Source organism: Pseudomonas sp. BIOMIG1BAC, assembly GCF_001705995.2.
Classification (GTDB): Bacteria; Pseudomonadota; Gammaproteobacteria; order Pseudomonadales; family Pseudomonadaceae; genus Aquipseudomonas; species Aquipseudomonas sessilinigenes.
The window spans coordinates 7,395,687-7,506,947 of sequence record NZ_CP049045.1; the positions used below are offsets into that span (position 1 = coordinate 7,395,687).

The 111,261-nt window shown below is 64.0% G+C and carries 108 protein-coding genes (2 of these 108 running past the window's edge); 47 read left to right on the forward strand and 61 right to left on the reverse strand.

All coding sequences use genetic code 11. The features are described 5' to 3' along the window. Both ATY02_RS34410 and mdcA read right to left on the reverse strand, forming a co-directional pair. Positions 1-146, reverse strand: partial view of a triphosphoribosyl-dephospho-CoA synthase gene (locus ATY02_RS34410; RefSeq protein ID WP_068576689.1) — the 5' portion only. It extends 724 nt beyond the left edge of the window; 146 of the gene's 870 nt are visible here — the first part of the coding sequence; its start codon is at positions 144-146; the stop codon falls past the left edge of the window. Next, positions 146-1,822, reverse strand: coding sequence for a malonate decarboxylase subunit alpha (gene mdcA / locus ATY02_RS34415; protein WP_068576687.1), 1,677 nt, complete (start codon positions 1,820-1,822; stop codon positions 146-148). Before mdcA ends, ATY02_RS34410 begins: the two co-directional genes overlap by 1 nt. Positions 1,823-2,051: 229 nt before the next feature. Between mdcA and ATY02_RS34420 the strand changes: the two genes are divergently transcribed. Then, entirely contained in the window at positions 2,052-2,612 is a 561-nt protein-coding gene (locus tag ATY02_RS34420; RefSeq protein WP_068576685.1) for an NADAR family protein, read from the forward strand. A gap of 3 nt (positions 2,613-2,615) precedes the next feature. Here ATY02_RS34420 and ATY02_RS34425 read toward each other — a convergent pair whose 3' ends face one another. The 6 genes from ATY02_RS34425 to pilG all read right to left on the reverse strand — a co-directional run bounded on the left by ATY02_RS34425 (position 2,616) and on the right by pilG (position 12,567). After that, the gene (locus tag ATY02_RS34425) at positions 2,616-3,074 is read right to left on the reverse strand and encodes a chemotaxis protein CheW (RefSeq protein ID WP_068576682.1); all 459 of its coding nucleotides are present in this window, start codon (positions 3,072-3,074) and stop codon (positions 2,616-2,618) included. Next, positions 3,067-8,967, reverse strand: a complete 5,901-nt coding sequence (locus tag ATY02_RS34430; protein ID WP_068576681.1) for an Hpt domain-containing protein — start codon at positions 8,965-8,967, stop codon at positions 3,067-3,069. Before ATY02_RS34430 ends, ATY02_RS34425 begins: the two co-directional genes overlap by 8 nt. Positions 8,968-8,995: 28 nt before the next feature. Continuing rightward, the gene (locus ATY02_RS34435) at positions 8,996-11,059 is read right to left on the reverse strand and encodes a methyl-accepting chemotaxis protein (RefSeq protein ID WP_068576679.1); all 2,064 of its coding nucleotides are present in this window, start codon (positions 11,057-11,059) and stop codon (positions 8,996-8,998) included. A gap of 130 nt (positions 11,060-11,189) precedes the next feature. Beyond that, positions 11,190-11,729, reverse strand: coding sequence for a chemotaxis protein CheW (locus ATY02_RS34440; protein ID WP_068576678.1), 540 nt, complete (start codon positions 11,727-11,729; stop codon positions 11,190-11,192). Positions 11,730-11,739: 10 nt separating this feature from the next. Continuing rightward, complete coding sequence (pilH, locus tag ATY02_RS34445; RefSeq protein ID WP_068576792.1) at positions 11,740-12,105, reverse strand: twitching motility response regulator PilH; 366 nt, start codon at positions 12,103-12,105, stop codon at positions 11,740-11,742. Positions 12,106-12,162: 57 nt separating this feature from the next. Continuing rightward, positions 12,163-12,567 (reverse strand): twitching motility response regulator PilG, encoded by a 405-nt coding sequence (gene pilG, locus ATY02_RS34450; protein ID WP_068576676.1) that lies wholly within the window; start codon positions 12,565-12,567, stop codon positions 12,163-12,165. Positions 12,568-12,805: 238 nt separating this feature from the next. Here pilG and gshB point away from each other — a divergent pair, with 238 nt between their 5' ends. The 7 genes from gshB (at position 12,806) to ATY02_RS34485 (ending at position 19,042) form a co-directional block, all read left to right on the forward strand. Then, entirely contained in the window at positions 12,806-13,777 is a 972-nt protein-coding gene (gene gshB / locus ATY02_RS34455; protein ID WP_068576674.1) for a glutathione synthase, read from the forward strand. Positions 13,778-13,906: 129 nt separating this feature from the next. Then, the gene (locus ATY02_RS34460) at positions 13,907-14,806 is read left to right on the forward strand and encodes an energy transducer TonB (protein WP_068576672.1); all 900 of its coding nucleotides are present in this window, start codon (positions 13,907-13,909) and stop codon (positions 14,804-14,806) included. A gap of 162 nt (positions 14,807-14,968) precedes the next feature. Beyond that, positions 14,969-15,538: a YqgE/AlgH family protein gene (locus tag ATY02_RS34465; protein ID WP_068576670.1), complete on the forward strand. Its 570-nt coding sequence runs from the start codon at positions 14,969-14,971 to the stop codon at positions 15,536-15,538. Beyond that, positions 15,538-15,975 carry a Holliday junction resolvase RuvX gene (gene ruvX, locus ATY02_RS34470; protein ID WP_068576668.1) on the forward strand — a complete coding sequence of 146 codons (438 nt, stop codon included), beginning with the start codon at positions 15,538-15,540 and terminating at the stop codon, positions 15,973-15,975. Before ATY02_RS34465 ends, ruvX begins: the two co-directional genes overlap by 1 nt. A 260-nt stretch (positions 15,976-16,235) precedes the next feature. Beyond that, positions 16,236-16,742 carry a bifunctional pyr operon transcriptional regulator/uracil phosphoribosyltransferase PyrR gene (pyrR, locus tag ATY02_RS34475; RefSeq protein WP_068576667.1) on the forward strand — a complete coding sequence of 169 codons (507 nt, stop codon included), beginning with the start codon at positions 16,236-16,238 and terminating at the stop codon, positions 16,740-16,742. Between the two features lie 27 nt (positions 16,743-16,769). Continuing rightward, the gene (locus ATY02_RS34480; RefSeq protein ID WP_022641617.1) at positions 16,770-17,774 is read left to right on the forward strand and encodes an aspartate carbamoyltransferase catalytic subunit; all 1,005 of its coding nucleotides are present in this window, start codon (positions 16,770-16,772) and stop codon (positions 17,772-17,774) included. Next, on the forward strand, positions 17,771-19,042 hold the full coding sequence (locus ATY02_RS34485; RefSeq protein ID WP_068576665.1) for a dihydroorotase: 1,272 nt from the start codon (positions 17,771-17,773) through the stop codon (positions 19,040-19,042). Before ATY02_RS34480 ends, ATY02_RS34485 begins: the two co-directional genes overlap by 4 nt. Positions 19,043-19,111: 69 nt before the next feature. On the opposite strand, the gene ATY02_RS34490 is transcribed toward ATY02_RS34485, so the two are convergent. Continuing rightward, a complete protein-coding gene (locus ATY02_RS34490; protein ID WP_068576663.1) occupies positions 19,112-19,531 on the reverse strand; it encodes an NINE protein in 420 nt (139 codons plus the stop codon). A gap of 250 nt (positions 19,532-19,781) precedes the next feature. On the opposite strand from ATY02_RS34490, the gene ATY02_RS34495 reads away from it, so the two are divergent. Further along, on the forward strand, positions 19,782-20,405 hold the full coding sequence (locus tag ATY02_RS34495) for a C40 family peptidase (protein ID WP_068576661.1): 624 nt from the start codon (positions 19,782-19,784) through the stop codon (positions 20,403-20,405). A 44-nt stretch (positions 20,406-20,449) separates the two neighbouring features. Here ATY02_RS34495 and ATY02_RS34500 read toward each other — a convergent pair whose 3' ends face one another. After that, complete coding sequence (locus ATY02_RS34500; RefSeq protein ID WP_068576659.1) at positions 20,450-21,484, reverse strand: type IV pilus twitching motility protein PilT; 1,035 nt, start codon at positions 21,482-21,484, stop codon at positions 20,450-20,452. Positions 21,485-21,683: 199 nt separating this feature from the next. On the opposite strand from ATY02_RS34500, the gene ATY02_RS34505 reads away from it, so the two are divergent. The 11 genes from ATY02_RS34505 to ATY02_RS34555 all read left to right on the forward strand — a co-directional run bounded on the left by ATY02_RS34505 (position 21,684) and on the right by ATY02_RS34555 (position 29,176). After that, positions 21,684-22,382 carry a YggS family pyridoxal phosphate-dependent enzyme gene (locus ATY02_RS34505; protein ID WP_068575486.1) on the forward strand — a complete coding sequence of 233 codons (699 nt, stop codon included), beginning with the start codon at positions 21,684-21,686 and terminating at the stop codon, positions 22,380-22,382. A 33-nt stretch (positions 22,383-22,415) separates the two neighbouring features. Continuing rightward, positions 22,416-23,234, forward strand: coding sequence for a pyrroline-5-carboxylate reductase (proC, locus tag ATY02_RS34510; protein ID WP_068575485.1), 819 nt, complete (start codon positions 22,416-22,418; stop codon positions 23,232-23,234). A gap of 24 nt (positions 23,235-23,258) precedes the next feature. Beyond that, on the forward strand, positions 23,259-23,846 hold the full coding sequence (locus ATY02_RS34515) for a YggT family protein (protein WP_068575484.1): 588 nt from the start codon (positions 23,259-23,261) through the stop codon (positions 23,844-23,846). Beyond that, a complete protein-coding gene (locus ATY02_RS34520; protein ID WP_068575483.1) occupies positions 23,846-24,139 on the forward strand; it encodes a DUF167 domain-containing protein in 294 nt (97 codons plus the stop codon). Before ATY02_RS34515 ends, ATY02_RS34520 begins: the two co-directional genes overlap by 1 nt. A gap of 105 nt (positions 24,140-24,244) precedes the next feature. Further along, a complete protein-coding gene (gene metX / locus ATY02_RS34525; RefSeq protein WP_068575482.1) occupies positions 24,245-25,384 on the forward strand; it encodes a homoserine O-succinyltransferase MetX in 1,140 nt (379 codons plus the stop codon). A 7-nt stretch (positions 25,385-25,391) separates the two neighbouring features. Further along, the gene (gene metW, locus ATY02_RS34530; protein WP_068575481.1) at positions 25,392-26,012 is read left to right on the forward strand and encodes a methionine biosynthesis protein MetW; all 621 of its coding nucleotides are present in this window, start codon (positions 25,392-25,394) and stop codon (positions 26,010-26,012) included. A 26-nt stretch (positions 26,013-26,038) separates the two neighbouring features. Further along, positions 26,039-26,473 (forward strand): DUF4426 domain-containing protein, encoded by a 435-nt coding sequence (locus tag ATY02_RS34535; protein WP_068575480.1) that lies wholly within the window; start codon positions 26,039-26,041, stop codon positions 26,471-26,473. Further along, complete coding sequence (gene rdgB, locus ATY02_RS34540) at positions 26,470-27,066, forward strand: RdgB/HAM1 family non-canonical purine NTP pyrophosphatase (RefSeq protein WP_083235652.1); 597 nt, start codon at positions 26,470-26,472, stop codon at positions 27,064-27,066. The genes ATY02_RS34535 and rdgB overlap by 4 nt, the downstream gene beginning before the upstream one ends. Next, positions 27,063-28,265: a radical SAM family heme chaperone HemW gene (hemW, locus tag ATY02_RS34545; RefSeq protein WP_068575478.1), complete on the forward strand. Its 1,203-nt coding sequence runs from the start codon at positions 27,063-27,065 to the stop codon at positions 28,263-28,265. The genes rdgB and hemW overlap by 4 nt, the downstream gene beginning before the upstream one ends. 9 nt (positions 28,266-28,274) lie before the next feature. Next, positions 28,275-28,598, forward strand: a complete 324-nt coding sequence (locus ATY02_RS34550; protein WP_022641629.1) for a DUF3392 domain-containing protein — start codon at positions 28,275-28,277, stop codon at positions 28,596-28,598. Positions 28,599-28,627: 29 nt separating this feature from the next. Then, positions 28,628-29,176 carry an RNA 2'-phosphotransferase gene (locus ATY02_RS34555; RefSeq protein WP_068575477.1) on the forward strand — a complete coding sequence of 183 codons (549 nt, stop codon included), beginning with the start codon at positions 28,628-28,630 and terminating at the stop codon, positions 29,174-29,176. A gap of 54 nt (positions 29,177-29,230) precedes the next feature. Here the strand turns inward: ATY02_RS34555 and trmB are convergent, their stop codons facing one another. The 4 genes from trmB to ATY02_RS34575 form a co-directional block, all read right to left on the reverse strand. Next, the gene (gene trmB / locus ATY02_RS34560) at positions 29,231-29,956 is read right to left on the reverse strand and encodes a tRNA (guanosine(46)-N7)-methyltransferase TrmB (RefSeq protein ID WP_068575476.1); all 726 of its coding nucleotides are present in this window, start codon (positions 29,954-29,956) and stop codon (positions 29,231-29,233) included. A 9-nt stretch (positions 29,957-29,965) separates the two neighbouring features. Continuing rightward, a complete protein-coding gene (locus ATY02_RS34565) occupies positions 29,966-30,760 on the reverse strand; it encodes a thiazole synthase (RefSeq protein WP_068575475.1) in 795 nt (264 codons plus the stop codon). 185 nt (positions 30,761-30,945) lie between these two features. Then, a complete protein-coding gene (gene thiS, locus ATY02_RS34570; RefSeq protein ID WP_164487305.1) occupies positions 30,946-31,146 on the reverse strand; it encodes a sulfur carrier protein ThiS in 201 nt (66 codons plus the stop codon). Between the two features lie 71 nt (positions 31,147-31,217). Next, positions 31,218-31,598, reverse strand: coding sequence for a DUF423 domain-containing protein (locus ATY02_RS34575; protein WP_068575474.1), 381 nt, complete (start codon positions 31,596-31,598; stop codon positions 31,218-31,220). A gap of 74 nt (positions 31,599-31,672) precedes the next feature. On the opposite strand from ATY02_RS34575, the gene mtgA reads away from it, so the two are divergent. Next, positions 31,673-32,395: a monofunctional biosynthetic peptidoglycan transglycosylase gene (gene mtgA, locus ATY02_RS34580; protein ID WP_068575473.1), complete on the forward strand. Its 723-nt coding sequence runs from the start codon at positions 31,673-31,675 to the stop codon at positions 32,393-32,395. Positions 32,396-32,464: 69 nt separating this feature from the next. Here mtgA and rpoH read toward each other — a convergent pair whose 3' ends face one another. The 4 genes from rpoH to ftsY all read right to left on the reverse strand — a co-directional run bounded on the left by rpoH (position 32,465) and on the right by ftsY (position 36,652). Continuing rightward, complete coding sequence (gene rpoH / locus ATY02_RS34585) at positions 32,465-33,319, reverse strand: RNA polymerase sigma factor RpoH (RefSeq protein ID WP_068575472.1); 855 nt, start codon at positions 33,317-33,319, stop codon at positions 32,465-32,467. 113 nt (positions 33,320-33,432) lie between these two features. After that, positions 33,433-34,455 (reverse strand): permease-like cell division protein FtsX, encoded by a 1,023-nt coding sequence (gene ftsX, locus ATY02_RS34590; protein ID WP_068575471.1) that lies wholly within the window; start codon positions 34,453-34,455, stop codon positions 33,433-33,435. Beyond that, positions 34,452-35,123 carry a cell division ATP-binding protein FtsE gene (gene ftsE, locus ATY02_RS34595; protein WP_068575470.1) on the reverse strand — a complete coding sequence of 224 codons (672 nt, stop codon included), beginning with the start codon at positions 35,121-35,123 and terminating at the stop codon, positions 34,452-34,454. Before ftsE ends, ftsX begins: the two co-directional genes overlap by 4 nt. Continuing rightward, a complete protein-coding gene (ftsY, locus tag ATY02_RS34600; protein WP_068575469.1) occupies positions 35,120-36,652 on the reverse strand; it encodes a signal recognition particle-docking protein FtsY in 1,533 nt (510 codons plus the stop codon). Before ftsY ends, ftsE begins: the two co-directional genes overlap by 4 nt. Before the next feature lie 427 nt (positions 36,653-37,079). On the opposite strand from ftsY, the gene ATY02_RS34605 reads away from it, so the two are divergent. The 5 genes from ATY02_RS34605 to ATY02_RS34625 are packed head-to-tail and all read left to right on the forward strand — an operon-like array spanning position 37,080 to position 42,420. Then, positions 37,080-38,435, forward strand: a complete 1,356-nt coding sequence (locus ATY02_RS34605; protein ID WP_068575468.1) for a M16 family metallopeptidase — start codon at positions 37,080-37,082, stop codon at positions 38,433-38,435. Further along, positions 38,428-39,918, forward strand: a complete 1,491-nt coding sequence (locus tag ATY02_RS34610; protein ID WP_068575467.1) for a M16 family metallopeptidase — start codon at positions 38,428-38,430, stop codon at positions 39,916-39,918. The genes ATY02_RS34605 and ATY02_RS34610 overlap by 8 nt, the downstream gene beginning before the upstream one ends. Beyond that, positions 39,918-40,538, forward strand: coding sequence for a 16S rRNA (guanine(966)-N(2))-methyltransferase RsmD (gene rsmD / locus ATY02_RS34615; protein ID WP_068575466.1), 621 nt, complete (start codon positions 39,918-39,920; stop codon positions 40,536-40,538). Before ATY02_RS34610 ends, rsmD begins: the two co-directional genes overlap by 1 nt. A 54-nt stretch (positions 40,539-40,592) precedes the next feature. Further along, positions 40,593-41,594, forward strand: coding sequence for a hydrolase (locus tag ATY02_RS34620; RefSeq protein ID WP_068575465.1), 1,002 nt, complete (start codon positions 40,593-40,595; stop codon positions 41,592-41,594). Continuing rightward, positions 41,587-42,420: an AraC family transcriptional regulator gene (locus ATY02_RS34625; protein ID WP_068575464.1), complete on the forward strand. Its 834-nt coding sequence runs from the start codon at positions 41,587-41,589 to the stop codon at positions 42,418-42,420. The genes ATY02_RS34620 and ATY02_RS34625 overlap by 8 nt, the downstream gene beginning before the upstream one ends. 91 nt (positions 42,421-42,511) lie before the next feature. Here the strand turns inward: ATY02_RS34625 and ATY02_RS34630 are convergent, their stop codons facing one another. After that, entirely contained in the window at positions 42,512-43,366 is an 855-nt protein-coding gene (locus ATY02_RS34630; RefSeq protein WP_068575463.1) for a sulfurtransferase, read from the reverse strand. A 35-nt stretch (positions 43,367-43,401) separates the two neighbouring features. Further along, a complete protein-coding gene (locus tag ATY02_RS34635; RefSeq protein WP_068575462.1) occupies positions 43,402-44,073 on the reverse strand; it encodes a TetR/AcrR family transcriptional regulator in 672 nt (223 codons plus the stop codon). A gap of 146 nt (positions 44,074-44,219) precedes the next feature. Here ATY02_RS34635 and ATY02_RS34640 point away from each other — a divergent pair, with 146 nt between their 5' ends. The 5 genes from ATY02_RS34640 to ATY02_RS34660 all read left to right on the forward strand — a co-directional run bounded on the left by ATY02_RS34640 (position 44,220) and on the right by ATY02_RS34660 (position 48,940). Next, entirely contained in the window at positions 44,220-45,650 is a 1,431-nt protein-coding gene (locus tag ATY02_RS34640; RefSeq protein WP_068575461.1) for a coniferyl aldehyde dehydrogenase, read from the forward strand. Positions 45,651-45,731: 81 nt separating this feature from the next. Further along, entirely contained in the window at positions 45,732-46,277 is a 546-nt protein-coding gene (locus tag ATY02_RS34645) for a twin-arginine translocation pathway signal protein (RefSeq protein WP_068575460.1), read from the forward strand. Positions 46,278-46,364: 87 nt separating this feature from the next. Next, entirely contained in the window at positions 46,365-47,960 is a 1,596-nt protein-coding gene (locus tag ATY02_RS34650) for a GMC family oxidoreductase (protein WP_068575459.1), read from the forward strand. Positions 47,961-48,075: 115 nt separating this feature from the next. After that, on the forward strand, positions 48,076-48,555 hold the full coding sequence (gene coaD, locus ATY02_RS34655; RefSeq protein ID WP_007953414.1) for a pantetheine-phosphate adenylyltransferase: 480 nt from the start codon (positions 48,076-48,078) through the stop codon (positions 48,553-48,555). A 133-nt stretch (positions 48,556-48,688) separates the two neighbouring features. Beyond that, positions 48,689-48,940 carry a YfhL family 4Fe-4S dicluster ferredoxin gene (locus ATY02_RS34660; RefSeq protein WP_011064042.1) on the forward strand — a complete coding sequence of 84 codons (252 nt, stop codon included), beginning with the start codon at positions 48,689-48,691 and terminating at the stop codon, positions 48,938-48,940. A 73-nt stretch (positions 48,941-49,013) separates the two neighbouring features. Here the strand turns inward: ATY02_RS34660 and mutM are convergent, their stop codons facing one another. Continuing rightward, positions 49,014-49,826 (reverse strand): bifunctional DNA-formamidopyrimidine glycosylase/DNA-(apurinic or apyrimidinic site) lyase, encoded by an 813-nt coding sequence (mutM, locus tag ATY02_RS34665; RefSeq protein WP_068575458.1) that lies wholly within the window; start codon positions 49,824-49,826, stop codon positions 49,014-49,016. Next, entirely contained in the window at positions 49,826-50,638 is an 813-nt protein-coding gene (locus ATY02_RS34670) for an HDOD domain-containing protein (RefSeq protein WP_164487358.1), read from the reverse strand. Before ATY02_RS34670 ends, mutM begins: the two co-directional genes overlap by 1 nt. 214 nt (positions 50,639-50,852) lie before the next feature. Here ATY02_RS34670 and ATY02_RS34675 point away from each other — a divergent pair, with 214 nt between their 5' ends. Then, on the forward strand, positions 50,853-52,049 hold the full coding sequence (locus ATY02_RS34675; RefSeq protein ID WP_068575456.1) for a class I SAM-dependent rRNA methyltransferase: 1,197 nt from the start codon (positions 50,853-50,855) through the stop codon (positions 52,047-52,049). A 108-nt stretch (positions 52,050-52,157) separates the two neighbouring features. Then, positions 52,158-53,351 (forward strand): MFS transporter, encoded by a 1,194-nt coding sequence (locus ATY02_RS34680; protein WP_068575455.1) that lies wholly within the window; start codon positions 52,158-52,160, stop codon positions 53,349-53,351. Here the strand turns inward: ATY02_RS34680 and ATY02_RS34685 are convergent. Next, positions 53,320-53,898 (reverse strand): hypothetical protein, encoded by a 579-nt coding sequence (locus ATY02_RS34685; RefSeq protein WP_068575454.1) that lies wholly within the window; start codon positions 53,896-53,898, stop codon positions 53,320-53,322. The genes ATY02_RS34680 and ATY02_RS34685 overlap by 32 nt on opposite strands. A gap of 300 nt (positions 53,899-54,198) precedes the next feature. Between ATY02_RS34685 and ilvD the strand changes: the two genes are divergently transcribed. Continuing rightward, positions 54,199-56,040, forward strand: a complete 1,842-nt coding sequence (ilvD, locus tag ATY02_RS34690) for a dihydroxy-acid dehydratase (protein WP_068575453.1) — start codon at positions 54,199-54,201, stop codon at positions 56,038-56,040. A gap of 67 nt (positions 56,041-56,107) precedes the next feature. On the opposite strand, the gene ATY02_RS34695 is transcribed toward ilvD, so the two are convergent. From ATY02_RS34695 to ATY02_RS34710, 4 genes are all read right to left on the reverse strand, one after another. Then, on the reverse strand, positions 56,108-57,331 hold the full coding sequence (locus tag ATY02_RS34695) for an SGNH/GDSL hydrolase family protein (protein ID WP_068575452.1): 1,224 nt from the start codon (positions 57,329-57,331) through the stop codon (positions 56,108-56,110). A 1-nt stretch (position 57,332) separates the two neighbouring features. Further along, positions 57,333-58,466, reverse strand: coding sequence for a DUF459 domain-containing protein (locus tag ATY02_RS34700; RefSeq protein WP_068575451.1), 1,134 nt, complete (start codon positions 58,464-58,466; stop codon positions 57,333-57,335). After that, the gene (locus tag ATY02_RS34705) at positions 58,453-59,853 is read right to left on the reverse strand and encodes an MBOAT family O-acyltransferase (RefSeq protein WP_068575450.1); all 1,401 of its coding nucleotides are present in this window, start codon (positions 59,851-59,853) and stop codon (positions 58,453-58,455) included. The genes ATY02_RS34700 and ATY02_RS34705 overlap by 14 nt, the downstream gene beginning before the upstream one ends. Positions 59,854-60,060: 207 nt before the next feature. Next, a complete protein-coding gene (locus ATY02_RS34710; RefSeq protein WP_068575449.1) occupies positions 60,061-61,116 on the reverse strand; it encodes a phosphorylcholine phosphatase in 1,056 nt (351 codons plus the stop codon). A 240-nt stretch (positions 61,117-61,356) separates the two neighbouring features. On the opposite strand from ATY02_RS34710, the gene ATY02_RS34715 reads away from it, so the two are divergent. Further along, the gene (locus ATY02_RS34715; protein WP_022641662.1) at positions 61,357-62,748 is read left to right on the forward strand and encodes an L-cystine transporter; all 1,392 of its coding nucleotides are present in this window, start codon (positions 61,357-61,359) and stop codon (positions 62,746-62,748) included. A 119-nt stretch (positions 62,749-62,867) separates the two neighbouring features. Here the strand turns inward: ATY02_RS34715 and ATY02_RS34720 are convergent, their stop codons facing one another. Then, positions 62,868-63,380, reverse strand: coding sequence for a dihydrofolate reductase (locus tag ATY02_RS34720; protein WP_068575487.1), 513 nt, complete (start codon positions 63,378-63,380; stop codon positions 62,868-62,870). 120 nt (positions 63,381-63,500) lie between these two features. Between ATY02_RS34720 and ATY02_RS34725 the strand changes: the two genes are divergently transcribed. Both ATY02_RS34725 and ATY02_RS34730 read left to right on the forward strand, forming a co-directional pair. Beyond that, positions 63,501-64,880: a DUF2868 domain-containing protein gene (locus ATY02_RS34725; RefSeq protein ID WP_068575448.1), complete on the forward strand. Its 1,380-nt coding sequence runs from the start codon at positions 63,501-63,503 to the stop codon at positions 64,878-64,880. Continuing rightward, complete coding sequence (locus ATY02_RS34730) at positions 64,873-66,249, forward strand: GTPase/DUF3482 domain-containing protein (protein ID WP_068575447.1); 1,377 nt, start codon at positions 64,873-64,875, stop codon at positions 66,247-66,249. Before ATY02_RS34725 ends, ATY02_RS34730 begins: the two co-directional genes overlap by 8 nt. A 102-nt stretch (positions 66,250-66,351) precedes the next feature. Here ATY02_RS34730 and ATY02_RS34735 read toward each other — a convergent pair whose 3' ends face one another. The 10 genes from ATY02_RS34735 to ATY02_RS34780 all read right to left on the reverse strand — a co-directional run bounded on the left by ATY02_RS34735 (position 66,352) and on the right by ATY02_RS34780 (position 78,525). Next, complete coding sequence (locus ATY02_RS34735) at positions 66,352-66,909, reverse strand: phosphonate degradation HD-domain oxygenase (RefSeq protein ID WP_068575446.1); 558 nt, start codon at positions 66,907-66,909, stop codon at positions 66,352-66,354. Continuing rightward, complete coding sequence (locus ATY02_RS34740) at positions 66,909-68,042, reverse strand: TIGR03364 family FAD-dependent oxidoreductase (RefSeq protein WP_068575445.1); 1,134 nt, start codon at positions 68,040-68,042, stop codon at positions 66,909-66,911. The genes ATY02_RS34735 and ATY02_RS34740 overlap by 1 nt, the downstream gene beginning before the upstream one ends. A 61-nt stretch (positions 68,043-68,103) precedes the next feature. After that, positions 68,104-69,129 (reverse strand): putative 2-aminoethylphosphonate ABC transporter substrate-binding protein, encoded by a 1,026-nt coding sequence (locus ATY02_RS34745; RefSeq protein WP_068575444.1) that lies wholly within the window; start codon positions 69,127-69,129, stop codon positions 68,104-68,106. Positions 69,130-69,175: 46 nt separating this feature from the next. Next, positions 69,176-70,900 (reverse strand): putative 2-aminoethylphosphonate ABC transporter permease subunit, encoded by a 1,725-nt coding sequence (locus ATY02_RS34750; protein WP_068575443.1) that lies wholly within the window; start codon positions 70,898-70,900, stop codon positions 69,176-69,178. Between the two features lies 1 nt (position 70,901). Beyond that, on the reverse strand, positions 70,902-71,978 hold the full coding sequence (locus ATY02_RS34755) for a putative 2-aminoethylphosphonate ABC transporter ATP-binding protein (protein WP_068575442.1): 1,077 nt from the start codon (positions 71,976-71,978) through the stop codon (positions 70,902-70,904). A 122-nt stretch (positions 71,979-72,100) separates the two neighbouring features. Then, a complete protein-coding gene (locus ATY02_RS34760) occupies positions 72,101-73,753 on the reverse strand; it encodes an IucA/IucC family protein (protein WP_068575441.1) in 1,653 nt (550 codons plus the stop codon). Positions 73,754-73,778: 25 nt separating this feature from the next. Then, positions 73,779-74,522: a hypothetical protein gene (locus ATY02_RS34765; protein ID WP_068575440.1), complete on the reverse strand. Its 744-nt coding sequence runs from the start codon at positions 74,520-74,522 to the stop codon at positions 73,779-73,781. 206 nt (positions 74,523-74,728) lie between these two features. Next, entirely contained in the window at positions 74,729-74,944 is a 216-nt protein-coding gene (locus tag ATY02_RS34770; RefSeq protein ID WP_053133871.1) for a hypothetical protein, read from the reverse strand. A gap of 261 nt (positions 74,945-75,205) precedes the next feature. After that, positions 75,206-76,075, reverse strand: a complete 870-nt coding sequence (locus tag ATY02_RS34775) for a LysR family transcriptional regulator (protein WP_068575439.1) — start codon at positions 76,073-76,075, stop codon at positions 75,206-75,208. A 107-nt stretch (positions 76,076-76,182) separates the two neighbouring features. Continuing rightward, positions 76,183-78,525 (reverse strand): heavy metal translocating P-type ATPase, encoded by a 2,343-nt coding sequence (locus ATY02_RS34780; protein WP_068575438.1) that lies wholly within the window; start codon positions 78,523-78,525, stop codon positions 76,183-76,185. An 87-nt stretch (positions 78,526-78,612) separates the two neighbouring features. Here ATY02_RS34780 and cadR point away from each other — a divergent pair, with 87 nt between their 5' ends. Beyond that, positions 78,613-79,062 carry a Cd(II)/Pb(II)-responsive transcriptional regulator gene (cadR, locus tag ATY02_RS34785; RefSeq protein ID WP_068575437.1) on the forward strand — a complete coding sequence of 150 codons (450 nt, stop codon included), beginning with the start codon at positions 78,613-78,615 and terminating at the stop codon, positions 79,060-79,062. Positions 79,063-79,086: 24 nt separating this feature from the next. On the opposite strand, the gene ATY02_RS34790 is transcribed toward cadR, so the two are convergent. The 4 genes from ATY02_RS34790 to ATY02_RS34805 all read right to left on the reverse strand — a co-directional run bounded on the left by ATY02_RS34790 (position 79,087) and on the right by ATY02_RS34805 (position 82,539). Further along, positions 79,087-79,671, reverse strand: coding sequence for an undecaprenyl-diphosphatase (locus ATY02_RS34790; protein WP_068575436.1), 585 nt, complete (start codon positions 79,669-79,671; stop codon positions 79,087-79,089). Between the two features lie 176 nt (positions 79,672-79,847). After that, complete coding sequence (locus ATY02_RS34795) at positions 79,848-80,819, reverse strand: thymidylate synthase (protein ID WP_068575435.1); 972 nt, start codon at positions 80,817-80,819, stop codon at positions 79,848-79,850. A gap of 48 nt (positions 80,820-80,867) precedes the next feature. Then, positions 80,868-81,677: a prolipoprotein diacylglyceryl transferase gene (gene lgt, locus ATY02_RS34800; RefSeq protein WP_022641675.1), complete on the reverse strand. Its 810-nt coding sequence runs from the start codon at positions 81,675-81,677 to the stop codon at positions 80,868-80,870. Between the two features lie 79 nt (positions 81,678-81,756). Continuing rightward, positions 81,757-82,539: a sulfite exporter TauE/SafE family protein gene (locus ATY02_RS34805; protein WP_068575434.1), complete on the reverse strand. Its 783-nt coding sequence runs from the start codon at positions 82,537-82,539 to the stop codon at positions 81,757-81,759. Positions 82,540-82,662: 123 nt separating this feature from the next. Here ATY02_RS34805 and ATY02_RS34810 point away from each other — a divergent pair, with 123 nt between their 5' ends. Next, positions 82,663-83,409: an NRDE family protein gene (locus ATY02_RS34810; protein WP_068575433.1), complete on the forward strand. Its 747-nt coding sequence runs from the start codon at positions 82,663-82,665 to the stop codon at positions 83,407-83,409. A 42-nt stretch (positions 83,410-83,451) separates the two neighbouring features. Here the strand turns inward: ATY02_RS34810 and ptsP are convergent, their stop codons facing one another. Then, complete coding sequence (ptsP, locus tag ATY02_RS34815) at positions 83,452-85,731, reverse strand: phosphoenolpyruvate--protein phosphotransferase (protein ID WP_068575432.1); 2,280 nt, start codon at positions 85,729-85,731, stop codon at positions 83,452-83,454. A 22-nt stretch (positions 85,732-85,753) separates the two neighbouring features. Beyond that, positions 85,754-86,233, reverse strand: coding sequence for an RNA pyrophosphohydrolase (locus ATY02_RS34820; protein ID WP_011064073.1), 480 nt, complete (start codon positions 86,231-86,233; stop codon positions 85,754-85,756). 143 nt (positions 86,234-86,376) lie between these two features. Here ATY02_RS34820 and ATY02_RS34825 point away from each other — a divergent pair, with 143 nt between their 5' ends. Next, the gene (locus ATY02_RS34825) at positions 86,377-87,033 is read left to right on the forward strand and encodes an HAD family hydrolase (RefSeq protein WP_068575431.1); all 657 of its coding nucleotides are present in this window, start codon (positions 86,377-86,379) and stop codon (positions 87,031-87,033) included. 44 nt (positions 87,034-87,077) lie between these two features. Here the strand turns inward: ATY02_RS34825 and ATY02_RS34830 are convergent, their stop codons facing one another. The 4 genes from ATY02_RS34830 to ilvA are packed head-to-tail and all read right to left on the reverse strand — an operon-like array spanning position 87,078 to position 90,799. After that, positions 87,078-87,545 carry a DUF2269 family protein gene (locus ATY02_RS34830; RefSeq protein WP_068575430.1) on the reverse strand — a complete coding sequence of 156 codons (468 nt, stop codon included), beginning with the start codon at positions 87,543-87,545 and terminating at the stop codon, positions 87,078-87,080. Then, positions 87,542-88,798 carry an SDR family oxidoreductase gene (locus ATY02_RS34835; protein WP_068575429.1) on the reverse strand — a complete coding sequence of 419 codons (1,257 nt, stop codon included), beginning with the start codon at positions 88,796-88,798 and terminating at the stop codon, positions 87,542-87,544. Before ATY02_RS34835 ends, ATY02_RS34830 begins: the two co-directional genes overlap by 4 nt. 19 nt (positions 88,799-88,817) lie before the next feature. Continuing rightward, on the reverse strand, positions 88,818-89,246 hold the full coding sequence (locus tag ATY02_RS34840) for a DUF2269 family protein (RefSeq protein WP_068575428.1): 429 nt from the start codon (positions 89,244-89,246) through the stop codon (positions 88,818-88,820). A gap of 38 nt (positions 89,247-89,284) precedes the next feature. Beyond that, positions 89,285-90,799 carry a threonine ammonia-lyase, biosynthetic gene (gene ilvA, locus ATY02_RS34845; RefSeq protein WP_068575427.1) on the reverse strand — a complete coding sequence of 505 codons (1,515 nt, stop codon included), beginning with the start codon at positions 90,797-90,799 and terminating at the stop codon, positions 89,285-89,287. Positions 90,800-91,004: 205 nt separating this feature from the next. Here ilvA and rpiA point away from each other — a divergent pair, with 205 nt between their 5' ends. Then, positions 91,005-91,676: a ribose-5-phosphate isomerase RpiA gene (gene rpiA, locus ATY02_RS34850; protein ID WP_068575426.1), complete on the forward strand. Its 672-nt coding sequence runs from the start codon at positions 91,005-91,007 to the stop codon at positions 91,674-91,676. A gap of 53 nt (positions 91,677-91,729) precedes the next feature. On the opposite strand, the gene ATY02_RS34855 is transcribed toward rpiA, so the two are convergent. The 4 genes from ATY02_RS34855 to ATY02_RS34870 all read right to left on the reverse strand — a co-directional run bounded on the left by ATY02_RS34855 (position 91,730) and on the right by ATY02_RS34870 (position 95,921). Further along, on the reverse strand, positions 91,730-92,638 hold the full coding sequence (locus ATY02_RS34855; protein WP_068575425.1) for an SdiA-regulated domain-containing protein: 909 nt from the start codon (positions 92,636-92,638) through the stop codon (positions 91,730-91,732). A gap of 97 nt (positions 92,639-92,735) precedes the next feature. Then, complete coding sequence (locus ATY02_RS34860; protein WP_068575424.1) at positions 92,736-93,653, reverse strand: SdiA-regulated domain-containing protein; 918 nt, start codon at positions 93,651-93,653, stop codon at positions 92,736-92,738. A 164-nt stretch (positions 93,654-93,817) separates the two neighbouring features. Further along, entirely contained in the window at positions 93,818-94,483 is a 666-nt protein-coding gene (locus ATY02_RS34865; protein WP_068575423.1) for a fumarylacetoacetate hydrolase family protein, read from the reverse strand. A gap of 43 nt (positions 94,484-94,526) precedes the next feature. Beyond that, positions 94,527-95,921, reverse strand: coding sequence for an FAD-binding oxidoreductase (locus ATY02_RS34870; RefSeq protein WP_068575422.1), 1,395 nt, complete (start codon positions 95,919-95,921; stop codon positions 94,527-94,529). Between the two features lie 203 nt (positions 95,922-96,124). On the opposite strand from ATY02_RS34870, the gene serA reads away from it, so the two are divergent. Next, positions 96,125-97,354: a phosphoglycerate dehydrogenase gene (gene serA / locus ATY02_RS34875; RefSeq protein WP_068575421.1), complete on the forward strand. Its 1,230-nt coding sequence runs from the start codon at positions 96,125-96,127 to the stop codon at positions 97,352-97,354. Positions 97,355-97,483: 129 nt separating this feature from the next. Here serA and ATY02_RS34880 read toward each other — a convergent pair whose 3' ends face one another. After that, positions 97,484-97,921 carry a DUF4399 domain-containing protein gene (locus ATY02_RS34880; protein ID WP_068575420.1) on the reverse strand — a complete coding sequence of 146 codons (438 nt, stop codon included), beginning with the start codon at positions 97,919-97,921 and terminating at the stop codon, positions 97,484-97,486. A gap of 131 nt (positions 97,922-98,052) precedes the next feature. Here ATY02_RS34880 and ATY02_RS34885 point away from each other — a divergent pair, with 131 nt between their 5' ends. After that, on the forward strand, positions 98,053-98,835 hold the full coding sequence (locus tag ATY02_RS34885) for a transporter substrate-binding domain-containing protein (protein ID WP_068575419.1): 783 nt from the start codon (positions 98,053-98,055) through the stop codon (positions 98,833-98,835). A gap of 135 nt (positions 98,836-98,970) precedes the next feature. Here ATY02_RS34885 and ATY02_RS34890 read toward each other — a convergent pair whose 3' ends face one another. Both ATY02_RS34890 and ATY02_RS34895 read right to left on the reverse strand, forming a co-directional pair. Continuing rightward, a complete protein-coding gene (locus ATY02_RS34890; RefSeq protein ID WP_068575418.1) occupies positions 98,971-99,459 on the reverse strand; it encodes a DUF523 domain-containing protein in 489 nt (162 codons plus the stop codon). Positions 99,460-99,461: 2 nt separating this feature from the next. Beyond that, positions 99,462-100,094: a 2OG-Fe(II) oxygenase gene (locus ATY02_RS34895; RefSeq protein WP_068575417.1), complete on the reverse strand. Its 633-nt coding sequence runs from the start codon at positions 100,092-100,094 to the stop codon at positions 99,462-99,464. A gap of 151 nt (positions 100,095-100,245) precedes the next feature. Here ATY02_RS34895 and ATY02_RS34900 point away from each other — a divergent pair, with 151 nt between their 5' ends. Continuing rightward, complete coding sequence (locus tag ATY02_RS34900; protein WP_068575416.1) at positions 100,246-100,998, forward strand: DUF2059 domain-containing protein; 753 nt, start codon at positions 100,246-100,248, stop codon at positions 100,996-100,998. A 161-nt stretch (positions 100,999-101,159) separates the two neighbouring features. On the opposite strand, the gene ATY02_RS34905 is transcribed toward ATY02_RS34900, so the two are convergent. Next, positions 101,160-102,098: an alpha/beta hydrolase gene (locus tag ATY02_RS34905; RefSeq protein WP_068575415.1), complete on the reverse strand. Its 939-nt coding sequence runs from the start codon at positions 102,096-102,098 to the stop codon at positions 101,160-101,162. A gap of 107 nt (positions 102,099-102,205) precedes the next feature. Here ATY02_RS34905 and ATY02_RS34910 point away from each other — a divergent pair, with 107 nt between their 5' ends. Both ATY02_RS34910 and ATY02_RS34915 read left to right on the forward strand, forming a co-directional pair. After that, entirely contained in the window at positions 102,206-102,799 is a 594-nt protein-coding gene (locus ATY02_RS34910; protein WP_068575414.1) for a DUF6436 domain-containing protein, read from the forward strand. A gap of 95 nt (positions 102,800-102,894) precedes the next feature. Continuing rightward, on the forward strand, positions 102,895-105,303 hold the full coding sequence (locus ATY02_RS34915; RefSeq protein ID WP_068575413.1) for a penicillin acylase family protein: 2,409 nt from the start codon (positions 102,895-102,897) through the stop codon (positions 105,301-105,303). A 27-nt stretch (positions 105,304-105,330) separates the two neighbouring features. On the opposite strand, the gene ATY02_RS34920 is transcribed toward ATY02_RS34915, so the two are convergent. After that, positions 105,331-106,299 carry a GlxA family transcriptional regulator gene (locus ATY02_RS34920; protein ID WP_068575412.1) on the reverse strand — a complete coding sequence of 323 codons (969 nt, stop codon included), beginning with the start codon at positions 106,297-106,299 and terminating at the stop codon, positions 105,331-105,333. Positions 106,300-106,499: 200 nt separating this feature from the next. Here ATY02_RS34920 and ATY02_RS34925 point away from each other — a divergent pair, with 200 nt between their 5' ends. Beyond that, on the forward strand, positions 106,500-107,141 hold the full coding sequence (locus ATY02_RS34925; RefSeq protein ID WP_068575411.1) for an HD domain-containing protein: 642 nt from the start codon (positions 106,500-106,502) through the stop codon (positions 107,139-107,141). Between the two features lie 64 nt (positions 107,142-107,205). Here the strand turns inward: ATY02_RS34925 and ATY02_RS34930 are convergent, their stop codons facing one another. The 4 genes from ATY02_RS34930 to ATY02_RS34945 all read right to left on the reverse strand — a co-directional run. After that, positions 107,206-108,096 carry an ABC transporter permease subunit gene (locus ATY02_RS34930; RefSeq protein ID WP_068575410.1) on the reverse strand — a complete coding sequence of 297 codons (891 nt, stop codon included), beginning with the start codon at positions 108,094-108,096 and terminating at the stop codon, positions 107,206-107,208. Then, positions 108,093-109,013 (reverse strand): ABC transporter permease subunit, encoded by a 921-nt coding sequence (locus tag ATY02_RS34935; RefSeq protein WP_022641702.1) that lies wholly within the window; start codon positions 109,011-109,013, stop codon positions 108,093-108,095. The genes ATY02_RS34930 and ATY02_RS34935 overlap by 4 nt, the downstream gene beginning before the upstream one ends. Further along, positions 109,010-110,152: an ABC transporter ATP-binding protein gene (locus ATY02_RS34940; RefSeq protein ID WP_068575409.1), complete on the reverse strand. Its 1,143-nt coding sequence runs from the start codon at positions 110,150-110,152 to the stop codon at positions 109,010-109,012. The genes ATY02_RS34935 and ATY02_RS34940 overlap by 4 nt, the downstream gene beginning before the upstream one ends. A 71-nt stretch (positions 110,153-110,223) precedes the next feature. Then, positions 110,224-111,261, reverse strand: the 3' portion of a protein-coding gene (locus ATY02_RS34945; protein ID WP_068575408.1) for a polyamine ABC transporter substrate-binding protein. The gene runs 57 nt beyond the window's last position; only the last 1,038 of its 1,095 coding nucleotides appear in the window; the start codon falls outside the window, past its right edge — the gene reads right to left on this strand; it ends in the stop codon at positions 110,224-110,226.

Here is a 111,261-nt window from a genome sequence, read left to right on the forward strand (position 1 = left end):
AGGTCACTGTGAGCGCCATTGCCACGGCGGTCCACCAGGGCCGGCTTGGGCGAGAGGTCGGCCTCGTCGATCAGCGCGTCCACCGCCAGGTCCGCCAGGCGCTCGGCCAGCCCCAGGGGCCGGGATTGCAGGTTGAATGCGTGCATTACCAGCTCCTGAACTTGGCAGGTGGGTGATACAGGCCGCCGGACCACTGCACCAGGTCAGCGATGCTCTTGGCCGCCAGCAACTCGCGGCTGGCGTCGGTGCGGCGAATGCCCAGGTCCTCGGGCAAGGCGACCAGGCCCTCGCGGCGCATGCGCTGGGTGTCCTTGGGGTCATGCCGCAGGCCGATGGCGGTGACTCCGGCTACCGCGGCGATCATCGCCCGGCGCTCTTCCAGGGTGCGGGCCTTGTACAGGTAAGCGATGCCTTCTTCGGTGAGCAGGTGGGTGACGTCGTCGCCATAGATCATGATCGGCGCCAGGGGCATGCCGCTTTTCTTCGCCACGTCCACCGCGTCCAGGGTGTCGACGAAGGTCGGTTTACCGCCCTCCTGGAAGGTCTCGACCATCTGCACCACCAGCTTCTTGCCCCGCTCCAGCAGGGCCTGCGGCGCCGCGCCCTGGTCCAGGCGCATGTCCAGCCAGGCCGGGGTGCCATGGCGCCGGCCGCGGGGATCGTGGCCCATGTTCGGCGCCCCACCGAAACCGGCCAGGCGGCCACGGGTCACGGTGGAGGAATGGCCGTCGCCATCCACCTGCAAGGTGGCGCCGATGAACAGGTCCACCGCGTATTGCCCGGCCAGCTGGCAGAACATCCGGTTGGAGCGCAGGGAGCCGTCGCGGCCGGTAAAGAACACATCGGGACGGGCGGCGATGTAGTTTTCCATGCCCAGTTCGGTGCCGAAGCAATGCACGCTGTCCACCCAGCCGCTTTCGATGGCCGGGATCAGGGTCGGATGGGGATTGAGGGTCCAGTTGCGGCAGATCTTGCCCTTGAGCCCCAGGGACTCGCCGTAGGTGGGCAGGATCAGCTCGATGGCCGCGGTATTGAAGCCGATGCCGTGGTTCAGCGATTGCACGTTGTGCTTCTCGTAGATGCCACGGATCGCCATCATCGCCATCAGCACGTGCACCGGCTTGATGTGCCGGGGATCGCGGGTGAACAGCGGCTCGATGTAGAACGGCTGGTCGGCCACCACCACGAAATCCACCCAGGAGGCCGGGATATCCACCCGGGGCAACTCGCTGACGTCGTCCACCAGCTGGTTGACCTGGACGATGACAATGCCATCGCTGAAGGCCGCCGGCTCCACCAGCGCTGGGGTGTCCTCGGTACTGGGGCCGGTATAGATGTTGCCGGCGCGGTCGGCCATGAAACCAGCGCACAGCACCACGTTGGGCGTCAGGTCCACCACCAGCCGGGCATAGAGTTCGATATAGGTATGGATGGCACCGATCTCCAGCAACCCGTCTTCGAGCAACTGGCTGATGCGCAGGCTCTGGGTCCCGGCGAAGGAGAAGTCGAGCTTACGGGCGATGCCGCGTTCGAACAGGTCCAAGTGCTCGGCGCGGCCGACGCTGGGCATGATCATGTGCAGGTCGTGGAGCCTGGCCGGATCGACCTTGGCCAGGGAGCGGGAGAGGAAGTCCGCCTGCTTCTGGTTGTTGCCCTCCAGCACCACCCGGTCGCCGGGCAGGATCAAGGCTTCCAGCGCCGCGACGATCTTGTCGGTCGGCAACACCACGCCATCGGCGATGGCCCGCACCTGCTCGAGGCGCCGCTGCTTCTCGCTGCGCCGCCGCGACCAGCGCGGGTCGGGAGATAGTGTCGTTGTCATGCTCGCTCCACAGGTTCGCTGTCGTGGCAGCCACCTTAGGAGTGAAACCTGAGGGCATCAATCAAGCCCGGCGTTGGATAGTTACGCTCAGCGTAATGATCCTGCAGCGTCCTTCCTGGGGCTTAACAATCTTCATACCAGCGGGCAATGGCATCCCCTTCGCGCCCGATACACAATGCGCGCCGGATTGGCCAATGAATGGCCTGCACACGTAATGATGAGACTTCGCATGGACACACCGATTCGCTCCAACCGGGATTTGCTGGAGCAACTACAACGCGGCCGCAAGCCCGACTACCTGATGTTCTGGGGCCACCAGCCGCCCCGCGACGGGCGCGTTTCCTCGAGCTGCTTCAGCCAGTGGTTCGCCGCCGGCTTCGAGGTCGAGGGCATCCACTACCCCACCGCCGAACACTTCATGATGGCTGGCAAGGCGCTGCTGTTCGACGATCACGAGACCCACGCACGCATTCTCAAGGCCGGCCCAGCCGCCTATGCCAAGCGCCTGGGCCGTGAAGTTCGTGGCTTCGATGATGCCCGCTGGCAGGCGGCCCGCTTCGATATCGTGGTCCAGGGCAACCTGGCCAAGTTCGGCCAGAACCCGGAGCTGGGCCATTTCCTGCAATGCACCCGCAAGAAGATCCTCGTGGAAGCCAGCCCGGTGGACCGCATCTGGGGTATCGGCCTGGCCGCTGACGATGCCATGGCTACTCGCCCGGATCGCTGGCGCGGGCTCAACCTGCTGGGCTACGCCCTGATGGAAGTGCGCGATCGCCTGCACGAGGCGTGAAGCCTAGAAAGCTAGCCCGGCACCGACCAGCAACTCCTCCAGGGCCAGCAGGTCGGGCACCCGGGCCACCTGCTCGACAACCTGTACCGCGGCCATCTCCAGGGGCGCCAGGGGCACATCGACATAGCTCAGCTGGCTGTCGAGCTTGCAGGAGCGCGGAATGCCTTGCACCAGCAAGGCGATGAACTTCAGCTCCGGGCGCCCGCCCAGGGCGTTGAGCACGACGATCCGCGCCCGCTCGCCGATCACCGTGGGGTTGCCACAGGCTGATTCGAAGCTGACCAGCGCAATCTGCCGGTCGCGCCATTGCACCCGCCCCAGGTACCAGGGCGGCGAGTCGAGGTCGAAGCGCCCCTGCTGGTAGTCGATCAGCTCGGCCACCGCGACATTGGGCAGGATCAGGGTGCGATCGGCCAGGGGCAGCAGCAGTCCGGTCAGGCTGCTGGCGCGGTGGTCAAGCATGGTTCTTGCTCCACAGGGCGATGCTTTCCAGCAGTACCGACTCTTGATAAGGCTTGCCGAGGTAGTCGTTGACGCCGATGGCCATGGCTCGGTCGCGGTGCTTCTGGCCGGTACGCGAGGTGATCATGATGATCGGCAGGCTGTGCAGGCGCGGATCGTTGCGCACCTGGATCGCCACCTCGAAACCGTCCATGCGCGGCATCTCGATATCCAGCAGCATCAGGTCCGGGGTGTGCTCGGCCAGCAAGGCCATGGCATCGACTCCATCCTTGGCGGTGAGCACGTTCATGCCATGGCGCTCCAGCAAACGGCTGGTGACTTTGCGCACGGTGACCGAGTCGTCCACCACCAGCACCAGCATCGGCCGTACCGGCTGCACCTCGACGGATGCTTCTTCCCCGGCAGCCCGGGGCAGCGGTGCCAAGGCCTGCAGGGCACGAATATGCGCCAGCAGGTCGAGGATCAACACCACCCGGCCATCGCCGAGGATCGTCGCCCCCGACAACCCCTGGACCGCGGCGAACTGCGGCCCCAGGCTCTTGACCACGATTTCCCGGGTGCCGAAGGTGGCGTCCACCTGCACCGCGATCCGCTGTTCGTTGCAGTGCACCAGCAGCACCGGCAGCGCGACGACCTGGCCCAGCAACTTGGGTCGCGGCACGGTGTGCAGCAGCTCCCCGAGGTAGCACAGGTCATAGCACTGGCCGGCGTATTCGTAGCGTGGCGGGTCGAGTTGATAGTAGGCGTCCAGCTCTCCCGGCAGCACCCGGACAATGCCCTCCACGGTATTGAGCGGGATTGCATACTGTTCGTCGGCGCACTGCACCATCAGCGCCCGGTTGACCGAAACGGTGAAGGGCAGGCGGATGCGAAAGTGCACGCCCAGCCCGGCTACCGAGTCGATGCTCATGCTCCCGCCCAGCTGGCGTACCTCCTCATGCACCACATCCATGCCCACTCCGCGCCCGGAGATCTGGGTGATCTTTTCGGCAGTGGAGAAGCCCGGCTGCATGATGAACTGCAACACTTCGCGATCGCTGAGCTGCGCCTGCGGGTCCAGCAGGCCGCGCTTGATGGCCTTCTTGCGCACCGCCTCCAAGGGCACCCCGGCACCGTCATCGCGCATGTCGAAGATGATGTCACCGCCCTCGCGGGACAGGTCCAGGGTAATTCGCCCCTGCTCCGGCTTGCCCGCGGCTCGACGGGCCTCGGCAGACTCCAGGCCATGGTCGACGGCATTGCGCAACATGTGCTCCAGGGGCGCGACCATGCGCTCCAGGACGTTGCGGTCCATCTCACCTTCGGCATTGCCAACCACGAACGCCACATCCTTGCCCAACTCTTCGGCCACCTGGCGAACAATGCGGCGCAACCTCGGCACCATGCGCTCGAAGGGCACCATGCGCGTGCGCATCAGGCCTTCCTGCAATTCGGTATTGATCCGCCCCTGTTGCTGCAGCAGGTTCTCGGCGTCATGGTTGCGCCGATCGAGGGTGTCCTTCAGGTCCAGCAGGTCGGAGGCCGATTCGAACAGGGCCCGCGACAACTGCTGCAACTGCGAGTGGCGGTCCATTTCCAAGGGGTCGAACTCTTCGTAGCCCAGGCGTTCGGCCTCCACCTGCTGGCGGCTGAGAATCCGCCCCTGGGTCTCGGTGTCCAGGCGACGCAACTGGTCGCGAATACGCTCGATGGTGGTTTCCATCTCGCTCAAGGCGATCCGTGCATCGTTGACCTGCTGCTCGATGCGGCCTCGGAAGATCGAGGTTTCCCCGGCCAGGTTCACCAGGTCGTCCAGCAGCTCCGCCGAAACCTTGACCATGTCCGCCCCGACCGCGACTTCCACTTGCGGTGCAGGCTCGGGCTTGCCGGAAAGCAACGGTAGATCCGCCACCGGGGCGCCCGAGACTCGGGGATGGCTCAGGTCGTGGATGGCATCGATGAGCTTCTGCGCCGGTTCGATGGCTTGCCCGGCCCGGGCGGCATCGAGCATCTGGGCCAGGCGGTCGTGGCTTTTCTGCAACAGGGTGAACAGCGCCGGGCTGGGCTGCAGCAGGCCGGCAGACAGGCCCTCGAAGAGAAACTCCAGCTCATGGGCCAGATCGCCGATGGCGGCGATTTCCACCATCCGCGCCCCGCCCTTGAGGGTGTGCAGGTCACGTAGCAGGGTCTCCACTTCCTGGCGGGCCTGAGGATCGGCCTGCCAGCGACTCAAGGCGGCAGCGGAGCTGTCGATGATGTCGAAACCTTCCTCCAGGAAAATCTCCAGCAGTTCCGGGTCCTGGGTCGCAGGATCGTCAGGCTCGGCGCCGGGGACAACGTCCACAGGGCTGGAGGTCTGTTGCCGGTAGGCCCGTACCGCCTCGACCTGGGCCCGGGAGTCATCCAGTGGGCGCTGCCCCTGGATTTGCTGGAGCAGCAGCGCCAGTTGCTCATGACTGCTGCGCAACAGCAGTCCCAGGTGCTGGCCGTAGCTATAGCGCCGGTCCACCAGGCCCTCATACAGCGACTCCAGCTCCTGGGCCAGTTCCGCCACCGACGCCACCTCGGCCATCCGCGCTCCGCCCTTGAGGGTGTGCATGTCCCGCTGCAGGGATGACAGCGGTGCAGCGTTCTCGGGGTCCGATAACCAGCGTTGCAGGGCCTGGCCGGCGCTGTCGAGGATATCCACCGCTTCCTCGAGGAAGATCTCCACCAGCTCATCGTCTGCCTGCGGTGGCAGCTGTCGCTCAAGGCTCGCCGTCGCCGCGCTCAACTCGCTGATGCTCAAGGTCCGGCTGCCATCGCTCCTGATCAGGCCGGCGACGGATGGATCGAGGCCTTCGTCCAGCAGCTCGCGCAAGGCCTGGATTCGCTCCGGCCGCGGGCTGACTTCCTGGCCCGCGGCGAGTTCGTCGAGCATGTTGATCAAGGCGTCGTGGGCCGCCTGGGCTTCATGGAAGAACCGCTCGCTGACCGCCAGGCTGCTTTCCTCCACTGCGCCATACAAGTCGAGCAGGGCCTCGCACAGCGCGTCCATCGGATGCAGGTCCGCCAAATGCGCACCTTCGCCCAGGGTGGTCAGCTCATCCAGCAGGTCGCTGAGTTCCTGGCGCTCGCCGGGATGCTGCTGCCAACGCAACAGCAGGCTCTCGGCATCCAGGAGGATGTCCATGCCCTGGGCCAGGAAGTTGTTGATCAGTTGCGGATCACGCTTGGCCCGAGGCGCACTGTCCGGGGCATCGAGCAAGGCCTCCAGGCGCTCGCCCAGTAGGGCCAGGGCTCGCCCGGCCAACGCGCGCGCGCCGTCGATCGGCGCCAGGGGCGTGCTGTCCAGCTGCCGCAAGCCCTTGCGCAGCAGGCCTTCGGCTTCCAGCAGCAGTTCGACTTCGTCCAGGTCCAGGGGAATCAAGTGTGCCCGGTACTCCCGCGCCAGCTGATCGAGAGGCCCGGCCAACTCCGCGATGGGCAGCACTCCTGCCATCGAGGCGCTGCCCTTGAGCGTATGCAAGGCCCGTTGCAAGGCATCGCTGGCTTGCAATGGCACATGCTCGGCCGCCTGGTCGAGAAAGTGGTTGATGCTGTCCAGGTGGGTCTGGGCCTCGGTCCGGAAGATCTCCAGCAACTGCGGGTCCAGGACCTCGCTACGCGGTGTGGCGACGGCCGCTACCGTGACGCCATTGGCCAGGGCGTGGGCCCGCGCGGCCAGGCGATCGACATCGTCGCGCTGGCGCTGGGCCTGGGCGGCGTACTCAGCAATCAGCTCCGGCAGCAGTTGCAGGGTATCGCCCAGCAGTTGGCGCACTTCGACACTGGGCGCCACACTGCGCTCCAGCACCCGGTTGAGCAGGTTTTCCACGGCCCAGGCCAGCTCCCCCAGCACCAGGGCACGCACCATGCGGCCGCTGCCCTTGAGCGTGTGAAACGCACGACGCAACTCACTCAGCGCAGATTTGCCCTCGGGGTCCGCGGCCCAACGCGGCAGATATTCGCGAAGCATCTGCAGCACTTCCTCGGTTTCTTCGAGAAAGACCTCGCGCAACTCGTCGTCCACCGGTTCCTCGCCCTCCGGGGGCGGCAGCAGGCTGCCAGGAGTGATCAACGCGGGCGGGTTGAGAACCGAGACCGGCGTGGCCAGGGCCTCGGCCAGGGCCCCCGTTGCCTGGGGCGCATCCGCTCCAGTCTGGGCCTGGGCATTTTCCGGGAGGGGGTGACGTTCCAGCGGCGGTATTGGCTCCACCACCGCATAACCCAGCGCAGCCAGCCCCTGCTGGGCAACGTCGAGAATCTTTTCCCCGGGCGCCTGTGGGTCTTCGCTCAGGCGTTCCAGGTAGTACTCCAGGCTGGTGATCACATCCGCCAGATGATCCAGCTGCTGCCAGCCCGGCCGGGAAGACGCCAGCAGCAATCGCTCGCCGATGTACCGATTGCAGGCCTCCAGCAGGTTCGCCGCCCGGGCCAGCGGGATCATCGCCAGGGCGCCACGCACCTGGGTCAGCAACTCCGGCAACGCCAGCAGCGGTTCATGTTCCCAGTCGGCCTCGATGGATTCGGCGATCAGGTCCTTGGCCTGCTGCAGGCAGATCCGCGCCTCCTTGATCACCAATTGGTGGATCTGGGTCAGGTCGGTGGTGGGCAGGCGGCTTTCCTCGCGATTCTCCGGCTCCACGGTACCGGCCATGCCGGCCAGGGTCGCCTCGACGTACAGCAAGGCGCCGGCCACATCCATCAATACCGCATCATCCGGTGCGCGCTGGCCCTGGGCCAGGCTCTGGACCACGGCCAACTGATCGATGATCACCTTGCGTGGCTGGCCAAAGCCCAGTACTGCCAGGGTGTCGGCGATCTGCCGCAGGGGCGCCAGCAGGCCATCCAGGTCGCTGGCGTGCTGGCGGTCACTGCGCACGAACAGGTCCAGGCGTTCCTTGACCCGCACCAACCCATCGCACACCGCCGTCAGCACCGAACGCAAGGCATCGCGGTCGGGGCCGGCCAGGCGCGCGCGCTCTTCATCGACCACTGCACTGTCGGGCAATGCGTCATCCAGTCCGTAACGTTCTTTCATGGTCAGCATCAGTGGGGTGGGATGGCGCGCCTTGGCGATATAGAACAGCAGGCTCTTGAGCAACTCGGCGGGAGCCGCCTGGTTGATCCCCCGCATGCCCTGTTCCTGCAGGCGCTTGAGTTCCTTGTCGGCGTCCTTGAGCAGGCTGCGTACCGCCGGGCTGTTGGCGATCGCGTCCTGGCGCATGCCTTCCACCAAGGCAGAAGCGACATGCCACAAGGGCGCCAGCGGTGCATCCTGGCACAAGGCTTCCAGGCGCTCGAAGACCTTGGCCATATGGCCGAGGCTGGCTTCATCGTCCTGCTCGCGCAGCAGATCCACCAAGGCGGTCTGCAACATGTGCCGCAGCTTGCGCAATTGAGTCGGGAATTCCAGCGGCTCGAGGGCGGCCAGGGCCTTGTCGGCAAGAGGCGGCAAGCTGGGGAGCTGGGGGCTGAACAGGCTGGTTTCCGAAAGCAGGCTTTCACCGCGGGCGCTGCGCAGGTCGTTGAGCAGTGGCAGCACCACCAGCGGCAGGTCGCGGCGCGCGCTCTGCACCCGGTCCAGGTATTGCGGCAGTTGGCCGATGGCCTGGCGTAGCAGGCGCAGGGCCTCGTCGCGATGGGCTACGCGATCCTGCTGCAGGGCCATGGCGAGTTGTTCCATCTCTTCGGCCAGCAAGGCCGCGCCGTAGAACTCCACCATCTGCAAGCTGCCATGGACCTGATGAATGCCTTCCAGGCAGTGGTCCAGCGCCTCCAGGGCCTGGGGCTCATCCGCCAGGTGCTCCAGCGCCTGATAGGCCTGGCGCAAGGTTTCGGCAATTTCGCCCTTGACCCATTCCAGGGCCACATAGTCATGCCGATCAACCATAACCACTCCAGTCAAAGCCTTGTTTCAGTCAGCGGTTGTCATTGGTGGCAGGCGCCCGGGTCGCCGGCAAGGTGAACCCGGACACCGAGCGTCGCAGCTGGCTGGCCATCTTCGCCAGGTTGCCGATGCTCTCGGCGGTGGCCGTGGAGCCGGAGGAAGTCTGCGAGGTGATCTGCTGGATCACGTTCATGGTCAGGGAAATCTGCCCGGCCGAAGACGTCTGCTGCTGGGCGGCGTTGGAAATGCTCTGGATCAGCGCCGCCAGGGTCTTGGATACCCCTTCGATCTCTTCCAGGGCGACCCCGGCATCCTGCGCCAGGCGTGCCCCACGCACCACCTCGGTAGTGGTCTGCTCCATGGAGATCACCGCTTCGTTGGTGTCGGTCTGGATCGCCCGCACCAGGGTCTCGATCTGCCGGGTAGCGGCCGAGGAGCGTTCCGCCAGCCGTTGTACTTCATCGGCGACCACGGCAAAACCGCGACCGGCGTCGCCCGCCATGGAGGCCTGGATGGCCGCGTTCAAGGCCAGGATGTTGGTCTGGTCGGCAATGTCGTCGATCAGGCTGACGATATCGCCGATTTCCTGGGAAGACTCGCCCAGGCGCTTGATTCGCTTGGCGGTGTCCTGGATCTGCTCGCGGATGTTGTCCATGCCATGGATGGTGTTGTGCACCACCTCGTTGCCCTTGTTGGCGATCTCCACCGAACGCTCGGCCACCGCCGAGGATTCCGCGGCGTTGGCCGATACCTGGTCGATGGACTGGGCCATGTCGTTGATCGCCGTGGAGGCTTCGGAAATCTGCTGCGCCTGGTGCTCCGAGGCCTCGGCCAGTTGCATGGCGGTGGTCTGGGTTTCCTGTACCGCGCCCGCCACCTGGCCGGCGGTGAGGTTGATGGTGGCCACCAGATCGCGCAGCTGGTCGACCGAGTAGTTGATGGAGTCGGCGATGGTCCCGGTGAAGTCCTCGGTCACCGAGGCGGTCACTGTCAGGTCACCGTCCGCCAGGTCTTCGATCTCGTCCAGCAGGCGCATGATCGCGTTCTGGTTGCGCTCGTTCTTCTCCGCCGTCTCGCGCAGCTGGCGATTGGTCTCGCGCACCATCACCAGGCCGATGAGGATGATCGAGGCCAGGGCCAGCAGGCCCAGGACATAACCGCCGATGGTGTCCAGGTGACGGCTGCCGGCCAGGTTTTCGAAACCGATGGCCAGCAACGAGGCTTCGTCCAGCAGGGTCTGGGACAGGCTGAAGATGTTGCTCGCCGATTCGCGCACCTGGAACAGTTCGGGGGATGTCTCGAGGATCTCATCCACCGAGCCTGAGACGAACTCGAACAGCTCGGAAATCTCCGCCAGACGCGCACGGGCATCGGGGTCCTCGACCTGGCTGATCTTCAACCCCGGATTGCCCTGCAGCATGCCGTTGAGCACCTGGCCGAAGCGCGCGGCGTCACGGCCAAAGGCGTCGGCCGCCTGCACGGCATTTTCATCGCCAGCCAGCACGGTATTGACCGCGCCGAGGATCCGCTCGGCCAGCAACGACTGGCGCTGGGCCATGGCCACCTGGCTGGCGGGGGCGCCGCGCTGCAGCAGGATCTCCACGACCTTTTCGTATTCCACCTGCAATTGCGGCACGGTCTCGGCCAGGGTCGCGGCCACCTGGTGCAACGACAGCACCGTCTGCTCGCTGGCGAGGATCGCGTCGGCATTCTTCAGCAGTTTTTCCCAGTCCAGCTGCACCGCGCGCATTTCCTGGCGCAGCGTTACCGGGGCTCCAGGCAGGCCGGTGGCCGGGTCGCCCTTCTTCAGGTAGCCCCAGCGCTGGGCGAAATCATTGCGCGAATCGGCCAGCAACTTGAACGCCGCGGCCTTGCCCGCCGCCGCCTCGGTGGCGTTCTTGGCAATGCGCTGGGACAGCACCCGCAGTTCGCCGGCGTGACCGATGTACTGCTTGTCGTAGGTAGCCTGGGTGTTGAGGTAGGCGAAGTTGGCGAACAGCAGCATGATGAACACGATCAGTGCAATGAACAGCACGATGATCTGCGAGCGGCTGCGAGAGCCCTCCAGGGGCTTGCCGGGTTTGGCTTTGGTCATCGATCAGGCCTGTGGCGCGCGGGCAATCCCGCATTCAGCCGTCCGGGGCGCCGGGGCGGCATGGGTTTATCCAGGAAAAAGCAGCCTTGCCAGGTGCAACCAGCGGCCAGCACCGGGCGCTGGGCGCCGTTCACGCCGCCACCTCCAGAAACCCCGGCGAGCGGGCCAGGGCGAAGGGGCTGAAGACCTGCCAGATCCGTTCGCCGCGAAACTGCCCCTGCAGGTAGGGGTTGATCGCGGCATCGGCAAAGTCGGTAGGACCCGGCTCCAGGGTGTCCTGGGAAAAGTGCTGCAGACCCGCCACTTCATCCACCAGCAAGCCGGCGAACAGTTCCTTGTACTCCAGCACCAGCACGCGGCGCTGCTTGCGCAGGGGCGACAGTTCATGCCCGAAGAACGCACACAGGTCCATGATCGGCAGTAACCGCCCTCGCAGGTTGGCCACGCCCTTGACCCAGGGCTTGACCCCCGGCAGCAGGGTATAGCGCGGTTCGTGCAGGACTTCGCTGATCTCGCCCATGGCCGCGACGTACCAATACGCTCCCAGGCGAAAACCGATGCCGCTCCAGCTGTGCTGGCGGGTTTCCTGGGACGGCAGGTCGGCAGCCAGCAGGCGGCAGCGCTGGTCGATCTCCAGCAGCAGTTCGAAGGCGGTCCTGGATTCGCTCATGGCCGGGCGGTCAGCCGGCCAGGACGTTGTTCAGCGTCTTGATCAGGGTCTCTTCGTCCACCGGCTTGGTCAGGTAGTCCCTGGCGCCTTGGCGAGTTCCCCAGACCTTGTCGGTTTCCTGGTCCTTGGTGGTGATGATGATCACCGGGATATGGCTGGTCTCGGCGTCCTTGGTCAGCTGGCGGGTGGCCTGGAAGCCATTGAGGCCGGGCATGACGATGTCCATCAGCACCGCATCGGGCTTCTCTTCCCGGGCCAGGGCCACGCCATCGGCACCGTTCTCGGCCTTGAGCACTTCATGGCCGTGCTTTTCCAGCATGCCGGTAAGTTTGTACATTTCGGTCGGCGAGTCGTCGACGATCAGGATACGAGCCATGGTCTTCCCCATACGATATGGATGCCCGGTCCATTGGCCGGGCACCGCTGTACTTGTCTACTGTGGCGCCTGCGCGACGAAATCCGGGACATGGGCCCTGATCGCGCTCAGCAGTTCTTCCTTGCTGAAGGGTTTGGTCAGAAACTGGTCGGAACCGACGATACGCCCCTTGGCCTTGTCGAACAGCCCGTCCTTGGAGGACAGCATGATCACTGGAGTGGACTTGAACGCGCTGTTGTTCTTGACCAGCGCACAGGTCTGATAGCCGTCGAGCCGCGGCATCATGATGTCGACGAAGATGATGCCGGGGTGATGGTCGACGATCTTTGCCAGGGCCTCGAACCCATCGACTGCGGTAATGACTTCGCAACCGACGTTCTTCAACAGCATTTCGGCAGTCCGACGAATCGTCTTCGAATCGTCGATCACCATGACCTTCAAGGCGTTGGATTGCTGTTCCATATCTGCTCTACCGTCGCCCCAGCGAATCGATTTAATCCGGTACTGCGGGCCAACGCTCCAAACCCTTGAACTTCAAGGCCCCGGCCCGGCATGCGAGCCTTTTTAGCACACTCTCCCCCCTGCAATCTATGGACCATGCAGGGCAGTGGTTTTTCCTTGACCCAGGTCTCTGTCAGCGCCACTCTGACGCCACTTTTTTTTGCCTGCGCCCACTAATTTTCTTGAAGGAATCCACCCCATGAGCGTTCGCGTCGGGATTGTCATGGACCCTATCGCCAGCATCTCCTATAAAAAGGACAGCTCGCTGGCCATGCTGCTGGCCGCCCAGGAACGCGGCTGGACCCTCTTCTATATGGAGCAGCGCGATCTCTACCAGAGCGCCGGCGTGGCCCGGGCCCGCATGCGCCCGTTGCAGGTCTTCGCCGATCCGCAGAAATGGTTCGAGCTGGAAGACGAAGTCGATAGCCCGCTGAGCGACCTGGACGTGATCCTGATGCGCAAGGACCCGCCCTTCGACATGGAGTTCGTCTACTCCACCTACCTGCTGGAACAGGCCGAAAGTGCCGGCGTGCTGGTGGTCAACAAGCCCCAGAGCCTGCGCGACTGCAATGAAAAGCTGTTCGCCACGCTGTTCCCGCAGTGCACCCCACCCACGGTGGTCAGCCGCCGCGCCGACGTGCTGCGCGAGTTCGCCGCCCAGCATGGCGACGTGATCCTCAAGCCCCTGGACGGCATGGGTGGCACCTCGATCTTCCGCCATCGCGCGGGCGACCCGAACCTGTCGGTGATCCTGGAGACCCTGACCGTGCTGGGCAGCCAGCAGATCATGGCCCAGGCCTACCTGCCGGCGATCAAGGATGGCGACAAGCGCATCCTGATGATCGATGGCGAACCGGTGCCCTACTGCCTGGCACGCATTCCCGCCGCCGGCGAGACCCGCGGCAACCTGGCCGCCGGTGGTCGTGGCGAGGCCCGCCCGCTGAGCGACAAGGACCGCTGGATCGCCGCCCAGGTCGGCCCTACCCTGCGCGCCAAGGGCCTGCTGTTCGTCGGCCTCGACGTGATCGGCGAGCACCTGACGGAAATCAACGTCACCAGCCCGACCTGCATCCGCGAAATCGACAACGCCTTCGGCACTCATATCGGCGCCATGCTGATGGATGCCATCGAAAGCAAGCTGCAAGCCGCAAGCAACAAGCCGCAAGCTTGACCTGCATCACATACAGCTTGTCGCTTGAAGCTTGAGGCTTACAGCTTGAAACCAACATTGCGTTATCATGCGCCGCCTGTGAAACCGTGATGTTGGTTGTGCAATGCCTGCTGTGATGTCGAAACGCCAATGAGCCTTCCGTCCGACCTGCCACCCGAACTGGCCCACGGTGGCGTACGCGCGGCCGATCGCCTGGGATTTACCCTGTTCCTCGCCGCACTCCTGCACCTGGCGCTGATCCTCGGCCTGGGCTTCTCCTTTGCCGAGCCCAAGCAGATCAGCAAGACCCTGGAAATTACCCTGGCGACCTTCAAGAGCGAGACTCAGCCGAAGAAGGCCGATTTCCTGGCCCAGGACAACCAGCAAGGCAGTGGCACCCTGGACAAAAAAGCCATTCCCAAGACCACTGAAGTCGCGCCATTCCAGGACAACTCGGTCAAAAAGGTCGTGCCACCGCCCTCGGTCAAGCCCGAACCCCGGGAGGTCGCGCCCAAGGCAGCCGTCGCCACCACCGCGCCCAAGCCGAAAAAGACCGTGACCCAGCGCGAAGAGGTCAAGAAAGAGCCTACTCCCAAGGCCGCCACCCCGACCTTCGACAGCTCGCAGCTCTCCAGCGAGATCTCCAGCCTGGAGGCCGAGCTGGCCAACGAGCAGCAGCTGTACGCCAAACGCCCACGCATCCATCGCCTGAGCGCTGCCTCGACGATGCGTGACAAGGGCGCCTGGTACAAGGACGAATGGCGCAAGAAAGTCGAGCGCATCGGCAACCTCAACTACCCCGAGGAAGCCCGGCGCAAGCAGATCTACGGCAACTTGCGGCTGATGGTCTCGATCAACCGCGATGGCTCGCTGTACGAGGTGCTGGTACTGGAATCCTCCGGCCAGCCGCTGCTGGACCAGGCCGCCCAGCGCATCGTGCGCCTGGCCGCGCCGTTCGCCCCCTTTACCGGCGACTTGTCGGACATCGATCGCCTGGAAATCATCCGCACCTGGCGCTTTGCCCGCGGCGACAAACTGTCCAGCAACTGATCGCACGGCCTGCTCGTTTGCCGCGCCGCAGGCGCATGTCCAGCGCCCCGACCGGTCCATAGGCGACCTCGCCAGCCCGCTAGCGACAACCTGGCGCGATGACGTCCCGAAGGCAACATCGCCAGCTTGTCAGCAGGGCTCGCCACCGCCACACTAGCGTTCATGAAAAATGTCAGCCCCAGCTACCTCAAGCATCACTTCCTGATCGCCATGCCCCATATGGTCGATCCGAACTTTGCGCAGACGGTGACCTACATCGTCGAGCACAACGCCAATGGCGCCATGGGCCTGGTGATCAACCGGCCCCAGGACCTGAACCTCGCCGATATCCTCGAACAACTGCGCCCCGACGAAGAAGCGCCGCTGCTGTGCCAGCATATGCCGGTCTTCAGCGGCGGCCCGGTACAGACCGATCGCGGTTTCGTCCTGCACCCCAACGGCCTCACCTACCAGGCCACGGTCGAACTCGAAGGCGTATCGTTGTCCACCTCCCAGGACGTGCTGTTCGCCATCGCCGACGGCACAGGGCCAGCCAAGAGCCTGATCGCCCTGGGCTATGCCGGCTGGGAAGCCGGGCAGTTGGAAGCAGAACTGGCCGACAACGCCTGGCTGACCTGCCCCTTCGACGCGGACATCCTGTTCAATACCAGCAGCGAACTGCGCCTTGAGGCAGCCGCTCGCCACCTGGGAGTCAACCTGAGCCTGCTCACCAGCCAGGCGGGCCACGCCTGATGGCTCTGAAGCTGATTCTCGGTTTCGACTACGGCACCCGGCAGATCGGCGTTGCCGTGGGCCAGGCCATCACCGGCCAGGCTCGCGAGTTGTGTACCTTGAGGGCGCAGAACGGTGTTCCGGACTGGAACCAGGTCGAAGCCCTGTTCAAGGAATGGCAACCCGATGCGGTGGTGGTGGGCCTGCCCCTGAACATGGACGGCACGCCCAGCGAGATGTGCCAGCGCGCCGAGAAGTTCGCCCGGCGCCTGAACGGGCGCTTCAACGTGCCCTTCTATACCCACGATGAGCGCCTGACCACCTTCGAGGCCAAGGGCGAACGCCTGGCCCGGGGCGGCCAGAAGGGCAGCTATCGCGACAATCCGGTGGATGCCATTGCCGCCGCCCTGCTGCTGCAGGGCTGGCTCGACGAGAACACCAGCCTGCTGAATACCTAGTAACCCCGAATCCTGAGGATGCGCGGCCTGCGGCTGCGCGCCTCCTGGCCCGACACCAGCCACAAGAACCTGCCAACGATCCAGCGAGCGATGCTCGGGCGAGTCAGGAATGGCGCAGAAAGCGGAGTTTAGGCACCTAAATGAGCATTTCGAAGCCATTTGCAACGCCCCACGAGCCAAGCGCCGCAGATCCCGGGCAGGTTCCAAGTCACCGCGCCCCGCTACCGGACAACAAGGCGCGAGCCCACGAAGGAGCCACCATGAGCCTGCCCAATCCCGCCGCCCTGATCAGCCAGATGGCCATCGATCTCAAAGCCCACCTGGCCCAGCGCGCCATCAACGAGCCTCGCTTCATCGGTATCCGTACCGGCGGTGTGTGGGTGGCCCAGGCCCTGCTGGAATCCCTGGGCAGCGACGCGCCCCTGGGCACCCTGGACGTCTCCTTCTACCGCGATGACTTCAGCCAGAACGGCCTGCATCCTCAAGTCCGCCCGTCCGAGCTGCCGTTCGAGATCGAAGGCCAGCACCTGGTGCTGATCGACGACGTGCTGATGAGCGGCCGGACCATCCGCGCCGCCCTCAACGAGCTGTTCGACTATGGCCGCCCGGCCAGCGTGACCCTGGTCTGCCTGCTGGACCTGAACGCCGCCGAACTGCCGATCCGGCCGAATGTGGTGGGCGCGACCCTGTCGCTGGCAGCCCACGAGCGGGTAAAATTGTCCGGTCCTGCGCCGCTTCAACTCGAGCTCCAAGACCTCGCCCTCTAAACCTGCCCTTTTAAAGAGTCCATTGCGATGACGCCTCTAGACGCCAAGCGCCCGCTGCAGCTCAACGATCAGGGCCAGCTGCGCCACTTCCTCTCCCTCGACGGCCTGAACCGCGAGCTGCTGACGGAAATCCTCGACACCGCCGACTCCTTCCTCGAAGTCGGCGCCCGGGCGGTGAAGAAAGTCCCGTTGCTGCGCGGCAAGACCGTATGCAACGTGTTCTTCGAGAACTCCACCCGCACCCGCACCACCTTCGAACTGGCTGCCCAGCGGCTGTCGGCGGACGTGATCACCCTGAATGTCTCGACCTCTTCGGCGAGCAAGGGTGAAACCCTGCTGGACACCCTGCGCAACCTCGAGGCCATGGCGGCCGACATGTTCGTGGTGCGCCACGGCGATTCCGGCGCCGCGCACTTCATCGCCGAGCACGTTTGCCCACAGGTGGCGATCATCAACGGCGGCGACGGCCGCCATGCCCACCCGACCCAGGGCATGCTCGACATGCTGACCATCCGCCGGCACAAGGGCGGCTTCGAGAATCTCTCGGTGGCCATCGTCGGCGACATCCTGCACTCGCGGGTCGCACGCTCCAACATGCTGGCGCTCAAGACCCTGGGTTGCCCGGATATCCGCGTGATCGCGCCCAAGACCTTGCTGCCCATCGGCATCGAGCAGTACGGGGTGAAGGTCTACACCGACATGGCCGAAGGCCTGAAGGACGTGGATGTGGTGATCATGCTGCGCCTGCAGCGCGAGCGCATGCAGGGCGGCCTGCTGCCCAGCGAAGGCGAGTTCTACCGCCTGTTCGGCCTGACCACCGCGCGCCTGGCCGGCGCCAAGCCCGACGCCATCGTCATGCACCCGGGCCCGATCAACCGTGGCGTGGAGATCGAATCGGCAGTGGCCGATGGTCCGCACTCGGTAATCCTCAATCAGGTGACCTACGGCATTGCAGTGCGCATGGCCGTACTGTCCATGGCCATGAGCGGGCAGACCGCCCAGCGACAATTCGAGCAGGAGAACGCCCAGTGAAGCTCAGCATTCTCGGCGCCCGCGTCATCGATCCAAGCAGCGGCCTGGATCAAGTTACCGATCTGCACCTTGAAGCCGGCAAGATCGCCGCCATCGGCGCCGCCCCGAAAGGTTTCAACGCCGTCACCGTGATCGACGGCAAGGGCCTGGTGGCCGCGCCTGGCCTGGTGGACCTGAACGTCGCCCTGCGCGAGCCGGGCTACAGCCGCAAGGGTACGATCGCCAGTGAAACCCGTGCCGCCGCCGCAGGTGGCGTCACCAGCCTGTGCTGCCCGCCACGCACCAAGCCGGTGCTGGACACCTCGGCAGTAGCCGAGTTGATCCTCGACCGTGCCCGGGAAGCCGGTAACAGCAAGGTGTTCCCGATCGGCGCCCTGAGCAAGGGCCTGGATGGCGAACAACTGGCCGAACTGATCGCCCTGCGCGACGCCGGTTGCGTGGCCTTCGGCAATGGCCTGGAGGGTTTTCGCAGCACCCGGACCCTATGCCGCGCCCTGGAATACGCCGCCACGTTCGACCTGACGGTGATCTTCCATTCCCAGGACCGCGACCTGGCCGAAGGCGGCCTGGCCCATGAAGGCGCCACCGCCAGCTTCCTCGGCCTGCCGGGAATTCCCGAAAGTGCCGAGACCGTGGCCCTGGCCCGTGACCTGCTGCTGGTGGAACAAAGCGGGGTGCGTGCGCACTTCAGCCAGCTGACCAGCGCCCGCGGCGTGGAACTGATCGCCCAGGCCCAGGCCCGGGGCTTGCCGGTCACTGCCGATGTCGCCCTGTATCAGCTGATCCTGACCGATGAGGCGCTGATCGACTTCTCCAGCCTGTATCACGTACAGCCGCCCCTGCGTTCACACGCCGACCGTGAGGCCCTGCGCGCAGCGGTGAAGTCCGGCGTGGTACAAGCCATCGCCAGCCATCACCAGCCCCATGAGCGCGATGCCAAACTGGCCCCGTTCGGCGCCACCGAGCCGGGGATCAGCAGCGTCGAACTGTTGCTGCCGCTGGCCCTGACCCTGGTACAAGACGGCCTGCTGGACCTGCCGACCCTGATGGCGCGCCTGAGCGCCGGCCCGGCCGAAGCCCTGCGCCTGCCAGCCGGCAAGCTGGTGGTGGGTGGCGCGGCGGACCTGGTGCTGTTCGACCCGGCCAGCTCAACCGTGGCTGGCGAGCGTTGGCTGTCCCGTGGCGAGAACTGCCCGTTCCTCGGCCATAGCCTGCCGGGCGCAGTACGCTACACCCTGGTGGATGGCCATATCAGCCACCAGGGCTGATTGACCCTGTAGCCGCTGCCACAGGCGGCGGCTACAAGGATCGTCATTACCCGTGCGCCGATGAAGGGATCAAAGGCGCTTGGCGTTCTCCAGGGATACCTGGTCGTTCAGGGTCCAGAAGTCATACAGCACCCCAATGAAGAACAGGCCACCGGTGAACAGGTAGAGCACCCCGCTCAACCATTTGCCCTGGTACATGCGGTGCACGCCGAACACTCCGAGGAAGGTCAGGAGTATCCAGGCCACGCTGTATTCCAGCGGGCCCGAGGTAAAGCGCTGGTCTGCTTCACGGTCCATGGACGGGATCAGGAACAGGTCGATCAGCCAGCCAATACCCAGCAAGCCGAACGTGAAGAACCAGATCGTCCCGGTCACAGGCTTGCCGTAATAGAAGCGGTGGGCCCCGGTAAAACCGAAGATCCATAGCAGGTAGCCGATCACCTTGCTGTGGGTGTCATGGGCAGGCATGCCCTGTTGATAGGTGTTCATTGGATACCTCTTGGCGGGTGATAGATAAAAATTCTCAAAAATTTTGTGACTTTTTTACAGGCGCTCGACATGCGACCGATGCTACCTTGTCGTCCGTCAAAGCCTTGTATTGCCTGACTTCTGACGGTTTTCTGCGTCAAGTTGCCGCCTCTTTGCCGAAGTTGACCCCAAGGTTGAATCGACAAACGGCCTCGGAAATGACCTGAAAGCTGTTATAAAGTTGCGCGCTAACCAATAAGAGCCTTGCCTAATGCGTCCATTTTTCAAGACATGGCTAACCATTTGCCTATTAATGCCACTGGCCGCCCACGCCACCAACCGTGAGCAACGACTTCCCAACATCAACGGCTATACCCCGAAATCCCATGTTTCGACGGTCTCGGCCAAGCACAAGACCACCAGCCGACATTCCACCCAACTGGCCAAGGTCGACAGCAAGCTGGTGCCCCAAATGGGTACCAAGCAGAGCAGCAACGTACTCAGCCGCGCCGTCAATGCCCTCGGCACGCCTTATCGCTGGGGCGGCAGCAGCCCAAGCAAGGGTTTTGACTGCAGCGGCCTGGTGAAGTATGCCTTCAATGACGTCGCCGCCGTAGACTTGCCACGCACTTCCAATGCCATGGCCAGCGGCCACGGGCAAAAGGTCGAGCGCAAGGACCTCAAGCCCGGCGACCTGCTGTTCTTCAACATCAAGAGCCGCAAGGTCAACCATGTCGCCATCTACCTGGGCAACGATCGTTTCATCCATGCCCCACGACGCGGCAAGGCGGTGACCATCGATACCCTGAAGAAGCCCTACTGGGACAATCACTACGTGGTCGCCAAGCGGGTCCTGCCCAAGGAACAGAAGGCCCTGCGGGTCGTCCAGCGCTGATTGCGCTTCGCCGCCAGGCCAACCTGGCGGCGAATGCCTTTCCTTCAAAAACCCTCCGGCACCCGTGCCTTCTCCCGCGCTTGCTCGCGGCTGATCAAACCCTGCCCCACCAGCATTTTCAGGCTCATGTCCAGGGTCTGCATACCCTGCGCGCCACCGGTCTGGATTGCCGAATACATCTGCGCCACCTTGTCCTCGCGGATCAGGTTCCGGATCGCGGCGGTCCCCAGCATGATCTCGCAAGCCGCCACTCGCCCACCGCCCACGCGCTTGAGCAATACCTGGGCAATCACCGCCTGTAGCGACTCGGCCAGCATCGAGCGCACCAGCGCTTTCTCCTCCCCCGGAAACACATCCACCAGGCGATCGATGGTCTTGGCCGCCGATGACGTGTGCAGGGTGGCGAACACCAGGTGCCCGGTTTCCGCAGCGGTCAATGCCAAACGAATGGTCTCAAGATCCCGGAGCTCTCCCAGCAGGATCACATCCGGATCTTCGCGCAAGGCCGCACGCAAGGCGCTGGCGAAGCTTCGGGTATCGCGCTGGACTTCACGCTGATGCACCAGGCATGCCTGTTGCGGATGGATGAACTCGATGGGGTCCTCGATGGTGATGATGTGCTGGCGGCGGCTACGGTTCAGATGATCGATCATCGCCGCCAGGGTGGTGGACTTGCCGCTACCGGTAGGCCCGGTGACCAACACCAGCCCCCTGGGCACCTCGGCGATTTGCCGGAGCACCTGGCCCAGGCCCAGCACCTCCAGGCTCTGCACCTGCGAAGGCACCAGGCGCAACACCGCTCCCGCGCCCCGGGCATGCTGGAAGGCATTGACCCTGAATCGGGCCACGCCCGGCAGTTCATAGGCGAAGTCCAGATCCTGGAGGCTGGCAAAGGCGTCACGTTGCGCCTGGCTCATCAGGCCGTGGATCATGGCCAGTACTTGCGGCCCTTCCAGGGCCGGGCTATCCAGCGGGCAGATATCGCCATCGATGCGCAACCGCGGTGCCAGGCCAGCCGATAGGTGCAGGTCGGAAGCGCCTCGGGAAACGCTCAAGAGCAGCAGCTCGGTGATGTCCATAGTGCCCTCCAATTCCAGTAGAATGCCGCGAGCTTCAGCCCCCGTTCGCCCCATCGGTTCGCTTGCAAGTGCCAGGCGATGTCCGGCGCGACCCTCGAGCAAGGCCAGGGTCGATGGACAGAGGGGCTGGTGGATTCAGCGGCGCATGGCGGCCCGGGCGGTAGACGCCCGGTCGCAGGTACTTTTGAGACGGAATCGAATGTCCACGATAGCAGACAACATTGCCCTGGTAGCCGAACGCATCCGCAGTGCCTGCCAGGCCGCACAACGTGCCCCGGACAGCGTTCGACTGCTGGCCGTGAGCAAGACCAAGCCCGCCGCGGCCCTGCGCGAAGCCTATGCCGCCGGCCTGCGCGACTTTGGCGAGAACTACCTGCAGGAAGCCCTGGGCAAACAGCAGGAACTGACGGATTTGCCCTTGAGTTGGCACTTCATCGGCCCCATTCAGTCGAACAAGACTCGCGCCATTGCCGAGCATTTTGACTGGGTGCATTCCGTGGACCGCCTGAAAATCGCACAACGCCTGTCCGAACAACGCCCGGCCGACCTGGCTCCATTGAACATCTGCATCCAGGTCAATGTCAGCGGCGAGGCCAGCAAGTCCGGCTGTACCCCTGATGAGCTACCGGCCCTGGCCAGAGCCATCGACGCCCTGCCAAACCTGCGCTTGCGCGGGTTGATGGCGATTCCCGAACCTACCGAGGATCCTGCGGCCCAACACGCTGCGTTCGCTGCGGTACAGAACCTGAACAACCACCTGCGCGGCAGCCTTGGGCTGTCCCTGGATACCCTCTCCATGGGCATGAGCCACGATCTCGAAGCGGCCATCGCCCAAGGCGCCACCTGGGTGCGGATCGGTACCGCCCTGTTTGGCGCCCGCGACTACAGCCAGTCCTGACGGAACTGGCCCTGACCCTGATAAGGACCTGTCATGAACACGACTCGTATCGCTTTTATCGGTGCCGGCAACATGGCGGCCAGTCTCATCGGCGGCCTGCGGGCCAAAGGCCTCGACGCCTCACAGATCCGCGCCAGTGACCCTGGCGCCGAGACCCGGGCCAAGGTGGCCGCCGAACACGGCATCCAGGTCTTCGCCGACAACGCCGAGGCCATTGCCGGGGTCGATGTGATCGTCCTGGCAGTCAAGCCACAAGCCATGAAGGCCGTTTGCGAAGCCCTGCGTCCGAGCCTGCAACCCCAGCAACTGGTGGTCTCCATCGCTGCCGGCATCACCTGCGCGAGCATGGGCGCCTGGCTCGGCGAGCAGCCGATCGTGCGCTGCATGCCCAACACCCCGGCCCTGCTGCGCCAAGGTGTCAGCGGCCTGTATGCCACCGACCGGGTGAGCGCCGAGCAACGCCGCCAGGCCGAAGAACTGCTGTCCGCCGTGGGCACCGCCCTGTGGCTGGAACAGGAACAGCAGCTGGATGCGGTAACCGCGGTATCCGGCAGCGGCCCGGCGTATTTCTTCCTGTTGATCGAGGCCATGACCGCCGCAGGTGAAAAGCTCGGCCTGCCACGGGAAACCGCCGCCCAACTGACCCTGCAAACGGCCCTGGGAGCAGCCCACATGGCGGTCTCCAGCGATGTCGATGCCGCCGAGCTGCGTCGTCGCGTGACCTCGCCCGCCGGTACTACCGAGGCGGCGATCAAATCGTTCCAGGCCGACGGTTTCGAGGCTCTGGTGGAAAAAGCTCTGGGTGCCGCCGCGCACCGTTCGGCAGAAATGGCCGAACAACTCGGCCGCTAATTCGCCCCTACAAAGGAATCGATAATGTTCGGACTCAACGACGCTGCCATTTTGGTGATCCAGACCCTGGGCAGCCTTTACCTGCTGGTCGTCCTGCTGCGCTTCATGCTGCAAGCGGTGCGGGCCAACTTCTACAACCCGATCTGCCAGTTCATCGTGCGGGCCACCCAACCCCTGCTCAAGCCGCTGCGCCGGGTGATCCCCAGCATGTTCGGCCTGGACATGTCCTCGCTGGTACTGGCGCTAGTGGTGCAGATGGTGCTGTTCGCCATCGTCCTGACCCTCTATGGCATCCCCTTCAACGTGCTGGGCCTGCTGGTCTGGGCACCGATCGGTATCTTCGCGCTGTTTCTCAAGGTCTGGTTCTTCGCCATGATCATCAGCGTGATCCTGTCCTGGGTCGCCCCAGGCAGCCAGAGCCCAGGTGCTGAACTGGCCTACCAGCTCAGCGAGCCGCTACTGGCGCCGTTCCGCCGCTTCGTGCCCAACCTGGGCGGCCTGGATATCTCGCCGATCCTGGCCTTCCTGGTGATCCAGCTGCTGCAACAAGGGTTGATCCCACGGCTGGCGTACTACACCTTCATGCCTCGCGAGCTGTTCGGGCTGATCTGATGAGCTATTTCCGCTGGGACGGTGACGATCTGCTGCTCGATTGTCACCTGCAGCCCAAGGCCAGCAGCGATGAGTTCGCTGGCCTGCATGGCGATCGCCTGAAAATCCGCCTCACCGCCCCACCCGTCGAAGGCAAGGCCAATGCGCACCTGATGGCGTTCCTGGCCAAGGCCTTCGGCATTCCCAAGAGCCATGTCAGCCTGGTCAGCGGTGAACTGAACCGACAGAAGCGGGTGCGCCTGCAGACGCCGAAGAAACTGCCGGAACTGCCTGGCCTGGCGCGCCCCAGCTGATTCACAGGCCGGCCATTTCCAGCAACGAATGCCGGCCTGGGCTTTGCTTGCCGCTGGGCACAGCGGTCTTTAGACTTACGCCTCATTTGAATGAGAGCAGGGTCGATGCCAACTGCCTTCCCCCCCGATTCCGTCGGTCTGGTCACACCTCAAGTTGCGCACTTCAGCGAGCCCCTGGCCCTGGCCTGCGGGCGCTCGTTGCCAGCCTATGACCTGATCTACGAAACCTACGGCCAGCTCAATGCCAGCGCCAGCAACGCGGTGCTGATCTGCCACGCCCTGTCCGGCCACCATCACGCTGCCGGCTACCACAGCCCCGACGACCGCAAGCCCGGCTGGTGGGACAGCTGCATTGGCCCGGGCAAGCCGATCGACACCAGCAAGTTCTTCGTGGTCAGCCTCAACAACCTCGGTGGTTGCAACGGCTCCACCGGCCCCAGCAGCCTCAACCCGGAGACCGGCCGCCCATTCGGCGCCGACTTCCCGGTGCTGACCGTGGAAGACTGGGTGCACAGCCAGGCCCGCCTGGCCGACCGCCTGGGCATTGGCCAGTGGGCTGCGGTGATCGGCGGTAGCCTCGGGGGCATGCAGGCCCTGCAATGGACCATCACCTACCCGGACCGGGTCCGGCATTGCCTGGCCATCGCCTCGGCGCCCAAGCTGTCGGCGCAGAACATCGCCTTCAACGAAGTGGCGCGCCAGGCGATCCTCACCGATCCGGAGTTCCACGGCGGCTCCTTCCAGGAACACCAGGTGGTCCCCAAGCGCGGGCTGATGCTGGCGCGGATGGTGGGGCATATCACCTACCTGTCCGACGACTCCATGGGCGAGAAATTCGGCCGCGGCCTCAAGAGCGAAAAGCTCAACTACGACTTCCACAGCGTGGAATTCCAGGTGGAAAGCTACCTGCGCTACCAGGGCGAGGAGTTCTCCGGACGTTTCGACGCCAACACCTACTTGCTGATGACCAAGGCCCTGGACTACTTCGACCCGGCGGCCAACTTCGACGATGACCTGGCCAGGACCTTTGCCAACGCCACGGCCAAGTTCTGCGTGATGTCCTTCACCACCGACTGGCGCTTCTCTCCGGCTCGCTCGCGAGAGCTGGTGGACGCACTGATGGCTGCACGCAAGGATGTCTGCTACCTGGAGATCGATGCCCCCCAAGGCCATGACGCCTTCCTGATCCCGATCCCCAGGTATCTGCAGGCATTTGGTCACTACATGAACCGCATCACGCTGTGAGGACACGATGAGAGCCGATCTGGAAATCATCCAGGAATGGATCCCCGCCGGCAGCCGCGTCCTCGACCTGGGCTGCGGTAACGGCGAACTGCTGAGCTGGCTGCAAGAACACAAGCAAGTGACCGGCTACGGCCTGGAAAACGACGCGGACAACATCGCCCAGTGCGTGGCCAAGGGTATCAACGTGATCGAACAGGACCTGGACAAGGGCCTGGGCAACTTCGCCAGCAACAGCTTCGATATCGTGGTCATGACCCAGGCCCTGCAGGCCGTGCACTACCCCGACAAGCTGCTCGACGAGATGCTGCGGGTCGGCCGCCAGTGCATCATCACCTTCCCCAACTTCGGCCACTGGCGCTGCCGCTGGTACCTGGCCAGCAAGGGCCGGATGCCGGTGTCGGAATTCATGCCGTACACCTGGTACAACACACCGAACATCCACTTCTGCACCTTCGAGGATTTCGAAGCGCTGTGCCGCGAGCGCCAGGCCCGGGTGATCAACCGTCTTGCGGTCGATCAACAACACCGCCATGGGTGGGCCAGTAAGCTATGGCCTAATCTCTTAGGGGAGATCGGTATCTACCGCCTCAGCAGTCCCGGCCTGCAGGAGCACAAGGTCGCGGTTTAACCCACGTTGCGTCGAGGAGAACGATCATGGGACGTCTGGTTACTTTTCTACTGGCTGCCTGCCTGAGCTTCACAGCCCTGGCAGCGGACCCGATCAAGGGTGAACGCCAGGAGGTGTTCGGCGATATCACCGTGCACTACAACACGTTCAACTCCACCTACCTGCAACCTGACATCGCCAGGGCCGCGGAGCTGGTTCGCAGCAAGAACCAGGGGGTGATCAACGTTTCGCTGATCAAGGACGGCAAGCCGTTGGTCGCTCAAGTCAGCGGTACGGTCAAGGACCTGACCAGCAAGAGCATTCCGCTGAAGTTCCGCCAGATCACCGAACAGGGTGCGATCTACTACATCGCCCAGTTCCCGGTGGAACAGCAGGAAAACCGTACGTTCACCATCAGCGTCCAGACTGGCGGTGACACCAACAGCTTCAGCTTCAACCAAGAGCTATTTCCGGGCGAATGATGAATCTCACGCAACTCGTATTGGCCAGCCATAACGCTGGCAAACTCAAAGAACTCCAGGCCATGCTCGGCGCCTCGGTGCAGCTGCGCTCGATCGGCGAGTTCAGCAGCATCGAGCCCGAGGAAACCGGCCTGTCGTTTGTCGAGAACGCCATTCTCAAGGCGCGCAATGCCGCGCGCATCTCCGGCCTGCCGGCGCTGGCGGATGACTCCGGCCTGGCAGTGGACTTCCTCGGCGGCGCCCCGGGCATCTATTCGGCGCGCTACGCCGATGGCCAGGGCGATGCGGCGAACAACGCCAAGCTGCTAGAAGCCCTCAAGGACGTACCCGAGGACCAGCGCGGTGCGCAGTTCGTCTGCGTCCTGGCCCTGGTGCGCCACGCCGACGACCCGCTGCCGATCCTCTGCGAAGGCCTCTGGCACGGCCGCATCCTCACCGCTGCCAGTGGCGAACACGGCTTCGGCTACGACCCGCTGTTCTGGGTACCGGAGCGCAATTGCTCCAGCGCCGAACTGAACCCGGTGGAAAAGAACCAGCTCAGCCACCGCGCTCGCGCCATGGCCATCCTGCGGCAACGCCTGGGCCTGCAATGAACCACGATCCAGCCGCGTCGCCACTGATCCTCGGTGGCGCGCAAGCTCCCCGGGCGGCCCTGCCCCAGCTGCCGCCCCTGGCGCTGTACATCCACATTCCGTGGTGTGTACGCAAATGCCCCTACTGCGACTTCAACTCCCATGCCGCCAGCCCGACGCTGCCGGAGCAAGAGTATGTGGACGCCCTGCTGGCCGACCTCGACCAGGACCTGCCCGCCGCGTACGGCCGGGAACTGAGCTCGATCTTCTTCGGCGGTGGCACCCCTAGCCTGTTCAGCGCCCAGGCCCTGGGCCGGTTGCTAGCCGGGGTACAGCAGCGTATCCCGTTCGCCAGTGACATCGAGATTACCCTGGAGGCCAACCCCGGGACCTTCGAGCAGGAGAAGTTCACCGCCTATCGCGCCCTCGGGATCAACCGCCTGTCCATCGGTATCCAGAGCTTCCAGGAGCAGAAGCTCGAGGCCCTGGGTCGCATACACAGTGGTGCCGAAGCGGTGCGGGCCGCCGACATGGCGCGCCAGGCCGGGTTCGACAACTTCAACCTGGACCTGATGCACGGCCTGCCGGACCAGTCCCTGGAGGATGCCCTGGGCGACCTGCGCCAAGCCATCGCCATGAAGCCGACCCACCTGTCCTGGTACCAGCTGACCCTGGAACCCAACACGGTGTTCTGGAACCAGCCGCCGACGTTGCCGGAAGACGACATCCTGTGGGACATCCAGGAAGCCGGCCAGGCACTGCTGGCCGAGCACGGCTACGCCCAGTACGAAGTCTCGGCCTATGCCCAGCCCGGCCGTGCGGCACGACACAACCTGAACTACTGGAGCTTCGGTGACTTCATCGGCATCGGCGCCGGCGCCCATGGCAAGCTCAGTCATCCGGACGGACGCATCCTGCGGACCTGGAAAACCCGCCTGCCCAAGGACTACCTGAACCCGGCCAAGTCGTTCAAGGCCGGTGAAAAGGCCCTGGGCAACGATGAGCTGCCGTTCGAGTTCCTGATGAACGCCCTGCGCCTGACCGATGGCGTGGATGCCGTGCTGTTCGCCCAGCGTACCGGCCTGGACCTGGCCAGCCTCGCCGAAGCCCGGCGCCAAGCCGAACAAAGCGGCTTGTTGCAGGTCGAACCGTCACGCCTGGCGGCCACGCCCCGTGGGCAACTGTTCCTCAACGACCTGCTGCAATACTTTCTGATCTAAGGAAATCACATGGATCTGGTACTCGACCTGCTTGCCACCGTGTCCCGCTGGAGCCGCAGCAATCTCTCGGAAATCTCCCTGGCGCTGGTGGGCTGCCTGTTGGTGCTGTTCGGTGCCGACATCAAGGGCTGGGTGGAGGCACGCCTGGGTGGCCTCGCCGGCGCCCTGCGGGTACCCCTGATGGCCCTGCTGTGCATGATCGGCAGCGGCCTGGCATTGATCTATGCCACGCCGTGGATCGTCCGCGGCCTGAGCCAGTTCAACAACTACAGCCTGGCGCCCGTGCTGCTGGTGGTACTGGTGCTGATCGGCGTGGTCGCCGATCGCCGCTGATGCGGGCTTGTAGCTGAACAAGGACATGTATGAGCAAGAACCCCATGGAAACCACCAGCAAGTTCCTCAGCTATGTGCTGCGCCATGAACCCCAGGCCATCGGCCTGGAACTGGACAGTGAAGGCTGGGGCGAGGTCGATGCGCTGATCGCCGGCGCGGCCAGCGAAGGCCGGCCGCTGACTCGGGAACTGATCGAGCAGGTGGTCCGCGATAGCGACAAGAAACGCTTCACCCTGTCGGCCGACGGCCAGCGCATTCGCGCCGCCCAGGGCCACTCCAACAAGGCCGTGCAGCTGCAACTGCAAGAGCGCCAGCCGCCAGCCGTGCTCTATCACGGCACCGCCACGCGCTTCATGGACTCGATCAACCAGCAGGGCCTGGTTCCGGGCTCGCGCCATCACGTACACCTGTCCCATGACCCAGACACTGCCCGCTCGGTGGGCCAGCGCTACGGCCAGGTGGTGTTGCTGCAGGTCGATACCCAGGCCATGCAGGCCCAGGGCTGCAAGTTCTACCAGGCGGAGAATGGCGTGTGGCTGACCGACCAGGTGCCGGCCAGCTGCATCACCGAGGTGTAGCGGCCGGGCCACTGCAGGGCCCGGCAAGAACCCCTCGGGAAGAGGGGCGGCAGGTCAGTCCAGCTTCTCGAACTTCAAGTCCCAGACACCATGGCCCAGGCGCTCGCCGCGGCGCTCGAACTTGGTGATCGGACGCTCGGCCGGACGCGGCACGCACTTGCCGTCCTCGGCCAGGTTGCGATAACCCGGGGCGACGTTCATCACTTCCAGCATGTACTCGGCGTAGGGCTCCCAATCGGTGGCCATGTGCAGGATACCGCCAACCTTCAGCTTGCTGCGCACCAGCTCGGCGAAGGTCGCCTGGACGATACGGCGCTTGTGGTGCCGGCTCTTGTGCCACGGATCGGGGAAGAACAGCATCAGGCGATCGAGGCTGTTATCGGCCACGCAGCGGTTGAGCACTTCGATGGCGTCGCAGTCGTAGACCCGCAGGTTGGTCAGGCCCTGGGTCAGCACGCCGTTGAGCAGCGCACCAACGCCCGGACGGTGGACTTCCACGCCGATGAAATCCTGCTCCGGGGACGCCGCGGCCATTTCCAGCAGCGAGTGACCCATGCCGAAACCGATTTCCAGGGAGCGTGGCGCCGAACGACCGAACACCTGGTCGTAATCCACCGGGGCATCGGCCAGGGGCAGCACATACAGCGCAGCGCCCTGGTCCAGGCCGCGTTGCTGGCCTTCGGTCATGCGTCCGGCGCGCATCACGAAGCTCTTGATACGGCGGTGCTGGCGTTCGTCGCCAGCTTCCGGCTCGATTGGCGTGTCGTTTGATTCAGTCATCAATGGCTCTTACTTGATCAGACCATCCAGCGGCGAGGATGCGCTGGCATAGAGTTTCTTCGGCATGCGACCGGCGAGGTACGCCAGGCGGCCCGCGACAATCGCGTGTTTCATGGCTTGCGCCATCATCACCGGCTGCTGCGCGTGGGCGATGGCCGAGTTCATCAGCACTGCCTCGCAGCCCAGCTCCATGGCGATGGTGGCATCGGAGGCGGTGCCGACACCGGCATCCACCAGTACCGGGACCTTGGCTTCTTCGAGAATGATCTGCAGGTTATAGGGGTTGCAGATTCCCAGCCCAGTACCGATCAGGCCGGCCAGCGGCATGACCGCGATGCAGCCCATTTCCGCCAGCTGGCGGGCAATGATCGGGTCGTCGCTGGTGTAGACCATCACGTCGAAACCTTCCTTGACCAGCACTTCGGCGGCCTTGAGGGTTTCCAGCACGTTGGGGAACAGGGTCTTCTGGTCGGCCAGGACTTCCAGCTTCACCAGGTTGTGGCCATCGAGCAGCTCGCGGGCCAGACGGCAGGTGCGCACGGCTTCCACCGCGTCATAGCAACCGGCGGTGTTGGGCAGGATGGTGTAGCGGTCCGGCGGCAGGATATCCAGCAGGTTCGGCTCACCCGGGTTCTGGCCGATGTTGGTCCGGCGCACGGCTACGGTAACGATCTCGGCGCCGGAGGCCTCGATGGCCAGGCGAGTTTCTTCCATGTCGCGGTACTTGCCGGTGCCTACCAGCAAACGCGACTGGTACGTCCGACCGGCCAGGACGAAAGGCTTGTCACTACGAACGTTGCTCATCGGAAATCCTCTGTTGGGGTGAGGTTCTTGCAGAATTCTTTGGTAGACCGAACGCCGCGAGGGCCTAGCGAGCGAAGGAAAGGCAAGGCAAACAGGCGAGAAAGCGAAGACCAGGGACTGGTGGGGCATTCCAAGCTGTTTTCAACGCAAGCCTTTCTGAGCGCTGTAGTTCTCGCGGTGCCTGGCTAGCCGCCGCCGATGGCGTGGACGACTTCCACCTGGTCACCCTCGTTGAGGGTGGTTTCGGCGTGCTGGCTGCGCGGAACGATATCCAGATTGAGCTCCACTGCGATCCGGCGCCCAGTCAGCTCCAGGCTCGTCAGCAGGGCCGCAACGGTCGAGCCGTCGGGCAGTTCAAAGGATTCACCGTTCAACTGAATGCGCATGCTCGAGGCCGCCATCATTTTTAGGGGCCAGCATTCTAGCCCGATCATGACCTAAAGGTCAGCTACAAGCGTCAGGCGGCTGCTTGCAGGCGCCAGGCGGCAAGCCCCAGCAGCAACCAGCCAGCAAGGAACGAGGCGCCACCCAGGGGGGTGATGATGCCCAGCTTGCCAATCCCCGTGAGGGTCAGCAGGTACAGGCTGCCGGAGAACAGCAGGATGCCCAGGGTGAATGCCCCCCCTGCCCAGGCCACCAGTCGCCCCGGAACCTGGGTGGCCAGCAGGGCTACGCCAAAGAGGGCCAGGCAATGCACCAACTGGTAAGTGACCCCGGTATGGAAAATGGCCAGGTACTCGGCGCTCAGGCGATTCTTCAGGCCGTGGGCGGCGAAAGCGCCCAGGGCGACCCCGGTGAAACCGAAGAAGGCAGCCAGCATCAGGAAGCCACGCAACATGGGGAACTCCAGTCAGATTCAGCGCAAAGGGTCTGTATAATGGCGCGCTCAAACGGTTCGGCCAAGCCATCTCTATGCTGCGTTATCTGTTTCGTCGTCTGGTAAAAGCCTTGAAATGGTTCGTCATCAGCAGTATCGCGCTGGTGCTGTTGTTGCGTTTCATACCGCCGCCAGGCACGGCCTTGATGGTGGAGCGCAAGATCGAGTCCTGGATCGACAACGACCCCATCGACCTGCAACGCACCTGGACCCCCTGGGACGAGATCTCCGATAACCTCAAGGTCGCGGTGATCGCCAGCGAGGACCAGAAATTCCCCGAGCACTGGGGGTTCGACTTCGACGCCATCCAGGCGGCCCTGGCCTATAACGAGCGTGGCGGCAAGATCCGCGGCGCCAGCACCTTGAGCCAACAAGTGTCGAAGAACCTGTTCCTGTGGTCCGGCCGCAGCTACCTGCGCAAGGGCCTGGAAGCCTGGTTCACCGCCCTGATCGAGGTGCTCTGGCCAAAACAACGGATTCTCGAGGTCTACCTCAACAGCGCAGAATGGGACGAAGGCGTGTTCGGCGCCGAGGCCGCTGCACGCCATCACTTCGGCGTCAGCGCCGCCAATCTCAGCCGCCAGCAGGCCAGCCTGTTGGCCGCAGTACTGCCCAACCCCCGGGTCTGGAGCGCAGCTCGCCCCAGCACCTACGTGCTCCAGCGTGCCGGCTGGATCCGGCGGCAGATGAGCCAACTGGGCGGGGCCGCCTACCTCAATCGCCTGGACGAATCACGCCGGGCGCCCTGGGCCGAGTAGGCCAGCGATACCCACAAACGAAAACGCCCCGATCATCTCGGGGCGTTTTGCTTGGTGCCTGGCTTGGCGTTACGCGGCAATGGACAACTTCAGCTTGTTCATCGCGCTCTTTTCCAGCTGGCGAATACGCTCGGCCGAAACGTTGTACTTCTGCGCCAGGTCGTGCAGCGTCGCTTTCTCCTCTGCCAGCCAGCGCTGGTAGAGAATGTCGCGGCTACGCTCGTCCAGCACTTCCAGCGCTTCGTGCAGGTTGTTGGTGGAGTTGTCGCTCCAGTCAGCATCCTCCAGCTGCAACGCCGGGTCGTAGCGGTGATCTTCCAGGTAGTTGGCCGGCGACTGGAAGGCGCTGTCGTCGTCGGCTTCGGCAGCCGGGTCGAAGGCCATGTCCTGGCCGGTCAGGCGACTTTCCATCTCGCGCACTTCACGCGGCTCCACACCGAGGCTTTCCGCCACGCGATGGACTTCCTCGTTGTTCAACCAGGCCAGGCGTTTCTTCTGGCTGCGCAGGTTGAAGAACAGCTTGCGCTGGGCCTTGGTGGTCGCGACCTTGACGATCCGCCAGTTGCGCAGGATGAACTCGTGGATTTCCGCCTTGATCCAGTGTACGGCGAAAGACACCAGGCGCACGCCCATTTCCGGGTTGAAGCGCTTCACGGCTTTCATCAGGCCAACGTTGCCTTCCTGGATCAGGTCGGCCTGGGCCAGCCCGTAGCCGGAATAGCTGCGGGCGATATGTACGACAAAACGCAGGTGGGCAAGCACCATCTGCCGAGCTGCCTCAAGATCCTGCTCATAGTAGAGACTCTCGGCCAGTTCACGCTCCTGCTCCGGCGTCAGCAGTGGAATGCTGTTCACCGTGTGCACATAGGCCTCCAGGTTTGCGCCTGGAACCAATGCGTAAGCAGGTTGCAAAGAAGTGGTCATACGAAAAAACCTCCGACTCACATAACTCGTGCAGTTCAGCACTGCGAAAATTGACCAGGAACCGCTAAACAAGTTCCCATGAACGCTGAAAGGTCAATACAAGCAAAAAGACACTACTTCGGTGCCAGCTCCCTCAGGTGGCGGGCCACCGCAATCCACGCACCGATATAACCCAACAGCACCGCCCCTAGCAAGAGCGACAGACCATCGGCAACAGGGACTCCCGCCAGGGCGAAATCACTGCCGTAGAGGCCGGCCAGGCCGACCACCGCATCGTTCAGCCAGTTAAGGCCAAAGGCCAGGACACCCCAGGACAGAATCCCCGCACCGAAGCCATACAACGCCCCCATATAAAGGAAAGGACGTCGCACGTAGCTGTCTGTGCCGCCGACGAGTTTAATCACTTCTATCTCGGTGCGGCGGTTTTCAATATGAAGACGAATGGTATTGCCTATCACCAAAAGTAATGCGGAAACCAGCAGCACCGTCAGGCCGAAGACAAAACGATCCCCCAGCTTGAGGATCGCGGCCAGCCGCTCGACCCATACCAGGTCAAGCTGCGCCAGTTGCACCTTGGGCATGTCCGCCAGGCGCTGGCGCAGGGCTTCCAGGGTTGCCTTGTCCACTTCGTCAGGGGTTACCAGGACCACTCCCGGCAACGGGTTATGGGGCAACTCACGCAGTGCCTCGCCCAGCCCGGATTGCTGCTGGAACTCTTCCAGGGCCTTTTCCTTGCTGATGAACTCGGCGTCTGCCACGCCAGGCAGCGCCTTGATCTGCTCACTGAGCTGCTCGCCTTCGTTGGCCGATGCCCCCAGTTCCAGGTACAGGGAGATCTGCGCCGCACGCTGCCAGGAACCGCCCAGGCGCTCGATATTGTTGAGCAACAGTGACAAGCCCATGGGCAAGCTCAAGGCCACGGCCATCACCAGGCAGGTGAAGAAGCTGCCAATGGGCTGCTTGCCCAGGCGACGCAAGCTGTCCATCAGGCTGGCACGATGACTTTCGATCCAGGCGTGCAACAGGGTGCCGAAATCCGGACCGTCGTCCTCACTGCCTTTTTTCTTTGGCGGCGGCGCATCGGATGCCTTGGGCGCTACGCGCTCCGCCACTTTAGGAGTACGTGTGGCACTCATACGCCAGCCTCCCCGTCACCGATCAATCGCCCGCGCTGCAGGGTCAGCATGCGATGGCGCATGCGGGCAATCAGGGCCAGGTCGTGGCTGGCGATCAGCACGCTGGTACCCAGACGGTTGATATCTTCGAATACGCCCATGATTTCCGCCGCAAGACGCGGGTCGAGGTTACCGGTGGGCTCGTCCGCCAGCAGCAAGGCCGGACGGTGGACGATGGCCCGGGCGATACCCACCCGCTGCTGCTGGCCAGTGGACAGGTCGCCAGGGTAGAGCTCGGCCTTGTCCGACAGGGCCACGCGCTCCAGGGCCGAATCCACGCGCTTGGCAATCTCGGCCTTGGACAGGCCGAGGATTTGCAGCGGCAAGGCCACGTTGTTGAATACCGTGCGATCGAACAACAACTGGTGGTTCTGGAACACCACGCCGATCTGGCGGCGCAGGAACGGAATCTGCGAGTTGCTGATCTGCCCCAGGTCTTGCCCGGCCAGCAGCAACTTGCCCGAGGTCGGGCGTTCCATGGCCAGCAACAGGCGCAACAGGGTGCTTTTACCGGCACCGGAGTGGCCGGTGACGAACAGGAATTCGCCGCGCCGGACGCGAAAGCTCAGCTCATGCAAGCCAACGTGACCATTGGGATAGCGCTTACCGACCTGTTCGAAACGAATCATGAACGCTCCCGCTCGGCAAACAGTGCCTGGACAAAGGGTTCGGCCTCAAAAGTACGCAAGTCGTCGATGCCTTCGCCCACCCCGATGTAGCGGATCGGCAGGCCGAACTGCTTGGCCAGGGCGAAGATCACGCCGCCCTTGGCGGTACCGTCGAGCTTGGTCAGGGCCAGGCCGGTCAACGTGACCGTCTGGTTGAACTGCTTGGCCTGGTTAATGGCGTTCTGGCCAGTACCGGCGTCCAGCACCAGCAGCACCTCATGAGGCGCATCGGCGTCGAGCTTGCCGATGACCCGACGGACCTTCTTCAGCTCTTCCATCAGGTTGTCCTTGGTGTGCAGGCGCCCTGCCGTATCGGCGATCAGTACGTCGATACCCCGGGCCTTGGCGGCCTGCACGGCGTCGAAAATCACCGAGGCCGAGTCGGCGCCCGTGTGCTGGGCAATCACCGGGATCTTGTTGCGTTCGCCCCAGACCTGCAGTTGCTCTACCGCTGCGGCACGGAAGGTGTCGCCAGCGGCCAGCATGACTTTCTTGCCTTCGAGCTGCAGCTTCTTGGCCAGCTTGCCGATGGTGGTGGTCTTGCCAGCACCATTGACACCCACTACCAGGATCACGAATGGCTTGTTCTGGGCAACGACTTTCAGCGGCTGCTCCACCGGCTTGAGCATGCCAGCCAGCTCGGCCTGCAACGAGGCATACAGCGCGTCGGAGTCGGTCAGCTGCTTGCGCGCCACCTTCTGGGTCAGGTTCTGGATGATCACCGAAGTGGCCTCGACACCAACGTCGGCGGTCAGCAGGCGGGTCTCCAGGTCTTCGAGCAGTTCGTCGTCGATGGCCTTCTTGCCCAGGAACAGGCTGGCCATGCCTTCGCCGATGCTGGCGCTGGTCTTGGACAGGCCTTGCTTGAGGCGGGCGAAGAAACCGACCTTGCCTTCATCGCTCGAACGAGCAGGCTCGGCAACGACCTCAGGCTCAGGCTCGACAACCGCCACCGGCGCCACGACAGGAGCAGGAGCAGGAGCAGGAGCAGGAGCAGGAGCAGGAGCAGGAGCAGGAGGGACAGGCTCGGGGGCGGCGAATACCGGGGCAACAGGTGCCTGGACGTCAGCCACCGGAGCGATCACCGGGGCCTCGACCACTGGCTCAGGCGCTGCGGCCACGGTCGGAATCGCTGGCGTCACGTGCTCGGCCTGGACATCCTCCACCAGGGCCACGGGCTCCTCGGCCACCGGCAAGGTCAACCAGGGCTTGTGCTCGGGATTCGGAGTCAAGGGCAGGTCGGGGGCAACCGGCGCGGAGGAATGCGGCTGCGCCTGGGGTTGCACCACGGGTTCGGCGACCGGAGCAACCACCGGTTCGGCCGGGATGGCGCTCGGTGCAGGCTCGATGACTGGAGCCGCTACCGGCTCGGCAGGCACTGGTGGCTGCTGGACGACGGGTTCCTGCGGCTTCTTGCGCAGCCACCCGAACAGGCCTTTCTTCTCGCCAGCCGCGGCTGGAGTCTTTTTGTCGTCGTTGGAACCAAACATGGAGACGGCTATCTCAAGGTAGCGATGCGCCAGCAGGCGCCTCGGTAAATAAATATTCGATGCAGAACAGACTATGTTTCATCCAGCTTGTTCACGCGCAACATGTTGTCGAAATGCCCGGAGGCACCTCAGGGATCGATTTTACTAAAGGACTGGAACGGCAAAATCGGCGAAACGTCGAATTTTAGCTGATAAATCAAGGATTATTGCCGGAAACTCATGCAACCTGATCAAGTTATTGCTGACCCGCGAGAACCTGATAGGCGTGGCCGCCAGTAAAACGGATCAGTATCCTAGGGCGTGTCACCCCTCATTACCAGTACCGCGTGGCCACCCACAAGGCCCGGCCCGGTAATGAATGGCGACACGCCCCAACCTCTCGCCCGCAGGCCAAGACCCAGCGGACAGCCCAACAGGTTTAAAACGAATGAATGCTCTAGCCCGCCGCGCCGCAGGCCTGCTGCTCAGCACAGTTTGTCTGCCGCTTGCAGCCCTGGCTGCCGACCCGCAACCCACCCACGAATTCACCCTCGACAACGGCCTGAAGGTCGTTGTCCGCGAAGACCATCGTGCCCCGGTGGTGGTCTCACAGGTCTGGTACAAGGTCGGCTCCAGCTACGAAACCCCAGGCCAGACCGGCCTTTCCCACGCCCTGGAACACATGATGTTCAAGGGCAGCGAGAAGGTCGGCCCCGGCGAAGCCTCGTTGATCCTGCGAGACCTGGGCGCCGAAGAGAACGCCTTCACCAGCGATGACTTCACCGCCTACTACCAGGTCCTGGCTCGCGACCGCCTGGGCGTGGCCCTGGAACTGGAAGCCGACCGCATGGCCAGCCTGCGCCTGCCGGCCGACGAATTCAGCCGCGAAATCGAGGTGATCAAGGAAGAACGCCGCCTGCGCACCGACGACAAGCCCCTGTCCAAGGCCTACGAGCGCTTCAAGGCCATGGCCTACCCCGCCAGCGGCTACCACACGCCGACCATCGGCTGGATGGCCGACCTGAACCGAATGAAGGTCGAGGAACTGCGCCACTGGTACCAGTCCTGGTACGTGCCCAACAACGCCACCCTGGTAGTGGTTGGCGATGTCACCCCGGACGAGGTCAAGAACCTGGCCCAGCGCTATTTCGGTGCGATTCCCAAGCGTGACGTACCGCCAGCGAAGATCCCCATGGAACTGGCCGAACCCGGTGAGCGCCTGATCACCCTGCATGTGAAGACCCAGCTGCCCAGCCTGATGCTGGCCTTCAACGTGCCAAGCATCGCCACCGCCGAGGACAAGCGCGCAGTCAACGCCCTGCGCCTGGCCGCTGCGCTGCTGGACGGTGGCTACAGCGCCCGTATCCCGACCCAGCTGGAGCGCGGCGAGGAGCTGCTGTCCAATGGCTCCAGCAGCTACGACGCCTATACCCGTGGCGACAGTCTGTTCATGCTGTCCGCCACCCCCAACGGCCAGAAGAAAAAAACCATCGCCCAGGCCGAAGCCGGGCTGTGGCGCCTGCTGGAGCAACTCAAGACCACCCCGCCCTCCGCAGAAGAGCTGGAGCGGGTCCGGGCCCAGGTGATTGCCGGCCTGGTCTACGAGCGCGACTCGATCACCAGCCAGGCCACCGCCATCGGTCAGCTGGAAACCGTCGGCCTGTCGTGGAAGCTGATGGACACCGAGCTTGCCGAACTGCAAAGCGTGACCCCGGAAGACATCCAGAAGGCCGCCCGCACCTACTTCACCCGGGAACGTATGAGCGTGGCCCACGTACTGCCTGAGGAGTCCGCTCATGAATAAGCGCAAGAATGCTTCACCGATCCTGCTGGGCGCCGCATTGGCGGCCCTGCTCACCGCCGGCGGCCTGTACCTCTCGCGATCCGGCGAAAGCAATGCCAGCCAGGCCCTGGACAACGCCAAGAGCAGCCAGAAGCTGCAATCTCTGGCCGAGCTCGATGGCAAGGCTCCCAGCCACCGCAACCTCAATGTGCAGACCTGGAGCACCGCCGAAGGCGCCAAGGTGCTGTTTGTCGAGGCCCGCGAGCTGCCGATGTTCGACATGCGCCTGATCTTCGCCGCCGGCAGCAGCCAGGATGGCAACACCTCCGGCCTAGCCCTGCTGACCAACGCCATGCTCAACGAGGGCGTGGCCGGTAAGGATGTGGGCGCCATCGCCCAAGGCTTTGAAAGCCTGGGGGCGGATATCGGCAACGGCGCCTACAAGGACATGGCCGTGGTCTCGCTGCGCAGCCTCAGCGCGGTGGATAAACGCCAGCCGGCACTGAAGCTGTTTGCCGAAGTGGTGGGCAAGCCGACCTTCCCCGCCGACTCCCTGGCCCGGATCAAGAACCAGCTGCTCGCCGGCTTCGAGTACCAGAAGCAGAACCCCGGCAAGTTGGCCAGCCTGGAGCTGATGCAGCGCCTGTACGGCAGCCATCCCTATGCTCACGCCAGCGAAGGCAACGCCAAGAGCGTTCCGGGCATTAGCCTGGCGCAACTGCAGGCGTTCCACGCCAAGGCCTATACCGCCAGCAATGGGGTGATCGCCCTGGTGGGCGACCTCTCGCGCAGCGACGCCGAGGCGATTGCCGCCCAGGTTTCCGCCGCCCTGCCCAAGGGCCCGGCCCTGGCGAAGATCGAGCAGCCGGTAGAACCCAAGGCCAGCGTCGGCCACATCGAGTTCCCATCGAGCCAGACCAACCTGCTGCTGGCGCAACTGGGCATCGACCGTGACGACCCGGACTACGCCGCGGTATCCCTGGGCAACCAGATTCTCGGCGGTGGCGGTTTCGGCACCCGGCTGATGAGCGAAGTGCGCGAGAAGCGCGGCCTGACCTACGGCGTCTACTCCGGCTTCACCCCGATGCAGGTCCGCGGCCCGTTCATGATCAATCTGCAGACCCGTGCCGAGATGAGCGAAGGCACCCTCAAGCTGGTGCAAGATGTATTCGCCGACTACCTGAAGAACGGCCCGACCCAGAAAGAACTGGACGACGCCAAGCGTGAACTGGCCGGCAGCTTCCCGCTGTCCACCGCCAGCAACGCCGATATCGTCGGCCAACTGGGCGCCATGGGCTTCTACAATCTGCCGCTGAGCTACCTGGAGGACTTTATGCGTCAATCCCAGGAGCTGACGGTGGAACAGGTCAAGGCCGCCATGAACAAGCACCTTAGCGTCGACAAGATGGTCATCGTCAGCGCCGGCCCGACCGTCGCCCAGAAGCCGCTACCCCCCCCTACTGACAAACCCGCCGAGCAACCGCTCGGGGTTCCGGAGCACTGATGGCCCGTCCAGCCCGTCCCAGCAAGAAACCCGTCCACAACCAGCACAACGGCGTGGGCCAGCTGCGCATCATCGGCGGCGAGTGGCGCAGCCGCAAGCTGAGCTTCCCCGACCTGCCGGGCCTGCGCCCGACCCCGGACCGGGTGCGCGAGACCCTGTTCAACTGGCTCGCACCCTATGTACCCGGGGCCAAGGTGATCGACCTGTTCGCCGGCAGCGGCGCGGTGTTCCTCGAAGCCCTGTCCCGCGGTGCAGCCTCGGGCCTGGCGCTCGATAGCAGCAGCGTTGCGGTGTCCAGCCTGCGCGAACACCTGGGTACCCTGCGCTGCACCGTCGGCCAGGTACAAACGGCCGACGCCTTGCGTTATCTGGAAACCCAACCGGCCACCGCCTTCGACCTGGCTTTCCTCGACCCACCGTTCAACCAGAACCTGCTACCCGCGGCCTGTGCCTTGCTGGAAGAGCGTGGCTGGCTGGCGGACGATGCCTGGATCTACACCGAAAGCGAGGCAGCGCCCTCGACCCTGGGCCTGCCGGCACGCTGGCGCCTGCATCGTGAGCAAAAATCCGGGCAAGTGCATTACGCGTTGTGGCAACGTATGGCGGACAACGCCGCTTAAGCCGGCTGCAAGCACAGCCCCCGGGCTGTGCACCGCTGCCTAGAGATCCTCCCCGTGTCCGATTCGCCTGATCGTTTCACCCCTGCCTTCGGCCTTGGCAATCCGCACCTGCAGACCTTGTGGGGCCCGCTGTGGCGCCCCACCACGCACCTGGAACGCCAGCGCGAGCGCCTGTGGCTGGAGGACGGCGACTTCCTCGATCTCGACTGGCACGGCCCCCATAACGCCGATTCACCCTTGGTACTGGTACTGCATGGCCTGACCGGCTCCTCCAACTCACCCTACGTGGCCGGCCTGCAACAGGCGCTCGCCGCCCGCGGCTGGGCCAGCGCCGCGCTGAACTGGCGTGGTTGCTCGGGCGAACCCAACCTGCTGCCGCGCAGCTATCACTCCGGCGCCAGCGAAGACCTGGCCTCCGCCATCGCCCACCTGCAGGCCAGGCGTCCCCAGGCACCGCTGTACGCCGTGGGCTACTCCCTGGGGGGCAACGTGCTGCTCAAGTACCTGGGGGAAACCGGCAGCGCCAGCCCACTGCAAGGAGCCGCGGCGGTCTCGGTACCCTTTCGCCTGGACCAGTGCGCCGACCGGATCGGCCAGGGTTTCTCCAGGGTCTACCAAGCGCACTTCATGCGCGAGATGCTGGCCTACATCAAGGACAAGCAGCGCCAGTTCCAGCACGACGGCCGCCATGACGGACTGGCGACCCTGGCACAACTGGGACCGCTGACCAAGATGCGCACCTTCTGGGATTTCGATGGCCGGGTCACCGCACCACTGCATGGTTTCGCCGACGCCCAGGACTATTACCGGCGCGCCTCCAGCCGCTACTTCCTGGGGGAGATCCGCACCCCGACCCTGATCATCCAGGCTGCGGATGATCCTTTCGTCTTCCGCCACAGCCTGCCCGAAGCCAGCGAGCTGTCGGCCAGTACCCACTTCGAGCTACAAGCCAGGGGCGGGCATGTCGGGTTCGTCGAAGGCACCCTCAAGCACCCCGGCTATTACCTGGAGCGGCGCATTCCACAATGGCTGGCAGGCCTGGGGCGCCATGGATAGTCCCGCCCGCGAATCGATCCGATTCTGGCAGACCGCCCCGCTGACAGGCGTCGAGCTGCTCTCGGCGCGCTACATCGAGCATCGTTTCGTACCCCACGTGCATGACGGTTTCGTGATCGGCATGATCATGGCCGGGGCCCAGCGCTACCGCTATCGCGGCGCCGAGCACCTGGCGGGTAGCGGCACCCTGGTGCTGATCAACCCCGACGAACTGCACACCGGGGCCAAGGGTACCGAGGACGGCTGGCTGTACCGAGCCTTCTACCCAGACAACCAGCAGGTGCTCGGCCTGCTCGGCGAACTGGGCCTGCCCAACAGCAACCTGCCGGCATTTGGCGCGACCCTCTACCGCGACCCGGACCTGGTCAAGGGATTCACCTGCCTGCACCACTTGCTGGAAAGCCCTGCCACGGCTTTGCAACAGCAGACCCAATGGCGTGAAATGCTGCTCCTGCTGCTCCAGCGTCATGCCAGGGTCAAGGCGCCGAAGGCGCCTGGGCAGGAGCACCGGGCCATAGTCCAGGCCAAGGAACTATTGCGTGAGCAGTTGGCAGCACCGCCGTCCCTGGAAGAGCTGGCTGCGGCAGTGAACCTGTCGCCCTTCCACTTTGCCCGGGTGTTCCGCCATGCCACCGGCATTCCTCCCCATACCTGGCTGATGCAGCAACGCATCGCCAAGGCTCGGGCCCTACTGCGCGAAGGCTGTTTGCCGCTGGAAGTGGCGACGCAACTGGGCTTCGCCGACCAGAGCCACCTCAGCCGGCAGTTCAAGCAGGTCTATGGGGTCGCGCCTGCGGCCTACCGCAGTGCCCTGCAAGGCCACTGAACTCGGCCGTACCTGATGAGGCAGCGGCCGGTATCAGCTCGCGCAGCCCACAAACTTGCGCAATGAGAGGCGAACGCTGGCAATAGCGGGCTCAGTCGCCCGTGGCAATGGCCCGCGCAGGATCGGTGATCCACTCGCTCCACGAGCCGGCATACAGCCGGGCCAGCGGGTACCCGGCCAGACACAGGGCGAACAGGTTGTGACAGGCCGTCACACCGGAGCCGCAATAGGCCACCAATTGCTCCGGTGAACGCCCAGCGAGTTTCTCGGCAAAGCGCTGCTTGAGCTGTGGCGCTGGCAGGAAGCGGCCATCGCTGCCCAGGTTGTCGGTGAACGCGGCGCACTGTGCCCCGGGAATGTGCCCGGCCACCGGGTCGATCGGTTCCACCTCGCCACGAAAACGAGGCAATGCCCGGGCGTCCAGCAGGGTCAGCTCCGGCTGGCCCAGGCGTCGCTGCAGGTGCTCGGCATCCAGCAACAGGCTGTGGTCAGGCTGGCCGCTGAAGTGCCCCTGGACATGGGGCGGGGCATCCAGGCTCAGCGGCAGGCCAGCGCCATGCCAGGCCTTCAGGCCGCCATCGAGGATGAACACGCCCTCACGCTTGCCCAGCCAGGCCAGCAGCCACCAGGCGCGGGCGGCATAAGCGCCGGGGCCATCGTCGTACAGCACGATGTCGCTGTCGTTATCGATCCCCCAGGCTTGCAGGCGCTCCACCAGCCGGGCCGGGTCCGGCAACGGATGCCGGCCTGTCACGCCCTTGGTCACCGGCCCACTGAGATCCCGGTTCAGGTCGGCGAAATGCGCCCCGGCCAAATGCCCCTCGGCATAGCAACGCTGCCCGTAGTCCGGGTCTTCCAGGGCAAAGCGGCAATCCAGAATCACCAGGCCAGGCTGTTGGCGCTTCTGGTCCAGGGCTAGCGGGCTGATCAATTGCGCAAGGGGCATAGCGGGCTCCTGTGAATGAGGGTCGAAGCTGGATCCTACTGCACTTCTTCCAGGGCTTGGGCCAGAGGCACGTAAAACTCCTCGAACAGTCCGTTGACCGCTTCCCGGGCCTGCTCGGTGACAAAGCCGGCTTCCAGCACCAGCACCTGGTAGACGCCACGCTTGATCGCCTCCTCGCTCAGGTGCGTGGAGTTCTCGCGAGTCGTGCACAAGAAACGCACCCAGGAGGTGAGGATGATCCAGGCATTGAGGGTCAGGGATTCGATCTGCACCCTGTCCATGGCGATGATCCCGGCATCGACGAAACGCCCATAGATGGCCATGCCCTGGATCAGGCAGCGCTGCGAGAAGCGCCGATAACGCGCCGCCAGCTCAGGGTCGCTGTCGAGCAGGTGCTCCAGGTCCCGGTGCAGGAAGCGGTAGCGCCACATGGCCGCCAGCAGGGCCTGCAGGTAGTAGCGCTTGTCCTCTACGGTGACCGCCCGCCCGGGAGGCGGACGCAGGAAGCTGTCCACCAGGCTTTCGTACTCGGCGAAGAGCACGGCGATGATCGCCTGCTTGTTGGGGAAGTGGTAGTACAGGTTGCCCGGGGATATCTCCATATGCGCGGCAATGTGATTGGTACTGACATTGCGCTCGCCCTGCTGGTTGAAGAGCTCCAGGCTGAACTGGACGATGCGTTCACGGGTTTTTATACGTGGGGCCATGGATGTGGGCTTTAATTCGGAAGACTGGGTGCATTTTACGACCTATTCCCCCTGGGGATAAATCGCGACCGGCACGGGATGGTAATTGACAATTTAGAGCATAAGCTCTAAAAAACTAGCCACCTCACAAAAACCGGAGCCCGGTCATGTCTGCCGAAATCGCCTACCTACAGGATTCCCTTCAGCAACAGGACGGGCTGCTGGAGCTGTTCGAAGCCCAACGCCGGGCCTATGCCGCCAACCCGATGCCCCCTGCCGCCCAGCGCGACCAATGGCTCAAGGCATTGCAGGAGCTGCTGAGCAATGAACGCCAGGCGCTGGTCGACGCCATCAGCCAGGACTTCAGCAACCGCAGCGCCAATGAAACCCTGGTGGCAGAAATCATGCCCAGCCTGCATGGCATCCACTATGCCCGCAAACATCTGAAGGGCTGGATGAAACCCTCCCGCCGCGCCGTCGGCCTGGCCTTCCAGCCGGCTTCAGCCAAGGTGATCTACCAGCCGCTGGGCGTGGTGGGGGTCATCGTGCCCTGGAACTACCCCCTGTTCCTGTGCATGGGCCCACTGACCGGAGCCCTGGCCGCCGGCAACCGGGTCATGCTCAAGCTCAGCGAGTCGACCCCCGCCACCGGCCTGCTGCTCAAGCAACTGCTGGCGCGGATCTTCCCCGAAGACCTGGTGTGCGTGGTCCTGGGCGAGGCGGAGGTGGGCATGGCCTTTTCCAAGCTGCCCCTGGACCACCTGCTGTTCACCGGCGCCACCAGCATCGGCAAGCATGTGATGCGTGCCGCGGCGGAAAACCTGACCCCGGTGACCCTGGAGCTGGGAGGCAAGTCCCCGGCCATCGTCTCCCATACCGTGCCGCTCAAGGATGCTGCCGAGCGTATCGCTTTCGGCAAGACCATGAACGCGGGCCAGACCTGCGTCGCCCCGGACTATGTGCTGGTGCCGGAGGAGCGCGTGGACGCCTTCGTCGAGGCCTATCGCCAGGTAGTGAACCGCTTCTTCCCGACCCTGGCGGACAACCCCGACTACACCGCCATCATCAACCAGCGCCAGTTGGCGCGGCTCAACAGCTACCTGAGCGACGCCACCAGCAAAGGCGCGCAGGTGGTGTCGCTGTTCGATCAGGGCCAGGAACGCCGCCTGCCCCACAGCCTGCTGCTCAATGTCACCGATGACATGACAGTCATGCAGGATGAGATCTTCGGGCCGATCCTGCCCGTGGTGCCCTACAAGACCCTGGACCAGGCCCTGGCCTATATCACCGAACGGCCTCGCCCCCTGGCGCTGTACTACTTCGGCTACGACAAGGCCGAGCAGCAGCGCGTGCTCACCGAAACCCATTCCGGTGGCGCCTGCATGAACGACACCTTGTTGCACGTGACCCAGGACGACCTGCCGTTCGGCGGCATCGGCCCTTCCGGCATGGGGCACTACCATGGCCATGAAGGCTTCCTGACCTTCAGCAAGGCCAAGGGGGTATTCATCAAGCAGCGATTCAACGCCGCTCGCCTGATCTATCCACCCTATGGCACATCGATCCAGAAGCTGATCCAGAAGCTGTTCATCCGCTAGGAGCCGTTGAAAGCAGAGCGGCTGCCAGCGCGGTCGCTTTTCGAGAGACCTCAACCAGTAGATCGCAGGGTAATAACAACAATGACCCCTAGCCTGACCGAAACACCCGCGCTGTCACGGCGCGGCCTGCTGAAAATCGGCCTGTGCGCCAGTGCTTTCCTGGCCACCGCCGGCCTGGGTGCCAGCCTCAGTGGCTGCACCGCCAGCACACCGGCCAACGGTTTCGCCATCTTGCGCAACAATGAACTGCCGTTTCTGAGGGCGTTGATCCCGGTGATGCTCGAAGGCGCCGTGGCAGCGGACAGGATGTCCACTGCCATCGACGCTACCCTGGTAAACCTGGACAACGCCCTCAACCATCTGTCGCCGGAAATGCTCAAGCTCACCCAGCAGCTGTTCGACGTGCTGGGCATGACCGTGACCCGGGGGCCACTGACGGGGATCTGGGGCAGCTGGGAGAATGCCAGCGCAGACGATATCCGCAACTTCCTCAAGCGCTGGGAGAACAGCTACCTGTCGCTGCTGCGCATGGGCCACGCCTCGTTGCTGCAGCTGGTGATGATGGCCTGGTATACCCGCGCCGAATCCTGGGCGCACTGCGGCTACCCCGGACCACCCAGGATCTGATCCAGCCAGCCGCCACCGGTCGCATCAGGGAGATGTGCGGCCCCAGTACCTTTGCGCCACGACCTCAATAATAAGAGAGCACCCGCTATGCCCGTACCTGATCTGTTCCGCGAAGGCCTGAACCGTGGCTGGAAAACCTACAACGGCTCGCAACTCGAGCAGGACCTGACGCTTGAAGCCGACGTCGCCATCGTCGGCAGCGGTGCGGGAGGCGGCACTACCGCCGAGATCCTCAGCGCCGCCGGCTACAAGGTGCTGCTGATCGAAGAGGGCCCGCTCAAGACCAGCGACGACTTCAAGATGCTCGAGGACCAGGCCTACACCAGCCTGTACCAGGAGGGCATCGGCCGCATGAGCAAAGACGGCGCCATTACCATTCTCCAGGGCCGTGCCGTCGGGGGCACCACCTTGATCAACTGGACCTCGAGCTTCCGCACTCCCGATCCGACCCTGGAGCACTGGGCCCGCGAGCACGGGGTCGTGGGCCACAGTTCGGCCGAGATGGCGCCCTGGTTCGAGAAGATGGAGCAGCGCCTGGGCGTCGCGCCCTGGGCCATGCCGCCCAATGCCAACAACGATGTGATCCGCAAGGGCTGCGAAACCCTGGGCTACAGCTGGCACGTGATTCCGCGCAACGTGCGTGGTTGCTGGAACCTGGGCTATTGCGGCCTGGGCTGCCCGACCAACGCCAAGCAATCGATGCTGGTGACCACCATCCCCGCCACCTTGGAAAAAGGCGGAGAGCTGCTGTACCTGGCCCGTGCTGACCGCCTGCAGATCAACGGCGACAAGATCACCAGCCTGCAATGCCAGGCCATGGACGAGCGCTGCGTGGCCCCTACCGGCCGCAAGATCACCGTCAAGGCCAAGCACTATGTGCTGGCCGGTGGCGGCATCAACAGCCCGGCCCTGCTGCTGCGTTCCGATGCGCCGGACCCGCACTCGCGGCTGGGCAAGCGCACCTTCCTGCACCTGGTGAATTTCTCCGCTGGACAGTTCGACGAGGTGATCAACCCGTTCTATGGCGCCCCCCAGTCGATCTATTCCGACCATTTCCAGTGGCAGGACGGCACCACCGGCAAGATGTCCTACAAGCTTGAGGTACCGCCTCTGCAACCGGCCCTGGCCAGTACCCTGCTGGGCGGCTTCGGCCCCCAGAGCGGCCTGACCATGGAGCAACTGCCGCACACCCACGCCATGCTGGCGCTGCTGCGGGACGGCTTTCATCCCGATAGCACCGGCGGCAACGTCGAACTGCGCGGTGATGGCAGCCCGGTGCTCGACTACCAGGTCTCGCCCTACGCCTGGGACGGCCTGCGCCGGGCCTTCCATAGCATGGCGGAGATCCAGTTCGCCGGTGGCGCCAAGGCCGTCAAGCCGCTGCACAGCGACGCACGCTTCGCCAAGACTCTGGCCGAGGTTCGCACCCAGATCGACGGCCTGGACCTGGCCCTGTACCGCACACGCCTGGGCAGTGCCCACGTGATGGGCGGCTGTGCCATGGGCGAGGACCCGAAAACCGCAGTCACCGACAGCCAGGGTCGCCATCACCAGCTGCGCAACCTGTCGGTCCACGACGGCTCGCTGTTTCCCACCAGCATCGGCGCCAACCCGCAACTGTCGGTCTATGGCCTGACCGCACAACTGGCCACGGCCCTGGCGGAACGCTTGAAATCGGCGTGAAGGAACTCGGTATTCGTGGCGTCTATAGTGCTTTGTAAGCCAAAAGGCGACTTGGCCGACCGGAAAGGCTGCGATACCATCCGACTCCCCAACGGATTCCCGCCAGGACGACGCGATGAACCGAGTGCTGTACCCAGGTACCTTCGACCCTATTACCAAGGGCCACGGCGATCTGGTCGAACGCGCCTCGCGGCTGTTCGACCATGTCATCATCGCTGTTGCGGCCAGCCCCAAGAAAAACCCGCTTTTCCCCCTGGAACAGCGCGTGGAGCTGGCGCGAGAGGTGACCAAGCATCTGCCCAACGTCGAAGTCGTCGGCTTCTCGACGCTACTGGCGCATTTCGCCAAGGAGCAGAACGCCAATGTCTTCCTGCGCGGCCTGCGGGCGGTTTCGGACTTCGAATATGAGTTCCAGCTGGCCAACATGAACCGGCAACTGGCCCCGGACGTGGAGAGCCTGTTCCTCACGCCGTCCGAGCGCTATTCGTTCATTTCCTCGACGCTGGTCCGTGAAATCGCAGCCCTGGGCGGTGACATCAGCAAGTTCGTCCATCCGGCCGTCGCCGAAGCCTTGACCCTGCGCTTCAAGAAGTAGCGCCCCGGGCCCCGCCAGGGGCCACGGCTCGCTGTCAGCCATCGCGCCCGCGTGCACTGTGGGCGCCAATACGGCACAATTGCGCGCATTCGTTTTTACATGCCCGGGCCTGCCGCCCAGGCCGGAGTACCCCATGTCCCTGATCATCACCGACGATTGCATCAACTGCGACGTCTGCGAACCCGAGTGCCCTAACGCGGCCATCTCCCAAGGCGAAGAAATCTACGTCATCGATCCGAACCTGTGCACCCAGTGCGTCGGCCACTATGACGAACCGCAGTGCCAGCAAGTGTGCCCGGTGGATTGCATTCCCCTGGACGAGGCCCGTCCGGAAACCGAAGAAGAGCTGATGGCCAAATACCGCAAGATCACCGGCAAGGCCTGATCTGTTTGGGGCCATGGCGGCCCCGGTGTTTGCCAATACACGACTGGATGGATATTGCCAGGTGAAGCAGGAATCAGCTCTGGCAGCGTGGGCAGTAGACGCTGGCGCGCTGGCCCAGCTTGATTTCCCGCAATCCCGTACCGCAGACCTTGCAGTGCTCCCCGCCCCGCCCGTAGACGAACAGTTCCTGCTGGAAGTAGCCGGGCTGGCCATCGCCGCCGATGAAGTCGCGCAAGGTGGTACCACCCTGCAAGATCGCCGCCGCCAGGATCCGCTTGATCTCGATCGCCAGCTTCAAGTAGCGCGCCCGGGAAATGCCCTTGGCCTCGCGACGTGGGTCGATGCCTGCGGCGAACAGCGCCTCGGTGGCGTAGATGTTGCCCACCCCCACCACCACGGCGTTGTCCATGATGAACGGCTTGACTGCCATGGAGCGCCCACGGGACAGCTGGAACAGGCGTTCGCCGTCGAACAGGTCGGTCAGTGGCTCCGGGCCCAGCCGCGCCAGCAGCTCGTGGTTCAACGGATCGAGGCTCCAGAGCATGGCGCCAAAGCGCCGCGGATCGGTGTAGCGCAGCGCCAGGCCCGACTCCAACTCGATATCCACGTGTTCATGCTTGGCCGCCGGCAGGCCGACTTCCACCAGACGCAGGTTGCCCGACATGCCCAAGTGGCTGATCAGGGTCCCGACCTCGGCATTGATCAGCAGGTACTTGGCCCGTCGGTCCACCTGGACGATACGCTGTCCGGACAGGCGCACGTCCAGGTCCTCAGGGATCGGCCAGCGCAGGCGCCGGTCACGCACGATCACCCGGCTGACCTTCTGGCCCTCCAGGTGCGGCGCGATCCCGCGGCGGGTGGTCTCTACCTCCGGTAATTCCGGCATCAGTGGGCGCCCAGTTCGCGCACGGTTTCCTTGAGGTTCTCGAAGTCGTAATCCGACAGGCCGACATAATCGAGAATCAGGTGGCCGATGCTGTTCCACTCGTGGTCTTCGACCTGGTTGCCCAGGACCCGGTGCGAAGCGCAGATGTGCTCGGCCATCTTCAGGATCGCCAGCAGGTTCTTCAGCTGGCTGTTGCGCGAGGACTCATCGCTGAAGATCGCCAGGGCGTTGTGATGGTTGGCAATGGCGTTGGTCACGTGTTCCGGCAGGCGCCAGGACTTGGCTGTGTAGTAGCCCACCACCGCATGATTGGTGTTGAAGGCACGGTTCTCGGTATCCACCACCCGACGCTCGGGGCCGGCGCTGCCGTAGGCTTCTTCCAGTACCGTCATGTAGTCGGGGAAGCGCTTGAGCATCAGTGGCACGCCGCAATCGTGGAACAGGCCCAGCGCATAGGCCTCGTCCACGGCCTGGGCGCCGGTGCGCTTGGCCAGGGTCAGGCAGGTCATGGCCACGTCCTGGGCGGTGTCCCAGAAACGGTTGAGGGTGACGATGGTTTCATCGCTCATCTCGCCCTTGATCGACTGCGCGTTGATCAGGTTGATGATCGAGCGGCTGCCCAAGAGGTTAACCGCGCGCTGGATCGATGCGATCTTGTTGCTCAGGCCGTAGTACGGCGAATTGACGATCTTCAGCAGCGCGCCGGACAGCCCCGGGTCCTGGGATATCAGCTTGGCGATCACCTCCAGATCGGGATCGGGCATGTACTGCTCCATCTGCAGATCCACCATGATCTGCGGCTGGGGCGGCACGCTGATGCCTTGCAGGGCCTGTTGAATCTGTTCGGCTGATAGCTCTTGGGACATAAGTACACACTCTGGGTCAGGCGGCGATTCTACCCCCTATCTCGGCAATGATGGGCAAACCCGCAGGAACTTTACCTTGCACATTTAGCCGCAGGTCCAATGGCCCTCACCGAATGCGTCCGAAGGGGTATAATCGCGCCCTTTTTTCCGGAGCGACGTCATGTCCCTGCCAAGCCTGCGCCTCAAAGCCAACGCCGATCGCCGCCTGCGCGCCGGCCACCTGTGGGTCTACAGCAACGAGATCGATGTAGCCGCCACTCCTCTGCATGGCTTCAAGGCAGGCGACCAGGCGCTGCTGGAAGCCGCCGGTGGCAAGCCCCTGGGCATCGTGGCCATGAGCCCCAACAACCTGATCTGCGCCCGCCTGCTGTCGCGCGATGTACGGTTGGCCCTGGACAAGTCGCTGCTGGTCCATCGCCTGAACGTGGCCCTGTCCCTGCGCGAGCGGCTGTTCGACAAACCCTTCTACCGCCTGGTGTACGGCGATTCCGACCTGCTGCCGGGCCTGGTGGTGGATCGCTTCGGCGACATTCTCGTGGTGCAACTGGCCTCGGCCACCATGGAGCGTCACAAGGACGACGTGATCGCCGCCCTGGTCCAGGTGCTCAAGCCCAGCGGCATCCTGTTCAAGAACGATTCCGCCGCCCGTGATGCCGAGGGCCTGGAGCGCTACGTCGACACGGTGTTCGGCGTGGTGCCGGAGTGGGTCACCCTGGAAGAGAACGGCGTGAAGTTCGAAGCCCCGGTGATGGAAGGCCAGAAGACCGGCTGGTTCTACGACCACCGCATGAACCGCGCGCGCCTGGCGCCCTACGCCAAGGGCAAGCGCGTGCTGGACCTGTTCAGCTACATCGGTGGCTGGGGCGTGCAGGCTGGCGCATTCGGCGCCAGTGAAGTGTTCTGCGTCGATGCCTCGGGCTTCGCCCTGGACGGCGTGGAACGCAACGCCGCGCTGAACGGCATCGCCGACAAGCTCACCTGCATCGAAGGCGATGTGTTCGAGGCCCTCAAGGAGCTCAAGGCCGCCGAAGAGCGTTTCGACGTGATCGTTGCCGACCCTCCCGCCTTCATCAAGCGCAAGAAGGACCTGAAGAACGGTGAAGGCGCCTACCGTCGCCTCAATGAACAGGCCATGCGCCTGCTGACCAAGGACGGCATCCTGGTCAGCGCCTCGTGCTCGATGCACCTGCCCGAGGACGACCTGCAGAACATCCTGCTCACCAGCGCCCGCCACCTGGACCGCAATATCCAGTTCCTGGAGCGTGGCGGCCAGGGCCCGGACCACCCGGTGCATCCGGCCATCCCGGAGACTCGCTACATCAAGAGCATCACCTGCCGCCTGCTGCCCAACAGCTAAGGCCGCCGGCCGGCCCTTGCCCCGGGAAACGGCCAGCCGATAGCGTTTGACTTTGCAGGGCCGCGACTCGATCCTCGGAACCACCTCAAGGATCGAGTTCGCCGCCCCATGGACCACGCTGCCAAACCTGCGCAAAAGACCCCGGCCATCATCCTGCTGATGACCATGACGCTGCTAGGCGTCTTCCCCCTGGACGTCATCCTGCCCTCCTTCCCTGCCCTGGCCGAACGCTTCCAGACGTCGAGCGCCGATATCGCGCTGTCCGTCAGCCTGTTCGCCATCGGCCTGTCCTTTTCCCTTTTGGTGGTCGGGCCGCTGTCCGACTCCCTGGGCCGCAAGAAGCTGCTGCTGGCGGGCATGAGCGTGGCGATCGCCGGCGCCGCTGGTTGCATCATGGCCAGTGAATATCCGTGGTTCCTGTTCTTCAGGGTGATCCAGGCCATTGGCTGCGGCTGTTTTGTCCTGTCCCAGGCGCTGGTGCAGGACCTGTTCGTGGGCAAGGAGCAGGAGCGCCTGCGCATCGCCCTGGTCACCGCCAGCGGGATCTTCATTTCCTTCTCGCCACTCTTGGGCACCTGGTTGCAGGAGCAACTGGGCTGGCAAGGCAGCTTCGAGGTCTTCATCGCCATCGGCCTGCTGGTGATCCTCAAAGCCTGCCTGCTGCTGGAGAACACTTCGGGCACCGCGTCATCCCGGCACAGGAACATTCTCGCCGCCTACTGGCTGGTCTGCTCGGAGCCGCGATTCGTGGGTTACTGGCTGATCTCGGCCCTGGCCTTCGCCTGCCATTTCTCGTTCATCGTCATCTCGCCGATCATCTTCATGGAGCAGTTGCAGCTCTCGCCCTACCAATACGCCCTGGCGCTGTTGATGTACGGCGCGGCCTATGTGCTGGGCGGTTTTGCCGCGGGAGTGATGAATCGGCACATGCAGGCCAGCACCCAGATCATCACCGGACTGTTGCTGATCGCCCTGTCCGGCCTACTGATGCTGTTTCTGCTGCAATCGAGCATGAGTGCGATCACGGTGCTCCTGCCAATGATCGTCTGCACCGCCGGCACAACCATCACCCGGCCGGTCGCCACGTCCCGGGCCATGGGCCTGTTCCCGCAGAACGCGGGGACCTCGGCTTCGGCCGGCAACATGATCATCTTTACCTGTGGCGGCCTGATCAGTGCGTTCATCAATCTGAGCGCCAGCAACCTGATCATGGCCCTGGGCTTGTGCTTCCTGGTATTGAGTGCAAGCGCCCTGACCCTGAACAGCCTGGTCAATCGGCACAATCAGCGGGCCTGCGCCTGAATCCCCTGGCCCGCCACGAGTAGCCGAGAAACAGCGCAACCGAGAACGCCAGGGGCGGGCCGGTGAAGAAGGCCAGTGACAGGAGCCCATCCTTGAAAGGGTCCAGGTGCCGATAGGCAAGCCACGCCTTGAACAGCCTTTGGACCAGCCAGGGCCACGGCAGCGCCAGTAGCAGCCACAGGCCGTTATCGAGCAGCCGGCGTCCCAACCGGGGCCCGCCCTGCGCCAGGGTGGCGCCCAGGAGCGCGATCAGCAGCAAGGCAGCACCGACGCCATAGACCACCAGCATGGTCGAAGGCAGTGCCAGGCATGCGAGCGCCAGTGCCGCCGCAACCAGGCCCACCAGCAGCACGGCGACCCCGCTGCGCAACCGGCGCCATTGCTCGCCCTGAAGCTGCAGCGTCGTGCCGCCCGCCAACAGGACAGCGGCCAGCACCGCCATGGCGCTAAAGGTCCAGCCGCTATGGAGAAGCAGCCACATCAGCACGCCCCCCTGCAACACGCCAACAGCCAGGTACAACTTCACGGATCGAAAGGGGGCGGGCATTCCAGTTCCATTGGAGGCAGATCGAAGGAACGCGAGTCTAAAGCAATCCTTCGGCCCAGGTGACCTAGGGAGCAATCGATATCGCACCGTGGCCTCGGCATTCCTTCCTGACGCCAGCGGTGTAGAATCGCCAGATTCATCGCCAGTCATCCCCCGGCGGGTTTATGAGCTCAGGCTGAGTCTCGCGGCGATCCCGCGGTGTCATCGGCAGCTTCGGACACACGGCCATTTCTGAGTGTTCCCGAGGTCAATAGAAGCTCACTCCCCATTTGTCACCTGATTAGCCGCCCGGAGTGCTCCATGCCTGATTACCGCTCGAAAACGTCCACCCACGGCCGCAACATGGCCGGCGCCCGCGCCCTGTGGCGCGCCACGGGGATGAAAGATGCCGACTTCAAGAAGCCGATCATCGCCATTGCCAACTCCTTCACCCAGTTCGTCCCGGGGCACGTGCACCTGAAGGACCTGGGCCAGCTGGTCGCCCGCGAGATCGAACGCGCCGGTGGCGTGGCCAAGGAATTCAATACCATCGCCGTGGACGACGGCATCGCCATGGGCCATGACGGCATGCTGTACTCGCTGCCCAGCCGCGAGATCATCGCCGACTCCGTGGAGTACATGGTCAACGCCCACTGCGCCGATGCCATCGTCTGCATCTCCAACTGCGACAAGATCACCCCCGGCATGCTGATGGCCGCCCTGCGCCTGAACATCCCGGTGATCTTCGTGTCCGGCGGGCCGATGGAAGCCGGCAAGACCAAGCTCGCCTCCCACGGCCTGGACCTGGTGGACGCCATGGTCATCGCCGCCGACTCCAGCGCTTCTGACGAGAAGGTCGCGGAGTACGAGCGCAGCGCCTGCCCGACCTGCGGTTCGTGCTCCGGCATGTTCACCGCCAACTCCATGAACTGCCTGACCGAGGCCCTCGGCCTCGCCCTGCCAGGCAACGGTTCGACCCTGGCCACCCACAGCGACCGCGAACAGCTGTTCCTGCAGGCCGGACGCACCATCGTCGAGCTGTGCCAGCGTTACTACGGTGAGAACGACGAATCCGTGCTGCCGCGCAACATCGCCAACTTCAAGGCATTCGAAAACGCGATGATGCTCGACATCGCCATGGGCGGTTCGACCAACACCATCCTGCACTTGCTGGCTGCCGCCCAGGAAGCCGAGATCGATTTCGACCTGCGCGACATCGACCGTCTCTCGCGCAGCGTGCCGCAACTGTGCAAGGTCGCGCCGAACATCCAGAAGTACCACATGGAAGACGTGCACCGTGCCGGTGGCATCTTCAGCATCCTCGGTTCGCTGGCCCGTGGCGGCCTGCTGCACACCGACCTGCCGACCGTGCACAGCCGCAGCATGGAGGAAGCCATCGCCAAGTGGGACATCACCCAGACCACCGATGAAGCGGTGCACCACTTCTTCAAGGCAGGCCCTGCCGGCATCCCGACCCAGACGGCGTTCAGCCAGTCGACCCGTTGGGAAACCCTGGACGACGACCGTGAAAACGGCTGCATCCGCAGTTTCGAACACGCTTACTCGAAAGAAGGCGGCCTGGCCGTGCTGTACGGCAACATCGCCCTGGACGGCTGCGTAGTGAAGACCGCCGGCGTCGACGAGTCGATCCACGTGTTCGAAGGCAATGCCAAGATCTTCGAAAGCCAGGACAGCGCGGTACGCGGCATCCTCGCCGACGAGGTGAAGGAAGGCGATATCGTGATCATCCGCTACGAAGGTCCCAAGGGCGGCCCAGGCATGCAGGAGATGCTGTATCCGACCTCCTACCTGAAGTCCAAGGGCCTGGGCAAAGCCTGCGCCCTGCTCACCGACGGCCGCTTCTCGGGCGGCACCTCGGGCCTGTCCATCGGCCATGCTTCGCCGGAAGCTGCCGCTGGCGGCGCCATCGGCCTGGTACAGGACGGCGACAAGGTGCTGATCGACATCCCCAACCGCTCGATCAACCTGCTGGTCAGCGACGAGGAGCTGGCTGCCCGCCGTGTCGAACAGGACAAGAAAGGCTGGAAACCTGCGGAAGTTCGCCCACGCAAGGTGACCACCGCCCTGAAGGCCTATGCCCTGCTGGCCACCAGCGCCGACAAGGGTGCGGTCCGCAACAAGGCCCTGCTCGACAGCCTGTGATCGCCACCGGCAAATGAAAATGCCCCGCCATGTGCGGGGCATTTTTTTACCTTGCGCCAGTGCAGGCTCAGGGCATGCGCTCGCCCAGCTGCGCGCGCAGGAAGCGATACAACCCGTCGGCGCTCTTGCGATAGCCGTCGGCGGTCAGGTGGACCAGGTCGTTGCGTGCCAGGTCGCTGGCCTGCCAACGACTGATGGAGCAATCGCCGCCCATGAACGCCTGCCAGTCCCAGAACAGCGTGCGGCTGTTTTTCGCCACGTCCTTCTGAATCTGGATGATCTGGCGCAGTGGCTGAGGTTGCGAGGCTGCACAGCTACCGGCATTGCGGCGCTTGATGGAGTCCGGCGGGCCGACCAGCAGGATCACCGTCTTGGGCAGGTTCTTGCGCAACAGCGCGACCTTCTCCTGCAACTGGCTGCGATACAACTGCAGATCGATATCGTCATCGAAGGCCTCGTTGGTGCCATAGGCCAGCACCACCATGTCCGGGCGCAGGGCCTTGAGGGCCTCCAGCCAGCCGGGCTGCCACTTGTCCAGCACATCCAGGCGCGCGCCGTTGATACCCAGGGCGGAATAGATCACCCCGGCGCTCTTCTGTCCGAGGATGTTCCAGCCACCCAGGGCCAGGCCCTGGCTGTTGGCCACATTCAGGTCCAGGGGCAGGGTCAGGTTGTTGAACGGAGGGCTCATGCGCCATTGCCCGCCAGTGGCAGCCAGCATGCGGCTGCTCTTGTTGAGGTTGTCCCGGGCGGTCAGGGTATTGTTGCTGGCCGCCTGGTACAGCGCAGAGATGCGGTATTGCTGGTTGCTCGCCTCGCGCTCGGCGATGTGCACCCGGGCACCCGGGGTCATCGGCAGCGACAGGTAGCCACCCAGGGGAAACTGCGTGCTCTGCTGGTTGCGCGCCGACACCAGCGACCACTGGCGCTTGGCGGCGCTCAAGATCACGCGCTCGTAGCGGGTCCCGGGTACCGGCGTGGCCGCTACGAAGCCAATGCCGCCATCACCATATTGTGCCTGCAGCAGGCGTCGCATCTCACCGCTGAACAGGTCGGCCGCGGTATGCGAGTCGCCCAGTTGCACGATGCTGATCGGCGTGCGGTTGGAAGTACTGAACTTGCGCGCCAGCAGTGCCAGGTTCGGGTCACTGCCGGCGGTCACGACCTTCTTCTGGCTCGGGCCAGACTTGGCCAGTGCCGAGGCAGGAGTGGCCTGGACCTCGGTGGTCGGGCTGCAACTGCTCAGCAAGGTGATGCCCAGCAACAGCGCAATACCTTGCAGTCGCCCCATATCAATGCTCCGTTAATTGTTGACTGGGAAAATTGATCATCGAGATCACACGCTCAGCGATCAGCTTCTGCCCAGTGGGTGTGAAGTGAATACCGTCATCGACCCGGGTCTTGACCTTCTGGCCATCGGCGGTGGTGCGGTAGTAGGAAAACTCGTCGTTGCGGTAGCCGAGAATCTCGTTGGCCGAAACGAAGTGCTGGTGGTACTGCTCGATCTGGCTCTTGTACAGATCGCTCAGGTAAGCCATTGCCGTAGACAGCTTGGCTTTCTCCATGTTCGGCGGACCGACCCAAATCACCTGCACATTATGCGCCTGGGCGGTGTCGAGGATCGAATCGATGCGCTGGCGATAGGTCTGTTCCCAGTCCGGCGTCTTGAAACGCAGGAATGGCTTGCCCTTGACCACAGGCATGTCCCAGGGGTCGTTGGGCCCCAGGAAAATCACCATCAGGCGGATATTGGGATTGCCGGCCAGGGTGTTCTCGACGGTCTTGGGCCAGTTGAAAAAGCTCGGGTAGGCAAGGCCGGTACTCTGCTTGCTCAGGTTCAGGCTCTTGACGTTGTAGCGCTTGCGCAAGGTGTTGGCCATGTGGGGCGCCACGCCTTGCATCAACGAGTCCCCGACGAAGAACACTTCGTCGCCGCTGCCGAGGCTGGCCATTAGCGGCGCCGTCACCGGTTGCCCGGGCTCGGCCATATGCCTGGCCGCAGGCGCCGCGACCACCGGCTGCGCAGCCGCGACGGCCAGTTGCGGCGGACTCGGGTGAGCGCTGGCCACCGGAGCCTGGTGCGCCGGAGCAGGCGGCGTGACGACTGGCGCGACTGGCTCGGGCTCTACCTCCACAGCGGCCTGGGCCTGGGCTACCAGGTTCACCTCGCCCTGCACGGCAAAACTGTCGACGAAGGCCACCCGGGCGTTTTCCAGGGCCTGGTTGAGCTGCGCGCCAAAGCGCCACTGCGGATTCTGTGACAAGCCTGGAATCTCACAGGCTTCATGGTATTTCTGCTGGCAGTAAAGACGGATCGACTGCTGGTTGAACCACACCAGCAGCACGCTGGTCACCACCAGGGCATAGAGCACCTTGGCCGCACTGCCAAAGCCTTTCGACAGGGACGAACGGTTAGAAACTGGCATAGATGAACCCCGGCACGCCCGACGGTGAGGCGAAAATGACCACGCAGATAAACAGCCCCAACGGCACTGGATACAGCAGCCATGGCAAGCGGGTGGCCGCATCGAACAGGCGGCGCAGCAGCGCTACGATCCGCGGGTAGAAGGCCACGAACAGCAGGCAGCCCACCAGCGACAAGGCACTGCCGGCCAACCCCGCCAGGGACAGGCCGCCCAGGCCACCAAGCATGTCCAGGGCATCGGGCAGGGTCGCGCAGCGGAAGAAGATCCAGGCCAGCGCCACATAGTGGAAGGTCAGCAGGCGAGCCAGCAGGTCGGACCGGACCCAGGCCGGACCCCGCGCCAGCAATGGGCTGCACAGTTTGTACAGCGCCAGGCCGACGCCATGCAGTGCCCCCCAGATAATGAAGTTGGCACTGGCGCCATGCCACAGGCCGGAGATCAGCATGGCCAGCAGCATGTTCAGGTTGCCGCGCCAGACCGGGCCACGGTTACCTCCCAGCGGGATGTACACATAGTCGCGGATGAAGGTCGACAGACTGATGTGCCAACGCCCCCAGAATTCCTTGAGGTTGCGCGCCGCATAGGGGTAGTTGAAGTTCTCAGGCAGGCGGAACCCCAGCAGCAGGGCGATACCGGTCACCAGGTCGGTATAGCCGCTGAAGTTGAAATAGATCAGGAACGAGTAACCATAGACCGCCCGCAGGATCTGCTCGGCGGAATAGGCCACGGGGCTTTCGAATACCGGGTCGACCCATTCGTTGGCCAACCACGAGCTGAGGAAGAACAGCTTGACCACCGCCACCGCGATCAGGCCCAGCGCCCGTTGCGGCTCCAGCACCTGGCGCAGCTGTGGCGGATTGATCTGCCCCAGCATTGGCACCGCCCGATTGACCGGGCCGGCTACCAGGCTGGGGAAAAAGGCCAGGTACAGCGCCAGGTCGAAGGGCGAGCCAGGCGTCAGCTCGCGCCGGTTGATCGACACCAGGTAGCTGACCGAGTGGAAGGCATAGAACGACAACCCCACGGGCAGCAGCACCTCCAGCAACGGCAGGGATACTTCCACGCCGAACTGAGCGAAGACGCCCTGCACGCTACTGGTGAAGAAATCCTGGTACTTGAACAGGTAGAAGGCTCCCAGCACCAGCAACAACATCAATCCGTTGACCCAGCCGCGTCCAGGGTAACGCTGGCTGAGCAGGCCCAGCAGGTACACCAGGGCGGTATAGCCCAGCAGGATATAGAGGAAGTTCAGGCTGAAGCTGGCCAGGATGGCGTAGCTGGCGGCCAGCAGCAGGACGTTCTGCAAGCGCAGACTGAAGCCCAGGCTCCAGTACAGCATGAAGAACAGGATGAAGCAGAGGCCGAATTCGATCGAGAGATAGCTCACAACGTAGTCCATTACGTGCAGACGGGGGCGAACCCGGCACAGGGAGAGCAGGCGGGAGAGTACAAACGGGCGCGATTATGGCAGAGGGGCTTTGCCTGTCACAAGTTGAAACACTCGCCCTTCCAGGGCTCTGCGGCCCTGGCGGCAGTGCGGATGGGCCGCGGGAGAAAGCGCCGGTGAAAACCTTTCTCCCCGGCGCACAGCGCCTTACTGGATATCTTCGGGCTTGACGATTACCCAGTTCTTGTCGGCAGTCACCGCCAGCCCTTCCTTGGCCTGTGCAGCGGCATGCTTGGCGATCATGCCGTTGAGCTGGGTCATGTACTTGTCCTTGCGATTGACCCACAGGTGGATGCCGCCCTTGGCCACGTCCACATCGTGGAACAGCATGTAGCCATCGCTGGTGGGGGTATCGCCGCCTACCAGCACCGGCTTCTTCCATTCATCGATGTAGGTCATGATCGCCGCGTGCTTGCCGGCCATCCAGGTAGCCGGAGTCCACAGGTAGGGCGTCAGTTCCAGGCCCAGGTTGGCCTTCTCGTCATACTTGCCCTCGGCGATCTGCTTGCGGGCGGTGGTCAGGGCGCCGGTCTTGCGGTCCTTGAGCAGGGTAGTGACGCCGATGACGTTCTGCGGCTTGACGTTGTAGCCGTACTTGGGGTCCGCGGCGACCATGCGCACCAGCTCCTCGGAAGCGGCGGTCATCACGTAGACCTCGATGCCGTTCTCCATCAGCTTGTTGTACAGCTCGGCCTGGCCAGTGAAGACCTTGGGCGGGTTGACCTCGATGGTCTTGACCACATCGCCGTCGTAGTAGGTGCTCGATACCGGCTTGCCGGAGGCCATCAATTCGTCCACATGGCCCTTGAGTTCCTTGAGGGTGAAACCTGCAAATACCTGGGCGACCCAGGGGTAGCAGACCATGTCGTCGATCTCGCAGAGCCGGTAGTAGTAGCTGAACAGGCTCTCCTTGTGCTCGGCGGTGTCCTTGAACGGGATCAGCTTCAGCGACGGGTCGAGGGTGTCGCGGGTGATCAGGCCCTTGTTTTCCAGGTAGGGCAGCAAGGACTCTTCCAGGTCGTAGCGGTAACTGGTGTTGTCCATGTCGAACACCGCGTAGTTACCCTTGTTGGCGTTGGCTGCGATCATCGCCTCCAACTGCTTGGCCTGTTCTTGCGGCCAGTGTTTCAACTCGGTGGCGAAAACCTGGCCGGCGAGGCCCAGGCAAAGGGCGGCGGCGAGCAGTTTGGGTGCGAATTTCATCGGCGATTTCTCCCTGGGTGAAAGTCATCGACGCTAACAAATCCTTGTGACAGTTCTCGTCTGTGCGCGACTTTTCGTGTCCCATGAGCGCCAACCCCATGTGCTATAGCGTCACCGGCTTATTCCAAAAACGACGGTCGCCATGCGATATCGTTATTAATTCAATAGATTTCAAGCTGTTAGGCTTGCCGGTTCGCAATCGCCCCGAGCCGCGATTGGCACATGTTTACCGGAGCCCCAATGAATCTGCCGCTGATCCTCAACCTGCTGGTGTTCCTGGCCCTGCTGCTGGGCCTGGCACAAACCCGCCACACCACCTGGAGCCTGGCCAAGAAGGTCCTGCTGGCACTGGTGCTGGGCGTGGTGTTCGGTATCGCCCTGCACAGCATCTACGGTGCCGGCAACCCGGTCCTCAAGGCCTCCATCGGCTGGTTCGACCTGGTGGGCAACGGCTACGTGCAATTGCTGCAAATGATCGTGATCCCGCTGGTGTTCGCCTCGATCCTCAGCGCCGTGGCCCGCCTGCACAATGCCTCGTCCCTGGGCAAGATCAGCTTCCTGACCATCGGCACCCTGCTGTTCACCACGGCCATCGCGGCCCTGATCGGCATCGGCCTGACCAACCTGTTCGGCCTGAGCGCCGAAGGGCTGGTGGCCGGCACCCAGGAACTGGCTCGCCTGCAAGTGATCCAGAGCGACTACGCCGGCAAGGTCGCCGACCTCAACGTGCCGCAATTGCTGCTGTCGTTCATCCCGCAGAACCCCTTCGCCGACCTGGCCCGGGCCAAGCCGACCTCGATCATCAGCGTGGTGATCTTCGCGGCGTTCCTGGGCGTTGCAGCATTGCAACTGTTCAAGGACGACGCCGATAAAGGCCAGAAGGTGCTCAATGCCATCGACACCCTGCAAGCCTGGGTGATGCGCCTGGTGCGCCTGGTGATGAAGCTCACGCCCTACGGCGTGCTGGCCTTGATGACCAAGGTGGTGGCGGGCTCCAACCTGCAGGACATCATCAAGCTGGGCAGCTTCGTGGTGGTGTCGTATATCGGCCTGGGCCTGATGTTCGTGGTCCACGGCCTGCTGGTCGCCCTGGCCGGGATCAACCCGCTGCGCTTCTTCCGCAAGGTCTGGCCGGTGCTGACCTTCGCCTTCACCAGCCGCTCCAGCGCCGCGAGCATTCCCTTGAGCATCGAGGCGCAGACCCGGCGCCTGGGCATCCCGCAGTCCATCGCCAGCTTCGCTGCTTCGTTCGGCGCCACCATCGGCCAGAACGGCTGCGCCGGCCTGTATCCGGCCATGCTGGCGGTGATGGTCGCCCCGACTGTAGGCATCAATCCGCTGGACCCGCTGTGGATCGCCACCCTGGTGGCCATCGTGACCTTGAGTTCGGCCGGTGTGGCCGGCGTCGGCGGCGGCGCGACCTTCGCCGCGCTGATCGTACTGCCGGCCATGGGCCTGCCGGTATCCCTGGTGGCCCTGCTGATCTCGGTGGAGCCGCTGATCGACATGGGACGTACCGCGCTGAACGTCAGCGGCTCGATGACCGCCGGCGCCATCACCAGCCAGGCGATGGGACAGACCGACAAGGCCCTGCTGGACGCCGACGAGCACGAAGACCTGGCCCACGCCTGACGGCTCCGTGTAGCCGCTGCCGCAGGCTGCGCATGGCCCGCAGGGCCACGGGGACATCGAAATCGCTGAAGGTCCTGCGGACCTTTACGCGGCCTCGCAGGCTCGGCAGCGGCTACAACTCAGGCTCGTTCCCAGACTTCGAAGCTGTAGGCCGGCTTGTCGCCTTCCGCCGGGCTGGGCAGGTCGGACACCAGCTTCCAGCGCTGTTCATCGAACTCTGGGAACCACGCATCCCCTTGCGGGCTCAAGGCCACTCGCGTCAGGTACAGGCGATCCGCCTGTTCCAGGCCCTGGGTGTAAAGCTGCGCGCCACCAATCAGCATCAGCTCGCTGGCGCCCTGTTCCAGGGCCCATTGCTCGGCACGCGCCACCGCAGCTTCCAGCGACGGGTACACCTCGGCACCTTCGAGCGCCAGATCGGTCTGACGACTGACCACGATGTTCAATCGCCCGGGCAACGGCCGGCCAAGGGAGTCCCAGGTCTTGCGCCCCATGATGATCGGCTTGCCCAGGGTCGTGGCCTTGAAGTATTTGAAATCCCCCGGCAGGTGCCAGGGCATGCTGTTGTCGATGCCGATCACGCGGTTTTCAGCGAGTGCCGCGATCAGGCTCAGAGGGAGTGATTTTTTCATGCCGGCGAGCATACCAGAGGGCCGGGGATCTGTTCCCGCCCCACGGCGAATCCCGGCGATCTAACCCGACCAACGCTGCAGCAGTTATGCTCAGCGCACTCTTGAGCGATGGAATGACGCGTGACTGCAATGACTCCCCTGCAACGACTGTGGCTGACCGAAACCGTGCGCCTGCGCGAGGAACACGCCGGCCCCCTGGATGACCAGGAAGCCAACCGCGTGGCCCGGCAACAGGGTGGCGACCTGGCCAGCCGGATCCAGGCCCGGGCCCTGTGGCTGGCCCGGCGCGACGGCTTGGACAGCGCGCTGCTGCACTGGTGGCAAGGGGCACGCCTGGCCTTCCTGGTCCTGGCGGTGCTGGCGGTCCTCAGCGGAGCCGGTCTGGCTTTCAGCGCCCTGGGCAACACCCGGGAGCCGGTGAATGTGTTCTGGGCCCTGGGCAGCCTGCTGGGGATCAACCTGCTCCTGCTGCTGGGCTGGCTGGCCGGGTTGCTGCTGTTCGGCGGCCACGATTCCGGGCTGGGCCGCCTGTGGCTGTGGCTCAGTGAAAAATGCTCGCGCGATGCCAAGGCCGCCCAGTTGCCGCCGGCGTTGCTGCTCCTGCTGCAACGCCACAAGCTCAACCGCTGGGCCCTGGGCACCCTGGTCCACGGCCTGTGGCTGCTGGCCCTGCTCAGCGCCATGAGCATGCTGCTGGCGCAACTGATTACCCATCGCTACGACTTCGTCTGGGAGAGCACCCTGCTGGGGGCCGACGCCTTCGTCTCGATCACCAACTTCCTGAGTGCCGGCCCACGGGCCCTGGGCTTCGGCGTACCGACCGTGGAAATGATCCAGGCCAGTACCCGGGACGTCTACAACACCGAACTGGTGCGCCAGTCCTGGGCGGTGTGGCTGGTGGCGTCGCTGGTGATCTACGGCGTGCTGCCGCGCCTGGTGCTGATGCTGCTTTGCCGCTGGCGCTGGGTCCACGGCCGGGCCCGCCTGCAACTGGACCTCAAGCTGCCCGGCTACGCCCAGCTGCGCGAGCGCCTGATGCCCAGCAGCGAACGCCTGGGGGTCAACGACCTGGCGCCAGAACACCTGCATCAGATCGCCGGCGGCAGCAGCAGCCTGGACAGCAGCGGTGCCTTGCTGGTGGCCATCGAATTGGACGACCAACGCAGCTGGCCGCCGCAGTTGCCCGAAGCGGTCAAGGACGCCGGGATCCTCGACAACCGCGAATCGCGCCACCGCCTGCTGGAGCAGATGAGCCGCTTCCCCCCTGCCCGCCTGCTGATCGCCTGCGACCCTCGGCGCTCCCCCGACCGCGGTAGCCTGGGGTTGATCGCCGAACTGGCCCGCAATGCCGGCGCCACCCGCATCTGGTTGCTGCAGGCCCCAGCCGGCCAGGCCCTGGACGCCGATCGCCTGGGCGACTGGCACGCCGCCCTGGAGCGACTGCAACTGCCGTTCGCCGACTGCGCGCCCTTCAACTGGCTGGAGACCGGCCATGACTGATACCCGCACCCGGCCGCTGACACTGGCGGTGGTCGGCCACACCAACGTCGGCAAGACCTCGCTGCTGCGCACCCTGACCCGGGATGTGGAGTTTGGCGAGGTATCCCATCGCCCCAGCACCACTCGCCATGTGGAAGGCGCGCGGCTGTCGGTGGATGGCCAGCCGCTGCTGGAGCTCTATGACACCCCGGGCCTGGAAGACGCCATCGCCCTGCTGGACTACCTGGAACGCTTGGAGCGGCCCGGCGAGCGCCTGGATGGCCCGGCGCGCCTGGCCCGCTTTCTCGATGGCAGCGAGGCGCGCCAGCGCTTCGAGCAGGAAGCCAAGGTCCTGCGCCAGCTGCTGGCCTCGGATGCCGGGCTCTATGTGATCGATGCCCGGGAACCGGTCCTGGCCAAGTACCGCGACGAACTGGAAGTGCTGGCCGGTTGCGGCAAACCGCTGTTGCCGGTGCTGAACTTCGTCAGCAGCGCCACCCAGCGCGAAGCTGACTGGCGCGAAGCCCTGGCCCGCCTGGGGCTGCACGCCTTGGTGCGGTTTGACAGCGTGGCCCCGCCGGAAGACGGCGAACGGCGCTTGTACGAAAGCCTCGGGCTGCTGCTCGAACAGGCCCGCCCGGCGCTGCAGCGGTTGATCGACGACCAGCAGGCCCAGCGCCTGGCACGCCGCCACAGCGCAGCACGGCTGATCGCCGAGCTGCTGGTGGATTGCGCGGCATGCCGGCGCAGCGTGGCCAGCGACGCCGAGCAGGAGCGCCAGGCCGTCGCCACCCTGCGCCAGGACGTACGCCAGCGCGAGCAGCGCTGCGTCGAGGCCTTGCTCAAGCTGTACGCCTTCCGTCCCCAGGATGCCTGCGCCAGCGACCTGCCATTGCTGGACGGGCGCTGGGGCGATGACTTGTTCAATCCTGAAACCCTCAAGCAGCTGGGTGTCCGGGTCGGGAGTGGGGTCGCCGCTGGCGCGGCGGCCGGGGCCGGAGTGGACCTGCTGGTGGGTGGCCTGACCCTGGGCGCGGCGGCCATCGCCGGGGCCATCGCCGGCGGCGCCCTGCAAACCGCCCGCAGCTACGGCAACCGCCTGCTGGGCAAGCTCAAGGGCCAGCGCGAACTGACCGTGGACGATAGCGTGCTACGCCTGCTGGCCCTGCGTCAGAAACAGCTGGTGCAGGCCCTGGACCTGCGCGGGCACGCAGCGCTGGAGAGCATCCAACTGGCCACCCTCGAGGATAAAAGCTGGCGCGAGGGCAAGCTGCCGCAAGCCCTGGACAAAGCCCGGGCCCACCCGCAGTGGTCGTCCCTCAACCCCGGCAAGCGCCTGGAGCAGGCCGAACGCCAGGAGCAGATCGAAATCCTGGCCCAGGACCTGTAATCCTGCGTGTAGCCGCTGCCGCAGGCTGCGCATGGCCCGCAGGGCCACGGCGGCTGCAAGATCGCTGAAGGCCTGGCGGCCTTGTCGCAGGCTCGACAGCGGCTACAGGGGTTGCAGCAGGGCTGCGGCCTTGTCCTTGAGGATCTGCAGGTCCATCACCGGCACCCACTGCTGCTTGGCCTGTTCGTCCCACTGGCGCAGGCACAGGCTCAGCGCACACAGCGGGTCCTGCTCGAATGCCGTGGCTTCCTCGGCCGTCATCACCCCGCCCTGGTACTCCAGGGTGCGACGACTGGCCTCGCTCAGGCGCTGGAAATACCCCGGCTCCTTGAAGGTCAGGTAGCGCTTGGCCTGCACGTGGTACTCCACCAGTTTCGCCATACGCTCGCTGAAACCGGCCCGGCGCAGGTAGTCGGCCCCCAGCCGTTCATGGCTGACCACGCCAAAACCGCCCATGTTCTCGGCATCTTGCTGGCAGATATGCCCGATATCGTGGAAGAACGCCGCCAGTACCACTTCATCGTCGTGCCCTTCGGCCAAGGCCAGCTGCGCGGCCTGGGACATATGCTCGATCTGTGAGATTGGCTCGCCGATGTAGTCATGGTCGCCAAAACGCTCGTACAGGCCGAAGACCTCGGCGATCGCCCGTTCGCGGTCCATCAGGCTTCCTCCAGCAACTGGGCGATGTTGCGCTCGGCCAGCGCCGGGCCGACGCTCATGCCGACGCCGGTGTGCATCAACGCCGCATGCACCCCGGGCATCGCTTGCAGGAATGAAAACGGCCCCGGCCCACGGGCGCCATAGACACCCTGCCAACGCTCCACCACCTGGACCTTGCAGCCCAGGGTCTGTTCGGCCAGCTCCAGCAGCCAGCTGTCCACCTGTTCGCTGTTGAAAGGCGACGGATCGCTGCCGTAATCGTGGGAGTCGCCGATGATCAGCTCGCCATAAGGCGTCGGGCTGATCAGCAGGTGGATACCGTGCTCATGCAGATGCGCAGCCTCGCGCAGGATCTGCGCCTGTACCGCCTCCGCCTCGGGCAGGTCAGCGAAGGCGCCGTAGTGCACGCAACTCAGGCCGGTGAGCAGGGCATGCTGAAGGTTCAGGTTGACCTGGGGCCGGGCGCGCAACATTTGCAGGCGGCAGATCTGCGGCTGCAGGGCGGCGATCTGTTCGGCCAGCAGGGTCTGGTAGTCATGCCCCGAGCACAGCAGGATGCGCGGTGCCTGGAAGGTCCCGGCGGTGCTGCGCAGCAGGCCTGGCTCGATATCGCGCACCAGGGTCGAAAAGTGGAACTGCACGCCCAAATCCCGGCGCAGGTAGTCGATCAGCATCGGCAGTGCTTCGCGCGAATACAGCTGCTGGTCGTCCAGACCGTGCAAGGCAGCGCGGTGATGACGGAACTGGCCGCCGTACAAATCGTTGAGCGCCGCCCCCTGCAACAGTTCGACCCGATAGCCATGCTCCCGCGCGCGCCCGGCGCAAAAGGCTTCCAGCAGTTGCTCCTCGGCCTCCGTACGGGCGAACAGGTAGGAACCATTGCGCTTGAGCTGCAGCCCGGCCAGTTGCTGCCAGTCGGCCCAGATCTCACGGCTGGCCCTGGCCAGATCCAGCATGGTGCCCGGCGGCTGGCCGGTCACCAGGGCCTGGCCGAAGTTGCGCACCGACGCCCCCTGGGGCGTCGCGCTGCGCTCGAATACGTGCACCCGCAAACCGCGCTTGGCCGCCGCATAGGCGTGGGACAGGCCCAGGATGCCGGCGCCGACGATCAGCAGATCGCTGTGGTTGGTCATGTTCATGTCTCGTTGGTTATGGCGAGGGAGCAAGCTCCCCCGCCACGGCAAGTACCTGTCGTTATTGCGCGGCGACCTTCTCCGACTTGCCGTCATAACGCTTGCGCCACTCGGCGAGGATCTCGTCGCGGTTCTTCGAGGCCCAAGTGAAGTCGTTCTTGATCAAACGCTGCTCGTAGTCCGCTGGCAGTTCGGTCTGCGGCCTGGCGATACCCGGCTGGGCCAATACGGCAAAGTTTTCCTTGTACAGCTCCATGGCCGCTGGGCTGGCAGAGAAGTCGGCAAGTTTCTTGGCCGCTTCCTCGTGGGCGGTACCCTTGATCACCGCAGTCGCCTCGATTTCCCAGCCCAGGCCTTCCTTGGGCAGCACGATGTCCAGCGGTGCCCCTTTGCGCTTGAGCTGCACGGCCGGGTACTCGAAGGAAATGCCGATGGGGAACTCGCCGGCGGCGGCCAGCTTGCACGGCTTGGAGCCGGAGTGGACGTACTGGCCAATGTTCTGGTGCAGGTCATCCATGTATTTCCAGCCCTGCCTCTCGCCGAAGGTCTGCAACCAGGCACTGACATCGAGGAAACCGGTACCCGAGGAGGCCGGGTTGGGCATGACGATCTTGCCCTTGTACTCAGGCTTGGTCAGGTCTTGCCAGCTCACCGGCTTGCTCAAGCCTTGTTTCTTGGCTTCCACAGTGTTGAAACAGATGGTGGCGGCCCACACGTCCATGCCGACCCAGGCCGGTGGATTGGCGGCATCGCGGTAGTTGCCGCCAATCTTGTCCAGATCCTTGGGCGCATAGTTCTGCAGCATCTTCTGCTGATTCAGGATCGCCAGGCTGGATGCCGCCAGCCCCCAGACGGCATCAGCCTGTGGACGGTCCTTTTCCGCCAGCAGCTTGGCGGTGATGATCCCGGTTGAGTCACGCACCCACTTGATCTCGATATCCGGGTTGGCTTGTTCGAAGGCCTGCTTGTAGGTCTTCAATTGTTCAGCTTCGAGGGCGGTGTAGACCGTCAGTTCGGTCTTCGCAGCAAAGGCGTTCAGGCTGACAGCGCAGAGGACAGAAGCGGCAAGAGCCAAAGGCTTGAACATGGTGCGGTTCCTTGGTGAGTGCGGATCAGTGGGTGGTTGGGTGAATTCAATGACCGGGCGCCGTCTGGCGCCAGGCCTGGGAGCGACGCAGCAGGCCGCGCGAAGCACCGGCCAGGAGCAGCGACACGCCGATCGAGGTGAACAGGATCAGGGTCGACATCGCCGCGGCGCCGCCGACGTTGCCGGCGTCGTCCATGTTCAGCACGGCGACGGCGGCCAGGATGGTGTCGGGGCTGTAGAGGAAGATTGCCGCCGAGACTGTGGTCATGGCCGAAACGAACAGGTAGCGCACGATGTCCAGCAGCGCCGGCAGGCAGATCGGCACCGTGACCCGCAGGTAGTGGCGGTACAGCGGCGCCTTGAGGGACAGCGCCGCCGCCTCGAACTCCGCGTCCAGTTGGCGCAGGGCGGTGGTGGCAGTCATCTGCGCGGTGGTCAGGTAGTGGGCGATGGTGCACACCACCAGCAGCGCCATGCTGCCGTAGAACACATGCAGCGGATTGCCGTTGAGATTGAAGAAGAAGACGTAGCCCAGGCCCAGCACCAGCCCGGGTACCGCCATGGGCACGAAGCTGAGCATGCGCAGGGCCAGGTTCAAGCCGCGCTGGCCGCTGGTTTTCTCCATCAGGTAGGCCCCGGTGAAGATCACCACACTGCCGATCAGCGCCGTGCACAGGGCCATGGTCAGGCTGTTGCGATAGGCCAGCCAGCCGCCGCCGGCGGTTTCGTCGAACTGGTAGTGGTTCAGCGACAACGACAGGTTGTAGGGCCAGAACTTCACCAGCGATGAGTACACCGCCATGCCGAACACCAGCAGCAGCGCCGCGCAGATCAGCAGCACGATGACCAGGTAGCAGCCATCACGCAGCCGCGAGGGGGTCGGTTTGAACACCTGGGCCCGGCCGCTCATGGAGTCGCCATGGCGCCGGCGCAACCAGGCATCGACGCCGAAGCTCAACAGGGCCGGCACCAGCAGCACCATGCCGATCAGCGCACCACGGCCGAACTGTTGCTGCCCGACCACGGCCTTGTAGGCCTCCAGGGCCAGCACCTGGTAGTCCCCGCCCACCACCACCGGCACCCCGAAATCGGTGATGGTCAGGGTGAACACCAGGCAGAACGCGGCGAACACCGCTTGCCGCGTAGCCGGCCAGGTGATGCTGCGAAACGCCTTGGCCGGGCTCGCGCCCATGCTCGAGGCGGCATCGAACAGCCGCGCATCGGCCAGGGACAGCGCCGACAGCAGGATCATCAGGGCATGGGGAAAGGTGTAGATCACCTCGCCCAGGACGATGCCCCAGAAACCGTAGATGTTGTCGGCAAACAGCCCGCGCAGCAGGCCCTGGTTGCCGAACAGGTAGACCAGGGCGATGCCCGGCAGCATCGACGGCGCCATCAAGGGCAGCAGCGACAGGCCGCGCCAGATGCCCTTGCCGGGGATCAAGGTACGTTGCAGGGCGTAGGCGAACAGGTAGGCCAGGGGCACGACGATGGCGGCCACGCTCAGGGAGACTTTCAGGCTGTTGCCCAGCAGCCAGTGGAAGTTGGCGCTGGTCACCAGCTCGCGGGCGGCCAGCCAGCCACCGCCCTGCCCGGCCTCGGCACTGAAACCGCGCCAGAAGATCGCCAGCAGCGGCAGCAGCACCGCTACCCCCAGCAACACCAGCAGCAAAACCTTGCCACCGATGACGAACACTCGATCGCCAATCTCGGCCCGGGAAACCTGGCGCGCCCGTTTGGCGGGTAGCGGCAGGGACATTTCGACGGCCATCTCAGGCAAACACCTGCAGGCTGCGCGGTGGCAGGGCCACCCAGATGTCCTGGGCTCCCAGGCGCGGCATGGCCTCCGGTGCCAGCTCCGCCAGCAGCGGATGCCCCGGCAACTGGTTGAGTTCGAAACTCATGCGGCAGCGGTTGCCGAGGAAGGTGATCTCGCGGACCTTGGCCGGGAACAGGTTTTCCTCATGCACCGGCGGGTTCACGCTGATGGCCTCCGGACGGCAGAACAGGCGTCCCGAGGCGGCCTTGGCCGAGTCGTCGGCCAGGCGCAGGTTCATCCCGCCGACCTGGGCATGGCTGTCGCTGCTGCGGCTGAAGGGCAGCCAGTTGCCCTGGCCGACGAACTCGGCGACGAACGGCGTGGCCGGACGATCGTAGATTTCCTGGGGCGTGGCGTACTGCTCGACCTTGCCGTTGTTCATCACGGCGATGCGGTCGGCCATCAACATGGCCTCGTCCTGGTTGTGGGTCACCATCAGGGTGGTGATGCCCAAGCGTCGCTGCAGCTGGCGCAGCTCGGTGCACAGGTGCTCGCGCACGCGGGCGTCGAGGGCCGACATCGGCTCGTCCAGCAACAACAGCGACGGCGAAGGGGCCAGGGCGCGGGCCAAGGCCACCCGCTGCTGCTGGCCGCCGGACAACTGGCCGGGGTATTTCTTCTCGCTGCCGGTCAGGCCCACCAGTTCGAGCATCTGCGCCACGCGCTTGCGGGCTTCGTCACGGCCACTGCCAGCCAAGCCATAGGCAATGTTGGCCTCCACCGTGAGGTTGGGGAACAGCGCGTAGGACTGGAACAGGATGCCGTAGTCCCGGGCCTGCGGCGCCAGGTTCGAGACGTCACGCTGGCCCAGGTACAACTCGCCCGCATCCTGGCGCTCCAGGCCGGCGATGCAACGCAACAAGGTGGTCTTGCCGCAGCCCGACGGCCCCAGCAGGCACACCAGCTCACCAGCGGCCACGTCCAGGGACACGTTATCCAAGGCAGTGAAGGCGCCGAAGCGCTTCTGGATGCCGCGCACCTTCATCGGCGCGCCAGGGTTGCTCAGGGCGGTTGCGGGGGAGTTGTTCATGGACGGACCTCATCTGGCAGATGCAGGCCATCCTAGGGAACGAATGCGTAGGTCTTATGGCAATCAGATAAAAGTTGCCGATAGCGGTATTGGCAGATTTGGGTTGGTGCTCGGCCCCGGTCTCAGAACTTCATGTTCGAGGATTGCTCCAGGCGCATGCTCAGGGAGTGCTTGGTGGAGCCCACCATGGCCCGTAGCCGCTGCAGTTCGCCCTGGCCCGAGGTACTGCGCAATCGGGCAGCCAATCCTTGCCAGTGCTGTTCCAGGCACGGCTCCAGCTCGGCCAGCGCCATGCCCCTGTGCTTGATCAGCCAATGCATGACCAGGTACAGGTGCCCATGCAGCATCGCGTGGACCAGCCGCCCCTGGCCAATCAGGACATCCGGCATGTGGGTCCAGGTATCGGGCGCCAGCGGTACACGCAGTTCCTGGCAGATGGGGCGCACCAGGGCCGGGTCCATGATCGTGTTGTCCAGGTCACGCAGTAACAGCCGCACCGGCTTGCCACCGCGCAGAACGATGTAGCTGTTCTGCATATGCGGTTCGAGGCAGATGCCCCATTGCACGCAAAGCTGCAACGGGCCGCTCATCAGCACCTCGGCGTAGCGCTGGAAGCTATCGAGGCGGTCGCTGTGGCTGTCCAGCTTCAGCAGGGTCGCGGCCTGTCCGGTCGGGCTCCAGAGGTTCAGGGCCGGCACCACCACCTCGCCATCTCCTGCCAGACAAGGCCCCCTGACGATGGCGCTCAGGTGTTCGCTGACCAGGGCATCGTCCCAGCACAGGGAGGCGACGTCGTATTGGAAGCCGATGCTGGCAATCTCGCTGCGCCCATGGACCTCACGGACGATGCTGGAAACGAAGGGCGCGTTGTAGCTATTGAGGCGGTACAACAAGCGACGCTCCCCGGTCAGGGTGGCATCCAGCGCCAGCTTGACGTCGTACCCTGTCGCCAGCACCCGGCAAGTGCGCTGGGAAGCCAGGGGCACCACTTGCAGTTGGGTCGGCGCGAGGGATACCAGGTCCCTGCGCAGCAACTCGCGGACGACCGGAGACAGTCGCAGTTGCCAGGGATGGACAGGCAGCAGGCCCTCCTGGCCGGCGATATCCGGCCCGCCCCAATGCTGCGCGCAAGACTGCGGGTCCGCATAGTCGCTGGAGTGGAACCTGAAACCAGCGGCATTCACCAGGAACAGCGGGACCGGCTCTGGCGAAAGGTTCGAGACATCGACCACGTCCTGGATGCAGGGGCCGATCCGCAGCGCCGGAAACGGATAATAGCCATGGCCCCGGCACACCGGCTCGATGGCACACCCGGGTTGCCCGGCACGCCGACCCAGCGCCAGGTTGAGGATCAGGTTGCAGAAGCTGTTGCGGTAGTCGTGCGCCAACGCCGGCAAGTGCCTGCCATAGGGCGTTCCTGCAAGCACCTGGCCCAGGGCACGCAAGAAGGGCCCGGACCAGGCCAGCTCGCGGCACTGGCCTGCGTCGTCCAGCCTGGGGTTGGCGAGCAACTCGAAATACACCTGTGGAGCATCGCCCACCAACTGCATCTGCAACGTTGGCCCCAGCCCCAGGCACAAGCGCAGGCCGCCCTCGCCTGCCACGCGGGTTATCCGCTCATCGCATAAATGCTCGAGAAACACGTAGTGCAACAGGCGCGCCATGCAGATGAGGTGGGCTTCCCGGTAGATCGCACGCAGGCCCTGCCTGTCCAGGCCATTGCACAGGCACCAGTGCCTGACCGTCGCCAGGGATACCGTCGCTGGAGGGCGCATGTCCTTCATCCTGGAGTTGAACCGCTCATTCGAAGACCCGCAGCTCAAGTTCATGGCGGGTAATGGCATCGAAGTCATCCATGCGCTCGAGCATCAACGCTTTGGCCTGTGCCGCCTCGCCCTGGGTGCAGAATCCTTCGATGAGCCGTGCGGTGTAGGCCACATGTCGGGTTTCATCGAGCAGCAGGCGATCGAGGATCCGCGCCAACCGGGGCCTGCTGTCCACCGGGCAGAACTGCAGCAGGATCGGCCGCTGCATCAAGTGATGCACGCGAGTGCGGATCTCGGCGATGTTCATCTGGATCAGGTCGTCCAGGGTAATGGGGTGGGCAAAGGCCGAGCCGGGCACCGCCACCGGCGCTTGTTGCCGGGAATAGCCGGGAGACAGCGTCAGCAACTGGGCGTGGAGCTTGCGGTCCACCGCCCCGGGAAAAGCGATGTCCAGCATCTGTACATAGGCCCGTGCATGGTGGGACTCATCGATGGCGTGCTGGCGTATCTGCGCGGCTAGCCCGGCATCGGGCGTACTGGCCGCAAGGCTCCACAAGCGAGTGGCGCCATCCCCTTCACGCTCGGCATTGGTGATCAGGGAGATCGCCAGCCATTGCGGATCGCACGCGGATTCATGGTAGATATCGGCATAAGTGGTTTCACCGAACAACGGCGGACTTTTCTGGCAGGCATTACAGAGCAGGTCGTCGTAATGAAACAGCAACGGCACATTCTGTTGGCGCAGTGCCTGAAGGGTGGAATGGGCAATGTCGCTCATGACGCACTCTCCTGCGTGGAAGTGAAGCAAGAGCCAGGAGTTGCACGGTGTTGCTACAGGCAACCCGGACCTGGAAAGATCAACCAGCAGCAACTACCGAACTCTGCGCGATGAACAGTCGAAAGAACTGGGGCAGCGAATATCTCCGACATACCCCAGCCACTCCAGTGTGCAGAGTTTCAATAGTCATGCTTCGGATATGTCGGCTAGTGCGTTCTGAACGGAGCGTTAACCGCCACGAAAGACAAGTTGGCCTGCGGGTGCGTCCTGTTCAGCTCGGCCAGGGACTCAGGGTCGATCTCCAGCTTGCCGTTCTTGATCGAGCCGACGATTTTCACCGTATGCCCGTCGTCCGCCAGCTTCTTGAGCGACTCCGACAACCGCCCTGGTTTTTTTGCCGTACCTGTTTCGTCCTTCTTCATGATTCCATCCTCGTTGCGTTCAGTGACCCCCACGCGCAACGTTAGTGCATGGTTCTTATATATCTGGCCCAAGCGGACGGACGGCCAGATATAAAACGCGATTAGTATCCGAGAATTATGAGAATTCACTATTAGTCGATCTTTACAGTCCATAGCGACTAATTAAAAGCATGTAGTCCGATGCCCTGGACACATAAAACCGCCGACTATTGATGCAACTAACTGCAATAGGACAAATTAACTTTGGATATACCCTGGAGTTCAGGGTAAAGCCGGGGCCATTTCCTGGGCCAGGCCGAGGAAGGCTGCCGGCAGGCGGGCGTTCTTGCGCTCCTTGAGGCAGTACAGGTATTCAACGATCTGCGGCGCATGTTCGATGGTCAGCACCCGCAGTTGCGGATCGTGGGGAACCTCCTGGCGGGCGATGATGCTGATGCCGATATTGCGCAATACCGCCTCGCGGATCGATTCACGGCTGCCAATCTCCAGCAACGGGCCAAAGCTGACGTTGGCGCTCTTGAGTAGCGCCTCAGTGAGGCTGCGGGTGGTGGAACCCGGCTCGCGCATCAGCAGGGTATGGCCAGCCAGGGCACTGAGCGGCACATGCTCCAGGGCCGCCAGGGGGTGATTGCGATGCACCGCCAGCACCAGCGGGTCGCTGCCCAGCACCCGGCGCACCAGGCGCGAGTCCTCCAGCAATTGGGAAGAGGCTGCCACATCGACCCGGTATTCCTCCAGGGCCTCCAGCACCTGCTGGGAGTTGCCGATTTCCACCGATACCTCCACTTGGGGCAAGTGCTGGCGGAAGGTCTTCACCAGGTCGAGGATGTAGTACGGCGCGGTGGCGGCGATCCGCAACGTGCCCTGGACCTGCCCGCTGTTACGCAGGAAGAACTCGATATCGGCCTCCTTCTGCAACAGCTCCTTGACCATCGGCAGCAAGCGCGCGCCCTCGTCGCTCAGGCTCAGGCGCCGGCCACCGCGGTAGAACAGCTCCACCGAGTACTGGCTTTCCAGGTTGCGGATCTGGGTGGTCACCGTGGGCTGGCTGAGGCCGAGCTTCTTCGCCGCCTGGGTGATGCTGCCCAGCCGGGCGACCATGTAGAAAGCCTTCAGCTCGGCACTCAGCATGACGGCTTACCGCGGCTGCAAGCTTTCAGCGGCAAGCCGCAAGCTGAAGCCGGTGTGCGTGAGTTCATCACTCTGATTCCCCCTCAGTTGCTTGCAGCTACGGTGTCCTATTTGCGCAGCAGGCGCAGGCCGTTGAACACCACCAACAGGCTGACCCCCATGTCGGCGAACACGGCCATCCACATGGTGGCCAATCCGGCAAAGGTTACCCCAAGAAAGATCGCCTTGATCACCAGGGCCAGGGCGATATTTTGCTTGAGCACTGCCGAGGTCTGGCGCGACAGGCGGATGAAGGCCGGGATCTTGCGCAGATCGTCGTCCATCAGCGCGACATCCGCAGTCTCGATGGCGGTATCGGTGCCGGCGGCCGCCATGGCGAAGCCGATCTCCGCCCGGGCCAGGGCCGGGGCATCGTTGATGCCGTCGCCCACCATGCCCACCCGGTGACCCTGGGCATACAGGTCCTCGATGGCTTGCAGCTTGTCGGTGGGCAACAGGTCGCCCCGGGCCTGGTCGATGCCTACCTGAGCGGCGATGGCCTTGGCGGTGTGGGGGTTGTCGCCGGTGAGCATCAGGGTCTTGATGCCCAGCTCGTGCAGTTGCTGGATCGCTTCGCGGCTGGACTCCTTGACCGTATCGGCCACCGCGAACAGCGCCAGCGGCCCCTTGTTGTCCAGCAGCAGGACCACGGTCTTGCCTTGCTTCTCCAGGGCGAAGAGCTTTTCTTCCAGGGCTGGCGAGCACAGGCCCAGCTCCTCCACCAGGCGGTGGTTGCCCAGGTGGTACAACTGGCCGTCGATTTCACCGCGCACGCCACGGCCAGCCAGGGCCGCGAAGTTATCCACAGGGTGCATGGCCAGCTGTTGATCCACAGCCGCCTGGGCGATGGCCAGGGACACCGGGTGATCTGAACGGCCAGCCAGGCTGGCGGCCAGGGCCGGGGCGCTGTCGTTGGCCAGCGGGTCCAGGGGCAGGAAGTCGGTCTGCACCGGCTTGCCATGGGTAATGGTGCCGGTCTTGTCCAGGGCCAGGTAATCCAGCTTGTAGCCACCTTCCAGATAGACCCCGCCCTTGACCAGGATGCCCTTGCGCGCTGCGGCAGCCAGGCCGCTGACGATGCTCACCGGGGTCGAGATCACCAGGGCGCACGGGCAGGCCACCACCAGCAGCACCAGGGCGCGGTAGATCCAGTCGAACCACAGGCCACCCATGAACAGCGGGGGAATCAGCGCCACCGCCAAGGCGAAGGCGAACACCGCCGGGGTGTAGATTTTCGAGAAACTGTCGACGAAGCGCTGGGTCGGCGCCCGTGCTCCCTGGGCCTGTTCCACGGCGTGGATGATCCGCGCCAGGGTCGAGTTGTTGGCCGCAGCGGTGACCCGGTATTCCAGGGCGCCGGCCTGGTTGATGGTGCCGGCGAACACCTTGTCGCCCACGGTCTTTTCCACCGGCAGGCTTTCACCGGTGATCGGTGCCTGGTCGATGGTGGAACTGCCACTGGTCACCTCGCCATCCAGGCCGATGCGCTCACCCGGGCGCACCCTCACCAACGCACCAAGCTCGACGCTTTTCGCCTCCTGTTCGCTCCAGCTACCGTCGGCTTGTTGCACCGTGACCTGCTCCGGGGTCATCTGCATCAGGCCACTGATGGCATTGCGCGCGCGGTCCAGGGAGCGAGCCTCGATCAACTCGGCCACGGTGAACAGGAACATCACCATGGCCGCCTCTGGCCACTGGCCGATCAGCACGGCGCCGGTCACGGCGATGCTCATCAGCGCATTGATGTTGAGGTTGCGGTTCTTCAGGGCGATCCAGCCCTTCTTGTAGGTGCCCAGCCCGCCGCTGAGGATCGAGACCAGGGCCACCAGCGCTACCAGCCAATCCGGCCCGGCACTGGTGAAGTGAATGACTTCGGCAGCCAGCGCGCCGACGCCGGACAGCGCCAGCGGCCACCAGGGTTTCTTCACCGGCTGCGCACTGGCAGGCTGGCTATCGCTCCCTGCCTCCAGGGGTTCGGCATGCATCCCGAGGGACTTGATGGCCTCGACGATCGGCGCAATGTTCGGCAGGTCGTGGGTCACGCCCAGCACCCGGTTGATCAGGTTGAACTCCAGGGCCTGGATGCCGGCCAGCTTGCCCAGCTTGTTCTGGATCAGGGTCTGTTCGGTGGGGCAATCCATGGCCTCGATGCGAAAGCTGCTCAACCGCGCCCCGGCAGCCGATGCCTCGCCCAGGACCACCCGGGCTGGCGCAGCAGCCGCGGAGCCACAGCAGGAACCGCCATGACTGGCGTGATCGTGGGACTTGAGCGGCTGCAGCTTGCCCACGGCAGCGTGGGCATGGCTGTGATCGTGATCGTGATCGTGATCGTGATCGTGATCGTGATCGTGATCGTGGCCAGCATGGGCATGCTGGGCGGGCTTGCGCGGATTGTGCAGGGAATCGCTCATGGGGTCGCGTCCGTATGAAGGTGCTTGTTGCCAAGTGAACACCCTGTAGCCACTATAGGGTCAAGCACCTATTCGGAGACGATGGCGATGAAAATTGGCGAACTGGCGAAACTCACCGACTGTCAGGTCGAGACCATCCGCTACTACGAACGCGAAGGACTGCTACCGGAACCGGCTCGCAGCGAAGGCAACTACCGCCTCTATACCCAGGCTCACAGCGAGCGCCTGACCTTCATCCGCAACTGCCGCAGCCTGGACATGACCCTGGAAGAGATCCGCAGCCTGCTGAATCTGCGGGACAGCCCCCAGGACCAGTGCGCCAGCGTCAACGCCCTGATCGACGAGCACATCCATCACGTCAAGGCGCGGATCGACGGCTTGCTGGCCCTGCAAGAGCAACTGGTGGACCTGCGCCAGCGCTGCAGCGAGGCGCCGGACCTTGAGCACTGCGGCATTCTCCAGCGCCTGGAAGTCAGCGGTTCGGTGGCCCCCAGCGAGGCCGAGCCGTCCCACGTCGGCCGCAGCCACGGCCATTGAGCCGTGAGACCGGGCGCCACGCTCTCAGGAGCCGTGGCGCCCAGGCAGCAACCGCAGGTAGACCCCTTCCAGCAACGCCAGCAAACGCTGGTCCAGCTGATGCCAGGCGATCCCGCGGCGCACCAGCCAGGCACTCCCCAGCCCCACCAGGCAACCGCCGAGGATGTCGAACGGGAAGTGCACCCCCAGGTAGACCCGTGCCCAACTCACCAGCAATGCCAGGGCCAGCATCACCAGGGCGGTCTTGCGCAGGGAAGCCAGCAACAGGGCAAACCCCATGGCGAACATGCCGCTGGCGTGGTCGCTGGGGAAGGACGCGCCGGGTGCATGAGCCAGGAAGTTCTGCCCCAACTCCAGCATGAAGGGCCGCGGATGGAACCACAGGCCGCGAATCAGCAAGTTGCTGGCCAGGGCCAGGATGATGCTCAAGGTGGCCAATAGCACCACCATTCGCTGGCGTCGCTCGCCGAACACCCAGAACAGCAACAGCAACAGCGGCACGCTCAGCACCACCCATTGCGCCAGGAAAACCGCCAGTTCACGCATGAGCATCGAGGCGTCGGCACTGGCATTGATGGCCAGGAACAGGCTGCGATTGAGTTCTTCCATTCAGGGGCTCGTGTTCAGAAAAATAAGAGGAGTGCAGCTCATAAGAGCTTAGTTGCCCGCCGACACAGCAATGCCCGGGACACGTCCCGGGCAAGCTCGATAACGGCAACGACAGAATCGACCGGGGGCCGTGCGATATGGATCGCAAGGCCCCCGATTGGTTCAGGACAGGGGGGCTAGACCGCCATGGGCGCGGTCATTGGCGCATGGTGTTCGTAGCCTTCCAGGGAGAAGTCGCCCGGCTCGATCAGCTCCAGCCACTCAGGCTGGTACACGCCGGTCTTGGCGAACTCCGGCACCCGGTCGGAGATCACCAGCTTGGGCATCGGGAACGGCTCGCGCTTGAGCTGCTCGTTGAGCATGTCCAGGTGGTTCTCGTAGACGTGGGCATCACCGATGAAATAGGTGAACCAACGTGGGGTGTAGCCGGTCAGGCGACCGATCAGGCTCAGCAGCGCCGCGCCCTCGGTGAGGTTGAACGGTGTGCCCAGGCCCAGGTCGTTGGAACGGATGTAGAGGGTCAGGGAGATTTCCCGGGTCTCGACATTCGGATGGAACTGATACAGCAGGTGGCACGGCGGCAGGGCCATTTCATCCAGCTGGGCGCAGTTCCAGCCGTGGAACAGGATGCGCCGGCTGCCCGGGTCGTTGATGATGGTATCGACGCACTGGCGCACCTGGTCGATGGCCTTGTACAGCACCACGTAGGCTTCGCCCTCTTCTTCGCCCGCGGCGATCTGCCGGTAGCCCTGGCTCAGCGCCAACTCGATGGCGGCCTGGTTGGCGACCTTGATCTGCTTGTAGGCCGGCCATTTGCGCCATTGCACGCCGTAGATCTCGCCCAGGTCGTCCTCGCCCTGGCGGAACGGGTTGGCCAGCCACTGGGCGTTTTCGTTGGCGTTCTGGTCCCAGACCTTGCAGCCCAGGGCACGGAACTCGGCGGCGTTGTTCATACCGCGCAGGAAGCCGACCATTTCGCCAATGGCCGACTTGAACGCCATCTTGCGCGTGGTGATGGCCGGGAAGCCTTCCTTGAGGTCGTAGCGCAGCATCGCCCCGGGGAAGCTGATGGTGTTCACACCGGTGCGGTTGGCCTGCTTGGTGCCGTTGTTGATGACGTGGGCCACCAGATCAAGATATTGCTTCATGAATTACCTGCATCCCTGAACCCGGGACCTGCGCCCCGGGATTCGAATTTATTGCGCGGCACTCTTGGCCGGAGCGCGATGATAAGCCAGCCAGATCAATCCGAGGCCACCGAGGATCATCGGAACGCACAGAATCTGACCCATGGTCAGCCAGTTCCACGCCAGGTAGCCCAGCTGGGCATCCGGCACCCGCACGAATTCGACGATGAAACGGAATATTCCGTAGAACAGCGCGAACATCCCCGAGACCGCCATGGTCGGGCGCGGCTTGCGCGAGAACAGCCAGAGGATCAGGAACAACGCCACACCTTCCAGGGCGAACTGGTACAGCTGCGACGGATGGCGCGGCAACTGCGCCGGATCGCTGAACGGCGGGAACACCATGGCCCAGGGCAGGTCGGTGGCCTTGCCCCACAGCTCGGCGTTGATGAAGTTGCCGATGCGCCCGGCGCCCAGGCCGATCGGCACCATGGGGGCGACGAAGTCCATCAGTTCGAAGAAGGTCTTGTTGTTGCGCTTGCCAAACCACCAGGCCGCCAGCATCACCCCGATGAAACCGCCGTGGAACGACATGCCACCCTTCCACACCTCGAAAATCAGGGTCGGGTTGGCCAGGTAGGCGCTGAGGTCGTAGAACAGCACGTAGCCCAGGCGCCCGCCGACGATCACGCCCATGGACAACCAGAACACCAGGTCCGAGAGTTTTTCCTTGGTCCAGGTCGGATCGAAGCGGTTCAGCCGGCGCGACGCCAGCAACCAGGCACCGCCGATGCCGATCAGGTACATCAGGCCGTACCAGTGGATTTTCAGCGGGCCGATGGCCACGGCCACCGGATCAATCTGCGGGTAAGGCAGCATTACGACTCCTCGTAAGGGTTGGGACTTCGGTTCCGGGCGAAACTGTCACGCCAGGATTAAGCCAGGATTGCGTCACGACTCAGAACAGGAAGCTGGTCCCCACGCAGAACAGCAGCGCGGCGAACATTCGCTTCAACAGTCGCGGTGACAGTTTGTGGGCCAGGCGCGCACCGATACGGGCGAACACCATGCTGGTCAGGGCGATGCCCAACAGCGCCGGCAGATAGATGAAGCCCAGACTATGAGCCGGCAACAGGGGATCATGCCAGCCCAGAATCATGAAACTTAACGCACTGGCCAGGGCGATGGGCAAACCGCAGGCCGAGGAAGTGGCCACGGCCTGCTGCATCGGCACGCTGCGCCAGGTGAGGAATGGCACCGTCAGCGAGCCACCACCGATGCCAAAGATCGCCGAGGCCCAGCCGATCACCCCACCGGCAGCGGTCAGGCCAAGCTTGCCGGGCACCTCGCGGCTGGCCTTGGGCTTGAGTTCCAGGGCCATCTGCACGGCGATCACCAGGGCGAACACACCGATGATCTTCTGCAGGTGCGGGCCGGAAATGGCCTCGGCCGTCAACGCCCCGAACCCGGCCCCCATGAGGATGCCCAGGGTCATCCAGGCGAATATCGGCCAGCGCACTGCGCCCCGGCGATGGTGTTCGCGCACTGAATTGATGGACGTGAAGATGATGCTGGCCAGGGAGGTGCCCACTGCCAGGTGGGTCAGCACCGAGGCATCGAAGCCTTGCAGGGTGAAACTGAACACCAGCACCGGAACGATGATGATTCCGCCGCCTACGCCGAACAGCCCGGCCAGTACGCCCGCACAGGCGCCCAAGAGCAGATAGAGCAGAAATTCCATGGGAGCATCCAAAAATGAGTTCGGCATGGTAACGGATGCGCGGCCCAGGACTCCACCGGATGACGATGGATACCCATCGGCTCTGTGCGTAAAGTGGGCAAAAACACACAGGGGGCCACCTTCATGTGCTTGATTGTCTTTGCCTGGCGACCGGGACACACCCAACCGCTGATCGTCGCGGCCAACCGTGACGAGTTCTATGCCCGGCCCAGCCTGCCCCTGGCGCAATGGCCGGAGTCGCCACAGATCCACGCCGGACGCGACCTGGAGGCCGGCGGCACCTGGCTCGGGGTCGGCGCCGATGGGCGCTTCGCGGCCCTGACCAATATCCGCAACCCGCACCAGCCGCCGGCACGTCGCTCCCGCGGGGAACTGGTGGCACGCTTCCTGGCCGGCACCATCGACCTGGACGAGTACCTGCGTGACGTAGTGGGCCGCTCTCTGGAATACGCCGGTTTCAACCTGCTGCTGGGTACCGCGGACCAGCTCTGGCACTACAACGCCCATGACCCGGAGCCACGCCAGCTGGAGGCCGGCGTCTATGGCCTGTCCAATGCCGGCCTGGACACCCCCTGGCCCAAGCTGCTCAAGGCCAAGGCCGCGCTGCGTGAGGTGTTGGACGATCCCCGGCCCGAGGCCTTGCTGGCACTGTTGGGCGACCCGCAGACCGCGCCTTTCGCCGACTTGCCAGACACTGGCGTGGGCCTGGCCACCGAGAGCCTGCTGTCGAGTATCTTCATTGCCAGTCCCAGTTATGGCACTCGCGCCAGTACCGCGCTGATCGTCCACGCCGACGGCTCACGGCATCTGGTCGAGCGCAGCTTTGGCCCCTATGGCGGGCATCTGGGAGAGATCGAACTGAGGATTTGAGGCGCCGTCGGCGGCCGGTCTCAAGGAGGACCGGCACGCGGACTAGAGGGTCTTGTTCGACGCGGGGTTGATCATCCGCGCCAGGCCGAGCTTCTTCAGCGCCAGCTGCAGCGAGCTGTGGATAACTTGCGGGTTGTCGATGGTCATCATCTCGTCCAGCAATTCCTTGGCCTTGGTCATGCTAATCTGGCGCAGCATCCACTTCACCTTCGGCAGGTTGGTGGCGTTCATCGACAGGCTGTCAAAGCCCATGGCCATCAGCAGCACTGCAGCGGCCGGGTCGCCGGCCATCTCGCCACAGATACTCACCGGCTTGCCTTCGGCGTGGGCGTCGCGGACCACGGTCTGCAGGGCTTGCAACACCGCCGGATGCAGGTAGTCGTAGAGGTCGGCCACCCGCGGGTTGTTGCGGTCCACCGCCAGCAGGTACTGGGTCAGGTCGTTGGAACCCACCGACAGGAAGTCCACCTGGCGCGCCAGTTCCTTGGTCTGGTACACCGCCGCAGGAATCTCGATCATCACCCCCACCGGCGGCATCGGCACGTCGGTGCCTTCGTCGCGCACCTCGCCCCAGGCCCGGTGGATCAGGTGCAGCGCTTCTTCCAGCTCGTGGATGCCGGAGATCATTGGCAACAGGATGCGCAGGTTGTTCAGACCCTCGCTGGCCTTGAGCATGGCCCGGGCCTGCACCAGGAAGATCTCCGGGTGGTCGAGGGTCACGCGGATACCGCGCCAGCCCAGGAACGGGTTGTCTTCCTTGATCGGGAAGTAGGACAGCGACTTGTCGCCACCGATGTCCAGGCTACGCATGGTGACCGGCTGCGGATGGAAAGCCGCCAGTTGTTCACGGTAGATCGCCAGCTGTTCCTTTTCGCTGGGGAAGCGCTGGTTGATCATGAACGGCACTTCGGTGCGGTACAGCCCCACGCCCTCGGCACCACGCTTCTGCGCCCGGGCCACGTCCGCCAGCAGGCCGGTGTTGACCCACAGCGGCATGCGGTGGCCATCGGGGGTCACGCAAGGCTGGTCGCGCAGCGCATCCAGGCCCTGGGCCAGTTGCCGTTCCTCTTCCACCACATCGGCGAACTGCTTGCGCAGCACGTCGCTGGGGTTGGTGTAGACCTCGCCATGGTAGCCATCGACGATCATCTGGATGCCATCGACCTTGGAGTACGGCAGGTCGACCAGGCCCATCACCGTCGGGATACCCATGGCCCGGGCCAGGATCGCCACGTGGGAGTTGCCCGAGCCCAGTACCGAGACCAAACCCACCAGCTTGCCCTCGGGCACTTCGCCGAGCATGGCTGGGGTCAGCTCCTCGCTGACCAGGATGGTGTTGTCGGGGTAGACCAGGGTCTGCTGGCGCTCTTCCTGGAGGTAGGCCAGGAGCCGCCGGCCCAGGTCCTTGACGTCCGAGGCGCGCTCGCGCAGGTAGGCATCGTCCATCAGTTCGAAACGGTTGACGTGATCGCTGACCACCTGGCGCAACGCACCCTGGGCCCATTGGCCGGTCTTGATCACGGCCTTCACTTCGCTGCCCAGGGAGGCATCGTCGAGCATCATCAGGTAGACGTCGAACAGCGCCCGCTCCTCGGGACGCAACTGGGTCGCGAGCTTTTCCGACAACGCCCGCATGTCGGCGCGCACCCCTTCCAGGGCGCTCCTGAACAACGCCAGCTCGGCGTCGATATCGGTGATGTGCTTGTCCGGCACCACGTCCAGGTCGGCCGGCGGCAGCATCACCACCGCGCTGCCCACGGCGGCGCCGGGAGAACCCGGCACGCCAACGAACTTGGCTTCCTGGATACCCTTGCCCTGGCGTCCCAGGCCGCGGATCGAGCCGGTGGCCTCGGCATGGGCGATAACCCCGGCCAGCTGGGCACTCATGGTCACCAGGAAGGCTTCTTCGCCTTCATCGAACTGGCGGCGTTCCTTCTGCTGGATCACCAGGACCCCGACCACCCGCCGGTGGTGGATGATCGGCGCCCCGAGGAAGGAGGCATAGCGCTCCTCGCCGGTCTCGGCGAAGTAGCGGTAGCGGGGGTGATCGGCGGCGTTTTCCAGGTTGAGGGGTTCTTCCCGGGTGCCTACCAGGCCCACCAGGCCTTCGTTGGGAGCCATGCTGACCTTGCCGATGGAACGCTTGTTCAAGCCTTCGGTAGCCATCAGCACGAAACGGTTGGTTTCCGGGTCCAGCAGGTAGACGGAGCAGACCTGGCTGCCCATGGCCTCTTTGACGCGCAAGACGATGATCCCCAACGCCGTCTTGAGATCCTTGGCGGAGTTAACTTCCTGGACGATCTTGCGCAGCGTATTGAGCATGGCTCGGGGTCGAACTCCGTCGTCAGTCGCGCACTAGAAGGCGCGGGGCAAGCTCTTTGAGAGCGCGGCGATACACTTCGCGCTTGAATGTCACCACCTGGCCCAACGGGTACCAATAACTGACCCAGCGCCAGCCATCGAATTCCGGTTTACCGGTCAAATCCATCCGCACCCGCTGCTCGTTGGAGATCAGGCGCAAGAGAAACCATTTCTGCTTTTGGCCGATGCACAGCGGTTGGCTGTGGGTCCTTACCAGGCGCTGCGGCAAACGATAGCGCAACCAGCCGCGGGTGCAGGCGAGAATTTGCACATCTTCGCGCTCCAGGCCCACTTCTTCGTTCAACTCGCGATAAAGAGCGTCTTCCGGCGTCTCGTCGGGGTTGATGCCGCCTTGGGGAAACTGCCAGGCATCTTGATTGATACGGCGAGCCCATAGCACCTGGCCGGCATCATTCGTCAGAATGATCCCGACATTGGGGCGAAAACCATCGGGGTCGATCACGGCTACAACCTCGCAAACGCATGTCGCCGCATTGTTCCATAAAGCTTGGGAATGCAGCAACGAGGCTGCCAAGCTTATGTGCACTCTTGTGAAAAGACCGTATTCTGGGGGCCTTTTCCAAGACTTTTCAGTGAGTAACTGCAATGCGCCTGGCTTTATTCGACTTGGACAACACACTCCTGGGTGGCGATAGCGACCATGCCTGGGGCGACTACCTGTGCGAGAAGGGCTTCCTCGACCCCGTGGCCTACAAGGCCCGCAACGACGAGTTCTACCAGGACTACCTGGCCGGCAAGCTCGACAACGCCGCGTACCTGAATTTCTGCCTGGAAGTCCTCGGCCGCACCGACATGGACGTGCTGGAACAATGGCATCGCGACTACATGCGCGACTGCATCGAGCCGATCCTGCTGCCCAAGGCCCAGGCCCTGCTGGCCCGGCACCGCGAGGCTGGCGACAAGCTGGTGATCATCACCGCCACCAACCGCTTCGTCACCGCCCCGATCGCCGAGCGCCTGGGCGTGGAAACCCTGATCGCTACCGAGTGCGAGATGCAGGACGGTCGCTACACCGGCCGCAGCACCGACGTACCGTGCTTTCGCGAGGGCAAGGTGACCCGCCTGCTGCGCTGGATGGAAGAAACCGGCCACGACCTGCAAGACAGCTATTTCTACAGCGATTCGATGAATGACCTGCCGCTGCTGGAGCAGGTGACCACTCCGGTGGCCGTCGACCCTGACCCCAACCTGCGCGCCGAAGCCCAGAAACGCGGCTGGCAGGTGATCAGCCTGCGCGATTGAAGCGGCGCCCCGGGCCGCAGTGCGGCCCGGGGCCGCTCTGGGCCTCAGGCCGGCTTGGCCACCATCAGGTAGAAGATCGCCATGAAGGCCAGGAACGCCGGCCAGCCCAGGGCGAACCACCAGCGCATATAGAGAGTGGCGCGCATCGGCATCGGCGTCCCATCGCGCAAGGCCTGCTCGGCCATCTTGTGCACCCGGATCTGCAACCAGACCACCGGCAGCCAGCACACCCCCGCCAAGACATACAGCCCCAGGCTCCACATCAGCCAGGACTGCTGGATCGACCATCCTGCCAGGTGGATCAGGCCCAGCCCGCTCAGCGGCTGGAACACCGCGGTGGTCGCGGTGAAGGCCCAGTCGGCGAACACCAGGTGCCTGAAGGTCACGGCGATCACCTGCACCTGACCGCTGCGCCAAGCCCGCAAGGCGTAGTAGGCCGAGCCGGCACCCAGGCCGAATAGTACGGTGGAAGACAGGATATGCAGGGTTTTCAGCAGCAGGTAAGCGCTCATCGACGAGGTTCGGTCCACAACAGCCAAAGGGTCGCCACCATCAGCACCAGGTTCTTGGCGACGGCGGCATAAGGGTCAAACCAGAAATGCGGCAGGATCAGGCTGATGATCAGCGTGTAGCCAAGCATCAGCAGCAATTGCGCCTGCAAGGCCCGCCGGCGCCAGCGCCGCAGCAGCAGGCCGACGCCCAGCACCGCGTCGCAGAGCGAACCACCGATCACCGCCAGCACCGCCCAGGCGCCTTGCACCCCAGCCTCGGCCATGATCCGCAGGCCCCAATCGTAGCCGGGCCCGATGCACACCACTGCCGTCCCGAGCCAGATCAGCACCATCACCGCCAATAGCAGCGGCCGCAGCACCCACTGGGTGGTTTGCCCGGCCTGGGGCCAGCCCTGCAGGCGCGTCGCCAGGGGAGCGGCGTGATAACCACAGACCGATGCCAGCACCTCGGGGTCCGCCAGGTTGTCCTGCCGGGCCATGCTCAGGCTTTGCCGGCTCAGCGCCCGCCAACCCAGGCGCTCGCCCAGCAGCGCGGCCAGGCCCAGGAGCGGCCCCGGCAACTGGATATAACGGGCCGGCGCCCAGCCCTGGGCCGCTCGCAGGCGATCGAGCAATTGCCCCATGGTCATCCGCTCCGGGCCAACCAGCGGTAGGACCATGGACTCTGCCGGCCACTGCCGCAGCAGCGCCAGCACCGCGGCGCTCAAGTCATCCACATGCAGGGGCTGCATCTGTGCCCTGGAGGACAGCAGCGGGATCAGCGGCCAGGGCGAGAGTCGTGCCAGCCAACCGCTACTGGCACCACCCGCCCCCAGCACCAATGAAGGACGCAGCACCACGGCTGAAATGCCCAGGCCCAGCAGATAGTCGTCCGCCACGGCCTTGCTTGCCAGGAACGGCACCCGGGGCTGGCTGCCGGCGCCCAACGCGGAAATCTGCAGGACTCGCGTGCCACGAGCCGCCGCCAGGTCGAACAGCGCGCGCGTACCCAGGTCCTGGGTCAGGCTCAAGGCCTGGGGGTCGTTGCTCAGCAAACCGGCGGCATTGATCAGCAGGTCGGTATCCGCTGGCAGTTCGAACGAACCGGGCTCACGACCGAGACGGTCAAGATCCAGCTGCAACCACTGCACCCCGGGCAAACCCCGAGGTTGTGGCTGGCGGCTGGTAGCGATCAATTGATGACCGGCGGCGTGCAACGCCGCCAGCAGATGACGGCCGACAAACCCTGTGGCCCCCACCAGAACAACCTTCATGGCAATCCTTAAGACCGGATCAGACCGGCTTGGCCCCCATGAGGCCGGCAATGGTGACGAAACACAGGGCGCTGAAGACCGCCAGGACCAGGGTAAAAGCCAGGCCACTGGCAGCCTTGGCCACGCGCAGGCGATTGAGCCGCACCATCAGCCATAGCCAGGCCAGCGCCCCCAGGGTGTAGAGCACGCTGGAGCCCAGGACCCAGGTCTGCCCCAGCGGCCAACCCACCAGGTGCACCAGCCACCAACCGGTGACCGGCAGGGTCACCAGGCCCAGGGCCAGTAGCAACCAGCCGAACAGGCCCGGGCGGTGCAGTACCCGGCTGTAGACCCCCGCGTCACCCTGGCGGCGCAGGCGCCAGACCCAGATAGCCAAGCCCAGCGCGCTGCCCAGCAGCAATACCGTGGCCGATACATGAAGCGTCTTCAGCGTGCTCAGCGTTTCCATATTCTCGTGTCCTTAAGGCCTCGATTCAGCGTAGCCGCTCAGCCGAGGAACAGCTGGTAGGCCGGGTTGTCGCTTTCGTCCCAATACGGATAACCGATCTGCTCCAGGGCCGCAGGAACCAGGTGGCGCTCCTCGGCCGGCACCTGCAGGCCAGCGACCACTCGCCCGTCCGCCGCACCGTGGTTACGGTAGTGGAACATGGAAATGTTCCAGCGCCCGCCCAGCTTGTTGAGGAAGTTGAACAAGGCGCCCGGGCGCTCCGGGAACTCGAAGCGCAGCACCAGTTCATCGCTGACCTTCTCCGCACGCCCACCGACCATGTAGCGAATGTGCAACTTGGCCAGTTCGTTATCGGTCAGGTCGATCACCGGGAAACCCTGGTCGGTCAGGTTGGCGATCAGGGCACTGCGCGGGTCGTTTTCCGGGTGGGTCTGCACGCCGACGAAAATGTGCGCCTCGCTGCCGGTGTTGTAGCGGTAGTTGAATTCGGTGATCTGGCGTTTGCCCACCGCCTCGCAGAAGGCCTTGAAGCTGCCAGGCTGCTCGGGAATGGTCACGGCGATGATGGCTTCGCGGCCCTCACCCAGCTCGGCGCGCTCGGCCACGTGGCGCAGGCGGTCGAAGTTGACGTTGGCACCGGAATCGATGGCCACCAGGGTCTGCCCGGTGATGCCACGCTGCTCGACGTACTTCTTGATCCCCGCCACCCCGAGGGCACCGGCAGGTTCGGTGATCGAGCGGGTATCGTCGTAGATATCCTTGATTGCCGCACAGATCTCGTCGGTGCTGACCGTGATGACCTCGTCGACGTGGTCCTTGCAGATATCGAAGGTGTGCTGGCCGATCTGCGCCACGGCCACGCCGTCGGCGAAGATGCCCACGGTTGGCAACACCACCCGCTCGCCGGCGGCCATGGCCATTTGCAGGCAGTTGGAGTCGTCCGGCTCGACGCCGATCACCCGCGTCTCGGGACGCAGGTACTTCACATAGGCTGCGATGCCGGCGATCAGCCCGCCGCCGCCGACCGGCACGAAGATCGCATCCAGCGGGCCGGGATGCTGGCGCAGGATCTCCATGGCCACCGTGCCCTGCCCGGCAATGGTGTGGGGATCGTCGTAGGGATGGATGTAGACGTAACCCTTCTCGTCCACCAGTTTCAGCGAATAGGCCAGCGCTTCGGGGAACGTATCGCCGTGCAGCACCACCTTGCCGCCACGGGAGCGCACGCCTTCGACCTTGATCTCGGGAGTGGTCTTGGGCATCACGATAGTGGCCTTGACCCCCAGCACCTTGGCGGCCAAGGCCAGGCCCTGGGCATGGTTGCCCGCCGAGGCGGTGACCACGCCACGGGCGCGTTCGACATCGGTGAGCTGGGTCAGCTTGTTGTAGGCGCCGCGAATCTTGAACGAGAACACCGGCTGCAAGTCTTCGCGCTTGAGCCAGACCTGGTTGCCCAGCCGCTCGGAGAGCTGGCGAGCGGACTGCAACGGGGTTTCTACGGCAACGTCATAAACGCGCGAGGTGAGGATCTTCTTTACGTACTGTTCGAGCATCGGAAAGCATCACTGAGCGGGTTGGGCAGGGCCAAGGAGTCTAACCCAGCGTTTGCCCGGGCGACCACACGAATACAGAGGTTTTGGCCTGTCTCCGGGACCTGTCGCCAATCCAGGCAAACGAGTGGCCAGACGGGCAATGACCTGGCCGGCGCCGGCGCCTATAATGCCGGGCTTTGTGCCCCCTGCCCGCTTCGGAGCCCGCATGACCCAGGATCAACTCAAACAGGCCGTCGCCCAGGCCGCCGTCGACCTCATCCTGCCGAAACTCGACGACAAGAGCATCGTCGGGGTCGGCACCGGCTCCACCGCCAACTGCTTCATCGACGCCCTGGCCCAGCACAAGGGCGCCTTCGACGGCGCCGTGGCCAGCTCCGAAGCCACCGCCGCGCGCCTCAAGGGCCATGGCATCCCGGTGTACGAGCTCAACACCGTCAGCGAGCTGGAGTTCTACATCGACGGCGCCGACGAAAGCGATGCACACCTGAACCTGATCAAGGGCGGCGGCGCGGCCCTGACCCGGGAAAAGATCGTCGCGGCCGTGGCCAAGACCTTCATCTGCATCGCCGATGCCAGCAAGCTGGTCCCGGTGCTGGGCGCTTTCCCGCTGCCAGTGGAAGTGATCCCGATGGCCCGCAGCCACGTGGCACGCGAGCTGGTGAAGCTCGGCGGCGACCCGGTGTACCGCGAAGGCGTGATCACCGACAACGGCAACATCATCCTCGACGTGCATAACATGCAGATCAGCAACCCGGTGGAACTGGAAAGCCAGATCAATGCCATCGTCGGCGTGGTCACCAACGGCCTGTTCGCCGCACGCCCCGCCGATGTGCTGCTGCTGGGCACCGCTGAAGGCGTGAAGACCCTCAAGGCCTGATGCCCCGAGCCAGCGCAGGCGCTCACCGGGCGCCCGCACTGGCAGCACATGGCTTATTCCCCAGGCTTCCTGAAGACGTAGAACAGGTTCGGCTCGCTGACCAGGTACAGCGTGCCCGCCGTGTCCATGGCCATTCCTTCTGCCTGGGGCACCGCCTTGCTCAAGCCTTGGCGCCCCCTACCCAATGCCAGGGTACTCAACGGACGCCCCTCGGTATCCAGCTCTACGATCAGCCGCGATTCATCCGACAAGGCCAGCAGATGCCCGCTGCCCGCGTCGTACTGCAAGCTGGAGAGATCACGCACGAACAACCCCGCGTCGCGTTTGGGATCATTCACCACATGCATGCCACGAGGCGCGTACGGGTCGCTGTCGGGAAAGCCCCGCACCTCATAGATCAGCATCGGATCGCGCTCCTTGGCGACGAACAGCCGCTTGCCCGAGGCATCGTAGGCCAGGCCTTCGAACCCCTTGTTGCCTCCCAGGTGCATGCCTAGGGTCACCTGCTCGGACAGCGCCGCATCCACCTGCGTCGTGTCCTCTTGCAGGTGAATCTTCACCAACCGCTGCTGGCGCTCATCGCTGATGACGTAAGTATCGGCACTGATGAACTCCACCGCCTCCGGATCCGTGAAGCCGGCCAGGGCGATCCGCCGGAGAACCTGCCCCTCCAGGGACAGCTCGATCAGCTCGGCGTTCTTGTTGGTAACGGTGAACAGGCTATTGCGCAGCGGGTCGTAGGTCAGCGCCGAGACATCGTCCAGGCCCTCGATGGGCTGCGCCTCACGCACCACTCGGTAATCGCCCAGGCTCAGCGAGCGAGGATCACCCGCCTGCCAGTAGGCCTGCCAGTCGAACCAGGCGCGCTGCCACAACCGCTGGTTATGCGCGAACGCGACAAACAGCACGGCCACCAGGCAGAGCAATAGAGAGAGGGAATGAAGACGACTCAGAGGGTACATGGCAGACAGGCTCGAAATCAGGACAGGCCGATGAAATATCACAGCCGACTGAATTCAAGCTTAATCCGCGGGAAGGCCCGGGAAACCGGGCCAGGACTCAGCGCTTCTCGAAGCGGTAGAACAGATTGGGCTCACTGACCATATACAGGTTGCCAGCTTCGTCCATGGCTACGCCTTCGGCCCGCGGAATGGTGTGTTCCAGGCCGTTGAAACCACCGAGCAGGGTCATGAAGCTGACTTGTTCGCCTTGCTCGTCCAATTCCAGCAACAGGTGGGAGTCGGCAGACAGCACCAGGGTATGACCGGTGCGCGGGTCGATCCCCAACGCCGATAGATTGCGCAGGTCGAGCTCATCGCTAGGCAGCTTCTGCTTGTCGCCCTTGAGCACGGTACCGTCGCTGCTCCAGGTGAACAACGCCGGCGGACGCTCCTCTCCCAACAGCAGTTGCTGCTTGCGCGGGTCCCAGGCCACAGCCTCGAAAGCCTTGTTCTGGTCTGCCGAGGGGCCCAGGTCATACTTCGGGAAGTCCGCGATGTTCAGCTCCCTGGTATTGCCATCGACCTTGACGACCACCAGCGAATGCTCACGCTCATCGACAATCGCCAGCAGGCCGTTTTCCATGACTGCCACCCCTTCCGGGTTGCTCCAGCCCACCAGGGGAATCTTGCGCAGGACATCGCCCTGCAGGGTCAACTCCACCAGGAACGGGTGTTTGCCCATCACCGAAAACAGGGTCTTGGTCTGCGGGCTGTAGGAAAGATCGGAAGCTTCATCACGCTCCATGCCCGGCAGGACCTTCGCATCGATCACCGCGCGATAGGCAGGCAGCCAGATACTGGCGTTGCGCTCGGCAGGACTGACGAAGCCTTCCTGGACCCAAAGCGCACCACGGTCATCCCAGTGCATGATGCTGGCGACGCCATAGCTGATCACCCCGGCCAACAGCAGCCAGGAATACCAACGCATGCGCAGGCGGCGCAGAGTAAAAGGCTTGGTCAGCGGTTGGGCATCCATTTCACAGATTCCAGAAGCTCGGCCATAGGTAATAGCACGCAGATTTCACATCCGCGAACGGTAGACCCGGTGATTATCCAGAGAGAATGTGAAAAAACGGTTAATGCCCTGGCGTTTTTACGAGGCGTCCAGATATTCAGGGCCGCCTCGCAGAAAGTTTCCGATCAACGGACGCTACTGGTAAAGCGACTGGCGCCTGGCAACTCCAGTACCAGCTCATCCCCCACGTTCAGCGGACCCACACCCACCGGTGTGCCGGTGAGAATCACATCGCCAGCTTGCAGGGAGAAGCAGCCAGCCATGTACTGGATCATGGGGACAATGGGATTGAGCATGATGCTGCTGTTGCCATCCTGGCGCACCTCGCCATTGATGGTCAGGCGAATGCCAATATCGCCCAGGTCGGCAAAGGTGCTGCCCACTACAAAGGGCGCGATCACCGCCGCGCCATCGAACGACTTGGCGATTTCCCAGGGCAGGCCCTTGGCTTTCAGTTCGGCCTGCTTGTCCCGCAGGGTCAGGTCCAGGGCCGGGGCGAAGCCGGAAATGGCATCCAGCACCTCTTCACGGCTGGGCTTGGTGGACAGCGGCTTACCGATCAACACGGCAATCTCGGCCTCGTAATGCACCGAGCCACGCTCGGTAGGAATGGCGAAACCGCCCTCCAGGGGAACGACGCAGCTACCGGGCTTGATAAACAACAAGGGCTCGGTGGGAACCGGGTTGTCCAGCTCCTTGGCGTGCTCGGCGTAGTTGCGACCGATGCATACCACCTTGCCCACCGGGAAATGAATCCGGGTACCGTCGACATACTGGTGCTGATAGCTCATTACCGACTCCTGCTCGTACGCGTGCTCTGGACGCTGCCTGGATTCAGGCAGCGAAGATCTTGCCCGGATTCATGATGCCGTTCGGATCGAATACCGCCTTGACCGCCTTCATGTACTCGATCTCCACCGGCGAGCGGCTATAGGTCAGGTAATCGCGCTTGGTCATGCCTACGCCATGTTCCGCGGAGATCGAGCCATTGTGCTTCTCGACGGTTTCGAACACCCATTTGTTGACCGTGGCGCACTTGGCGAAGAACTCGTCCTTGCTCAGGTTGTCCGGCTTGAGGATGTTCAGGTGCAGGTTGCCGTCGCCGATATGGCCGAACCAGACGATCTCGAAGTCCGGGTAGTGCTTGCCGACGATGGCGTCGATTTCCTGGAGGAATGCCGGCACTTTCGACACCGTGACCGAGATGTCGTTCTTGTACGGGGTCCAGTGGGAGATGGTCTCGGAGATGTACTCGCGCAGCTTCCACAGATTCTGCAGCTGGGTTTCGCTCTGGCTCATCACGCCATCCAGGACCCAGCCCTGCTCGACGCAATGCTCGAAAGTCTCCAGGGCGTGGTTGGCCACCTCTTCGGTGGTGGCTTCGAATTCCAGCAGGGCGTAGAACGGGCAGTCGGATTCGAATGGCGCCGGTACGTCGCCACGGGCCAGGACCTTGGCCAGCGCCTTGTCGGAGAAGAACTCGAAAGCCGTCAGGTCGACCTTGCCCTGGAACGCATGCAGCACCGGCATGATCGAGTCGAAGTCAGGCGTGCCCAGGACCATGGCGGTGAGGTTCTTCGGCGCGCGATCCAGGCGCATGGTGGCCTCGACCACGAAACCCAGGGTGCCCTCGGCGCCGATGAACAACTGGCGCAGGTCGTAGCCGGTGGCGTTCTTGATCAGGTCCTTGTTCAGTTCAAGCAGGTCGCCGTTACCGGTGACCACCTTCATGCCAGCCACCCAGTTACGGGTCATTCCGTAGCGAATGACCTTGATCCCGCCGGCATTGGTGCCAATATTGCCGCCAATTTGGCTGGAACCTGCCGAAGCGAAGTCCACCGGGTAGTACAGGCCGTTTTCTTCCGCCAGGTTCTGCAGTTGCTCGGTGACCACGCCCGGCTGGCACACTGCGGTGCGATCGGTCAGGTTCAGTTCGAGAATCTGGTTCATGTAGTCGAAGGACACCACCACTTCGCCGCTGGCCGCCACGGCAGCGGCCGACAATCCGGTACGACCGCCCGAAGGCACCAGCGCCACCTTGTGCTGGTTGGCCCAGCGGACGATGGCCTGGACCTGTTCGATGGTCTTGGGGAACACGATGGCCGTGGGTGCGGGGGCGAAGTGCTTGGTCCAATCCTTGCCGTAGGCATTCAGCGAGTCGGCGTCGGTCAGCACCTTGCCGGGCTCAACCAGGGTCTTCAGCTCATCAATCAGGGCAGGATTGGTCATCGACAGAACTCTCGAACAATTCATGGTCATCCTGAGAACGCTTCACGTCGCAGGAATGAGTGTTTAGCGGGGCGCGTATGCTAGCATACCGCCCCCGCAGAAGAGTGCCCAAGGGCCTTCTGCGGTGTCGGCTTCGCGCCGTCCAGGTCAGCTCAAGCTGTCCAATTCCCTGCCATTTTTCTCCGGGACACAGGTTTACGCAGATGAGCAAGACTTCTCTCGATAAGAGCAAGATCAAGTTCCTTCTCCTCGAAGGCGTCCACCAATCCGCTGTCGACGTCCTCAAGGCCGCCGGCTACACCAGCATCGAGTACCTCACCAGTTCTCTGCCGGAAGCCCAGCTCAAGGAAAAGATCGCCGATGCACACTTCATCGGTATTCGCTCCCGTACCCAACTGACCGAAGAGATCTTCGACCACGCGAAGAAACTGGTCGCAGTAGGGTGCTTCTGCATCGGCACCAACCAGGTTGACCTGGCTGCTGCTCGCGAGCGCGGCATCGCAGTGTTCAACGCGCCTTACTCCAACACCCGCTCGGTAGCCGAGCTGGTACTGGCCGAGGCCATCCTGCTGCTACGCGGCATCCCCGAGAAAAATGCATCCTGCCACCGTGGCGGCTGGATCAAGAGCGCAGCCAATTCCTTCGAAATCCGCGGCAAGAAGCTGGGTATCGTCGGTTATGGCTCCATTGGCACCCAGCTGTCGGTCCTGGCCGAGGGCCTGGGCATGCAGGTGTTCTTCTACGACACCGTGACCAAGCTGCCGCTGGGCAACGCCACCCAGGTGGGCAACCTGCACGAGCTGCTGGGCATGTCCGACATCGTGACCCTGCACGTACCGGAAACCGCAGCCACCCAGTGGATGATCGGCGAGAAGGAAATCCGTGCCATCAAGAAGGGCGGCATCCTGATCAACGCTGCTCGCGGTACCGTGGTCGAGCTGGACGCCCTGGCGGACGCGATCAAGGACAAGCACCTGATCGGCGCAGCCATCGACGTGTTCCCGGTCGAGCCACGCTCCAATGACGAAGAGTTCGAAAGCCCGCTGCGCGGCCTGGACAACGTGATCCTGACCCCGCACATCGGCGGTTCCACTGCCGAAGCCCAGGCCAACATTGGCCTGGAAGTGGCCGAGAAGCTGGTCAAGTACAGCGACAACGGTACCTCGGTGTCCTCGGTCAACTTCCCCGAAGTGGCCCTGCCTGCCCACCCTGGCAAGCACCGTCTGCTGCACATCCACGAGAACATTCCGGGCGTGATGAGCGAGATCAACAAGGTCTTCGCCGAAAACGGCATCAACATCTCCGGCCAGTTCCTGCAGACCAACGAGAAGGTCGGCTACGTGGTGATCGACGTCGACGCCGAATACTCGGACCTCGCTCAAGAGAAACTGCAGCACATCAACGGCACCATCCGTTGCCGGGTGCTGTTCTAAGAGCAGCTGCAAACGGCAAGTTTCAAGCGGCAAGCAAGGGCCCGCCCTGGTTTGTAGCTGCAGCCTTGTAGCTAGCCGTACAAAAAAGGGAGCCTTGATGGGCTCCCTTTTTTTGCGCGGCATTTACGTTTATTTCACTGTCACTGTGATTTTCTTGGAGACGATCACCGGGTCGAACGGTACGTGGTTCTTGTCTCCCAGCTCCAGTTGCAGGGTGTGCTTGCCCGGGGCCAGGGTCACTTCGGTCTCGGTCTGGGCCTTGCCGAAATGCAGGTGCTTGGCGTCCATCGGGATCGGCATGTTCTCGGCCGGCAGTTGGTCGACATCGATCAGCAGGTGATGGTGGCCGGTATTGGCGGCCTGGTCGCCAGCCGGCGCCAGGGCAATGCCCTCGACGCCGAACTTGACCTTGAAGGTCTTGTCCACGGTATCCCCGTCAGCTGGAGATACGATGAACACCTTGGCACCGGCGGGTGCCTGAGTACGAGGAATTTCAGCGGCGCCGACCTGCAATGAGGCCCCCAGCAACAGGCCGGCCAGTGCCGCGCAAGACATGAATTTATTCATTTTTTTCTCCAGTTTTCCGCAAATCTTTTACGGTTATGACAACTTCGTGGCGATTCGTTGTCGAAGGCACTCAACACCTTAGCAAAGCGAGCCTGAATGGCGCATCGCTCATATGACTTCAAGGAGTGACCATGCGTTTGCCTGGCCTGATACTTTTGCTACCTCTGGTAAGCCTCTGCGCCCAAGCCGAACTGATTGACGACATCAACGACCGTGGTGAACTGCGCATTGCCCTGGAAGCCGATACACCCCCCTTCAACTTCAAGGACGAAGGCAGGCTCACCGGCTTCGAGGTCGAACTGGGGCAGTTGCTGGCCAGCGAACTGGACGTACGCGCCGACTTCGTCGTGACCGAGGCCGCCGAGCTGCTGCCTGGTGTCGAGAGCGGTCGCTTCGACGTCGCCATCAACCACATAGCAGTGACCCCGGAACTCAAGGATCGTTTCGACTTCAGCGAACCCTATAGCTACTCCAACGCCCAACTGATCGTGCGCAAGGAAGAACAACGCCCACTCTTCAACCTGCAATCCCTGCGCGGCCGGGCCCTCGGTGTGGCCCAGGGCAGCCAGTTCGTCGACCAGGCACGGACCGTGGAAGGGATCAACCTGCGCAGCTATGCCGACGCCCAGCAGCCGATCAAGGATGTAGCGGACAAGCAGATCGATGCCGCCATCAGCGATCGCCTGCTGATCCCCTACGCCATTCGTGACAGCCGCCTGCCAGTGAAGGAAGGCGCCAAGGTGGGGCCTACCCTGAGCCTGGCCATTCCCTTCCAGAAGGGTAATCCGGCCTTTCGCGCCAGCCTGAACGGCGCCCTGCAGCGGATCAAGGCCGATGGCCGGCTGATGACCCTGTCGGAAAAATGGTTCGGCATCGACGCCAGCAAACCGCCCAAGGGCGAGACCGAGCAATAAACCTGAGCTGTAGCCACTGGCGCAGGCCGCGAAGGGCTCGAAGGATTGCACCGCAGGGACGCCAAGGGTTTGGCGGGAGTACGCCAAGCGAGGCGCGGCGGGCCTTATCGCAGCCTCACTGAAACTCGACAGCGGTTACGAGGACAATGCGGCGAGGGCCCTGGCGACCTCGAGCAGTTGCAACTCGCTGAAGACCTGCACGCCATGTTGCTTGAGCAAGGCGGCGGTGACGCCCTCTCCCGGGACCTTGACCCCACTGAAGGTGCCGTCATAGGTCAACAGGTTGCCGCAAGACGGGCTGTTGGCCTTGAGCACGGCAATACGGATGCCGTGTTTTTCCACCAGGGCCAAAGCCTGCCGGGCCCCGGAGAGGAACTCGGCGCTGACATCTTCACCTTCCGTGGTCATCACCGGTGCCCGCCCCTGCAGCACATCGACGCCCTGGCCACCCGGGATTTCCGCCGCGGCCCGTGGTGTCGGCAAGCCACCAGCCACTTCCGGGCACAGCGCCACCACGCGCCCTTCCTGCTGCCAGGCCGCCAATTGATCGAAGGGGCCGCTGGCACCACCGTCGTAGCGTACGCGGTGGCCCAGCAGGCAGCGGCTGACCAGGATCTTGTGCATGGTCAGAACGGCTCGTTGCCACGGCGCCGGAACCAGCCGGTCAAGGACAGGCGTTCCCGGGTCGCGGGCAGGACTTCATGGGGCATTTCGCCGGAGAGGAATACCACTAGCCGGCCGCCGATCGGATCGACATCGTGCTCGCCGCGCTCCCCCAGGTACATGCGCAGTTGCCCGCCATGCTCGGGCAGCCATTGCGAGTTGAGGTAGATCACCGCCGACACCATGCGCCGGTCATCGTCGCGAAAGCGGTCCACATGGCGCTTGTAGAAGGCCCCTGGTGGATACATCGCGAAATGACACTCGAAATCCTCCAGGCCGAGGAACAGGCCGCGGTTCAAGGCTTCGCGCAGGCTGTCCATGAGCGCCAGGTAGGCGTCGCTGGCCTCGGCCTGGCCGGGCTCGAGCCACTGGATATGGTCGCCGCGGATGCCCTCGCGGATTTCCTGGGCAGGGCCGCGCCCAACCGCCGCTGGAGCCAGTTCGCCCTCGGCGGCACGTTTACGGCACTCGGCAGCCAGGTCGAGGGTCAGAGCCTCAGGCAGGAAAATATCCTGCTGCGACCAGCCACGGGCGGCCAGGTCGTCGACGATGCTCAACAACAGCGGATGATCAGAGGGTATGTGCATGGCGCGCATAGTATCCAGCCGCAGATAAATCTGACAGAGCCGCAGGGCGGCAGATTCAGCTTTTTTTCCAACGTGCCTGGAACCATGACTTCATCTGATACGAATTCTCGACAACCACCCTCTTGCCCCGGAGAATAGTCGCCTGCTGACAGGAGTCCTTATGCGCCGTTTGCTTTTCTCACTGTTGATCCTCTGCACCATGCCCGCCTGGGCAGACAGCCACGACCAGTTGTACAAGGTCGCCGGTTGGGCGCAGCAACGCGCGCACTTCAGCGATGCCCTCAACGCCGCCCAGCAGCGCTATCAGAACAGCCTGCCGCCAGCGGTCTACCAGGCCCTGGTGGACAACAGCAACCAGCGCTTCGCCCCCCAGGCCGTGGACAACCGGGCCGAGGAGCAACTACGCCAGCACTTGGCCGACCCGGCTCCCGCCCTGAATTTTTTCCAATCCCCCCTGGGCCGCAAGATCGTCGCCGCAGAACTGCTGGCTACCCGCCGCGACCAGTTGGCCAAGAACGCCCAGGGCCTGCCGAAGATGCAGGCCAGCGACAACCGTCAATTGATCATCGGCCACTTGGCCCAGGCCTTGCCCGCGCGCGAGGCCGGCGCGGAAGTCACCCTGGCCATCGCCGGGGTCGCGGCCGACAGCCTGAGCCAGATGATTCCCGGCCTGCTGGGCAACGGCCAGGCCCAGGGCATGCTCAACGGCCAGCGCCAGCGCCTGATGCAACAGATTGGTGCCGACTTGAACAATACCCTGCTGTACGTCTACCGGGACCTGTCCGATACCGAGCTGGAAGAGTTCGCCACTTTTGCCGAATCCGCCGAAGGCAAGGCCTATTACCAAGCGGCCCTGGCCGCGATCCGCGCGGGCCTGGCGGTAGGCCAGAACACCTCCAGCCTCGCGCCCTGATCCGGCCACTCACCTGTAGCCGCTGCCGAGCCTGCGAGGCGGCGCAAAGGGCCGCAGAACCTTGCCAGGCGATCGCCTACCCAACCAGCGACCTTGAAACCTGGCAGCCTAGGCCAGCGCCTCAGTGGCCACCGGCTGCAAGGCAGGCACGCTCCTGCGGCTCAAACGTGCCGCGCCAGGAACGCGAAATACTGGTCGCGGTACAGCGGCACTTCATTAGCCAAGTGATGCCGCGCTTCCGGCAGCATCAGCACCTCGGGCGCATTGAACTTGCTGCGGATCACCTGCAGGTTGTGCTGCCAATCCACGGTCATGTCCGCTTGCCCCTGCACGATCACCGGCTGCCTGTTGCTGCGCGGGGCTGCCTCCAACCGCTTGATCCAGCGCGCCAGCGCACCGACCCAGGCCGTCGGCAGGCGCTGGGGCTGCAAGGGGTCGGCCTGGAGGAACGCGAGGAAGTCCTGGTCGTTGGAGTTCTCGCTGAACCGCCGGGCGATGCCGGTGACGAAAGGCCGCAGCAGGTAGTAGCTGAGCAGCGACCAGCCCCACGCCCGGGGCCTGACCAGCGGCGATAGCAGAAACACCTGGCCCTGGGCCGGGCTTTGCGCACCCTGGTTGAGCAAGTGATCCATGACGATAGCCCCGCCGGTGCTTTGCCCGAACAGGTGCCAGGGCGTGGGCAGCTCCAGGGCCCGCGCTTGCTCGAACAACCCCTGCAGCACTTGCTGGTACACCGCGAAGTCGTCGATGCTGGCCCGTTCGCCACTGGACAGGCCATGGCCGGGCAAGTCACAGGAAATCACCACGAAATCCCGTTGCAGCGCCCACTCGATCACATGCCGGTATAGGCCCATGTGGTCGTAGAAGCCATGGAACAGGAACATCGTCGCCCGCGGCTGCGCTGGCCACCAGACCTGGCAGACCACCTCATAACCCTCCACCTGGAAGCGCCCCAAGCGGCTGCGGGGCACTCGCGCACGCCCAGCGAAGTCCAGGCCGTAGAAACGCTGGTAGGCCTGGCCCTGATCCGACAGGGGCTGCCCATCGGCCAGTGATTGCAGGCTGGCGCGCAGGAGGTCGGGGTCGAAGGTCGTAGGCATGGATGTTTCCAAAACGGGGTACCGGGCAAAACGGGCTTTGTGGGCCTGCGATATTCATCTGTCGCGGCAAGCATGGCAAGCTACGCGACCTTCGAGGACCGATCCCCATGCGCCAGCCCTACCGCACGACCCTGCTTGCCAGCCTGCTCGTCCTGATTTGCGCCGCCGTCCTGTGGAGCGCCTACGACTGGTTCCAGGGCCGCTACCTGCGCGCCTTCAGCGAGCATACGGCGATGTTCTCCGGCGATGCCCTGCAGTTGCCAGAGGAACTGGCCGGCCCGGGAGCGATTCGCCTGGTGCACTTCTGGGACCCGGCCTGCCCCTGCAACGTCGGCAACCAGCAGCACCTGGCCGAGCTGATCGAAACCTATGGCCCCCGGGGCGTGGAGTTCTACACCGTGCAAAAGCCAGGCAGCCATGATCGGTTACCAGGCAACCTGGACCGGCTCAAGCCCCTGCACAACCTGCCCGGAGCCGAACAGATCCCCGCCAGCCCGGCCGTGGCGATCTGGGACCGCAACGGCCAGCTGGCCTACTTCGGCCCCTACAGCGAAGGCCTGACCTGCAACTCCAGCAACAGCTTCATCGAACCCATTCTCCAGGCCCTGCAGGAAGAGCGCGGGGTCAGCGCCACCCATACCCTGGCGGTGGGCTGCTACTGCCCCTGGGCCAGCGGCAACGACCAAGGCATTCACGACTAATCGAGGACTGCCTCCTGCGCACTGCTGTCCAGATGTGCTACATGTCTGCTGCCCGAGCAAGACGGCACTGAACACAACAACAGCAAGGAGCTCGCATGAAACGCAGCCTGACCGTCGTCGCCGTGTTGGTCCTCGCCCTGCTGGCGGGCATCGGCGGGTATCTGTACAGCAAGCAGCCGGTGCGCCAGGGCCAGGTGGAGATCAGCGGCCTGCAAGGCTCGGTCACGGTGCGCTACGACGAGCGCGGCGTACCGCACATCCGCGCGGAGAACGAAACCGACCTGTATCGCGCGCTGGGCTACGTGCATGCCCAGGACCGTCTGTTCCAGATGGAAATGCTGCGACGCCTGTCCCGTGGCGAGCTGGCCGAGATCCTCGGGCCCAAGCTGCTCGATACCGACAAACTGTTCCGCAGCCTGCGCATCCGCGAGCGAGCCGATAGCTACGTAGCCGCGCTGGACCGCCAGTCCCCGGCCTGGAAGGCCCTGGAAGCCTATCTGGACGGTATCAACCAGTATCAGGAAAGCCACGCCCAACCCATGGAGTTCGACGTCCTGGGCATCCGCAAGCGGCCCTTTACCGCCGAAGACACTGTCAGCGTCGCCGGGTTCATGGCCTACAGCTTCGCCATGGCCTTTCGCTCCGAGCCCGTGCTGACCTACATCCGCGACGAACTGGGCAACGACTACCTGAAGATCTTCGACCTGGACTGGCAACCCAAGGGCGTGCTGGCCAAAGGCAAGCCACAACCGTCCCTGCCCCTGGCCACCATTGATTGGCAGGACCTGGGCCGCATCGCCCACCTGAGCCAGCAAGCCCTGGTGGAGGCCGGGTTGCCGCAATTCGAAGGCAGCAATGCCTGGGCCGTGGCCGGCAGCCGGACCAAAAGCGGCCGCCCGCTGCTGGCCGGCGACCCGCATATCCGCTACTCCCTGCCGTCGGTGTGGTACGAAGCGCAGCTGTCGGCACCGGGCTTCGAGCTCTACGGCCACCACCAGGCCCTGGTGCCCTTTGCCTTCCTGGGCCACAACCTGGACTTCGGCTGGAGCCTGACCATGTTCCAGAACGACGATCTCGACCTGATCGCCGAGAAGCTCAACCCGGACAACCCCAACCAGGTCTGGTATCACGAGCAGTGGGTCGACCTGGCCAGCAGCCAGCAGCAGATCGCCGTCAAGGGCCAGGCACCGGTGACCTTGACCCTGCGCCAGTCGCCCCACGGCCCGATCATCAACGACATGCTCGGCAGCACCGTGGGCAAGGCCCCGGTGGCCATGTGGTGGGGTTTCCTGGAGACCCCCAACCCGATACTCGATGGCTTCTACCAGCTCAACCGCGCCGACACCCTGGCCAAGGTCCGCGCCGCGGCGGCCAAGGTCCACGCACCCGGACTGAATATCGTCTGGGCCAATGCCAAGGGCGATATCGGCTGGTGGGCTTCGGCGCTGCTGCCCAAGCGCCCGGCCGGTGCCAAGCCGGCCTTCATCCTCGACGGCAGCACCGCCATGGCGGACAAGGATGGCTTCTACCCCTTCAGCGCCAATCCCCAGGAAGAGAACCCGGCCCGGGGTTACATCGTCTCGGCCAACTTCCAGCCAGTCTCGCCCACCGGCATGGAGATCCCCGGCTACTACAACCTCCCCGACCGCGGCCAGCAACTGGATCGCCAACTCAGCGACAAGAGCGTGAAATGGGACCTGGAGAACACCCAGAAGCTGCAACTGGGCACCACCACCGCCTACGGCCCGCGCCTGTTGGCACCTCTGCTGCCAGTACTGCGTGAAGTGGTCAGCGCCCCAGAGGAACTCAAGCTGGTGGAGCAACTGGCGCAATGGCAAGGCGACTATCCGCTGGAATCCACCAACGCCACCCTGTTCAACCAGTTCCTGTTCGAACTGGCCAACGCCACCTTCCATGAAAAGCTCGGCGATGCTTTTTTCGATGCGCTGATCCAGGCCCGCGTTGTGGATGCCGCCCTGCCGCGCCTGGCGGCAGACCCCGATACACCCTGGTGGGACAACCGTGCCACCGCCCAGCGTGAAACCCGGGCCGACACGGTGAAAGTGGCCTGGCGCGCCAGCCTCGACCACCTCAAGCGCACGCTGGGGCCGAACCCGGCGCAATGGCGCTGGGGCACTGCCCACACCCTGACCCATGTTCATCCGCTGGGCATGCAAAAACCCCTGGACCGCGTGTTCAACGTCGGCCCCCTTGAGGCCCCCGGCAGCCATGAGGTGCCTAACAACCTCACCAGCAAGATCGGCCCGGCCCCCTGGTCGGTGGTCTACGGCCCTTCGACCCGGCGCATCATCGACTTCGCCGATCCGGCCCATAGCCTGACCATCAACCCGGTCGGCCAGAGCGGGGTGCTGTTCGACAAGCACTATGACGACCAGGCCGAGGCCTACATCGAAGGGGTTTACCAGCAGGCGCACTTCAGCGAAGAGGAAGTCACTGCCAACACCCGCAGTACCCTGAAACTGCTGCCGGCCCGCCGCCCCTGAACCAGGCGCCCTGGTAGCCGCCGCTGGCTACCAGGACGGCGGGGCGAAGTTCGCCCGGAACTGCTGCGGGGTCAGCCCCAGGCGGCGCTTGAACACACGGAGCAGGTGCTGGGCATCGCGAAACCCGCAGCGATAGGCCAGGGTCTTGAGCGGCGCCGACGAGCGCTCCAGCAGCGCCCGAGCGGCATCTACCCGCGCCCGCTCGACGAACTGTGCCGGGGTTATTCCAGCCTCACGAACAAAGACCCGGGAAAAGTTGCGTGGACTCATGCGCGCCGCACGCGCCAGCTCGCCGATACTCAGGTTGTCCTGCAGGTGATCCAGCACATGTTGCTGGACCTGGGCCACGACGGAGGTGGCTGTAGCCTGGGGCAGCAGGAACGGGCTGAACTGCGACTGGCCTCCCGCGCGCTGAGTGAACACCACCAGGCGCTTGGCCACGTTCAAGGCCACCTCGGCGCCCCAGTCCTTGGCCAGCAGATACAACGACAGGTCGATGCCGGCGGTGACCCCCGCCGAGGTGAACAGCCTGTCGTCCTCGACATACAGGCGATCGACCTCGACCCGGGTCGAGGGATACAAGGCCGCGAGCGCCGGCGCATCGCTCCAGTGGGTGGTCACCGTGCGTCCCTCCAGCAGGCCTGCCCGAGCCAGGATGAACGCGCCGTTGCAGATCGAACCGAAGCCCGCAGCCCGGGCACAAGCCCCGCGCAGCCAGGCGTCGAAGGCCGGGCCGAAGTCGCTGCCGGGGACTTGCGGCCCACCCGCCACCAGCAACAGGTCGAAGGCTTCCACAGCCTCTTCGAAGGAGCGCCGGGCCTGCAGCACCAGGCCGTTGGAGCAAACCTGCGCGCCGGCCTGGAGCCCGATTACCTCCAGGCGGTAATGGTCTTCGACCGGCAAGAACCGATTGGCCTCGCAAAATACGTCCATGGGGCCCGTCACATCGAGGGCCTGGACACCGGGAAACACCAGGATGGCAACGGATCTGGCCATGGCACGCACCTTCTTCTATGGGCCGGGCAGGCAAGCCCGACGCTGGATTGTCGCAACCAGGCCCCCGAGGCGACAGCCCATGGCCGTAAATGCCCCCAGGTTGGCCCGGATCGCAGCCCCGGATCGATTGTCCCCATGCCTGGCCAGGCACAGACTCTGGGCTCCAGCGCCAGCACGGCGCCCGCCACGAGGACCGCCCCATGAGCTCCACCATCGCCGGGATCAAGATTCCCGACAGCGCCCTGGCCCGGGCCACCACCGACTACATTCGCGATATCGAATCCGACTTGCTGTACCACCACTCGCGTAGGGTGTTCCTGTTCGGCGCCCTGAGCGGCGAACGCCGCCAGTTGCAATACGACCCACAGCTGCTGTACGTCGGCGCGATGTTCCACGACCTGGGCCTGGTGCCCGGCCACCGCAGCGACGACCAGCGCTTCGAAGTCGACGGCGCCAATGCCGCCCGGGACTTCCTCAAGCCCTACGGGCTGAGCGACGACGATATCGAGCAAGTCTGGCTGTCCATCGCCCTGCATACCACTCCAGGCATCCCCCAGCACCTGCGCCCCACCGTGGCCCTGGTCACAGCCGGGGTCGAGATGGACGTCCTGGGCATCGACTACGCGGCCTTCCCCAGCGCCCAGCGCGAGGCGGTGGTGCATGCCCATCCCCGGGGCGAAGGTTTCAAGGAGTGCATCATCTGCGCATTCGCCGACGGCCTGCGCCATCGGCCGCAGACCACCTTCGGCAACGTCAAGACCGATGTCCTGGCCGACCAGCAGCCTGGGTTCCAGCCGACGAACTTCGTCGAAGTGATTCGCCGCTCGCCCTGGGTTTCCTGAACCAGGATACGAGGCCAGAAACCACAACGCCCCTGGAAAGGGGCGTTGTGCTATTGCAACAGGCTCAAGCGGCTTGCGGCGCCTTGGGCCGGCGCACGTCCGGCTGTTTCCAGGAATCGGCGGCGCTCTCTTCGATGGCTTGCTGGATCGCCCGCTTGCGGGCCTCTTCGGCACGCCGGCTGAAGAACCAGACCAGGAAGGTCACCAGCGATACCGCCAGCAGGATCAGGCTGGCCACGGCGTTGATCTCCGGCTTGACCCCCAGGCGCACTGCCGAGAAGACTTCCATCGGCAAGGTGGTGGAGCCCGGGCCGGACACGAAGCTGGCCAGCACCAGGTCGTCCAGCGACAGGGCGAAGGACATCATGCCGCCCGCCGCCAGGGACGGGGCGATCATCGGGATGGTAATCAGGAAGAACACCTTGAAGGGCCGCGCGCCCAGGTCCATGGCCGCTTCTTCGATGGACAGGTCCAGCTCACGCAGGCGCGCCGACACCACCACCGCCACATAGGCCGCACAGAAGGTGGTATGGGCGATCCAGATGGTGACGATCCCCCGCTCCTGGGGCCAACCGATCATCTGCGCCATGGCCACGAACAGCAGCAACAGCGACAGACCGGTAATCACCTCGGGCATCACCAGCGGGGCGGTTACCAGGCCGCCGAACAGGGTGCGCCCCTTGAAGCGGCTGATCCGGGTCATGACGAACGCCGCCAGGGTGCCCAGGGCCACCGCCGCCACGGCGGTGTAGCAGGCGATCTCCAGGGAGCGCAGCACCGAGCCCATCAACTGGGTGTTGTCCAGCAGGCCGACATACCAGCTGACCGACCAACCGCCCCACACCGTCACCAGCCGCGAGGCGTTGAACGAGTAGATCACCAGGATCAGCATCGGCAGGTAGATGAACAGCAGGCCCAGGACCAGCATCAGGTTGGAGAAACTGAAGCGCTTCATTCCTTGGCCTCCATTTCTTTGGCCTGGCTACGGTTGAACAGGATGATCGGCACGATCAGGATCGCCAGCATCACTACCGCCAGGGCCGAGGCCACCGGCCAGTCACGGTTGTTGAAGAACTCCTGCCACAACACCTTGCCGATCATCAGGGTCTCCGGACCACCGAGCAATTCAGGAATCACGAACTCACCCACCACCGGGATGAACACCAGCATGCAGCCGGCGATGATGCCGTTCTTGGACAGCGGTACGGTGATCCTCCAGAAGCTGTTGAAGGTCCCCGACCCCAGGTCGGCAGCGGCTTCCAGCAGGCTCGGGTCATGCTTGACCAGGTTGGCGTACAGCGGCAGCACCATGAACGGCAGGTAGGAATAGACCACGCCGATGTACACCGCGGTGTTGGTGTTGAGAATCTGCAGCGGCTCGCTGATCCAGCCCATGGACATCAGGAAACCGTTGAGCAGGCCGTTGTTGCTCAGGATGCCCATCCAGGCATAGACGCGGATCAGGATCGCGGTCCAGGTCGGCATCATGATCAGCAGCACCAGCACGGTCTGCATTTCCTTGCGGGCACTGGCGATGGCATAGGCCATCGGGTAGCCGATCAGCAGGCAGAGGATGGTGCTGATGAATGCCATCTTCAGCGAGCCGAGGTAGGCGGCGATGTACAGCTCGTCGTCCCCGAGCATCGCGTAGTTGCCCAGGTTCAGTAGGATCTGCAGCTTCTGGTCGACGTAGCTGTAGATCTCGGTGTACGGCGGGATGGCCACGTCCGCTTCGGCGAAGCTGATCTTCAGGACGATGAAGAACGGCAGCATGAAGAACAGGAACAGCCAGATGAACGGAATCCCGATGACCAACTGGCGGCCTCCGGGAATTATTCGGTCGAGTCGGCGCTTGAGCTTTCGCATGTTCATGAGCGCAGTACCACGCCGCTGTCGTCTTCCCACCACACGTAGACCTGGTCACCCCAGGTCGGCCGCGCCCCGCGGCGCTCGGCGTTGGCGACGAAGGATTGCACCAGCTTGCCGCTCGGCAGTTCGACGTAGAACACCGAGTGGCCGCCCAGGTAGGCGATGTCGTGGACCTTGCCGCTGGACCAGTTGTATTCGCAGGTCGGCATCTCGGCGGTCACCAGGAGTTTTTCCGGGCGGATGGCGTAGGTCACCGACTTGTCCTGGACCGAGGTGCTGATGCCATGGCCGACGTAGATGTTGCGGTCCACGTCCTTGCAAGTGATCAAGGCATGGCCTTCGGCATCGTCCACCACTTCACCCTCGAAGATGTTGACGTTGCCGATGAACTCGCAGACCAGGCGGCTGACCGGGGTCTCGTAGATATCGATCGGGCTGCCGATCTGGGCGATCCAGCCCAGGTGCATGATGGCGATGCGCTCGGCCATGGTCATGGCCTCTTCCTGGTCGTGGGTCACCATCACGCAGGTCACGCCTACGCGCTCGATGATCTCCACCAGCTCCAGCTGCATCTGCGAGCGCAGCTTCTTGTCCAGGGCGCCCATGGGCTCGTCGAGCAGCAGCAGCTTCGGCCGCTTGGCTAGGGAACGGGCCAGGGCCACGCGCTGGCGCTGGCCGCCGGAGAGCTGGTGCGGCTTGCGCTTGGCGTACTGGCTCATCTGCACCAGCTTGAGCATCTCCGCCACCCGGGCATCGACCTCCGCCGTCGGGATCTTGTCCTGCTTGAGGCCGAAGGCGATGTTCTGCGCCACGGTCATGTGCGGGAACAGCGCATAGGACTGGAACATCATGTTGATCGGCCGCTCGTAGGGCGGCATGTCGGTGATGTCCACGCCATCGAGGAAGATCCGCCCCTCGGTAGGCCGCTCGAAGCCGGCCAGCATGCGCAGCAGGGTGGACTTGCCCGAACCGGAACCACCCAGCAGGGCAAAGATCTCGCCCTTCTTGATTTCCAGGGACACATCGTCCACGGCCACCGTCTCGTCGAACTTTTTCGTGACCCGGTCGATCTTGACCAACACCTGCTTGGGTGTCTGGTCGCCCTCGAGGGCTTTCTTATAGGCGCCGGAGGCAACTGCCATTTGCGAAACTCCCAACAAAATTTTCAGCCCGCCCCTGGTGGACGGGTCCCGGATAGTTTGAGCCTGTAGAACTATTTACCCGTCTTGACCTTGGTCCAGCTGCGGTTCATCAAGCGTTGGATACTGGCTGGCAACTCTATGGACACGTAAGTCTTGTCGAGCACGGCCTGCGGTGGATAAACCGCTTCATCGGTGCGAATGGACTGGTCCATCAGCTTGTCCGACCCGGGGTTGGGGTTGGCATAACCGACGTAGTCACTGACCTGGGCGATCACCTCAGGTTGCAGCAAATAGTTGATGAAGGCATGGGCCTCCTTGACGTTGGTCGAATCCTTGGGGATGGCCAGCATGTCGAACCACAGGGCGCCGCCTTCCTTGGGAATGGCGTAGGCGATGTTCACGCCCTTGCCGGCATCGGCAGCCCGGGCCCGGGCCTGGAACACGTCGCCGGAGAAGCCGACCGCCACGCAGATATTGCCGTTGGCCAGGTCAGAGATGTACTTGGACGAGTGGAAGTAGGTCACGTAGGGACGTACCGCCAGGAGCTTGGCCTCGGCCTTCTTGTAGTCCTGAGGGTTGGTGCTGTTGGCGTCCAGCCCCAGGTAGTTGAGCACCGTGGGCATCATTTCGTCGGCGGAATCGAGGAAGGCCACGCCGCAGCCGCTGAGCTTCTTGATGTTCTCCGGCTCGAACAGGGCGCTCCAGGAGTCGATCTTGTCCACACCTAGGGCGGCCTTCACTTTCTCGACGTTGTAGCCGATGCCGTTGGTGCCCCACAGATAGGGCACCGCGTATTGGTTACCCGGGTCGTTGGCCTCAAGACGCTTGAGCAACTTCGGGTCGAGGTTGGCATAGTTGGACAACAGGCTCTTGTCGAGCTTCTGGAACGCCCCGGCCTTGATCTGCTTGCCCAGGAAGTGGTTGGACGGCACTACCACGTCATAACCGGTACGACCGGCCAGCAATTTGCCTTCCAGGGTTTCATTGGAATCGAATACGTCATACAGCGGCTTGATACCCGTGGTCTTTTCAAACTCAGACAGGGTGCTCTGACCGATGTAGTCGGACCAGTTATAAATATGCACCGTCGGTGCCGCCTGAACGCCTGC

Excerpts from the sequence above, each read along its gene's own strand:
- mdcA (WP_068576687.1), bottom strand. The coding sequence starts at position 1,822 with ATGACAACGACACTATCTCCCGACCCGCGCTGGTCGCGGCGGCGCAGC.
- ATY02_RS34420 (WP_068576685.1), top strand. The coding sequence starts at position 2,052 with ATGGACACACCGATTCGCTCCAACCGGGATTTGCTGGAGCAACTACAA.
- ATY02_RS34425 (WP_068576682.1), bottom strand. The coding sequence starts at position 3,074 with ATGCTTGACCACCGCGCCAGCAGCCTGACCGGACTGCTGCTGCCCCTG.
- ATY02_RS34430 (WP_068576681.1), bottom strand. The coding sequence starts at position 8,967 with ATGGTTGATCGGCATGACTATGTGGCCCTGGAATGGGTCAAGGGCGAA.
- ATY02_RS34435 (WP_068576679.1), bottom strand. The coding sequence starts at position 11,059 with ATGACCAAAGCCAAACCCGGCAAGCCCCTGGAGGGCTCTCGCAGCCGC.
- ATY02_RS34440 (WP_068576678.1), bottom strand. The coding sequence starts at position 11,729 with ATGAGCGAATCCAGGACCGCCTTCGAACTGCTGCTGGAGATCGACCAG.
- pilH (WP_068576792.1), bottom strand. The coding sequence starts at position 12,105 with ATGGCTCGTATCCTGATCGTCGACGACTCGCCGACCGAAATGTACAAA.
- pilG (WP_068576676.1), bottom strand. The coding sequence starts at position 12,567 with ATGGAACAGCAATCCAACGCCTTGAAGGTCATGGTGATCGACGATTCG.
- gshB (WP_068576674.1), top strand. The coding sequence starts at position 12,806 with ATGAGCGTTCGCGTCGGGATTGTCATGGACCCTATCGCCAGCATCTCC.
- ATY02_RS34460 (WP_068576672.1), top strand. The coding sequence starts at position 13,907 with ATGAGCCTTCCGTCCGACCTGCCACCCGAACTGGCCCACGGTGGCGTA.
- ATY02_RS34465 (WP_068576670.1), top strand. The coding sequence starts at position 14,969 with ATGAAAAATGTCAGCCCCAGCTACCTCAAGCATCACTTCCTGATCGCC.
- ruvX (WP_068576668.1), top strand. The coding sequence starts at position 15,538 with ATGGCTCTGAAGCTGATTCTCGGTTTCGACTACGGCACCCGGCAGATC.
- pyrR (WP_068576667.1), top strand. The coding sequence starts at position 16,236 with ATGAGCCTGCCCAATCCCGCCGCCCTGATCAGCCAGATGGCCATCGAT.
- ATY02_RS34480 (WP_022641617.1), top strand. The coding sequence starts at position 16,770 with ATGACGCCTCTAGACGCCAAGCGCCCGCTGCAGCTCAACGATCAGGGC.
- ATY02_RS34490 (WP_068576663.1), bottom strand. The coding sequence starts at position 19,531 with ATGAACACCTATCAACAGGGCATGCCTGCCCATGACACCCACAGCAAG.
- ATY02_RS34495 (WP_068576661.1), top strand. The coding sequence starts at position 19,782 with ATGCGTCCATTTTTCAAGACATGGCTAACCATTTGCCTATTAATGCCA.
- ATY02_RS34500 (WP_068576659.1), bottom strand. The coding sequence starts at position 21,484 with ATGGACATCACCGAGCTGCTGCTCTTGAGCGTTTCCCGAGGCGCTTCC.
- ATY02_RS34505 (WP_068575486.1), top strand. The coding sequence starts at position 21,684 with ATGTCCACGATAGCAGACAACATTGCCCTGGTAGCCGAACGCATCCGC.
- proC (WP_068575485.1), top strand. The coding sequence starts at position 22,416 with ATGAACACGACTCGTATCGCTTTTATCGGTGCCGGCAACATGGCGGCC.
- ATY02_RS34515 (WP_068575484.1), top strand. The coding sequence starts at position 23,259 with ATGTTCGGACTCAACGACGCTGCCATTTTGGTGATCCAGACCCTGGGC.
- ATY02_RS34520 (WP_068575483.1), top strand. The coding sequence starts at position 23,846 with ATGAGCTATTTCCGCTGGGACGGTGACGATCTGCTGCTCGATTGTCAC.
- metX (WP_068575482.1), top strand. The coding sequence starts at position 24,245 with ATGCCAACTGCCTTCCCCCCCGATTCCGTCGGTCTGGTCACACCTCAA.
- metW (WP_068575481.1), top strand. The coding sequence starts at position 25,392 with ATGAGAGCCGATCTGGAAATCATCCAGGAATGGATCCCCGCCGGCAGC.
- ATY02_RS34535 (WP_068575480.1), top strand. The coding sequence starts at position 26,039 with ATGGGACGTCTGGTTACTTTTCTACTGGCTGCCTGCCTGAGCTTCACA.
- rdgB (WP_083235652.1), top strand. The coding sequence starts at position 26,470 with ATGATGAATCTCACGCAACTCGTATTGGCCAGCCATAACGCTGGCAAA.
- hemW (WP_068575478.1), top strand. The coding sequence starts at position 27,063 with ATGAACCACGATCCAGCCGCGTCGCCACTGATCCTCGGTGGCGCGCAA.
- ATY02_RS34550 (WP_022641629.1), top strand. The coding sequence starts at position 28,275 with ATGGATCTGGTACTCGACCTGCTTGCCACCGTGTCCCGCTGGAGCCGC.
- ATY02_RS34555 (WP_068575477.1), top strand. The coding sequence starts at position 28,628 with ATGAGCAAGAACCCCATGGAAACCACCAGCAAGTTCCTCAGCTATGTG.
- trmB (WP_068575476.1), bottom strand. The coding sequence starts at position 29,956 with ATGACTGAATCAAACGACACGCCAATCGAGCCGGAAGCTGGCGACGAA.
- ATY02_RS34565 (WP_068575475.1), bottom strand. The coding sequence starts at position 30,760 with ATGAGCAACGTTCGTAGTGACAAGCCTTTCGTCCTGGCCGGTCGGACG.
- thiS (WP_164487305.1), bottom strand. The coding sequence starts at position 31,146 with ATGCGCATTCAGTTGAACGGTGAATCCTTTGAACTGCCCGACGGCTCG.
- ATY02_RS34575 (WP_068575474.1), bottom strand. The coding sequence starts at position 31,598 with ATGTTGCGTGGCTTCCTGATGCTGGCTGCCTTCTTCGGTTTCACCGGG.
- mtgA (WP_068575473.1), top strand. The coding sequence starts at position 31,673 with ATGCTGCGTTATCTGTTTCGTCGTCTGGTAAAAGCCTTGAAATGGTTC.
- rpoH (WP_068575472.1), bottom strand. The coding sequence starts at position 33,319 with ATGACCACTTCTTTGCAACCTGCTTACGCATTGGTTCCAGGCGCAAAC.
- ftsX (WP_068575471.1), bottom strand. The coding sequence starts at position 34,455 with ATGAGTGCCACACGTACTCCTAAAGTGGCGGAGCGCGTAGCGCCCAAG.
- ftsE (WP_068575470.1), bottom strand. The coding sequence starts at position 35,123 with ATGATTCGTTTCGAACAGGTCGGTAAGCGCTATCCCAATGGTCACGTT.
- ftsY (WP_068575469.1), bottom strand. The coding sequence starts at position 36,652 with ATGTTTGGTTCCAACGACGACAAAAAGACTCCAGCCGCGGCTGGCGAG.
- ATY02_RS34605 (WP_068575468.1), top strand. The coding sequence starts at position 37,080 with ATGAATGCTCTAGCCCGCCGCGCCGCAGGCCTGCTGCTCAGCACAGTT.
- ATY02_RS34610 (WP_068575467.1), top strand. The coding sequence starts at position 38,428 with ATGAATAAGCGCAAGAATGCTTCACCGATCCTGCTGGGCGCCGCATTG.
- rsmD (WP_068575466.1), top strand. The coding sequence starts at position 39,918 with ATGGCCCGTCCAGCCCGTCCCAGCAAGAAACCCGTCCACAACCAGCAC.
- ATY02_RS34625 (WP_068575464.1), top strand. The coding sequence starts at position 41,587 with ATGGATAGTCCCGCCCGCGAATCGATCCGATTCTGGCAGACCGCCCCG.
- ATY02_RS34630 (WP_068575463.1), bottom strand. The coding sequence starts at position 43,366 with ATGCCCCTTGCGCAATTGATCAGCCCGCTAGCCCTGGACCAGAAGCGC.
- ATY02_RS34635 (WP_068575462.1), bottom strand. The coding sequence starts at position 44,073 with ATGGCCCCACGTATAAAAACCCGTGAACGCATCGTCCAGTTCAGCCTG.
- ATY02_RS34640 (WP_068575461.1), top strand. The coding sequence starts at position 44,220 with ATGTCTGCCGAAATCGCCTACCTACAGGATTCCCTTCAGCAACAGGAC.
- ATY02_RS34645 (WP_068575460.1), top strand. The coding sequence starts at position 45,732 with ATGACCCCTAGCCTGACCGAAACACCCGCGCTGTCACGGCGCGGCCTG.
- ATY02_RS34650 (WP_068575459.1), top strand. The coding sequence starts at position 46,365 with ATGCCCGTACCTGATCTGTTCCGCGAAGGCCTGAACCGTGGCTGGAAA.
- coaD (WP_007953414.1), top strand. The coding sequence starts at position 48,076 with ATGAACCGAGTGCTGTACCCAGGTACCTTCGACCCTATTACCAAGGGC.
- ATY02_RS34660 (WP_011064042.1), top strand. The coding sequence starts at position 48,689 with ATGTCCCTGATCATCACCGACGATTGCATCAACTGCGACGTCTGCGAA.
- mutM (WP_068575458.1), bottom strand. The coding sequence starts at position 49,826 with ATGCCGGAATTACCGGAGGTAGAGACCACCCGCCGCGGGATCGCGCCG.
- ATY02_RS34675 (WP_068575456.1), top strand. The coding sequence starts at position 50,853 with ATGTCCCTGCCAAGCCTGCGCCTCAAAGCCAACGCCGATCGCCGCCTG.
- ATY02_RS34680 (WP_068575455.1), top strand. The coding sequence starts at position 52,158 with ATGGACCACGCTGCCAAACCTGCGCAAAAGACCCCGGCCATCATCCTG.
- ATY02_RS34685 (WP_068575454.1), bottom strand. The coding sequence starts at position 53,898 with ATGCCCGCCCCCTTTCGATCCGTGAAGTTGTACCTGGCTGTTGGCGTG.
- ilvD (WP_068575453.1), top strand. The coding sequence starts at position 54,199 with ATGCCTGATTACCGCTCGAAAACGTCCACCCACGGCCGCAACATGGCC.
- ATY02_RS34695 (WP_068575452.1), bottom strand. The coding sequence starts at position 57,331 with ATGGGGCGACTGCAAGGTATTGCGCTGTTGCTGGGCATCACCTTGCTG.
- ATY02_RS34700 (WP_068575451.1), bottom strand. The coding sequence starts at position 58,466 with ATGCCAGTTTCTAACCGTTCGTCCCTGTCGAAAGGCTTTGGCAGTGCG.
- ATY02_RS34710 (WP_068575449.1), bottom strand. The coding sequence starts at position 61,116 with ATGAAATTCGCACCCAAACTGCTCGCCGCCGCCCTTTGCCTGGGCCTC.
- ATY02_RS34715 (WP_022641662.1), top strand. The coding sequence starts at position 61,357 with ATGAATCTGCCGCTGATCCTCAACCTGCTGGTGTTCCTGGCCCTGCTG.
- ATY02_RS34720 (WP_068575487.1), bottom strand. The coding sequence starts at position 63,380 with ATGAAAAAATCACTCCCTCTGAGCCTGATCGCGGCACTCGCTGAAAAC.
- ATY02_RS34730 (WP_068575447.1), top strand. The coding sequence starts at position 64,873 with ATGACTGATACCCGCACCCGGCCGCTGACACTGGCGGTGGTCGGCCAC.
- ATY02_RS34735 (WP_068575446.1), bottom strand. The coding sequence starts at position 66,909 with ATGGACCGCGAACGGGCGATCGCCGAGGTCTTCGGCCTGTACGAGCGT.
- ATY02_RS34740 (WP_068575445.1), bottom strand. The coding sequence starts at position 68,042 with ATGACCAACCACAGCGATCTGCTGATCGTCGGCGCCGGCATCCTGGGC.
- ATY02_RS34745 (WP_068575444.1), bottom strand. The coding sequence starts at position 69,129 with ATGTTCAAGCCTTTGGCTCTTGCCGCTTCTGTCCTCTGCGCTGTCAGC.
- ATY02_RS34750 (WP_068575443.1), bottom strand. The coding sequence starts at position 70,900 with ATGGCCGTCGAAATGTCCCTGCCGCTACCCGCCAAACGGGCGCGCCAG.
- ATY02_RS34755 (WP_068575442.1), bottom strand. The coding sequence starts at position 71,978 with ATGAACAACTCCCCCGCAACCGCCCTGAGCAACCCTGGCGCGCCGATG.
- ATY02_RS34760 (WP_068575441.1), bottom strand. The coding sequence starts at position 73,753 with ATGCGCCCTCCAGCGACGGTATCCCTGGCGACGGTCAGGCACTGGTGC.
- ATY02_RS34765 (WP_068575440.1), bottom strand. The coding sequence starts at position 74,522 with ATGAGCGACATTGCCCATTCCACCCTTCAGGCACTGCGCCAACAGAAT.
- ATY02_RS34770 (WP_053133871.1), bottom strand. The coding sequence starts at position 74,944 with ATGAAGAAGGACGAAACAGGTACGGCAAAAAAACCAGGGCGGTTGTCG.
- ATY02_RS34775 (WP_068575439.1), bottom strand. The coding sequence starts at position 76,075 with ATGCTGAGTGCCGAGCTGAAGGCTTTCTACATGGTCGCCCGGCTGGGC.
- ATY02_RS34780 (WP_068575438.1), bottom strand. The coding sequence starts at position 78,525 with ATGAGCGATTCCCTGCACAATCCGCGCAAGCCCGCCCAGCATGCCCAT.
- cadR (WP_068575437.1), top strand. The coding sequence starts at position 78,613 with ATGAAAATTGGCGAACTGGCGAAACTCACCGACTGTCAGGTCGAGACC.
- ATY02_RS34790 (WP_068575436.1), bottom strand. The coding sequence starts at position 79,671 with ATGGAAGAACTCAATCGCAGCCTGTTCCTGGCCATCAATGCCAGTGCC.
- ATY02_RS34795 (WP_068575435.1), bottom strand. The coding sequence starts at position 80,819 with ATGAAGCAATATCTTGATCTGGTGGCCCACGTCATCAACAACGGCACC.
- lgt (WP_022641675.1), bottom strand. The coding sequence starts at position 81,677 with ATGCTGCCTTACCCGCAGATTGATCCGGTGGCCGTGGCCATCGGCCCG.
- ATY02_RS34805 (WP_068575434.1), bottom strand. The coding sequence starts at position 82,539 with ATGGAATTTCTGCTCTATCTGCTCTTGGGCGCCTGTGCGGGCGTACTG.
- ATY02_RS34810 (WP_068575433.1), top strand. The coding sequence starts at position 82,663 with ATGTGCTTGATTGTCTTTGCCTGGCGACCGGGACACACCCAACCGCTG.
- ptsP (WP_068575432.1), bottom strand. The coding sequence starts at position 85,731 with ATGCTCAATACGCTGCGCAAGATCGTCCAGGAAGTTAACTCCGCCAAG.
- ATY02_RS34825 (WP_068575431.1), top strand. The coding sequence starts at position 86,377 with ATGCGCCTGGCTTTATTCGACTTGGACAACACACTCCTGGGTGGCGAT.
- ATY02_RS34830 (WP_068575430.1), bottom strand. The coding sequence starts at position 87,545 with ATGAGCGCTTACCTGCTGCTGAAAACCCTGCATATCCTGTCTTCCACC.
- ATY02_RS34835 (WP_068575429.1), bottom strand. The coding sequence starts at position 88,798 with ATGAAGGTTGTTCTGGTGGGGGCCACAGGGTTTGTCGGCCGTCATCTG.
- ATY02_RS34840 (WP_068575428.1), bottom strand. The coding sequence starts at position 89,246 with ATGGAAACGCTGAGCACGCTGAAGACGCTTCATGTATCGGCCACGGTA.
- ilvA (WP_068575427.1), bottom strand. The coding sequence starts at position 90,799 with ATGCTCGAACAGTACGTAAAGAAGATCCTCACCTCGCGCGTTTATGAC.
- rpiA (WP_068575426.1), top strand. The coding sequence starts at position 91,005 with ATGACCCAGGATCAACTCAAACAGGCCGTCGCCCAGGCCGCCGTCGAC.
- ATY02_RS34855 (WP_068575425.1), bottom strand. The coding sequence starts at position 92,638 with ATGTACCCTCTGAGTCGTCTTCATTCCCTCTCTCTATTGCTCTGCCTG.
- ATY02_RS34860 (WP_068575424.1), bottom strand. The coding sequence starts at position 93,653 with ATGGATGCCCAACCGCTGACCAAGCCTTTTACTCTGCGCCGCCTGCGC.
- ATY02_RS34865 (WP_068575423.1), bottom strand. The coding sequence starts at position 94,483 with ATGAGCTATCAGCACCAGTATGTCGACGGTACCCGGATTCATTTCCCG.
- ATY02_RS34870 (WP_068575422.1), bottom strand. The coding sequence starts at position 95,921 with ATGACCAATCCTGCCCTGATTGATGAGCTGAAGACCCTGGTTGAGCCC.
- serA (WP_068575421.1), top strand. The coding sequence starts at position 96,125 with ATGAGCAAGACTTCTCTCGATAAGAGCAAGATCAAGTTCCTTCTCCTC.
- ATY02_RS34880 (WP_068575420.1), bottom strand. The coding sequence starts at position 97,921 with ATGAATAAATTCATGTCTTGCGCGGCACTGGCCGGCCTGTTGCTGGGG.
- ATY02_RS34885 (WP_068575419.1), top strand. The coding sequence starts at position 98,053 with ATGCGTTTGCCTGGCCTGATACTTTTGCTACCTCTGGTAAGCCTCTGC.
- ATY02_RS34890 (WP_068575418.1), bottom strand. The coding sequence starts at position 99,459 with ATGCACAAGATCCTGGTCAGCCGCTGCCTGCTGGGCCACCGCGTACGC.
- ATY02_RS34895 (WP_068575417.1), bottom strand. The coding sequence starts at position 100,094 with ATGCGCGCCATGCACATACCCTCTGATCATCCGCTGTTGTTGAGCATC.
- ATY02_RS34900 (WP_068575416.1), top strand. The coding sequence starts at position 100,246 with ATGCGCCGTTTGCTTTTCTCACTGTTGATCCTCTGCACCATGCCCGCC.
- ATY02_RS34905 (WP_068575415.1), bottom strand. The coding sequence starts at position 102,098 with ATGCCTACGACCTTCGACCCCGACCTCCTGCGCGCCAGCCTGCAATCA.
- ATY02_RS34910 (WP_068575414.1), top strand. The coding sequence starts at position 102,206 with ATGCGCCAGCCCTACCGCACGACCCTGCTTGCCAGCCTGCTCGTCCTG.
- ATY02_RS34915 (WP_068575413.1), top strand. The coding sequence starts at position 102,895 with ATGAAACGCAGCCTGACCGTCGTCGCCGTGTTGGTCCTCGCCCTGCTG.
- ATY02_RS34920 (WP_068575412.1), bottom strand. The coding sequence starts at position 106,299 with ATGGCCAGATCCGTTGCCATCCTGGTGTTTCCCGGTGTCCAGGCCCTC.
- ATY02_RS34925 (WP_068575411.1), top strand. The coding sequence starts at position 106,500 with ATGAGCTCCACCATCGCCGGGATCAAGATTCCCGACAGCGCCCTGGCC.
- ATY02_RS34930 (WP_068575410.1), bottom strand. The coding sequence starts at position 108,096 with ATGAAGCGCTTCAGTTTCTCCAACCTGATGCTGGTCCTGGGCCTGCTG.
- ATY02_RS34935 (WP_022641702.1), bottom strand. The coding sequence starts at position 109,013 with ATGAACATGCGAAAGCTCAAGCGCCGACTCGACCGAATAATTCCCGGA.
- ATY02_RS34940 (WP_068575409.1), bottom strand. The coding sequence starts at position 110,152 with ATGGCAGTTGCCTCCGGCGCCTATAAGAAAGCCCTCGAGGGCGACCAG.